The following is a 115,343-nucleotide window of genomic DNA, read 5'->3' on the forward strand; positions in this document are numbered from 1 at the left end:
TTTCTTATGATATTGAACGTGCAACGCAACTGATGCTGAAAGTTCACTACCACGGTAAAGCAATCTGTGGTGTATTTACCGCAGAGGTCGCTGAGACCAAAGCGGCGCAGGTGAATAATTACGCGCGGGACAATCATCATCCGTTGCTGTGTACGCTTGAAAAAGCCTGAGCCTCTCTCCATACAGGAAGCAGGTCAGAGCGATTAACTGGAGGAGGTGCCTAATGCTCAATCAAGAACTGGAACTCAGTTTAAACATGGCTTTCGCCAGAGCGCGTGAGCACCGTCATGAGTTTATGACCGTCGAGCATCTGTTACTGGCGTTGCTCAGTAACCCGTCGGCCAGAGAGGCACTGGAAGCCTGTACGGTGGACATTGTGGCTCTAAGGCAGGAACTCGAAGCCTTCATTGAACAGACCACGCCTGTGCTGCCAGCCAGCGAAGAAGAGCGTGACACACAACCTACGCTCAGTTTCCAGCGTGTATTGCAGCGTGCGGTTTTCCATGTTCAGTCATCCGGACGCAGTGAAGTTACCGGCGCTAACGTGCTGGTTGCCATCTTTAGCGAGCAAGAGTCGCAGGCGGCTTATCTGCTGCGCAAACACGAAGTCAGCCGCCTTGATGTGGTGAATTTCATCTCTCATGGCACGCGTAAAGACGAACCCGGCCAGGCACCTGGTGCTGAAAATCCGGTTAACGAAGAGCAAGCAGGCGGGGAGGAACGTATGGAAAACTTCACCACCAATCTCAATCAGCTTGCTCGCGTCGGCGGAATTGACCCGCTGATCGGTCGCGACAAAGAGCTGGAACGAACTATTCAGGTCCTGTGTCGTCGCCGTAAAAACAATCCCCTGCTGGTGGGTGAATCCGGCGTCGGGAAAACCGCCATTGCGGAAGGCTTAGCCTGGCGCATTGTGCAGGGTGACGTGCCTGAAGTGATGAAAGACTGCACGATTTACTCTCTCGATATCGGCTCGTTGCTGGCGGGCACCAAATACCGGGGTGACTTTGAGAAACGTTTCAAAGCGCTGTTAAAACAGCTGGAGCAGGATAACAGCAGCATCCTGTTTATTGACGAGATTCATACCATTATCGGTGCGGGTGCGGCATCGGGTGGGCAGGTCGATGCGGCAAACCTGATCAAACCGCTGCTCTCCAGCGGTAAGATCCGCGTGATGGGCTCTACCACCTATCAGGAATTCAGCAACATCTTTGAAAAAGATCGTGCGCTGGCGCGTCGTTTCCAGAAAATCGATATCACCGAGCCGTCGGTGGAAGAAACGGTGCAGATTCTTAACGGCCTGAAAACCAAATACGAAGCGCACCATGACGTTCGCTATACGGCCAAAGCCGTGCGTGCGGCCGTTGAGCTGGCGGTGAAATACATTAACGATCGCCATCTGCCGGATAAAGCCATCGACGTGATCGATGAGGCCGGTGCCCGTGCGCGTCTGATGCCCGCGAGCAAACGTAAGAAAACCGTTAACGTGGCTGATATCGAAACCGTGGTGGCGCGTATTGCCCGTATTCCAGAGCAGAGTGTTTCAGCAACCGATCGCGATACGCTCAAGAACCTGGGCGACCGTCTGAAAATGCTGGTGTTTGGTCAGGATAACGCCATTGAAGCGCTGACCGAAGCCATCAAGATGAGCCGTGCAGGGCTGGGGCAGGATCGCAAGCCGGTGGGATCGTTCCTGTTTGCTGGCCCAACGGGCGTCGGTAAAACCGAAGTTACCGTTCAGCTGGCGAAAGCGCTGGGAATTGAGCTGCTGCGCTTCGACATGTCTGAGTACATGGAGCGCCATACCGTCAGTCGTTTGATCGGTGCGCCTCCGGGCTATGTGGGTTTCGATCAGGGCGGCCTGCTGACCGATGCGGTAATCAAGCATCCTCACGCCGTTGTGCTGCTGGATGAGATTGAGAAAGCGCACCCGGATGTGTTCAACCTGCTGCTGCAGGTGATGGACAACGGTATGCTGACCGATAACAACGGCCGCAAGGCCGACTTCCGTAACGTGGTGCTGGTGATGACCACCAACGCCGGCGTGCGTGAAACCGAGCGTAAATCCATTGGCCTGATCCATCAGGACAACAGTACGGATGCCATGGAAGAGATTAAGAAAATCTTTACTCCTGAATTCCGTAACCGCCTGGACAACATTATCTGGTTCAGCCACCTGTCAACGGACGTTATTCATCAGGTCGTCGACAAGTTTATTGTTGAACTGCAGGCACAGCTGGATGCGAAAGGTGTTTCACTGGAGGTCAGTGACGAAGCGCGTGACTGGCTGGCAGAGAAGGGCTATGACAAAGCGATGGGCGCTCGTCCGATGGCGCGTACCGTTCAGGAAAGCCTGAAGAAACCGCTGGCGAACGAACTGCTGTTTGGTTCGCTGGTTGACGGTGGATCGGTCTCTGTTGCGCTGGATAAAGAGAAGGGGCAACTGACCTATCACTTCCTGAGTGCGCAAAAACGTAAAACGGAAGGCACCGTGCACTAAGCGCGGTATGACAGAAAGAGAAAAGGCCGGATAATATCCGGCCTTTTTTTGTTTGCCCACACACGAGGCGCAGGCAACGGCATCAACGCAACTCAGCGACTACGGAAGACAATGCGGCCTTTGCTCAGGTCGTACGGGGTCAGCTCGACAGTCACTTTGTCGCCCGTCAGGATGCGGATGTAGTTTTTACGCATTTTACCGGAGATATGAGCGGTAACCACGTGTCCGTTCTCAAGTTCTACGCGGAACATGGTGTTAGGTAACGTATCCAGTACGGTACCTTGCATTTCAATATTGTCTTCTTTGGCCATCGAATCCTCTGGGTGTACTACCTTTCAGTTGAACCGGCAAGATAATGCCCAATTCAACAAGTTATGTAAAGAACCGTCGGCAATAAAGCCAACGCATCGCCGTGCTTCGCGTTATAACGCGAGCATGTCGGTTAAATTCGGGTGTTTATGTGACGTCTGCGGGGGATTAGCGGGCTAAGAATCTGAATCAACCGGTAACACGCGCACGATTGAAACAGTTCCGAGAGTGCGATGAGATTCCCAGCCTGGCAATTCCGGCTTGAAAATCAAGCGCGGACGACATACCAAACGCCGCTATTATATCACTTAACCGGGTTTATGTGTGCAAAACATCTGCACGCGGATTAAAAAAGGGTTTGATTCCGCCAACAGCCGCTGTCAACGGGCTGCGAGGACAGGTTTTTTACCGCATCCAGGTAAGCTTCGCGGGGAATATCGACCGCGCCGAGTGAAGCCGTATGGGGATTCAGTATCTGGCAATCCACCAGGCGTCCTTTGTGCTTAATAAAATGCTGACAGAAAACCCAAAGTGCGGTTTTCGAGGCGTTGGTCTGCAGGCTGAACATGGATTCGCCACAAAATATCTGGCCCAGCGCCAGGCCATACATGCCGCCCACCAGGTCTTGCTCGCGCCAGACTTCAATGGAATGGGCATGACCAAGCTCATAAAGCTTCAGCCACGCGCGTTTGACTTCAAAAGTAATCCATGTCCCTTCTTCCCGACCGGCCGCACAGCCTTCGACCACGTCGGAAAAGGCTTCATTCATCGTCACCCGATAAGGTGATTGCTGGTGAAAGCGCTTCATACTGCGGCTGAGGTGAAAACGGTCTGGGAGTAACACCGCGCGAGGGTCGGGTGACCACCACAGAATCGGATCGCCAGGGGAAAACCAGGGGAAAATCCCCTGCTGATAGGCGTTGAGCAGGCGCGCAGGCGAGAGATCACCGCCCATAGCCAGCAGGCCATTGGGCTCACGCAGCGCCGTTTCCGGAGGAGGAAACAGCAACGATTCCCGTGACAGTTGAACCAGTCTCATCGCGTTAAGTTATCCATCAGCTTTTACAAAACTATAACGCAAAGCGTTGCTGGAAACGCCAGTAACGTCCACCTTTTGCGACTAATTCGGAATGATTTCCCTGCTCAATGATCTTCCCGCCGTCCATAACGCAAATTTTATCCATCTGCGCCAGTCCGGTCAGACGATGGGTAACCATAATCACGGTCTTGCCCGCTGTCAGCTGCTGCAACAGGGACAGAATATGCTGCTCGGTCGCGGCATCCAGCCCTTCTGTCGGCTCATCCAGCAACCACAGGTCGCCGTTGTGCAGCAGCGCACGGGCAATCGCCAGGCGTCGCAGTTCGCCACCCGACAGCGGCCGGCCGCCTTCGCCCAGCCAGGCATTTAATCCTTCTTCATTATCCAGCAGACTCTGCAGGCCGGTCTGCATTAACGCCACGGTAAGGGTTTCATCACTGGCATCGGGGCAGGCCAGCAATAAATTATCACGCAGGGTCTGGCTGAAAAGATGAACGCGCTGGGTGACAACGCTGATGCGCTGACGGAGTTGCGCTTCATCCCACTCGGCAAGCGGGACGTTGTTCAGCGCTATCTCGCCATGCTCAACATCCCAGGCGCGCGTCAGGAGGCCAAGTAGGGTGGATTTTCCGCAGCCGGTAGGCCCGAGTAGCGCGACATGTTCACCTGCCTTAATGTGCAGGGAAAACTGGTTTAACACGTTTTCCGGCCTACCGGGATAGCTGAATTCAAGCGCCTGCACGCTCATGCTGAGCGCGCCGGGCGGGACAGCGGCTGCGGAGGGGAAAACGATCGCCGGCGTTTGCTCGATGATCTCATTGACGCGCTGGGCGGCGGTGATCACCTGAGACAGGGGCAGAAAGGCACCCGCGACCGGGGCCAGCGCTTCAAAAGCGGCCAGGGCACAAAACACCACCAGCGCAATAAAGGGACCGGGAAGATGCTGCTGCGCAATGCTGTCGGCGCTGAGCCAGAGCAAGGCGGTCACCGTGATACCGCTGCACATCAGCAACAGACTCTGCGCCAGTGCCTCTAAACGTGCCTGCTGGCGCTGCGCGTCCTGCCACTGTTGTTCGCTGCTGTCCAGCCGCGCGCGCCAGGCGGAGGCGTTACCGTACAACGTCAGTTCAGCCTGGCCCGCCAGCCAGTGCATTAACTGCACGCGCCAGTGCGAACGCTGCCGGGTTATCGCCACGCCCGCCGGGGCGCCCAGGTGGTAAAACAGGGGAGGAAAAAGACAGAGCAGGGCAAGCAGGGTACCGCCCAGCAGGAGTGCCAGCTGCGGATCAATCAGGCTTAAACCGGCTGTCACCACCACAATAACGATAAATGCGCCTAGCAGCGGCGATATTACCCGCAGGTAGAGGTGATCCAGCGTATCCACATCCCCAACAAAACGGTTTAACAGATCCGCCTGGCGAAAGGCCGCAAGCTGACCCGGTGCCAGTGAAATCAATCGGCTGAAGGTGAAAACGCGCAAATGCTGCAGCACCCGGAACGTGGCATCGTGCGTGACCAGCCGTTCGAAGTAACGTGCCGCGGTACGTATAATGGCCGCGCCACGCACGCCGGCGGCCGGGAGCATATAGTTAAAACTGTACAGGCCCGCGACGCCAACAACGGACGATGCCGCCAGAAACCAGCCAGACAGGGTGAGTAGGCCAATACTGGCCAGCAACGTGACTATCGCCAGTATAATCCCCAGCGCCAGCCGGAAGGGATGACGCAGCCACAGCCGCAGAAAAGGACGCAGAGCAGACATCAAATGCACTCCTGTTGACGATGTTGCAGCAGTGCACGGAAAGGGCCGGGCTGGGCCGTCAGTGCCTGCCAACTGCCTTGCTGTACCAGTTTTCCCGCCTCCATCAGCCAGATTTCATCCCAGTCGCGCAGCGAATCGATCTGATGCGTAATCATCAGGGTGGTTTGCTGTCGCGCGGCCTGATGAAGTGCCTGCATGACATGATGTTCACTCAGCGCATCCAGGCTGGCTGCAGGCTCATCAAGGAGCAATAGCTGAGCCGGTTTGTACAGCGCCCGCGCAACCGCAATGCGCTGTGCCTGACCAACGGAGAGCGCGCTGCTGGCATCGCCCGGTGCGGTATTCAACCCGTCAGGCAGTCGTGAGAGAAACTCGTGGATGCCACAAGCCGCGATTAAGGCATCCAGACGTGCGGCGTCGAGGGGCGCGCCCATCAGGATATTTTCACGTAACGTTTCTGCCGGTAACTGGGGATTTTGTCCGACCCAGGCAAGATGCCGGTGCCAGTCGCGTTGAACCAAATCGCGTAACTCAATCCCATTGGCTTTAAGCGAGCCCTGATAAGGTAAAAATCCCAGCAGCGCATTCAACAGCGCGGTTTTGCCTGCGCCGCTTTTACCGACCAGCGCGATGCGTCCGCCCGAGCGCAGAGTGAAATGTAAAGGACCACACAGGATTTTACCGCCGGGCGCGCAGACCACCAGGTTGTCAGCAACCAGCTCCAGTGGTGCGGCGGCGGCAAACGGGATAGTGCCGTTGCGCGCTTCTGACTGTGGCGTCGCCTGCATAAAGCGCTCAATGGCATCGGCGCCGCCGATGGCCTGCGCTTTAGCATGGTAGAAGGTGCCGAGATCGCGCAAAGGCTGAAAGAATTCCGGGGCCAGAATCAACACCAGAAAACCGGCAAACAGCGTAACGCCCTTGCCATAATCGCCAAAGTGCAACTCACCCAGGTAGGAAAAACCAAAATAAACCGCGACCACAGCAATAGCTAATGACGCAAAAAACTCCAGAACGGAGGAGGAGAGAAAAGCCAGCCGTAAGACGTCCATGGTGCGTTGACGAAAGTCTGTCGTGGTGGCGGCAATGGCCTGTTTTTCTGCTTCGGCCCGATGAAACAGCCTCAGCGTCTCCCGTCCGCGCAGGCGATCAAGAAAGTCACCACTCAGGCGCGCCAGGGCCAGAAAATTGCGCCGATTGGCATCGGCCGCGCCCATGCCCACCAGCGCCATAAACAGCGGAATCAACGGTGCCGTAGCCAGCAGAATCAATCCGGCGGCCCAGTTTAAAGGAAATAGCGCAATCAAAATGGCGCAGGGGATGACGGCCGCCAGCGTCATCTGCGGCAGGTAGCGCGCATAGTACGCCTGCATATCTTCTGTCTGTTCCAGCAGTAAGGTTGCCCAACTACCAGCCGGTTTGCCCTGAATCCAGGCGGGGCCCAGTGCGGATAAACGGTCCAGAATCTGTTTGCGCAGCGCCTGGCGAATAGCCTGACCGGCACGGAATCCTGCCTGCTCGCGCGCATAGTTCAGCATCGCCCGCAGCACGAAGCACAGCAGCAGTAACATAAACTGTGAAAGAAGCGACGGGGGCGATTGGTGCGTCACAATCAATGCCTGAAGCAACGACGCCAGCAGCCAGGCCTGCAGGATAATCAGCAACGCACTGGCGGAACCTGACAGTGAGGCGAGCCGTAACCAGGGACCGGCATGATGCCGCTGTTGACGAAGCCAACGGGTAAGGTGCTGCTGCCGCGATTTGTTCATGCGAAACCCACAGTGGCGAAGACAAAGGAAAAGAGGCGAGCCCCTCCCGCCTGGCGCATGAATTTAGCATGGTGATAATAAAAAAGGCGACTGAAAAACAGTCGCCTCAAACAATTAAGATCAGGTTATTAACAACTTACTTATCGTTTTTAACCAGACCATCAAGATAACGTTCTGCATCCAGAGCAGCCATACAGCCGGTGCCCGCAGAGGTAATGGCCTGGCGATAGATATGGTCCATCACATCACCTGCAGCAAACACACCCGGAATGCTGGTCTGGGTTGCATTGCCGTGCAGGCCGGACTGAACCTTGATATAGCCATTTTCCAGCGCTAACTGGCCGTCGAAAATCGCTGTGTTTGGGCTGTGGCCAATCGCCACAAACAGGCCAGCGACTTCCAGCGACTCGGTTTTGTCGTCCAGCGTTGAACGCAGCGTCAGTCCGGTCACGCCCATCTGATCTCCAACCACTTCTTCCAGCGTACGGTGGGTATGCAGCACAATGTTGCCGTTGCTGACTTTTTCCATCAGGCGATCGATCAAAATTTTCTCGGCGCGGAAGCTGTCGCGACGGTGAATTAAATGCACTTCAGCGGCGATATTGGCCAGGTAAAGTGCTTCTTCTACCGCCGTATTACCGCCCCCGATCACGGCGACTTTCTGATTACGGTAAAAGAAACCATCACAGGTAGCGCAGGCCGAAACGCCTTTGCCTTTAAACGCGTCTTCTGACGGCAGGCCGAGGTAGCGTGCCGATGCACCTGTGGCAATAATCAGGGCATCTGCGGTGTATTCGCCGCTGTCACCGGTTAAACGGAACGGACGATTCTGCAGATCCACGGAATGGATGTGGTCAAAAATGATCTCAGTGTTAAATTTCTCGGCATGCTCATGCATGCGTTCCATTAACGATGGACCTGTCAGATCGTGCGGGTCGCCCGGCCAGTTTTCCACTTCCGTCGTGGTCGTCAGCTGTCCGCCTTTTTCCAGACCGGTAATCAACACCGGATTCAGATTCGCGCGTGCAGCATAAACGGCTGCGGTATAACCTGCTGGACCAGAGCCCAGAATGAGCAACTTACTGTGTTTAGCCGTACTCATGCGTTCCTCAGTTTCATTCGCCTGACATAGCCTGCGATTGTAGGGAATAAGCCGTGTCATTGACAACACTTGCGCGCGTTTGTTAACGATTACTGCAAACGGCGTAGACGATGATTGCACTTTTTGCCTGCGGTTTGCGCCAAAAGGGGGCAAAAATTCACGTTGTTGCACCTTATCGCCCGAAAATACTCATTTAAAAACAGGGACCCAGCGATGTGTCTGGCATCTTGTCCTGAATTTAGACATTTTACTTTGACAATCGCCTGCGCATTTGCGAAAACAGTGTGAGAAGCGAATGACATCTTCGGAACAAAACGGGTTTTGCCGCCGGGTTTTGGGCAATGTGCCGAACGAATTTTGTCGTCTGATATGAGTCATGACGCATGATGTGGACAGACAACATGCGTCATACACATAGGTGCGACCGCACTGAGACGCCGTTATTTCACTTCAAAAAATGCCCCGAACAATGAGCGTTTTCAGGGGATGGCAGGTAAAGGGAAGGAATTAAGAGAGACAATAATAATGGTAGATAATAAGAAACGCCCCGGTAAAGACCTCGACAGGATCGACAGAAATATTCTGAATGAATTGCAGAAAGACGGTCGTATCTCAAACGTGGAACTTTCCAAACGTGTAGGATTATCGCCTACACCTTGTCTTGAGCGTGTACGTCGTCTTGAACGCCAGGGATTCATCCTTGGTTATACTGCGCAACTTAACCCTCACTACCTGGACGCCTCATTACTGGTATTCGTTGAGATTACTCTGAATCGTGGCGCACCAGATGTGTTTGAGCAATTTAACGCCGCTGTGCAAAAACTTGAGGAAACTCAAGAGTGTCACCTGGTTTCTGGTGATTTCGACTACCTGCTGAAAACACGCGTGCCCGATATGTCCGCCTACCGCAAGCTGCTGGGGGAAACCCTGCTGCGCCTGCCGGGTGTAAACGACACGCGTACTTACGTGGTGATGGAAGAGGTCAAACAGAGTAACCGTCTGGTGATCAAAACGCGCTGATGCGTGGCAGGTGCAAAGCCTGTGAAATTTCGGTACACTCCTGTGAATACATACAGGACCAGCGTCGGGTGAGCCCGACGCTGTTGTTTCTTACTTTACAGGCACCTGGAGAGTTCTCTTGAGCCAGGAATACACAGAAGATAAAGACGTTTCGTTACAGTCGCTGAGCAGTGGACGCCGTCTGCTGGAAGCGTTGCTCATTCTGGTGGCGTTGTTTGCCGTCTACCTGATGGTTTCCCTGGTCAGTTTTAATCCTTCCGACCCGAGCTGGTCGCAGACGGCCTGGCACGAGCCTATCCATAATATCGGCGGTACGGTAGGGGCATGGCTGGCTGACACGCTGTTGTTCATCTTTGGCGTGATGGCTTACGCCATTCCACCGGTGATCCTTGGATTGTGCTGGATAGCCTTTCGCCAGCGCGATAATCAGGACTACTTCGACTATTTCGCCGTAGGTTTGCGCTTAATTGGAGTACTGGCCCTGGTCGTGACGACCTGCGGCATGGCTGCACTGAATGCTGACGACATCTGGTACTTTGCTTCTGGCGGCGTGATCGGCAGCCTCGTCAGCAATGCGATCTCACCCTGGTTTAGTCCTGCTGGTGGCACCCTCACTCTGCTTTGCATCTGGGCAGCGGGCATTACGCTGTATACCGGTTGGTCGTGGTTGACCATTGCAGAACGAATCGGTGGCGTGGTCATGGGCGTGCTGACATTTGCCAGCAACCGTTCACGTCACGACGAACCCTGGCAGGAAGAGGACGAGGGCGAACATCATGAAGATGATGTGCCTGTTCTTCACGCGCAGCCCCATGACGACGATGACGTTCTGCTTTCTGCGCCCCGTAAGGCGCAGCCCGATCTGGACGAGCACGATCCGCTGCTGGCTAAGGCGGCAACAGCGACCCGCGCTGCCGTCGCGGCAACCACCGACGCTGCTGAAATGCCGGTGGCACCCGTCCAGCAACCTGCTGCAGCCAGCGTGGCGTCAACCTTTACCACGGCTACCGTGCCGCCGTCAGCCCCATCTGCAGCCCAGCCTGCGGTTGCGCCCGTGAATACTGTCGCCGCGCCCGCCCAGGAAGCGGCTGTACCTCATCCTGCTCCAGAGCGTCATTTTGCACCGCGTGATCCTGTTCCGCAGGATAAACCGGTCAGTGAACCGCCTCTGTACCGGTTTGAAATGCCGGATGAAACACCCGCATCCTCAGCACCCTTTACGGCCTATGAGGATGATGCGCCGAAGATGGGCAACTGGCGCGAGGCAGCCTCTGCCGCAACCCTGAGCAGTGCGGTAACGGCAGGCGCGGCAGGCAAAGCCGCGGCCTCGATGTCGCCGCTGTTTGAACCGGTGCCTGAAAATCAGGCGAATCCACAGGTGAAGCAGGGGATAGGTCCGGCGTTACCGCGGCCAAACCCGGTTAAATTACCGACCCGACGCGAATTGGCGTCTTACGGAATTAAACTTCCTTCCCAGCGCATGGCAGAAGAGAAAGCCAGACTGTCTGAAGCCCCGGCGGCTCCACAGGCTTCCGATCAGCCGCATAATCCAGACTGGTCAGCGGAGGAGCAGGATGCCCTGCAACAGGCTGAGTTACGTCAGGCGTTTCAGTCTGAGCAGCAACAGCGTTATGGCGAGAGCTGGCAACAGGATGAACAGAGTGAAGACGATGAACAGGCTCTAGAGCAGGCATCCCTGGCCCGTCAGTTCGCCGAGCAGCAGCAACAGCGTTATGAGACCGAACCTGCCAACAATGCGCCGGTATTCAACCTGGACACGTCTGCGGCCTTTGATTTCTCACCGATGAAAGATCTGGTTGACGACGGCCCGGTTGAGCCGCTGTTCACCATTGCGGCAACGCCGGAAACGGATGAGGTCGCTGCAAAACATGAGCCGTGGCAGCAAGTACAGGCTGCGCCGACGCATGCGGCCGCGCAGAGAAGCATGCCGACGCAGAACGTTGCGTCGGATACCTTCGCGGCACCTGTCGAGCAGCCCGAACCTGTGGAAGAGGCGAAGCCGTCGTTGCATGACAGCCTGATTCATCCTTTCCTGATGCGTCATGAACAGCCGCTGGAAAAACCCTCTACGCCGTTGCCTTCTCTGGATCTGTTAACCGCACCGCCTGCAGAAGAAGAGCCGGTTGACATGTTTGCCCTTGAGCAGACGGCGCGCCTGGTTGAATCACGCCTCGGCGATTATCGTGTTAAGGCCGAGGTCGTCGGCATCTCTCCCGGCCCGGTCATTACTCGCTTTGAACTGGATCTGGCGCCGGGCGTGAAAGCCGCGCGTATTTCTAACCTGTCGCGCGATCTGGCCCGTTCACTGTCCACCACGGCGGTGCGCGTTGTTGAAGTGATTCCGGGTAAGCCCTATGTCGGACTGGAATTACCGAATAAGCACCGTCAGACCGTTTACTTACGTGAAGTGCTGGATTGTCCAAAATTCCGTGACAATCCTTCACCTCTGGCCGTGGTACTGGGTAAAGACATTGCTGGTCAGCCGGTAGTGGCCGATTTGGCGAAGATGCCACACTTACTGGTAGCGGGTACCACCGGTTCGGGTAAGTCAGTCGGTGTGAACGCCATGATTCTCAGCATGTTGTATAAAGCCACGCCGGAAGAAGTGCGCTTTATTATGATCGACCCGAAAATGCTTGAGCTGTCGGTCTATGAAGGCATTCCGCATCTACTCACCGAAGTCGTCACCGATATGAAAGATGCGGCGAATGCGCTGCGCTGGAGCGTTGGTGAGATGGAGCGCCGCTATAAACTGATGTCGGCACTTGGCGTGCGTAATCTTGCGGGCTACAACGAGAAAGTTGAGCAGGCTGAGGCGATGGGTCGTCCAATCCCCGATCCGTTCTGGAAACCGGGCGACAGTATGGACATGACGCCGCCGGTGCTGGAAAAACTGCCTTACATTGTGGTGATGGTGGATGAGTTCGCCGACCTGATGATGGCCGTGGGTAAAAAAGTGGAAGAGCTGATTGCCCGCCTGGCGCAGAAAGCACGTGCGGCCGGTATCCACCTGGTGCTGGCCACCCAGCGTCCCTCGGTGGATGTGATTACCGGCCTGATCAAGGCCAACATTCCAACCCGTATCGCCTTTACCGTGTCGAGCAAAATTGACTCGCGCACCATCCTCGACCAGGGCGGCGCGGAGTCGTTGCTGGGCATGGGTGACATGCTCTATATGCCGCCAAACTCCTCCATGCCGGTTCGTGTTCACGGTGCCTTTGTACGCGATCAGGAAGTGCATGCGGTGGTCCAGGACTGGAAAGCGCGTGGACGTCCGCAATACATTGAAAGCATTACAGCGGGCGAAGAGAGCGAAGGTGCGGGCGGCATCGACAGCGATGAAGAACTGGATCCGTTGTTCGATCAGGCGGTGGGTTTCGTGGTGGACAAGCGCCGCGCCTCGATTTCAGGCGTTCAGCGTCAGTTCCGTATTGGCTATAACCGCGCCGCGCGCATCATTGAGCAGATGGAAGCCCAGGGCATCGTTTCGGCACCGGGACATAACGGTAACCGCGAAGTGCTGTCACCGCCTCCCCACGATATGTAGAGCCTGAACGATAAGCTTTGAAACATAAATCAATGAGCCAGTTCTTGCTGGCTCATTGTTTTTTAGCCGTTTACCCCCATAGTTGATTAGGCTTTCGGTTTTTTCTCCTGTATTAAACGCAGGACAGCGACCAGGCTTAGTAGCGTTATCAACGGGAAACGATTTAATAAGGATTTAAGCAGATGAAATTACGCGTAATTGCCTTAGGCCTGTTGGCCGCTTTGGGTTCAGCCAGCGCTTTCGCTGATGCATCAAGTGACCTGCAACAGCGTTTGAATAAAGTAAACAGCTTCCACGCCAGCTTTACGCAAAAGGTGACCGATGGCAGCGGTGCTAACGTGCAGGATGGAGAAGGTGAACTGTGGGTCAAGCGCCCAAGCCTGTTTAACTGGCACATGACCGCGCCTGACGAGAGCGTCATTGTCTCTGACGGAAAATCGTTATGGTTCTACAACCCGTTTGTAGAGCAGGCTACGGTAAGTCTGTTAAAGAATGCTACCAGCAATACGCCGTTTATGTTAATTGCCCGCAATCAGTCCAGCGACTGGCAGCAATACAACGTTAAGCAGCAGGGCGATAAATTTGAACTGACGCCGAAGAAAAGCGACGGCAACCTCAAGCAGTTCGCTATCGACGTAACGCCAGATGGCACGATTAATCAGTTCAGCGCCGTAGAGCAGGATGGACAGCGCAGTAACTACCAGCTGAAGAGCCAGAAAAACGGCCCTATCAGTCCGGATAAATTCACTTTCACCCCGCCGAAAGGCGTCACGGTGGATGATCAACGTCAGTGAGGTGGTAGTGGGCAACCTGTCTCTGGATTTCTCCAGCGAAGATTTTAAACCTCTGGCCGCGCGTATGCGGCCAGAAACCCTGAAGCACTATATTGGTCAGCAGCACCTGCTGGCTGCGGGGAAACCGCTGCCGCGCGCCATTGAGGCTGGCCATTTGCATTCCATGATTCTCTGGGGGCCGCCGGGAACAGGCAAAACCACACTGGCCGAGATTATCGCGCACTACGGTAACGCGGACGTTGAACGCATCTCTGCCGTCACCTCCGGCGTCAAAGAAATTCGTGAAGCGATAGAGCGTGCGCGCTTGAGCAAGCAAGCTGGCCGTCGCACCATCCTTTTCGTGGATGAGGTGCACCGTTTCAATAAAAGTCAGCAGGATGCCTTCCTGCCGCATATTGAAGACGGCACCATTACCTTCATTGGCGCCACCACTGAAAATCCCAGTTTCGAGCTTAATTCCGCACTGCTGTCACGCGCCCGCGTTTATCTACTGAAATCCCTGACCACAGAAGACATTGAGCAGGTGCTTGACCAGGCCATGCAAGATGCCGATCGCGGCTATGGCAACAGCGATATCCTGTTACCGAATAATACGCGCCGCATGATCGCTGAGCTGGTGAGCGGCGATGCGCGCCGTGCGCTTAACACGCTGGAAATGATGGCCGATATGGCCGAAACCAACGCGCAAGGCAAAAGAGAACTGACGCCACAGCTGTTGACTGAAGTTGCCGGGGAGCGATCTGCCCGGTTTGATAACAAGGGTGACCGCTTTTACGACCTTATTTCTGCGTTACATAAGTCTGTTCGCGGCTCAGCACCCGATGCTGCACTCTACTGGTACGCGCGTATTATTACCGCAGGGGGCGATCCGCTGTATGTCGCGCGTCGTCTGTTGGCCATTGCCTCTGAAGACGTGGGCAATGCCGATCCGCGCGGCATGCAGGTGGCGATATCGGCGTGGGACTGTTTCACCCGCGTGGGTCCGGCAGAAGGGGAGCGGGCGATTGCTCAGGCCATCGTGTATCTCGCCTGTGCGCCAAAAAGTAATGCCGTTTATACCGCCTTTAAAGCGGCGATGCGCGATGCGCGCGACCACCCTGATTTTGATGTTCCCGATCATCTGCGCAATGCCCCCACTAAGCTGATGAAAGAAATGGGCCTGGGTGAAAGCTATCGCTATGCCCATGATGAAGCCAACGCCTATGCGGCGGGTGAGGTCTATTTCCCTCCGGAAATGGCACAAACACGTTACTATCATCCCACCCAACGCGGTCTTGAAGGCAAAATTGGCGAAAAGCTGGCCTGGCTTACTGAACTCGATCAAAATAGCCAGACAAAACGCTACCGCTAAAACAGACGTTGCGGTAATGTGGTCAATGTTTTCAACGCATTCCAGCTGGAATGCGTCCCTTCTTTCAACTCATAAATACACAGGATAAGCATGCTCGATCCCAATCTGCTGCGTAATGAGCCAGACGCAGTCGCAGAAAAACTGGCACGCCGAGGATTCAAACTGGATGTGGAAATGCTGCGTTCGCTCGAAGAGCGTCGCAAAGTCTTGCAGGTAGAAACTGAAAATCTGCAGGCCGAGCGTAACTCCCGATCCAAATCCATCGGTCAGGCCAAAGCACGTGGGGAAGACATCGAGCCACTGCGTCAGGAAGTGAACAGCCTGGGCGAACGCCTGGATGCTGCCAAAGCAGAACTGGATGAACTGCAAAATCAGATTCGTGACTTCAGCCTGGCGCTGCCGAATCTGCCTGCAGACGTTGTACCGCTGGGTAAAGACGATACCGAGAACCTGGAAATCAGCCGCTGGGGTGAGCCGCGTCAGTTTGATTTTCAGGTGAAAGATCATGTTGAGCTGGGCGAAGCCGCGAAAGGCCTGGATTTTGCTGCGGCGGTCAAACTCACCGGTTCACGCTTTGTCGTGATGCAGGGCCAGATTGCCCGCCTGCACCGGGCGCTCAGCCAGTTTATGATTGACTTGCATACCGAGCAGCATGGCTATCTGGAAACCTATGTGCCTTATCTGGTCAACCATGCGACCCTGTACGGAACAGGACAGTTGCCAAAGTTTGGTGAAGATCTGTTTCACACCCGGCCGCTGGAAGAAGAGTCAGAAAGCAGCCACTATGCGTTGATTCCTACTGCCGAAGTGCCGCTGACCAATCTGGTACGCGATGAAATCGTCGAGGAAGAAAACCTGCCGCTTAAGCTGACGGCTCACACGCCATGCTTCCGCTCTGAAGCAGGTTCCTATGGCCGTGACACGCGCGGGCTTATCCGTATGCACCAGTTCGATAAAGTCGAGATGGTACAGATAGTGGCGCCTGAAACCTCAATGGATGCCCTGGAAGAGCTGGTCGGCCACGCCGAAAAAGTCTTACAGCTGCTGAATCTGCCTTATCGTAAAGTGCTGTTGTGCACCGGCGATATGGGCTTTGGTGCGACCAAAACCTACGATTTAGAAGTGTGGTTACCGGCGCAGAATACGTACCGTGAAATCTCCTCTTGTTCAAACATGGGTGATTTCCAGGCTCGCCGTATGCAGGCAAGGACCCGCGGTAAGCAGGATAAAAAGCCGCGTCTGGTCCATACATTAAATGGTTCCGGTCTGGCTGTGGGACGCACGCTGGTGGCGGTGCTGGAAAACTACCAGCAGCAGGATGGCCGCATCGCCGTGCCTGAAGTGTTACGTCCTTATATGAAGGGCCTGGAATTTATTGGTTAATCGCCCGTTCTTCTCTGAAAAACCCAGCGGCTGCTGGGTTTTTTTTGGTCCGCAAGACGGATCGATGCCAAAGGACGGTATCAGAATTTATCACAAATAAACGTTATCGATATATCCCGATGCCGAAAGCGTAAAAATCTACATTATCAGTAAGATAGCTTTATTTTCCCTGACGTAAAATATGCCGCTAACTTACTGAAGATAAATAAATTAAATTGTCGGGCAGCAAAATGTGCTGCGGTGCGTTTGGCCCCGTTGACTTTAAAAAACGCAGTGGCAAACTGCGCGCAATTTCCTTCATTTCTTTTGGTTTTAATTCCCTATGTCGACCTGGTCACGTCCTGTGATACTGCTGCTTTGCGGCCTGCTGTTAATGACAGTTTCAATTGCTGTGCTGAATACGTTAGTGCCTCTCTGGCTGACGCATGATGCTCTGGCTACCTGGCAGGTGGGCGTGGTGAGTTCGTCGTATTACACCGGCAATCTGCTTGGCACGTTGCTGGCGGGCTGGCTGATTAAACAGTATGGATTTAACCGTAGTTATTATCTGGCAACCGGCCTGTTTGCGGTGGCAACCCTGTGTATGATGGTGCTGGCAGGCTTCTGGTCATGGACGCTGTTGCGTTTTAGCGCGGGTGTCGGCTGCGCCTTAGTCTGGGTCGTGGTTGAAAGCGCTTTATTGTGCAGCGGCACGGTGCGTAACCGTGGGCAGCTCCTGGCTGCCTATATGATTGTCTATTATCTGGGAACGGTTGCCGGGCAGCTACTGGTGAGCAAACTTTCCACAGAGCTGTTAAGTGTGATCCCCTGGGTAACCGCGACGGTGATTTGTGCCATTTTACCGCTGATCTTCACACAGGTTGCTGCCAGCCGTGATCCGGCTGAAGCCTTGCCGGGTGGCCGTATCTTACCCATGCTACGCCGCCGCAGTTCGCGCCTGGGCATCAACGGCTGCATCATCTCCGGGATTGTTTTAGGTTCGTTATATGGCTTGATGCCGCTCTATCTTTCCCATCAGGGCATGAGCGATGCAAACGTAGGTTACTGGATGGCGTTACTCGTTAGTTCAGGTATTGTCGGGCAGTGGCCGATTGGGCGCCTTGCCGATCGCTTTGGCCGCATGATGGTGTTGCGTGTGCAGGTATTTGTGGTAATCTTGGGCGCGATTGCGATGCTAACCAATGCCGCGATGGCACCTGCCTTGTTTGTTCTGGGGCTGGCGGGTTTTACGCTTTACCCTGTGGCGATGTCGTGGGCCTGCGAAACCGTGGCGCATCACGAACTGGTGGCCATGAATCAGGCGCTGTTACTGAGCTATACGCTGGGCAGTCTGGCGGGGCCGAGCATGACAGCAATGCTGATGCAGAGTTACTCAGACCGTTTACTGTTCGTTATGATTGCGGCAGTGGCGCTGGTTTACCTGGTGATGCTGTTGCGTAAAGCCGATCATCATGCCACGCCCGTGGCGCATGCCTGAATGCCTTCTGCAGAGGGCAGCACTGTGCCTCGTTGTTGCATGGTGGTCAGTGCGCCTTCCTGAAAGGTTCCTGCGGGGCGGTAGTGATCTCCGCCCCGTTTTCAATACATGACTTCATGTCCGTAGCGGAGAAGAATGTTTTTTACCCGCTCCATCGTCTCTTTAGTGGGCGGTTTCACGCCATCAAGCTTGTACTCTTCGCCCATCGCGATCCACTTATGTTTACCCAGTTCGTGATAAGGCAGAAGCTCGATCTTTTCAACGTTCGCCATATCCTGGGTAAACGCTCCCAGGCGATGAACGGTATCGTCGTCATCTGAGTAGCCAGGCACGACGACAAAACGGATCCATGTCCGTTTGCCTTTTTTCTGTAGGTAGCGAGCGAAATCAAGCGTGCGATGGTTAGATACGCCAACCAGAATCTGGTGAACCTCGTCATTCATCTGTTTAAGGTCCAGCATCACTAAATCTGTTGCGTCCAGTAACTCATCAATGACCGGATCGTAGCGGCGAACAAAACCATTGGTATCCAGACAGGTATGTATGCCTTCTGCCTTGCAGGCACGAAACCAGTCACGCACAAACTCAGCCTGAAGAATGGCTTCGCCACCCGATGCGGTGACGCCACCGCCAGAGGCATTCATAAAGTGACGGTAGGACAGAACGTCCGCCATCAGCGCCTCAACGGTGATTTCTTTACCGGCGTGCGTATCCCAGGTATCGCGGTTGTGGCAGTAAAGGCAACGCATCAGGCAACCCTGGAAAAAGGTAATAAACCGGATGCCGGGACCGTCTACGGTTCCGCACGATTCGAATGAGTGGATGCGACCTATGGCTGACATTGCGATGTTTCTCCAGGTAAGCCTGCGGAGCAGGTGGCACACTCTCTGGTGTGCTCTGAACAGGAAATCAATTTTGGTGGTTATCCGTATCTCAGACAACGACCAAAGCAGACTTTGAATATGAGGCTCCATGAAGGAGCCTCAGAAAGGGCTGATGGCGACAGCGCTTACAGCGATTGTGTAAAGGTACGGGTGATCACGTCCTGCTGCTGCTCTTTTGTCAGCGAATTAAAGCGAACGGCGTAGCCGGAGACGCGAATGGTTAACTGAGGATATTTTTCAGGATTATCCATCGCGTCCATTAACATCTCCCGGTTCATTACGTTCACATTAAGATGCTGACCGCCTTCAATACTGGTCTCATGATGGAAGTAACCGTCCATCAAGCCTGCCAGATTGGTTTTACGCACGTTGTCATCTTTGCCTAACGCATTAGGAACGATAGAGAAAGTGTAGGAGATACCGTCTTTTGCGTAAGCAAAGGGCAGTTTCGCCACCGAGGTCAGCGAGGCCACGGCACCTTTCTGATCGCGACCGTGCATCGGGTTAGCGCCCGGACCAAAAGGCGCGCCTGCACGGCGACCGTCTGGCGTATTACCGGTTTTCTTGCCGTAAACCACGTTAGAGGTAATGGTCAGCACAGACTGGGTCGGTACAGCGTTGCGATAGGTTTCGAGTTGCTGAATCTTTTTCATAAAGCGTTCAACAAGGTCGCAGGCCAGATCGTCAACGCGGGGATCGTTATTCCCGAACTGCGGATACTCTCCTTCGATGTCGAAATCGATGGCCAGGCCATCTTCATCACGCACCGGTTTCACCTTCGCGTATTTGATGGCAGACAGCGAGTCGGCCGCGACAGAGAGTCCGGCAATACCGCATGCCATGGTGCGGTAAACGTCACGATCGTGCAGTGCCATCAGCGCGGCTTCATAGCTGTATTTATCGTGCATGAAGTGGATGATGTTCAGTGCAGTGACGTACTGTTTCGCCAGCCAGTCCATAAAGTGATCCAGACGCGCCATTACCACGTCAAAATCAAGCACCTCATCGGTAATCTTGGCTTCTTTTGGTCCGACCTGCATTTTCAGTTTTTCGTCCACGCCGCCATTGATTGCGTAGAGCAGGGTTTTCGCCAGGTTGGCGCGGGCACCGAAGAACTGCATTTGCTTACCGACGATCATTGGGCTGACGCAGCAGGCAATTGCATAGTCATCGTTGTCGAAATCGGGACGCATCAGGTCGTCGTTTTCATACTGCAATGATGACGTATCAATAGACACTTTCGCCGCATACTTTTTAAAGTTAACCGGCAGCTTCTCAGACCACAGAATGGTCATATTAGGCTCAGGTGAAGGGCCCATGGTGTACAGTGTATTGAGGAAACGGAAGGTGGTTTTACTCACCAGCGTACGTCCATCAACGCCCATACCGGCCAGCGATTCCGTTGCCCAGATGGGGTCGCCAGAGAACAGTTCATCGTACTCAGGCGTGCGCAGGAAGCGGACCATGCGCAGTTTCATCACCAGGTGGTCAATCAGTTCCTGCGCCTGCGCTTCGTTCAGCTTACCGGCGTTGAGATCGCGCTCAATGAACACGTCCAGGAAGGTTGAAACACGGCCAAAGGACATGGCTGCACCGTTCTGTGATTTTACTGCGGCAAGATAGCCGTAATAGGTCCACTGAACGGCTTCGACTGCATTGGTCGCCGGACCTGAGATATCGTGACCATATTTGGCTGCCATCTCTTTGATTTGTCCAAGCGCCCGATGCTGGTCAGCAATTTCTTCGCGTAGACGAATGGTGGCTTCCAGGTTGACGCCATTTTCCAGATCGCTTTGCAGAGACGCAAACTGAGCAAACTTATCGGCCATCAGGTAGTCAATGCCGTATAAGGCGATACGACGGTAGTCACCAATGATGCGTCCACGACCATAGGCATCAGGCAGGCCGGTTAATATACCTGATTTACGGCAGCGTAAAATGTCAGGGGTATAAACATCAAACACGCCCTGATTGTGCGTTTTACGATAGTCGGTGAAGATTTTTTTCAGTGAAGCATCGAGTTCGCGCCCGTAAACTTTACATGAACCCTCGACCATCTTAATGCCGCCAAAAGGAATAATGGCGCGTTTCAGCGGCGCTTCCGTTTGCAGGCCAACAACTTTTTCCAGTGATTTATTGATATAGCCGGCATCGTGCGAGGTGATGGTAGAAGCAAGATCGGTATCAAAATCGACGGGTGCGTGGGTACGGTTTTCAACTTTAATGCCTTCCAGCACGCTTTCCCACAGTTTAGTGGTGGCTTCGGTGGCGCCAGCGAGGAAAGATTCATCGCCTTCATACGGCGTATAGTTTTTCTGGATGAAGTCGCGTACGTTGACGCTGTTCTGCCATTCGCCTTCAGTAAAACCCTGCCAGGCTGAGGCCAGTTTTGCGTTAAGTTCGGTCATATTATACCTGCCTTATTTAAGGAGACTTTTGCTCTTGGGTCGATCCGGTTGGGATGAACCCTCGAGGCTGGATTAGTGCGCTTCGTGTCCACCGCGTAAGTAAATTACCCAGTAGGTCAATCCGACCAGCACTCCACCGCCGATAATGTTGCCGAGCGTGACTGGAATCAGATTGTCGAAAATAAAGTTTTTCACAGAAAGGGCCGGAAACTGTGCTGCCGTCGCGCCCGCAGCATGCCAAAATTCCGGGCCAGAAAAATCGCGAATGACGATGGCGAAAGGAATTAAAAACATATTTGCGATACTGTGTTCAAAACCACAGGCAACAAACATCGCCACCGGCAAAATCATAATCAGGCTTTTATCCATTAAGGTCCGTCCTGAATAGCTCATCCAGACCGCCAGACAGACCATCAAATTAGCCAGAATACCCAGAGAGACCGCTTCAACAAACGTGTGATGCATTTTATGGTCGGCAGTCTGCAACACGTTTAAACCCCATGCGCCGTTGGCCACCGTATGCTCACCGGAAAACCACATCAGCGCGACAAAAAACAGCGCACCGACCAGATTACCAACATAAACGTTGATCCAGTTACGTGCCAGTTGTCCCCAGGTGATGCGGCCACTCGCTTTCGCAACGACGATCAGCACGGTGGAGGTAAACAGGTCGGCACCACATACCACAACGAGTATCAACCCGAGTGAGAAACATATCCCCCCGACGAGCTTAGCCATGCCGTAAGCCATTTCACCGCTGCCGGTGGTGGCTGTGATGTAAAACACGAAAGCGATGGAGATAAACATGCCTGCGGTAAACGCGAGAAAGGTTGTCGTCAGCGGATGCTTGGTGGCTTTGTAGACGCCAGCGTCTTCAGCCACTTTTGCCATCGCGGCGGGTAATAACAGATTAAAAGGATTGTCAGCTTTCACACTAACTCACTCCAAAAGTTGTCTGAAAAAAATAATAACAAATGCACCTGTGATTAAAGTTGATATAGATCATGTCCAGCAGAGCAACAACGGTAAAGGTTTAACAAGAAAGGTGGTTTTTGGAACTAACGTCATGAAAAATAATGAATAAATTTATTTTAAATAATACAGGTTTTGTTTAACGAGAGGGCGTAATCAAGGCTGAAATGTTGTAGATTTGTTAATAAGATAGGTTGTTGGTGTCGCTATTTAGCAGAAAAATAATGACATTAATCTATTAATGGCAGGAATACATAAGGATCAATAAAAAGGCACTGAACAGGTTCAGTGCCTCAGGCATGATTGTCAGGCTAACCCGCGTGAATGTTCAACGCCAGCTTAGGCATTTTCCCAGTAGCGGCGTTTGGCACGCTGCAATTTTTCATAAGCCGCCAGTAGCGCCTGATGAGCAGGGAAAGCGGTCAGGTCGCTGTCTACCGACTGAAGACCGTTGAAGGCTGCTTCACCACTGATGGCTGCGGATGCCGCTTCTACCGCCTCTGCGCCATACATACGGACAAAGGCGGCGTGATATTCCAGTGGATTACGCTCGTCTTCCATGGCCAGAAGTAGCAGAGTTTGCAGGCAACGATAATAATTTGCCCGCGCTGGGCTGAACACGGAGCCGTTGAATTCCATGGTCCATTCTGTCCAGATCAATGCCTGATCCAGATCGCCGCCGGCCAGCGCAAGCATGGCTTTAAGCTCCCCGATGCGTAAGGTATACCAGCCATTATCTTTACCCGTTGCCAGGCCAAGCAACTCACGGACGCGGGTGAAGTCATCAAAACCTTCTTCATCCAACTGCGAAATGAGATCAAGGTACTCTTCTGGATTCCAGTTGCTGCCGGGCAGGGCAAGCAGCGTGTCACGAATGCCTGCGCCCATGCTGTTATTTGCCAGCAGCAGGTCTTCGGCCGGATAGATATCGGACATGCCCGGCACAATAATGCGGCAGGCATAAACGCCTAAGTGCTCGTAGTCCGCGATATAAACTTCCTGATCTTCGGCAGCAAAAATGGCCATCAGCGTGCTGAACTCTTGCTCGGTAGTGCCAGCAAACGTCCAGTCAACAAACGGATAATCGGCCGTTTCTTTAAACATATCCCAGGAAATCAGGCCGCTTGAATCAATAAAGTGGGTTTCCAGATTGGCGTGCTCTGCCACTTCTTCATCATCAAAGGTGGGTGGGGTAAAGACGTCCAAATCCTTGAGGCTGCGGCCCTGGAGCAGTTCAGTAACGGTGCGCTCCAGCGCAACGCCAAAGTCCGGATGCGCACCGAAGGACGCGAAACAGGTGCCATTGGCAGGGTTAAACAGGACCACACAGATAACCGGATATTTACCGCCCAGCGACGCGTCATACGCAAAGATTGGGAAGCCTTCAGCTTCCAGGCGCGCAATGGCCTCGACCACGGAAGGGTAGCGCGCCATCACTGACTCAGGGATGGCTGGGAGGCTGATCGATTCGGCAATGATACGGTTCTTAATGTAGCGCTCAAAGACCTCTGATAATCCCTGCACCCGCGCTTCATTGGCCGTATTGCCGGCCGACATGCCGTTCGATACGTAAAGGTTGCCAATGATGTTCATCGGGATATAGACGGTTTGCTGATCGGACTGGCGGGTAAAAGGCAGGGCGCAAATACCGCGCTCGCTGTTACCCGACTGGAGATCGATCAGGTCTGATGCGGCCACCGCATTTTCAGGATCGTAAAAGGCACGCAGGCGTGAGTCCAGGATCCCCTCTGGCAGGCTGTCATCTTCCGGAAGCGCAAACCATTTTTCATTGGGGTAATGAACAAAATCGCCTTGAGCGATGCGGTTACCCAGCCAGAAATCGGCAAAAAAGTAGTTCGTGGACAGGCGCTCAAAATATTCACCCAATGCGGAAGCCAGGGCGGCTTTCTTGCTGGCACCTTTGCCATTGGTAAAGCAGAGTGGACAGTCGCGGTCGCGAATATGCACAGACCAGACGTGTGGAACGGGATTAAGCCAGGAAGCTTCTTCTATATTGAAGCCCAGATCCTGCAGTTTGGTCTGGAAACGCGTAATGGAGTCTTCCAGGGCGGCATCTTTGCCCGGGATAAAAGTTTGCGTCATGGTGCCGCTCTCTCTGTGAATAGGGTGCCTAAAGCGCGCAATGATACGTTTTTTACCGCCTGTTCGCTATCAAGTCGCTGCAATTTTACTGGACGTTTTCTCATGTCAGGGTTTGTCTGCCAATACCGGCAGCGAGTGAAAGGAACGTCCCTCACAATATTTTGTGTTGGCTTGCATTGGTAACATAACCTCCGGTGCGCCGTGCTGAAAAAATGTGACCGGTGTTAGATTTATGATTGCAGCCACCAGAATGCAGTGATAAAACCGAATCGTTATTCATAACCGTTCGATATGACAGTGGTGAGGGAAATGACGCAAATTTATAATTTTAGCTCTGGGCCAGCGATGCTGCCGAGCGAAGTGCTCCGCCGTGCAGAACAAGAATTGACAAACTGGCATGGTCTGGGGACTTCAGTAATGGAGATCAGTCACCGCAGTAAAGAGTTTATTCAGGTGGCCGAGGAAGCGGAAGCGGACTTCCGTGATCTGCTAAAAATCCCCTCTAATTACAAAGTTTTATTCTGCCACGGCGGCGCACGTGCGCAGTTTGCTGCGGTACCGGGTAACCTGCTGGGCAGCGCCACCAGTGCGGATTATGCCGACGGCGGCTACTGGGCGCACAGCGCCATTAAAGAAGCGGCAAAATATTGTTCGCCCCGCACGCTGGATGTCAAAACGACCCTTGAGGGAAAACGCGCCATTCTGCCTATGCGTGAGTGGGACGTCAGCGATGCGGCAGCCTATTTGCACTTCTGCCCGAATGAAACCATTGACGGCGTTGCCATTGATGAAGAACCTGATTTTGGCGACAAGGTCGTCGTTGCCGATCTCTCTTCCACGATTTTATCCCGCTCTATTGATGTCAGCCGCTATGGCGTGATTTATGCCGGCGCGCAGAAAAATATTGGTCCGGCGGGCATTACGCTGGTCATCGTCCGGGACGATCTGTTAGGTAAAGCGCATCAAAGTGTGCCTTCCATTCTGGATTACAGTGTTCTGGCGGAAAACGACTCCATGTTCAACACGCCGCCAACGTTCGCCTGGTACCTGAGCGGTCTGGTATTCAAGTGGCTGAAGCAGAAAGGCGGCGTCGGTGAAATTGAAAAAATTAATCAGGCAAAAGCGGGCTTGCTTTACGACCTCATCGATAAGAGTGATTTCTACCGTAACGATGTTGCTCTGCTGAACCGTTCGCGAATGAATATTCCTTTCCAACTGGCGGATGCGTCACTCGACAGCCTGTTCCTGGAAGAGTCATTTAAAGCAGGTTTGCATGCCTTGAAAGGCCATCGCGTTGTTGGCGGCATGCGTGCATCCATCTACAATGCGATGCCGCTGGAAGGTGTTAAAGCCCTCACAGACTTCATGATCGATTTCGAACGCCGCCACGGCTGATTATTCCCCAGTCAGTGGGATTGCTGACACCTGACTCCGCCATACGGCGGAGTTGTCGTTTTTTTGAGGATAGAGTTTCACATGCAAGATTCCCTGACCCTTCAGCCCATTGCTCGCGTAAATGGCACGGTTAATTTGCCCGGCTCCAAGAGTGTTTCAAACCGCGCGCTGCTGCTGGCCGCATTGGCGAACGGCAAAACCCGACTCACTAATCTGCTGGACAGTGATGATGTTAAGCACATGCTTAATGCGCTTAAGGCTCTGGGCGTCGATTTCACGCTTTCCAGCGATCGTACCGTTTGCGACGTTACCGGAAAGGGCGGACCGCTTCAGGCGTCACAACCCGTTGAACTCTTCCTGGGCAATGCTGGTACGGCTATGCGTCCGCTGGCTGCGGCGCTGTGCCTTGGCGAGCAGGATGTGGTGCTGACGGGCGAACCGCGGATGAAAGAGCGGCCGATAGGGCATCTGGTTGACGCGCTACGTCAGGGCGGCGCCCAAATCGATTACCTTGAGAATACGGATTATCCACCTGTTCGTCTGCGTGGCGGCTTTACGGGCGGAGAGGTCACCGTTGACGGTAGCGTATCCAGTCAGTTTTTGACCGCGTTGCTGATGACGGCGCCGTTAGCTCAGGAAGACACGCGAATCACGATTAAAGGCGATCTGGTCTCGAAACCCTACATCGACATTACCCTGCACCTGATGCGCTGTTTTGGCGTGGAGGTTGAAAATCAGCACTACCAGCATTTCCTGATCCAGGGAAAACAGCAGTATCAGTCACCGGGGGAGTATCTGGTGGAGGGCGATGCGTCTTCTGCGTCCTATTTCCTGGCGGCGGCCGCGATTAAAGGCGGCACTGTGCGCGTGACCGGTATCGGTTGTCATAGCGTACAAGGCGATATTCGTTTTGCCGACGTGCTGGAAAAAATGGGTGCCACCATCGAGTGGGGTGACGATTTCATTGCCTGTACGGCGGGCAAGCTGCAGGCTATTGATATGGATATGAACCATATTCCCGATGCCGCGATGACAATTGCCACTGCCGCGCTGTTTGCTGAAGGCACGACCCAACTGCGCAATATCTACAACTGGCGGGTTAAAGAAACCGACCGCCTGACGGCGATGGCAACAGAACTCCGTAAAGTCGGGGCTGAAGTCGAAGAAGGGCACGACTTTATCCGTGTTACCCCGCCGGCTAAGCTGATGCATGCTGACATCGGAACCTATAACGACCATCGTATGGCTATGTGTTTTTCGCTGGTGGCGTTATCAGATACGCCCGTAACAATTCTTGACCCGGGCTGTACTGCTAAAACCTTCCCTGACTATTTTGAGCAACTGGCAAAAATTAGCCATAACGCCTGAGTCCTGTGCCCGGTGAGTATTTCACCGGGCCGTTTTCCCTGTCTCATTTCTCGCGTCAAAAAGCCCTTTTTCAGACGAAATTTCGCCTAACCTTCTCTCTTAAGGGTAACGCCGTGTCGCAGGGCAGCGTATAATGCCCGACATTTGTGATGGCCAACTGGCCAAAATGCGCGCAGCAACAGGAGGGAATAATGACAGCAACTGCCCCGGTCATAACTATTGATGGGCCAAGTGGTGCGGGAAAGGGCACCCTGTGCAAAGCGATGGCGGAAGCATTGCAGTGGCATTTACTGGACTCTGGCGCGATTTACCGTGTTCTGGCGTTAGCTGCATTACATCACCAGGTTGATATCGAATCTGAAGAAGGACTGGTGCCGATTGCCGCTCACCTTGATGTGCGCTTCATCTCACAGAACGGTGAGATGCAGGTCATCCTTGAAGGCGAAGAAGTCACCAGCGAAATTCGCACCCAGGAAGTGAGCAATACCGCGTCGCGCGTTGCGGCATTTCCTCGCGTGCGTGAAGCCCTGTTACGCCGCCAGCGCGCCTTTCGCGAGGCTCCCGGCTTGATTGCCGATGGGCGTGATATGGGAACCGTTGTTTTCCCCGACGCGCCTGTGAAGATTTTCCTTGATGCCAGCCCGGAAGTCCGTGCAGAACGACGTATGCTACAGTTGCAGGACAAGGGCTTTAATGTTAACTTTGATCGCCTTTTAGCCGAGATAAAAGAGCGCGACGACCGCGATCGTAACCGCGCTATAGCGCCATTAGTGCCTGCTGAAGATGCGTTAGTGTTGGATTCAACACAGATGTCTATCGAGCAAGTTATTGATAAAGCGCTAGATTATGCCCGCAAAACGCTGGGCATTTAACATTTTGGTTTAAACGAATTGTATTAACCCTGTGCCAGGGATCCGGTGCAGGGCATGTGAAACAACCCCATCCGACATGAAGTCAGATGGACGTTAAATTGAAGAATCCTAAGATTATCAATATGACTGAATCTTTTGCTCAACTATTTGAAGAATCCCTGAAAGAAATCGAAACCCGCCCGGGTTCCATCGTTCGTGGCGTCGTTGTCTCTATCGACAAAGACGTTGTTCTGGTTGATGCGGGCCTGAAATCTGAATCTGCAATTCCTGCAGAGCAGTTCAAAAACGCAGCCGGCGAACTGGAAATCCAGGTTGGTGACGAAGTTGACGTTGCTCTGGACGCAGTGGAAGACGGCTTCGGTGAAACTCTGCTGTCCCGTGAGAAAGCTAAGCGTCATGAAGCTTGGATCACGCTGGAAAAAGCTTACGAAGAAGCTGAAACTGTTACCGGTATTATCAACGGCAAAGTCAAAGGTGGCTTCACAGTTGAGCTGAACGGTATCCGTGCGTTCCTGCCAGGTTCACTGGTAGATGTGCGTCCAGTGCGTGACACGCTGCACCTGGAAGGCAAAGAGCTTGAATTCAAAGTGATCAAGCTGGATCAGAAACGCAACAACGTCGTGGTTTCACGTCGTGCGGTTATCGAATCTGAGAACAGTGCAGAGCGCGATCAGCTGCTGGAAAACCTGCAGGAAGGCATGGAAGTCAAAGGTATCGTTAAGAACCTGACTGACTACGGTGCGTTCGTTGATCTGGGCGGCGTTGACGGCCTGCTGCACATCACTGATATGGCCTGGAAGCGCGTTAAGCATCCAAGCGAGATCGTGAATGTTGGCGATGAAATCAACGTTAAAGTCCTGAAATTCGACCGCGAGCGTACCCGTGTATCTCTGGGTCTGAAGCAGCTGGGCGAAGATCCATGGGTGGCTATCGCTAAGCGCTATCCAGAAGGCACCAAGCTGACTGGTCGTGTGACCAACCTGACTGATTACGGCTGCTTCGTAGAAATCGAAGAAGGCGTTGAAGGTCTGGTACACGTTTCAGAAATGGACTGGACCAACAAAAACATCCATCCGTCTAAAGTTGTCAACGTAGGCGATGTGGTTGAAGTAATGGTTCTGGACATCGATGAAGAGCGTCGTCGTATCTCCCTGGGTCTGAAGCAGTGTAAATCTAACCCATGGCAGCAGTTCGCCGAGACTCACAATAAAGGCGATCGCGTTGAAGGTAAAATCAAGTCAATCACTGACTTCGGTATCTTCATCGGCCTGGACGGCGGCATCGACGGTCTGGTTCACCTGTCTGACATCTCCTGGAACGCGACTGGCGAAGAAGCCGTTCGTGAGTACAAAAAAGGCGACGAAATCGCTGCCGTTGTACTGCAGGTTGATGCAGAGCGCGAGCGTATCTCTCTGGGCGTTAAACAGCTGGCAGAAGATCCGTTCAACAACTACATCACTTTGAACAAGAAAGGTGCCATCGTCACCGGTAAAGTGACTGCAGTTGATGCTAAAGGTGCTACAGTTGAATTAGCAGACGGCGTTGAAGGTTACCTGCGCGCTTCTGAAGCTTCACTGGACCGCATCGAAGACGCTACGCTGGTTCTGAACGTAGGCGACGACGTTGAAGCTAAATTCACCGGCGTTGACCGTAAAAACCGCGTTGTTAGCCTGTCTGTTCGTGCGAAAGACCAGGCTGACGAGAAAGAAGCCATCAATACTGTTAACACCAAACAGGAAGAAGGCAACTTCTCTAGCGCTATGGCTGAAGCGTTCAAAGCGGCTAAAGGCGAGTAATCGACCTTGCACCGGGCGGATTTATTCGCCCGGTTTCGGTAAAAGCTGTCATACATTCCTGTAGGGATTAACCGGAGGTTACATGACCAAGTCAGAACTGATTGAAAGGCTGGCGGGACAGCATACTCATATACCGGCGAAAGTCGTTGAGGATGCAGTCAAAGAAATGCTGGAGCACATGGCCACGACGCTGGCACAGGGCGAACGCATTGAAATCCGGGGATTCGGCAGCTTTTCGTTGCATTATCGCGCTCCGCGCACCGGTCGTAACCCGAAAACGGGTGACAAAGTGGATCTGGAAGGTAAATACGTTCCCCACTTCAAGCCGGGCAAAGAACTGCGTGACCGTGCAAACATTTACGGCTAAGCCGATACCGAACCGCCTAAACGACATCTCCGGATGTCGTTTTTTTTTGCCTGTCACCTGCGATGGATCTCTCTTCCAGAAAAATGTCTCTTCGCTGCAACGGCCGATTTTTACTGCGATCCTTCACCTGGTGAACAACGAATGCGCTTTATCCTGAGAAGTCGTGCGGCATACTTGTGGCACGACAGGAGCGGGATGCATTATGTTGACATGGATTTTACTGGCAAGAATCGCCGCGATCACGACGTTACCCTTACTGGTGTTACCCGGGCTTCCTTCCCCTTTCACCATAGTGGTGCTGCTGTTGAGTGGTGTCTGCCTGCTTGCCTTGTCTCATCGCAGGATCCGCATCGCCGGCGTGGCGCTCCTGTTCACGGCCTGGGGGCTTTTTAATGCACAATCACTGGTAAAAGACACCGAAATGATGATTGCTGCCCCGGGGAAGTTTGATGTGCAAATTGAGGACGTCCATCAGGCGCATTCGCGCATCAGAGTCAGATTGCTAAAAGTGGACGATCACATTCTCTTCCCGCCGCGCTTTGCGTGGCTTTCGTTGCCGGATAACGCCAGTGAGTATTGCCCCGGCCAGCGTGGAAAGATGATGCTCAGGCTGAGAGCGGTGCATGCCAGGCTCAACGAAGGGGCGTTTGATGCGCAGCGCTTCGCCATGGCGAATCATGCACCCGTGCAGGGCCGTATTGTTTCCCAGACCATCACGCACGCCTCCTGCAGCGTGCGCTGGCGATTTATCACTCACCATCGTCAGCAAAACGGCCACTTGCCTGCCTCAGCCACGCTTGAAGCGTTAGCCTTTGGCATCCGGGACAACCTCAGCGAGGCGATCCGACAGCTGTTAAGGGATACCGGTACCGCGCACCTTATGGCAATTTCAGGCATGCACATTGCTTTGGCAGCAGGGACAGGGTGGTTACTGGCACGAGGAAGCCAGATTCTGTTTCCGGCCCGCACTGTCAGCTATCTGTATCCTGTCATTATGGGCTGGCTTTTTGCCGCGCTGTATACCTGGCTTTCCGGGGCGCATGCACCTGCGCAGCGGGCATTACTGGCACTGACACTCTGGGCTGTAACACGTTTCGTTGGCGTACAGTTGAGTAGCTGGCAAGTCTGGACGCTGTGTGTGGGTTTACTGCTTGCCGTCGATCCGCTTACGGTACTCTCTGACAGCTTCTGGCTTTCTGTGTTGGCGGTGGGCATGCTGTTGACCTGGTATCACTGGTTCCCACTGGCGGCGCGCTTTCGGCACGCACGCCGCTGGTTACCGATACAGCTTCTCCACCTGCAGTTGGGGATGATGATTTTGATGCTGCCGTTACAGGCGGGCTTGTTCAACGGCATTAGTATAACGGCGCTGATAGCCAATCTGCTGGCCATCCCGGTGGTGTCATTTGTCACGGTGCCGTTAATACTGGTTGCGATGCTGCTACCGGTGCCGGCACTCTCCACCTGGTTTTGGCTGGCGGCAGATGGCTCTCTTCGTTTTCTGTTAACCAGCCTGGCACTGTTGCCGCCGGGCTGGTGGCCATTGCAGGGGGCAGCCTTTTTTATGCTCATAGTGTGGGGCGGCTTGCTGGTCTGGCGCACTGGTGCACTGTTCAGCCTGCCGTGGAGCTGCAGCGCTATCGCACTGGCCATGGTGTTTTCCCGCCACTATAAACCGGAAAGGGAATGGCGCATTGATATGCTGGATGTCGGGCATGGCTTGAGCGTGGTCATCAGTCAGGGCCGTGAGGCCGTGTTGTACGATACGGGGCCACGCTGGCAACACAGTGATGCAGGAACACGCGTGATTACGCCCTGGTTACAACATAAAGGTCTGGTATTGCAGGAGGTTATCCTGAGCCACAGACATCTCGATCATACCGGCGGGCTCGCTGCCATTCTGCAACGCTGGCCTGGGATAAAGGTGCGCAGCAGCCTGGAGGGAACGCACCATTTGGCCTGCGTTCGGGGAGCGACATGGCGTTGGAAGCAGCTAAATTTCAGCGTGCTCTGGCCACTCAGTTCACCCAATAAAGGTGAAAATAACGACTCCTGCGTGGTGAGCGTTGATGACGGAAATGTCCGGCTGTTGCTGACCGGCGATCTGGAAAAACTGGCTGAGCAGCAGTTGGTCAGGCTGGAGAAGCAGCAGCTAAAAGCCGATATTTTGCAGGTTCCCCATCATGGCAGCCGCACGTCATCCTCCCGATTACTGCTTCGTAGCGTGGCCGGACACACCGCGATTGCCTCTCTGGCGCGCTATAATGCATGGCGAATGCCGGCTAAACCTGTATTACGTAATTACCACGAATATGGCTATAACTGGCTCGATACAGGGCAATCTGGACAGATAAGCATCAGAGTTGGTAAAGGTAAAATGCAGGTTTTTACCCTCAGAGAACAATTAATGCCCCGTTGGTATCATCAGTGGTTTGGCGTCAAACGCGAATCCAGGTAGAATGGCCGGCTATTTCCAACAACGTGAATAAATAATGCATCAAGATAAAGATCTCTCAACGTGGCAGACATTCCGTCGACTCTGGCCGATGATCGCACCCAACAAAGCTGGCTTAATTGTGGCGGCTACGGCCCTGATTATTAATGCCGCAGGCGATACGTTAATGCTCTCCCTGTTGAAGCCTTTGCTGGATGACGGCTTTGGTAAAGCGGACAGGTCCGTGATGCTGTGGATGCCGTTGGCAGTTATTGGCTTGATGCTGGTTCGCGGCGTAAGTAGCTATATTTCCAGCTACTGCATTTCCTGGGTATCCGGGAATGTGGTCATGAACATGCGCCGGCGTCTGTTCAGTCATATGATGGGCATGCCGGTGGCCTTCTTCGATCAGCAGTCTACGGGTACGCTCCTCTCGCGTATCACCTATGACTCGGAGCAGGTTGCATCGTCTTCATCAGGCGCACTGGTCACGGTCGTGCGCGAAGGCGCGTCCATCATCGGCCTGTTTATCATGATGTTCTATTACAGCTGGCAGCTGTCGCTGATTCTCATCGTGCTCGCCCCCATTGTTTCCTTTGCCATTCGTATGGTGTCGAAGCGTTTCCGCAACATCAGCAAATCCATGCAAAACACCATGGGGCAGGTGACAACCAGTGCCGAGCAGATGCTGAAAGGGCATAAAGAAGTGCTGATTTTTGGCGGACAGGAAATCGAATCGGCGCGTTTTGCCAAGGTCAGCAACCGTATGCGCCAGCAGGGTATGAAGCTGGTGTCAGCGTCCTCGATCTCCGATCCGGTTATTCAGCTGATTGCCTCGCTGGCGCTGGCGTTTGTGCTTTATGCGGCGAGTTTCCCCAGCGTGATGGATACCTTGACCGCCGGTACGATCACTGTGGTGTTCTCATCCATGATTGCGCTGATGCGCCCGCTGAAGTCACTGACCAACGTGAATGCTCAGTTCCAGCGTGGTATGGCGGCCTGCCAGACGCTGTTCTCCATTCTGGACAGCGAGCAGGAAATTGACAACGGTAAGCGTGAAATTACCCGCGCAAAAGGGGATGTCGAGTTCCGTAATGTGACATTTACCTATCCGGGCCGTGAAACGCCTGCCTTGAAAGACATTAATCTGGCGCTGCCGGCAGGCAAAACGGTAGCCCTGGTGGGGCGTTCAGGCTCGGGTAAATCGACCATGGCAAGCCTGCTGACCCGTTTTTATGATATTCAGCAGGGCAACATTTTGCTGGATGGCTACGATTTGCGCGAGTACACGTTATCGTCATTGCGTAATCAGGTCGCGCTGGTGTCGCAAAATGTGCACCTGTTTAATGATACCGTCGCCAATAACATTGCCTATGCGCGCAGCGAGCAGTACAGCCGTGAGGAGATTGAAAAAGCGGCGACCATGGCTCATGCCATGGATTTTATCAATAAAATGGATAAAGGGCTGGATACGGTTATCGGCGAAAACGGCGTCCTGTTGTCTGGCGGTCAGCGTCAACGTATCGCCATTGCGCGTGCGTTACTGCGCGACTGTCCTATCCTGATTCTTGACGAGGCCACTTCGGCGCTGGATACGGAATCTGAACGTGCTATTCAGTCAGCCCTGGATGAGTTGCAGAAAAACCGTACTTCCCTGGTGATTGCACACCGCCTGTCGACTATCGAAAAAGCGGATGAAATTGTGGTCGTGGAAGAGGGCAAAATTATCGAGCGCGGCACGCATGCTGTGCTCCTTGCGGAAAAAGGCGCCTATGCCCAACTTCATAAAATGCAATTTGGCCAATGATTGAGCGCATCTGGAGCGGGCGATCGCCTTTATGGGTACTGTTATGGCCACTTAGTGTGCTATACGGGGCGATTACGGCATTGATCCGCTTCAGTTTTCAACGCGGCTGGCGCAAAAGCTGGCGTGCGCCCGTGCCTGTCGTGGTGGTCGGGAATTTAACCGCAGGCGGGAACGGCAAAACGCCGGTGGTGATTTGGCTGGTAGAGGCCCTGCAACAACGCGGCCTGCGTGTTGGCGTGATTTCACGAGGCTATGGCGGTAAAGCAGACCATTATCCATTGCAGGTCACTGCCGCAACCGCCACTGAACAGGCGGGTGACGAACCCGTTCTGATCGCCCAGCGCACGGCTGCGCCCGTGGCCGTTGCGCCGCGCCGCCGTGAGGCCATTGACCTTCTCCTGAAGCATCACGAGCTGGATCTGATTGTGACTGACGATGGTCTGCAGCATTACGCCTTGCAGCGCGATCGGGAGATTGTCGTGGTGGATGGCGTGCGCCGTTTCGGCAACGGCTGGTGGTTACCTGCTGGCCCAATGCGCGAACGCGCTTCACGTCTCAAAACGGTGGATGCCGTTATCGTCAACGGCGGCGAACCGCAGGCAGGTGAAATTGCGATGCAACTGCGCCCGGGCAAGGCGACGCATCTGCTGAGCGGCGAACAACGCCCGCTCAGCACCTTTCATAACGTTGTTGCTATGGCGGGAATTGGTCATCCGCCACGCTTCTTTAATACCTTAAAGCAGCAGGGGTTAACGCCTGTAGCGGAAATCGCTTTTGCCGACCACCATGCTTACAGCGAAGAAGAACTTTCACGTCTGCTGCAGCCTGAGCAGATGCTGTTGATGACCGAAAAAGATGCGGTTAAGTGCCGGGCATTCGCACAACCCTCGTGGTGGTATCTGCCGGTTGATGCACAACTGCACGCCGAGGCAGCCACCTTGCTGTTAGAGGATATAGAAAACCTTTGCCGTACGTCTGCACACCGGGCAAAGTACTAACCTCCCCATCTGATAAGGAAGAGAATGAGCATACATTCACTTTCGCGACAGCAGGCACGTAACATCCACCTCGCAGCTCAGGGGCTGCTCCGTCCGGCAGCCCGCCGGGCGCGTCAGCAGGACATTCCAGACTGTATTACCCGAATGGCCTTACTACAAATCGACACCATCAATGTGGTTGCCCGAAGCCCTTATCTGGTGCTGTTTAGTCGTTTAGGGGATTACCCTCAATCCTGGCTGGATACATCCCTGGCTCAGGGGGACATTTTTGAGTACTGGGCCCACGAAGCCTGCTTTATTCCGCGCAACGATTACAAATTACTGCGACATCGCATGCTCTCGCCCGAACGCCTGGGCTGGAAATACAGTGCGCAATGGGCTGCCGAGTATCAGCAGGAGATGGCCGATTTACTGACCTACATCCGCGATAACGGCCCCGTCAGATCGGCCGATTTTGCCACCGAAAAAAATCATAAACCGGGATGGTGGGCGTGGAAACCGCACAAGCGGCATCTCGAAAATCTGTTTAGCGCAGGTGAATTGATGGTAGCAGAGCGCCGAAATTTTCAGCGAGTCTACGATTTACGCACCCGGGTGATGCCGGACTGGCAGGATGCGATCCACGCGATCGGCGAGGATGAAGCGATCCGATTGATGTTGATGAACAGTGCGCGCAGCCTGGGGATTTTTCGCAGTGAATGGCTGGCCGATTATTACCGGCTGAAACAGGCACCGATCAAAGCCTTTATCCAATCGGCGCAGGTCGCGGGAGACATTATTCCGGTCGAGGTCAAGGGGATGGGCGCGATGTGGCTGCACCAGAGCGCGCTGCCCGGCTTAACGACGCCTTTGAAAGCGACGCACACCGCGCTGTTATCCCCATTTGATCCCGTAGTCTGGGATCGAAAGCGGGCGCGAGAACTGTTTGACTTTGACTACCGTATCGAATGCTACACGCCTGCCGAAAAGCGCAGGTACGGTTACTTCGTTTTACCTTTGCTGCATCGTGGTCAGCTTAAAGCCCGGCTGGATGCACGAATGATTCGCGCGTCACGTCAGTTGGAGATCAAAAATATCTGGCTGGAGCACGACGTCTCTGTCACCACCTCCTTTCTCCAGGATGCACAACGGGCAATTACCCGTTTCGCGCGCTGGCAGGGTGCAGAGACGGTCGTGTTACAGCAGGCTCCTCCGGCGTTACTGGCACACTGGCCGCGGTTGTGGCCGCTGGATAATTCGTGATGCCACAACCGGTGTGGTTTACCCGCTCTTATCAACGCTGTGATATGCTTTAGCGCTTACGCTATCGGTCCGTGATGGAGGATATATGGATCACCGTTTACTCGAAATCGTTGCCTGCCCGGTTTGCAATGGCAAGCTGTATTACAACAACGAACAGCAAGAACTGATCTGCAAGCCCGATGCACTGGCTTTTCCGGTGCGCGATGGCATTCCGGTCCTGTTGGAAAACGAAGCCCGTACGTTGTCGGTTGAAGAGATCCATCCATGAGTTTTATCGCCATCATTCCTGCTCGTTATGCCTCAACCCGTCTACCCGGTAAACCCTTGGTCGATATTCATGGCAAGCCGATGGTGGTACATGTGATGGAGCGCGCGCGCGAATCCGGTGCCAGCCGGGTTATCGTGGCGACCGATCACCCGGATGTGGCCAGCGCAGTGGAAGCGTCGGGAGGCGAAGTTTGCATGACGCGCGCCGATCATCATTCAGGCACAGAACGCCTTGCCGAAGTGATTGAGAAGTATCAGTTCGCAGACGATCAAATTATCGTCAATGTTCAGGGCGATGAGCCTATGATCCCGGCCGAAATCGTGCACCAGGTGGCGAATAATCTGGCGCAGTCTGAGGCCGGTATGGCGACGCTGGCCGTGCCCATTACCGATGCAGAAGAAGCCTTTAATCCTAACGCCGTGAAAGTCGTTATGGATGCCAAAGGCTATGCGCTGTATTTTTCTCGTGCGACCATTCCCTGGGACCGCGAGCGCTATGCGGAATCACGCGATCGCATCGGCGATACGCTGCTCCGGCACATTGGCATTTACGCCTACCGGGCAGGCTTTATTCGCCGTTACATCGACTGGGCACCTTGTCCCCTTGAGCAGATTGAATTACTCGAGCAGCTCCGGGTGCTGTGGTACGGCGAAAAGATTCACGTGGCGGTAGCAAAAACGGTGCCGGGCGTTGGCGTCGATACGCCAGAGGACCTGATTCGTGTGCGCGCTGCCATGCGCGGCTGAGGTCATCCGTCAGGTTCAGGGCGTGACTACGGCTCTCCGCTCTTCTGATTACCCGATTGAAGGATGCGCGCGGCGTCGTGCGTATCCTTCAACGCTGTTACGAAGCGGGTGTTTCGGTGGGGGGATTAATGCGTTGCAATGCACTGCCGAGCGTTTCATAGATGGCGCGTTCGCTGTGGCCCATCCACAGCGGAGAAGGAAAAGCCCGCTCCCACCAGTTGAGCGGGGAGGTAATTGCCAACTGGTTCGCCGGTGCGGCAATCGGGTTAAGCCCTGCCTGCTGGAAGAAACGCATGGCACGCGGCATATGATTCGCTGATGTGACCAGCAAAAAGGAATGATGCCCGATCACTGCGCTGACCGCCCGCGCTTCCTGCTCAGTATCCTTGGGTTGATCCAGAATATGAATATGAGCGTCAGGTACGCCAAGGCTTTCGGCGACCTGTGCGGCCACCCACGCATTACTTTTGGGATTGTGCCCTGCAGCAGCACCGGTAAAGACCATCGTTGCCTGCGGGTTACGCAGCCACTGACGCACGCCCTCTGTCACGCGAGGCAAACTGTTATTCAACAAGTTTGAGCTGGGTGCCCAGGCAGGATTGTAGGTATAGCCTCCACCCAGTACCACGATGTAATCCACTTTCTGGCTACCATTCCATGTTGAATAGTGCGACTCCACCGGCAATAACAGGCGGTCTGCCACAGGCTGTAGGCTAATCAGTAATATTATCAGCCAGCTCACCGAGATGAGTATTTTGCCGCTTTTCTGCCAGCGGCTGAACCAAAGCAGTAAAATGCCTGCCGCCATCAGTAAAAGCAGAAAAGGCAAGGGCAGCAACAGGTTACCGACGGCCTTTTTCAGCATAAAAACCATGTAAAAAACCTCTTGTTGTCCGAAAAAACAGCAGCCAGAGCGCAAGAATGGTATCAAAGCTTCATTCTTACCGTACCTGTGACAAAATAGCATATGTTTCACCGCAGCATACCGGAGCCCACGCCATGCAGGATCGTAACTTTGACGATCTCGCGGATAAATTTTCGCAAAACATTTACGGCACAACCAAAGGCCTGGTGCGTCAGGCCATCTTATGGGATGAGCTGGAAACGATTCTTCCCAGCCTGTCATCCTCCGCGCTGAACGTACTGGATGCGGGCGGCGGCATCGGTCAGATGTCCAGCGGGCTGGCTGGGCGGGGCCACCAGATACTGCTGTGCGATCTTTCCGGAGAGATGTTACGCCGTGCCCAGGACAATGCGGATGCGCTGGGTGTGAGCCACAACATGCAATTCAAACAAATTAGCGCGCAGCAGGTCGGTGAACATTTGGATAAGCCGGTGGATCTGGTATTGTTTCACGCTGTGCTTGAGTGGGTTGCGGAGCCTGAAGCGGTGTTAAAAGCCTTGTTTGATACACTGCGCCCCGGCGGCGTGCTGTCGTTGATGTTTTACAACCTGCATGGGTTAACATTACGCACCCTGACGCTGGGCAACTTTGGTTATCTGCGCACTAACTTGACCAAACGCAAGAAGCGCACGCTGTCACCGGACTATCCCCGCGATCCCGATGACGTGTATCGTTGGCTGGAGAACTGTGGTTTTCAGATTGAACGGCGTACCGGGATTCGCGTATTCAGCGATTATATGAAGCCGCCTAAAGGCGAGCCAAAGAGCGACGACGAAATTATTGAGATGGAGCGGCGCTTTTGCCGCCAGGAACCCTTTTTAAGCTTAGGGCGTTACATCCACGTGACCGCGCGCAAACCCGGGCAGAAGGACGAATTATGAGTGAATTTTCCCAGACGGTACCGGAGCTGGTATCCTGGGCGCGCAAGAATGACTTCTCGCTTGCGCTGCCAGTTGAACGTCTGGCTTTTTTGCTGGCCATCGCCACGCTAAATGGCGAACGCATGGACGGTGAAATGAGCGAAGGTGACCTGATTGATGCGTTTCGTCACGTCAGCAAAGCCTTTGAGCAAACCAGTGAAACGGTGTTGGTACGTGCCAACAACGCCATCAACGATATGGTGCGCCAGCGCCTGTTAAACCGCTTTACCAGTGAGTTAACCGAGGGCAATGCGATTTATCGCCTGACCCCGTTGGCCATTGGCATCACTGATTACTATATTCGCCAGCGGGAATTCTCCACGCTGCGCCTGTCAATGCAGCTTTCTATCGTGGCGGCGGAGCTGAAGCGCGCCGCGGATGCGGCTCAGGAAAACGGCGATGAATTTCACTGGCACCGCAACGTGTTCGCGCCGCTGAAATATTCGGTGGCCGAAATTTTCGACAGTATCGATATGACGCAGCGCCTGATGGATGAGCAACAGCAGGCGGTTAAGACGGATATTGCCGAACTGCTGAACAAAGACTGGCGAGCCGCGATTTCGAGCTGTGAAATGTTGCTGTCGGAAACCTCAGGTACGCTGCGTGAACTGCAGGATACGCTGGAGGCGGCGGGCGATAAGCTGCAGGAAAATCTGCTGCGCATTCAGGATGCCACGCTGGACAGCCCGGATCTGGGTTTTGTCGACAAACTGGTTTTCGATTTGCAAAGCAAACTCGATCGCATTACCAGTTGGGGGCAACAGGCCATCGATCTCTGGATTGGCTACGATCGCCACGTGCACAAATTCATTCGTACCGCCATCGATATGGACAAAAACCGCGTTTTCGCCCAGCGTTTGCGTGTTTCTGTGCAGAACTATTTTGATGCGCCCTGGGCGCTCACCTATGCCAACGCCGAACGTCTGTACGATATGCGTGACGACGAACTGACGCTGCGCAATGACGAAGTTATGGGCGAATTGCCGGCCGAGCTGGAGTTTGAAGAATTCAATGAAATTCGCGAGCAGCTGGCGGCCATGATTGAAGAAGCCTTAGAGATTTATAAAACGCAGCAAAAACCGCTCAACCTCGCCGCTGTGATGCGCGACTATCTGGCTCAATATCCACGCGCGCGTCACTTTGACCTGGCGCGTATTGTGGTGGATCAGGCCGTGCGGCTCGGCGTAGCGGAAGCCGATTTAGCCGGTTTGCCTGTGGAATGGCAAGCCATTAATGATTACGGAGCCAAGGTGCAGGCACATGTCATCGACAAATATTGAACAAGTGATGCCGGTTAAACTGGCACAGGCACTGGCAAATCCGATTTTTCCGGCGCTGGACAGCCAGTTACGCGCCGGACGCCACATTGGTATTGAAGAGCTGGACAATCACGCTTTTCTGATGGATTACCAGCAGTATCTGGAAGAGTTTTACACCCGCTACAACGTTGAGCTGATTCGCGCGCCAGAGGGATTCTTCTATCTGCGTCCGCGTTCAACCACGCTCATTCCCCGTTCTGTCCTGTCTGAGCTGGATATGATGGTCGGTAAAATCCTTTGCTATCTCTATCTCAGCCCGGAACGCCTGGCGAATGAAGGCATTTTTACCCAGCAGGAACTTTATGACGAGCTGCTGTCCCTGGCGGATGAAAGTAAACTGCTGAAACTGGTTAATCAGCGCTCAACCGGCTCAGATCTCGATCGCGCCAAGCTGCAGGAAAAAATGCGTGCGTCTTTAAGCCGCCTGCGCCGTCTTGGCATGGTGTGGTTTTTTGGCAACGACAGCAGCAAGTTCCGTATTATCGAGTCCGTTTTTCGCTTCGGCGCCGATGTGCGCAGCGGTGACGATCCGCGGGAAGCGCAGCTGCGCCTGATTCGTGACGGTGAGGCAATGTTGCTGGATAACGCCACGGCCACGACTGAGGCTGATGACAGTGATGAGAATGACAGCGATGCGGGTGATATCGCGGAGGAAGAACAGGCATGATTGAACGCGGCAAATTTCGTTCGCTAACGCTGATCAACTGGAACGGTTTTTTTGCCCGAACCTTTGATCTCGATGAACTGGTCACCACGCTGTCGGGCGGTAACGGGGCAGGCAAGTCAACCACCATGGCGGCCTTTGTAACGGCGCTTATCCCTGACTTAACGCTGCTGCACTTCCGTAACACGACCGAAGCGGGCGCGACCTCAGGATCACGTGATAAAGGCCTGCACGGTAAACTCCGTGCCGGTGTTTGCTATGCCATGCTGGACGTCGTCAATTCACGTCACCAACGCGTGGTGGCGGGCGTCAGACTGCAGCAGATCGCCGGACGCGATAAGAAAGTCGATATCAAACCTTTCAGTATTCATGGTTTACCTACAGATACGCTGCCTACTGATATGCTGACGGAAATCCTCAACAGCCGTCAGGCGCGCGTGTTACCGCTTAATGAGGTAAAAGAACGCGTTGAGGCGCTGGAAGGCGTGCAGTTCCGTCAGTACAGCTCGGTCACCGACTATCACGCCATGATGTTTGATCTCGGCGTTGTCCCGCGTCGTCTGCGTTCGGCCAGCGATCGCAGCAAGTTTTACCGCCTGATTGAAGCCTCTCTTTACGGCGGTATCTCCAGTGCGATTACCCGCTCGCTACGTGATTATCTGTTGCCGGAAAACAGCGGCGTGCGTAAAGCCTTTCAGGACATGGAAGCGGCGCTGCGCGAGAACCGTATGACGCTGGAAGCGATCCGCGTCACCCAGTCGGATCGTGACCTGTTTAAGCACCTTATTTCTGAGGCCACCAGCTATGTGTCGGCGGATTATATGCGTCATGCCAACGAGCGACGCATCCACCTCGACAGCGCCTTACAGCTGCGCAATGAGCTGCTCAGCGGTCGCAAACAGCTGGCTTCTGAACAGTACCGCCATGTAGAGATGGCGCGCGAGCTGGCCGAACATAGCGGGGCGGAAAACGATCTCGAAGTCGATTATCAGGCGGCGAGCGATCACCTGAATCTGGTGCAGACGGCGATGCGCCAGCAGGAAAAAATCACGCGCTATGACAGCGATATTGAAGATCTTACGATCCGTCTGGAAGAGCAGAGCGAAGTCGTTGCTGAAGCGCGCGAAATCCAGGAAGAAAATGAGGCCCGTGCCGAAGCCGCAGAACTGGAAGTGGATGAGCTGAAGAGCCAGTTGGCCGATTTTCAGCAGGCGCTGGATGTGCAGCAAACCCGTGCTATTCAGTATCAACAGGCATTACAGGCGCTGGAACGCGCCCGCACGCTTTGTCAGTTGCCAGACTTAACCATCGATAATGCCGCCGAATGGCAGGCCAGTTTCCAGGCCAAAGAAGAAGAAGCCACCGGGCAACTGCTGAATCTGGAGCAGAAGCTGAGTGTAGCGGAAGCCGCCCACAGCCAGTTTGAACAGGCGTTATCACTGGTCACCAGCATTGCCGGTGAGGTTAGCCGCAAAGAAGCCTGGCAGGTCGGGCGCGATCTGCTGCGCGATGCCAGCAATCAACGTCACCATGCCGATCAGCTTTCCTCCCTGCGCCTGCGCCTGAATGAACTCGAACAGCGCCTGCGTGAGCAGCAGGAAGCCGAGCGTCTGCTGGCAGAGTTCTGTAAACGTCAGGGGCAGCATTACGATCCTGACGCGCTGGAAGGCCTTCAGCGTGAGCTTGAAGCGCAAATCGAGCAGCTGAACAGCAGCGTGGCAGACGCGGGCGAACAGCGCATGATGATGCGTCAGGAACTTGAGCAACTGCGCGAACGTATCACCGCGCTGACCGCGCGCGCGCCGCACTGGCTGGCCGCGCAAGAAATCCTGACTCAGCTCAGTGAGCAAACCGGTCAGGACCTGGCCAACAGCCAGGATGTGACGGAATACATGCAGCAGCTGCTGGAGCGCGAGCGTGAAACCACCGTTGAGCGTGACGAAGTCGCAGCCCGCAAGCGTGAAATTGAGCAGCAGATTGAACGCCTCAGCCAACCGGGCGGTGCCGAAGATCCTCGCCTGAATCAGCTGGCTGAGCGATTTGGCGGCGTACTGTTGTCGGAAATTTATGATGACGTAACGCTGGACGATGCGCCTTACTTTTCTGCCTTGTACGGCCCATCGCGCCACGCCATTGTCGTACCCGATCTGTCGCTGGTGCGCGAGCAACTCGATGGCTTAGAAGAGTGCCCGGAAGATCTGTACCTGATCGAAGGGGATCCGCAGTCGTTTGATGACAGCGTGTTTAGCGTAGACGAGCTCCAGAACGCCGTCGTGGTTAAAGTCGCCGAGCGTCAGTGGCGCTATTCCCGCTTCCCGAAAATCCCGCTGTTTGGTCGGGCGGCGCGCGAAAACCAGCTTGAATTACTCAATAACGAGCGCGACCGGCTGGCGGAACGTTACGCCACCTTGTCGTTTGACGTACAAAAGACGCAACGTCTGCATCAGTCATTTAGTCGCTTTATCGGCAGCCATCTTGCGGTGGCCTTTGATGATGACCCAGAAGCGCAAATCCGTCAGCTCGGCGCCCGTCGCGGTGAGCTGGAACGTGCGCTCAATCAGCATGAAAGTAATAATCAGCAACAGCGTCAGCAGTATGAACTGGCCAAAGAGGGCGTTGCACAGCTTAACCGCCTGCTGCCGCGCATCAGTCTGCTGCGAGATGAGACGCTGGCGGATCGCTGTGAGGAGATTCGCGAGCAGGTTGAAGAGGCACAGGAGGCCGCGCGTTTCCTCCATTTGCATGGCGCAAAACTGGCCAGACTGGAGCCGATGCTTGCGGTACTGCAAAGCGATCCTGAACAGCATGAGCAGTTGCAGGCGGATTACCAGCAGGCGCAGCAACAGCAACGTAACGCGCGTCAGCAGGCGTTTGCCCTGACCGAAGTGGTGCAGCGCCGTGCGCATTTCGGCTATGACGACTCTGCCAGCATGCTGGGCGGCAACAACGATCTCAGCGACAAACTGCGTCAAAGGCTGGAGCAGGCAGAAGCCGAGCGCAGCCGCTGTCGTGAGCGTTTGCGCGCCCATCAGTCGCAGCTGACGCAATATTCTCAGGTGCTGGCATCGCTTAAAAGCGCCTACGATGCCAAGCGCGATATGCTGAAAGAGCTGCAGCAGGAAATGCAGGATATCGGTGTTCAGGCCGATGCCAGCGCGGAAGAACGCGCGCGTATCCGCCGGGATGAACTTTATACGGCGTTAAGTCACAACCGCGCCCGCCGTAATCAGCTGGAGAAACAGCTCACTTTCTGCGAAGCAGAAATGGACAACCTGCAGAAAAAACTGCGCCAGCTTGAACGTAACTATCACCAGAACCGCGAACAGGTGGTGAGTGCTAAGGCGGGCTGGTGCCTGGTGCTGCGTCTGGTGAAAGATAACGGTGTTGAACGTCGTCTGCATCGTCGTGAACTGGCTTATCTCAGTGGCGATGAACTGCGTTCCATGTCGGATAAGGCACTGGGCGCACTGCGCCTGGCGGTGGCCGATAACGAACATCTGCGCGATGTGCTGCGTTTGTCTGAAGATCCGAAACGCCCGGAACGTAAGATTCAGTTTTTCATCGCCGTGTATCAACATCTGCGCGAACGTATCCGCCAGGATATCATTCGCACGGACGATCCGGTTGAAGCCATCGAGCAGATGGAGATTGAACTCAATCGACTGACGGAAGAGCTGACGGCCCGCGAGCAGACCCTGGCTATCAGTTCACGCAGCGTCGCGAATATTATTCGTAAAACGATTCAGCGTGAACAGAACCGTATCCGCCAACTGAATCAGGGGCTGCAAACCGTGAGCTTTGGTCAGGTGCGCAGCGTCCGGCTAAACGTCAACGTGCGCGAAACGCATGCCATGCTGCTGGACACCTTGTCTGAAGAGCACGAACAGCATCAGGATCTGTTTAACAGCAACCGACTCACGTTCTCGGAAGCGCTGGCTAAACTCTACCAGCGTCTGAATCCGCATATTGATATGGGGCAGCGTACACCACAAACCATCGGTGAAGAGCTACTGGATTACCGTAACTACCTTGAGATGGAAGTCGAGGTCAACCGGGGTTCAGATGGCTGGTTGCGTGCCGAAAGTGGCGCGCTTTCCACCGGTGAGGCCATTGGTACGGGGATGTCAATTCTGGTCATGGTGGTGCAGAGCTGGGAAGAGGAATCACGTCGCCTGCGCGGTAAAGATATTTCGCCTTGCCGTCTGCTGTTCCTGGATGAAGCCGCACGTCTGGATGCGCGCTCAATCGCGACCCTGTTTGAACTCTGTGAGCGACTGGAGATGCAACTGGTAATCGCGGCGCCAGAAAATATCAGTCCGGAGAAGGGCACCACCTATAAACTGATGCGTAAAGTGTTTAACAACACCGAGCACGTTCACGTGGTAGGATTGCGAGGCTTCGCGGCCGATCCACTGCCCGCAAAACGCAGCAGCGAAGCCGATCCGGCGAGCGAAACCACGACATAATATTCACGATGCAGAGATAGTCAAAAACAGCGCCATTAGTTAATCTGGTAACGGCATTTGTCACAGGAGGCAAATGCCGTTTTTATTTGTATACTCAATAATATGAGTAACAGCCCGATCGCAGTTGTTTCCTGACAGGCTGCGCGGTAGATCAATGAAGGGGGCAGGGATGTTACTGTATAAACGCTTCAAAATTCATCAGGTTAGTTCGTGGCTGACGCTAGCGCTCACGCTCATTCCCTGTGCAATGGCTCAGGCTGCGATCATCGCCGCGATGCCCGGTACGCACGCGGCGTACGCCACCACATCCGTCAGTGAGAGTCAGCAGAAGATTCGCCAGGCGTTTTCAGGCGACAGCCAGCCTTTTTACGGTGCTTCTCTGGCCGCGCTCTACGCCGCGCGTAACATGCAGCCGATCTGGCAGGATCATGAAGCCGTACAGAAATTTCAGCAGCAGCTGGCGGAGGTTGCCCTCTCCGGCGTGCAGCCGCAGTTTACCCGCTGGGTCGATCGCCTGACCGATCCTGACATCACAGGCTTTGCCCGTGATGTCACGTTGTCTGATGCGATGCTGGGGTATTTGCAGTTTGTCTCCTCGGTGCCTGCCCAGGGAGAAACCTGGCTGTACAGCACCACGCCCTACAAGCTGGCTGTGCCTTCTGTATCCGTGATCAATGCCTGGCAAAATGCCGTCAATGCGGGCAGTTCGGCGGCGTTTGTTAATTCACTGGTGCCGCAGCATCCGCAGTATCCACTCATGCATAAGGCCCTGAAAAGCCTGCTTGAAGATAAACAACCCTGGCCACAAATTAAAAATCGCGACACGTTACGACCTGGACAGGTCAGTGACGATGTGCCGGCGTTGCGGGAAATTCTTCGCCGCAGCGGCATGCTGAGTGCACAGGTAACCGCACCCGCGCCCAATGAGGATGCCGTTCCCACCGCACCCGTTGCCGTCAGCCACAGCGAGCAGCCTGTCGCCGTCAGCCCTTCGGCCGTCACGGTTAACGATATACCTGCTGCGGCACCCGGTGTTCAGGGTAACGTCCAGAATGCTCCCGCTGCGCCCGGCGGTGTGAATGTTTATAACGATGAGCTGGTCGCGGCGGTAAAACGCTTTCAACAGTGGCAGGGGCTGGACGCCGATGGGGCGATTGGCCTGCGTACACGGGAATGGCTGAATGTCTCTCCTCAACAGCGTGCGGCCTTGCTGGCGCTGAATATCCAGCGGCTGCGTTTGCTGCCGGATGATATGCACAACGGCATTATGGTGAACATCCCCAACTATTCGCTGAATTATTACAACAACGGCACTAAAGTGCTGTCCTCCCGGGTCATCGTGGGACGACCAGATCGTAAAACGCCGTTGATGCGAAGCGCACTAAATAATGTGGTGTTGAATCCGCCCTGGAATGTGCCGACCAATCTGGTGCGTCAGGACATTATTCCTAAGGTGAAACAGGACCCAACCTATCTGTATAAACATGGTTACACGCTGCTGTCTGGCTGGAGCGCCGATTCCGAAGTCATCGATCCCAGCATGATTGACTGGAGCATGGTGTCAGCCTCATCCTTCCCTTACCGCATACGTCAGGCACCTGGGCAAACCAATTCACTCGGTCGCTATAAGTTTAATATGCCAAGCTCGGATGCGATTTATCTGCATGACACGCCGAACCACAATCTGTTTCAGCGCGATATTCGTGCGCTCAGCTCGGGCTGCGTGCGCGTGAATAAAGCTTCGGAACTGGCCGGTATTCTGTTGCAGGATGTCGGCTGGAATGACGCGCGTATCTCTGACACGCTCAAGCAGGGCGATACGCGCTATGTACCCATTCGGCATCGCATCCCGGTTAACTTGTATTATTTAACGGCCTGGGTTGCGGATGACGGCAAAACGCAGTTCCGTACAGATATTTACAATTATGATAATACGGCGCGTTCGGCGAGCCAGGTCTTAAGCCGTGCGCAGCAGTTATTACTCTAATAGTTGATTTTCAATCGTTAGTCGTACGGTATGTCCGTTATTCAGTCCTGTCATTCAGGCGGCTTTATCCGGAGCCGCCTTCCAAACTTGCCCATAATGGGTTGACGTGCTACCGCCATAAAGTTATGGTTCGCCAGTACGTTTTTTGCACATGTCTTTGACTCTGCTTTCAGGTAAACCGCTCCATGTCTACAATCGATTCTTTACGTCGCAAACTGCTGCTTTGCGGAAGTGCCGCTGCCGGCCTGGCCTTACTGCCAGAGACCGCGATGGCTTCACTCTCCACTTCACGCCCGCGGATATTAACGCTCAATAATCTTCACACTGGTGAAACCCTTAAAACGGAATTCTTTAACGGTAAAAGTTACGACAAAAGTGAATTGTCACGCCTGAACCACTTTTTCCGCGACTACCGTGCCAATAAAACCAAAAGTATCGATCCCCACTTATTTGACCAGCTCTATCGCCTTCAGGCGCTGTTAGAAACGCGCAAACCCGTCCAGCTCGTCTCCGGCTATCGCTCACTGGCGACGAACAATATGCTGCGGGAATCCGGGCCCGGTGTGGCAAAACACAGTTATCACACCAAAGGCCAGGCGATGGATTTCCACATTGAAGGGGTGACGCTGGCGAATGTACGCAAAGCCGCATTAAAAATGCGTGCCGGTGGTGTAGGATATTACCCCAGCAGCAACTTTGTACATATTGATACCGGTCCCGTCAGGCACTGGTAGTAACGTCGGCAACGCTGCAGGTGCCGACCATGGAGCGTTATGAATTATCACATTATCCCCGTCACCGCCTTCGCCCAGAACTGTTCGGTTATCTGGTGCGAAACCACGCGTGAATCGGCCCTGGTGGACCCGGGTGGCGATGCCGATACCATCAGGCAAACGCTGGCGCAGCTTGATTTGAAGCCTGCACAGATTCTGCTTACGCATGGTCACCTCGATCATGTTGGGGCAGCGGCAGAACTGGCTGCATTCTGGCAGGTGCCGCTGGTCGGCCCGCAAAAGCAGGATGCTTTCTGGCTGGAATCCTTACCTACTCAAAGCCAAATGTTTGGGCTGGAATATTGTGCCCCGTTGACGCCGGATCGCTGGCTGGAGGAGGGGGATACCGTTCAGGTTGGTCAGGTCACGCTTGATGTGCTGCACTGTCCCGGACATACGCCGGGGCACATTGTATTTTTTGATGCCAAAGGCCGCTTACTGGTCTCAGGTGATGTGATCTTTAGCGGCGGCGTCGGGCGTACCGACTTCCCGCAGGGTAATCATCAACATCTCATTGATGCGATAAATAATAAGCTGCTGCCGCTCGGCGACGATGTGACGTTTTTACCCGGTCACGGGCCTGTGTCAACGCTGGGGCGTGAACGTCTGACCAATCCTTTCCTGCAATAAAAAATGGGCCAGAGTGGCCCATTTTTTTATACGCGATGCGCTTAAAGTACGGCGACAATCGCCTCGCACAGTGCAGACATATTATCTGGTGTCATACCGGCAACGTTTACGCGGCCTGAATTAACGGCATAAACCCCAAACTCCTCGCGCAGGCGAATGACCTGATCTTTGGTCAGCCCACTGAACGAGAACATGCCATTCTGCTTGATGATAAAGCTGAAGTCCTGCTGCGCACCTTTATCCGCCAGGGTGTTCACAAACAGTTGGCGCATGCGCTGGATACGCTGACGCATATCAGACAGCTCTTGCTGCCAGATAGTGCGGAGCGCGTCGTTGCCCAGAATCGTGGCCACCACGGCCGCACCGTGTGACGGCGGGTTAGAATAGTTGGCGCGGATGGTGTATTTCACCTGGCTGAATGCGGTGTCGGCCGTCGCGGCATCGCCCGCAACCAGCGTAATCGCACCCACACGTTCGTTATACAGGCCGAAGTTCTTGGAATAAGAACTGGCGACAATCAGTTCCTGATGGCTGGCCGCAAAAATGCGCAGACCTTCAGCATCCTCTTCCAGACCACGGGCAAAGCCCTGGTAGGCAAAGTCAAACAGGGGCAGCCAGCCGTTAGCCAGAGAGAGCTGTGCCAGCTGTTGCCACTGCTCTGCAGTAGGATCGATACCGGTCGGGTTATGGCAGCAGCCATGGAACAGCACCACATCACCGGCTTTCACCTCTTTCAGTGAGGCCAGCATGCCGTCAAAATCCAGGGTATGGTTTGCTGCGTCATAGTACTGGTATTCGCATACCTCAAGCCCGGCGGCATTAAACACGTTTTTGTGGTTCGGCCAGCTCGGGTTGCTCACCCACACGCGCTTAACGGACGTCTGAGTAGACAGGAAATCCGCGGCGACGCGCAGTGCGCCTGTACCGCCCGGCGTCTGTGCCGTGCGGGCTCTGCCCGCCGCGATCAGGGCATTGCCTTGACCAAATAACAATTCCTGCGTGCAGTGCGCGAAATCTGGCAGACCGTCAATGCTCAGGTAATTTTTGCTGGTTTCGTGTTCAAGCAGGTACTGCTCTGCTTTCTTAACGCTGGTGAGCACCGGGGTTTTTCCGGTTTCATCTTTGTAAACACCAATACCGAGATTGATTTTATTGGGGCGGTCGTCGGCACGAAAGAGATCGGCCAGGCCAAGAATGGGGTCAGCGGGTGCAGCAGAGATCGATTCAAACATGAGTCGGGTCCAGTAGCGTGAACTTTAGCAAATGAACCATCAGGTTAACGTCAGCACGGCGAAATGCCAACCGTTTGCGATAAAATTCATCGTCTGTGCGACAGAATTACCCGTTCTAATGTTAACAGTGGGATAGCGCGGGGCTGAGTGCGAGGAAACGGCAATAAAAAACGGAGCCGAAGCTCCGTTTTTTGTACTGCATCAACAAACTTAGAACTGGTAAACTACACCAACACCAACTACGTCATCGTTAGGAATGCCGAGTGGGTTGTTTTTGTCCAGCTGGTTGATTTTGTAATCAACGTAGGTGGCCATGTTTTTGTTGAAGTAGTAGGTGGCGCCCACATCGAAGTATTTGTAGATATCAGCATCGCCGATACCTTCGATGTCTTTGCCTTTAGACTGAACGTAGGCCAGTGAAGGACGCAGACCAAAATCAAATTGATACTGAGCAACCATCTCAATGATTTGAGCTTTGTTTGCAAAGGCAGGTGCGGTAGTTGTTGGGCCAGTAACGATTGAAATTGGTGCTGCATTACGCATTTCACCATACATCGCTGCCAGATAAATATTGTTAGCATCATATTTCAGAGCGGTTGCCCAGCTTTCAGCATGTTTGCCAGCACCAACGATATTACCGTTGGCTGCAACACCCTGAGCCTGCGAGTCAGTACGATCGCTGCTGCTATATGCACCCACAATGCCTACACCGATAGGTGAGGTGTAAGATGTTGATGCACCCCAGCCATCGCCATTTGCTCTACGATCGGCGCGGTTTGCATTCTCATTTTTGCCCTGGTACTGAAGCGCGAAGTTCCAACCATCAACCAGACCAAAGAAGTTGCTGTTGCGATAGGTCAACAGACCGCCGCTACGGCCATTCATGAAGTTGTCTGAGTTACCTGAGTCACCACCGAATACTGGCAGCATATCGGTCCAGCCGATTGCATCATAAACCACACCGTAGTTACGGCCGTAGTCGATTGAACCTGCATCACCGAATTTCAGACCAGCGAAGCCCAGACGGGTTTTGTTGTCAGTTTGCGCATCAGAACCTTCAGAGTTATTGCCCTGAATGTTGTATTCCCACTGACCGTAACCGGTCATCTGGTCATTAATCTTGGTTTCGCCTTTGAAGCCGAAGCGAATATAAGTCTGATCGCCGTCATCACCTGCGTTATCAGAGAACTGGTGACGCGCATCCACTTTACCGTACAGGTCCAGCTTGTTGCCGTCTTTGTTATAAACTTCTGCTGCGTTGGCTGCGCCGGCGGCGAGCAGAGCAGGGATAACCACTGCCAGAATGTTGCGCTTCATCATTATTTATTACCCTCATTGGAGTTATTTGGACACCTGCCACTGCCGTCAAGAAAACTTTACGTGAACCTTGAAAGAAGTTTGGTGTCTCCTGTGTCTGCACGCATCTTTCCATCCCCCATCGGGTAATTCTACTGCGAAAATGCTACAAAAGTCGTAATCTTGTTTCAAATATAAAAAATGTATTACAAAATGTAAAAATAACGGAACTTTGTGAGTCATATCAAAATTTACAAAAATAAAAAAAGGCCGGCGATGCCGACCTCTTTATATATATGAATTTCTTATATTTAATGCTGAAAATCAGAAGCTCGCGTTGCGTGGCGTCCGTGGGAAGGGGATAACATCTCTTACATTTTGTACGCCGGTGACATAGGCGATCAAACGTTCGAAACCTAATCCAAACCCTGAATGTGGCACGGTGCCATAGCGACGGAGATCGCGATACCACCAGTAATCTTCTTTTTTCAGCCCCATCTCTTCCAGACGCGCATCCAGCACATCCAGACGTTCCTCACGCTGAGAACCGCCGATAATTTCACCGATACCCGGCGCTAACACATCCATCGCCGCCACGGTTTTCCCGTCGTCGTTAAGGCGCATATAGAATGCCTTGATATCTTTCGGATAGTTTTTCACCACCACCGGCGCTTTGAAATGCTTCTCGGCAAGATAACGTTCATGTTCAGAGGACAGATCGATGCCCCATGACACTGGGTTCTCAAAGGTCTGCCCGCAGTTCATCAGGATATCGACGGCATCGGTATAATCGACCTGGGCGAAATCGGTGGTAACAAAACGCTCCAGGCGATTAATCGCATCGTTGTCTACGCGCTCGGCAAAAAATGCCATATCGTCTGCACGCTCATCCAGCACGGCTTTGAAGACATACTTGAGCATGGCTTCCGCCAGAGCTGCCGCATCGTCTAATGAGGCGAAAGCAATTTCCGGTTCCAGCATCCAGAACTCTGCCAGATGGCGGCTGGTATTGGAGTTTTCCGCACGGAACGTGGGGCCGAAGGTGTAGATTTTCGACAAGGCGCTGGCATAGGTTTCACCGTTCAACTGCCCTGAAACCGTCAGGAAGGCCTCTTTCCCGAAGAAATCCTCCGAATAGTCGACTTTGCCCTGATCGTTGCGCGGCAGGTTTTCCATGTCCAGCGTCGAAACGCGGAACATCTCACCAGCCCCTTCAGTGTCAGAGGCGGTGATCAGCGGCGTGGAAACCCAAAAGTAGCCGTTCTCATGGAAGAAGCGGTGCAGCGCCTGGGCCAGGGTATGACGAACACGCGCCACGGCGCCAATCAGGTTGGTACGCGGACGCAGGTGTGCCACCTCACGCAGGTATTCGATACTGTGACGTTTTGCCGCCATTGGGTAGCTGTCGGGATCTTCTACCCAGCCCACGACCTCCAGCTTTGTCGCCTGAATTTCGAATGCCTGACCCTGACCCGGAGATGCAACGACCTTACCGGTGACAATGACGGAACAGCCGGTGGTCAGGTGCAGCACTTCGTCCTGATAATTATTCAGAGAATTATTGACGACAGCCTGAACGGGATTAAAGCAGGAGCCGTCATAGACAGCGATAAAGGAAAGACCGGCTTTGGAATCTCTTCGGGTACGCACCCAACCACGTACGGTGACTTCACTGTCAACCGCGACGCGACCGTGCAGTACATCCGCTACAGGCACTACGCTCATAAATATCTCTCTATATAGAAGAAGTGTGTGAATGAATTCCCCAGACTGGGGTGTAGCTATGTTACTTGTGAGTCAACAGGAAACAAGCAAAATTCAGGGGAATAACCGATTTATTGCAGGAAGGCGGGGCGCGATAACGCCCCGATAACAAAGACGCTAGCTGGCTTTTTTAACCAGTGGCAGATCAAAGGCTTTTCTCAGGGCCTTAACGAACGCTTTATCCTGACAGATGGTTTTACCTGGGCTGTCGGAAAGCTTGGCGACCGGCTTACCATTGCACTGCACCAGCTTGATCACGATATTGAGCGGCGTAACGCCAGGAATATCACAAGTCAGGCGCGTGCCGATGCCGAAGACGACGTTGGTACGCTGACCAAAGTGGCGATACAGCGCCAGGGATTTATCCAGATTGAGATTATCTGAGAACACCAGCATTTTCGTGAGCGGATCAATACCTAACTTCTGATAATGGGCCAGCGCTTTTTCGCCCCACTCAACCGGGTCACCTGAATCGTGACGCAGCCCCTGGTAACGGCGGGCGAACACCGGGCCGAAATCGCGCAGGAAGGCATCCATGGCGATACAGTCCGTGAGTGCAATGCCCAGCTTGTCGTCATATTCATCCAGCCAGGCCTGTAAGGCAGCGCGCTGACTGTTCGCCAGTACCGGACTGATTTGCTGAAAAGCCTGGAACCACTCGTGGGCCTGGGTACCCACTGGCGTGAGTGCGAGGCGACGGGCCAGGTCGTAGTTACTGGTGCCCATCAGCCAGGGAAAATCCTGTTTCAGCGTGCTGACGATCGATTCCTGCACATCCTGGGAATAGCGGCGGCGGGTACCAAAATCCATCAGGCGAAAACGTGACATGTCAGTGTCGGCAACCTGAGTCTTAAAGGTAGCGAGTTTCTGATGCAGAAAATCCACGGCCTGCTGGCTGCTGATGGCCGGTGTACGGTGGCGATGGACCACTTCACTGATCAAGGCCAACAGGGGGACTTCCCACATGATCACTTCCCGCCAGGGGCCCTGGATACGAATAGCCAGCTTGCCATGATGATTGCGAACTTCTACCTGCTGCGGGTCGTAGCGAAAATTTCGCAGCCAGTTAAGGTAGTCATCAGCAAAGAAGGGCAGATCAGATAACCAGGCATATTCAGCATCGGTCAGCGCCAGTGCCTGCATGGCGTCAATGGCTGTACGGATCTCGTCAGCATAAAAACCCAGCAATTCGTCGCTACGGCAGCGAAACTCCGCGGCCACCGTGACATCATGGTAACGGTGGAATACGGCTTGCTGCATATGGAGCTTATAAGCATCCGTATCCAGCAGCGAAGTCAGTATCGGGGAAGCATGTCCTGTCATGGCGCGTTTCGGCATCCTGTTCGGTGGCGCAGAGCCCGGTGTATTAAACGTCGTAAAAGACGCAAAAGTATAAATCACTAAGAGACAGCGATCACAGCATATTTCAGGATAGCGAGTCGAGGACGAAATGTGTCATTGTTAACAAATTGTAGCCATTTTACCTGATGTGCACGTTGTGCATGCTAAGCTCGGCGCATCATGCTTAGACGTTTGACGCGTAGGGCTTATACTTGAGTGAATAATGCAAAGACGTTGATGAATAACTACTTAATGCGGGACGGAATATGACGCAGCAGCCACAAATAAAATATCGACACGATTATCGTGCACCAGACTACACCATCACCGATATCGATTTAACCTTTGAACTCGATGAAAGCACCACGCGGGTGACGGCGGTGAGTCAGGTTAAGCGTCAGGGAGACAGCCAGGCTGAACTGCGTCTGGACGGCGAAGATCTGACGCTGATCTCGCTGGAAGTGGATGGACAGGCCTGGACGGCCTGGCGTGAAGAGGCGGGTTGCCTGGTGCTCAGCCAGTTACCGGACAGCTTTACGCTGAAAATCGTCAATGACATTCATCCCGATCGTAACAGTGCCCTTGAAGGCTTATACAAATCGGGTGAAGCGCTCTGTACCCAGTGTGAAGCCGAAGGCTTTCGGCATATTACCTGGTATTTAGATCGCCCCGACGTGCTGGCGCGCTTCACGACCACCGTCATTGCCGACGGCAGCCGTTATCCTTTCCTGCTGTCTAACGGAAATCGCATTGACAGCGGTCAGGACGACAAGGGCCGTAACTGGGTGAAGTGGCAGGATCCGTTTCCTAAGCCCTGTTATTTGTTTGCGCTGGTCGCGGGCGATTTTGACGTGCTGCGTGACAGCTTTACTACGCGTTCGGGTCGGAATGTTGCGTTGGAGATCTTCGTCGATCGCGGCAATCTGGATCGTGCCGACTGGGCGATGACGTCATTAAAGAACAGCATGAAGTGGGATGAGGAGCGTTTCGGCCTGGAGTATGACCTCGACATCTTTATGATTGTTGCGGTGGACTTCTTCAACATGGGAGCCATGGAGAATAAAGGACTTAACGTTTTCAACTCCAAATACGTGCTGGCCAAAGCCGAAACCGCCACCGATAAAGATTATCTGGGGATTGAGGCGGTCATCGGTCATGAATATTTCCACAACTGGACCGGTAACCGTGTGACCTGTCGCGACTGGTTCCAGCTGAGCCTGAAAGAGGGGCTGACCGTGTTTCGCGATCAGGAGTTCAGTTCCGACCTGGGATCGCGTGCGGTAAACCGAATCGATAATGTGCGTATTATGCGCGGCGCGCAGTTTGCCGAGGACGCCAGCCCGATGGCGCACCCGATCCGCCCGGATCAGGTTATCGAGATGAACAACTTCTACACCTTGACGGTATATGAAAAGGGATCAGAAGTGATCCGTATGATGCACACCTTGCTGGGCGAAGCGAATTTCCAGAAGGGCATGCAGCTCTATTTCGAACGTCATGACGGTAGCGCGGCGACCTGTGATGATTTCGTTCAGGCCATGGAAGACGCGTCTAACGTTGATCTTTCCCAGTTCCGTCGCTGGTACAGTCAGTCAGGTACACCTACGCTCTCGGTACGTGATGACTACAATCCGGAACTGGAGCAGTACACGCTTCACGTGACGCAGCACACGCCGCCGACGACCGAGCAAAAAGAGAAACTGCCTCTGCATATCCCTCTGGACATCGAACTGTATGACGGACAGGGTAAGGTCATTCCGTTGCAGCACAACGGTCATCCGGTGCATAACGTGTTGAACGTAACGGAAGAGTTCCAGACCTTTATTTTTGACAACGTTTACTTCCAGCCGGTGCCATCGCTGCTGCGTGAGTTTTCCGCGCCGGTGAAGCTCGACTACAAGTGGAGCGACGCGCAGCTGACGTTCCTGATGCGTCATGCAAGCAACGATTTTTCACGTTGGGACGCGGCGCAAAGTCTGTTGGCGACCTACCTGCGCCTCAATGTCGCGCGCCATCAGCAGGGCCAGCATCTGTCGCTGCCGTTGCATGTCGCTGATGCCTTTCGCACGGTGCTGCTGGATGCCAACAGCGATCCGGCGCTGACCGCTCTGATTCTGTCGCTGCCTGGCGAAAACGAAATCGCCGAACTGTTTGAGATTATCGATCCTCAGGCAATTGCACTGGTGCGCGAAGCTCTGGTTCGTACCCTGGCGCGGGAACTGGCAGATGAATTCTTTGCCGTTTATAACGCCAATCAGCAGGCGGAGTACCACGTTGATCATGCGGAAATCGGCAAACGTTCGCTGAAGAACATCTGTCTGTACTATCTGGCGTTTGGTGATATGGATCTGGCGGATAAACTGGTGCAGGCGCAATACCACCATGCCAATAACATGACGGATTCCCTGGCGGCACTCTCCGCTGCGGTGGCGGCACAGTTACCCTGTCGTGATGCGCTGTTAGCCGACTATGATGAGCGCTGGCACAAGGATGGCCTGGTCATGGACAAATGGTTTATGTTGCAGGCTACCAGCCCGGCGCAGAATGCCTTACTCAACGTGCGCCGTTTACTGTCACATCGTTCCTTCAGTATGGGCAACCCGAATCGCATCCGTTCACTGATTGGCGCTTTTGCTTCGGGTAATCCTTCCGCCTTCCACGCCGAAGACGGCAGCGGATATCGTTTCCTGGTGGAGATGCTGACGGATCTGAACACCCGCAATCCGCAGGTGGCTTCGCGTATGATTGAGCCATTAATTCGTCTGAAACGTTACGATGCCCACCGTCAGGCGCTGATGCGCCAGGCGCTGGAACAGTTACAAGGACTGGATAAACTGTCGGGCGATCTGTACGAGAAAATCACCAAGGCACTGAATGCCTGATAAGAAACGGCGGGCAAATGCCCGCCGTTTCTTTAACGCTGTTGCGCGTAGCGGGGAGGCTTTTCTGCCGCGCCGCGGCGCATCACCCGATCCAGCACTTCGGCTTCCAGCTCTGCCAGACGCGCCGAGCCTCGTCGCCGTGGCCGGGGCAAATCGACCTGCAAATCCAGTCCTATCTGGCCTTCCTCTATCAGTAATACCCGATCAGCCATCGCGACCGCTTCACTGACATCGTGCGTGACCAACAGAACCGTGAAGTGGTACTGCTGCCACAGCGATTCGATGAGCTCCTGCATCTCGATTCGCGTTAAGGCGTCCAGCGCACCCAGAGGCTCATCCAGCAACAGCAGGCCGGGACGGTGAATTAACGCCCGGGCCAGTGCCACGCGCTGTTTCTGCCCACCGGATAAAGCGGCAGGCCAGTCTTGCGCTCTGTCCGCCAGGCCTACCGCTTCCAGCGCCTCCAGGGCGGCTTTACGCCATGCCTTGCCACGCAGGCCGAGAGAGACGTTATCAATCACTTTTTTCCACGGCAGCAGTCGCGCATCCTGGAACATTAACCGGGTTTCTTCACGTGCGGTCTGCAGCGGCGCATTGCCTGCCAGCAGCTCGCCCTGGGTCGTGCTTTCCAGACCGGCCAGCAGACGCAGCAGGGTGCTTTTACCGCAGCCGCTGCGGCCGACTACGGCAACAAACTGGCCGGAAGGAATATGCAGATCGATATGATTCAGAATGGTGCGTTCACCGTATTTTTTACTGACGCCCTTCACACCTACGGGGGTACCCGCATTCAGACGCGCCGGGCTGGCGGAGTTTATCATGCTGTTTTCTCCTGACGTTGATAGGCCGGATGCCAGCGTAACCAGACGCGTTCCAGCAGCAGTGCGCTGACATCAGCCAGTTTTCCCAGCAGGGCATAAAGAATAATGGCGACCATCACCACATCGGTTTGCAGAAATTCACGGGCATTCATGGCCAGATAGCCAATCCCTGCGTTAGCCGAAATTGTCTCGGCGACGATCAGGGTCAGCCACATCAACCCCAAAGCAAAGCGGACGCCCACCATGATGCTCGGTAACGCACCCGGTAAGATCACCTGAACAAACAGGCTCCAGCCGGATAAGCCGTAGCTACGGGCCATCTCAACCAGCCCACGATCCACATTACGAATACCGTGATAGGTATTCAGGTAGATGGGAAACAGCGTACCCAGCGCCACCAGAAAAATTTTGGCTGACTCATCAATGCCAAACCACAGAATGACCAATGGGATCAGCGCAAGATGGGGCACGTTACGTAACATTTGCAGCGAGGTATCCAGCAAACGCTCACCCAGTCGCGAAGTGCCGGTAATTAATCCCAGTACCAGGCCGAGCGATCCGCCAATGCTGAAGCCAAGTAACGCTCGCCAGCTGCTGATGGCGAGATGCTGCCAGAGCTCTCCGCTGACAGCCAACTGCCAAAAGGTCGTCACAATCTTTTCCGGCGCTGGCAGGATACGGCTGGACAACCAGCCGGTCTGTGACGCAACTTGCCAGACGACCACCAGTAACACCGGCAGCAGCCAGGGCACCAGCGCCGCTGAGAAGGATTGACGTAGTCTGGTCATCGTTATCTCCTCAGGCCCGCGCGGCTTTTTTCTCTGGTGTAAAATCATTGGCGACCGCTTCACCGTGCGCCTGAACAACACGAGGCTGAGGAATCTGGGGAATAGCCAGATCCAGATGGGGGAACAGCAGCTCGCCGACGCGATAAGCCTCTTCCAGATGCGGATAACCAGAGAGAATAAAGGTTTCAATGCCCAGGGCTTCGTACTCTTTCATGCGAGCCGCTACGGTAGGCGCATCGCCAACCAGCGCGGTGCCTGCCCCGCTGCGCACCAGCCCAACGCCAGCCCAAAGGTTGGGGCTGATTTCCAGTTTATCGCGGCGTCCGCCGTGCAGGGCGGCCATGCGCTGTTGGCCTACCGAGTCGGTGCGCTGAAAGGCACTTTGCGCTTTGGCGATGGTGGCATCATCCACATTCGCGATCAGCTTATCGGCTGCCTGCCAGGCTTCCTCATTGGTTTCTCGCACGATGACATGCAGCCGGATGCCAAACCGGACTTTTCGGCCCTGTGCTGCGGCTTTCGCCCGCACCTGCTCAATTTTTTCTTTCACCAGCGCAGGGGGTTCGCCCCATGTCAGATAAACATCGACCTGTTCGGCAGCCAGATCCTGAGCGGGCTCTGACGAACCCCCGAACCACAGCGGCGGACGAGGCTGCTGTACCGGCTTAAACATCAGACGCGCACCTCGTACATGCACGTGCTTGCCTTCGTAATCCACCGTTTCGCCTTCCAGCACGCGGCGCCAGACGCGGGTAAATTCGGCCGATTCTGCATAGCGCTCACGGTGGTCAAGAAAGACGCCATCACCGGCCAGTTCCTCGGGATCGCCCCCGGTCACCAGGTTGAACAACGCGCGTCCGTTGGAAAGACGATCGAGCGTTGCAGCCTGGCGCGCCGCCTGGGTGGGGGAAATCACGCCAGGACGCAGCGCGACAAGGAAGCGCAGACGCTGCGTAACGGGGATCAGCGATGCGGCCACCAGCCAGGCATCCTCGCAGGAACGCCCGGTAGGGATCAGTACGCCGCCAAATCCCAGACGATCGGCAGCCTGGGCAACCTGTTGTAAATAGGCATGATCAACCGGACGCGCGCCCTCAGCCGTGCCAAGATAATGGCCGTCACCATGGGTTGGAAGGAACCAGAATACGGAAACACTCATTTTTCTCTCCTTATTGCGTCACGGCCTGGGGATGCCAGATGCGCTCGGCAATCGATACTTTTACGGGAATCAGATGATTGGCATAAAACAGATCGGCGGTTTTCTGCTGCATAGCAACCGTGCGCGCACTGACCGGACTGACCGGGCTGGGTGGACGGTGGTCCAGGTTGCTGGCAATGACGGCCTCAGGCAGACCGATCGATGTCGAAAGCAGATGAATACTCTGGTCACGTTCGCTACGCGTCAGGGCTTCGGCATCACTAAAGGCTTTTAACGTCGCTAAGACGAAGTCATTGTGTTCCTGCGCAAAATGGCGGGTTGCAAGGTAGAACGGCCCCGTCTGGTTCAGCGTGGTGCCGTCTTTCAACACGCGGACATTGCCCTGAAGCAGTACGGCAGAATAGTAGGGGTCCCATATTGCCCAGGCGTCCACGTTACCCTGCTGGAAAGCGGCGCGCGCATCGGCTGGCGTCAGATAAACCGGCTGGATATCTTTGATACTGAGACCTGCTTCTTCCAGCGCACGCAACAGCAGATTGTGCGAGCTGGAACCCTTTTGAAACGCCACCTTTTTGCCTTTGAGATCGGCAACCGACTTCAACGGACTGTTCTGGCTGACCAGGATGACCTCAGCTTTCGGCTTAGGCGGCTCTGAGCCGATATACAGCAAATCCGCCCCGGCTGCCTGGGCGAAAATAGGCGGAATGTCACCAGTGCTGCCAATATCAATACTGTTAACGTTCAGCGCTTCCAGCATTTGCGGTCCGGCCGGGAATTCGATCCATTGAATACGGGTAGCAGGGAAACGCTTCTCCAGCAGCTGATGCTCCTTGGCCAGCACCATACTGACCGATCCTTTTTGATAGCCGATGCGAACCTGTGCAGGGGCGGGTTCTGCGGCATTCACCTGTGCGCCTGCCACGAACATCCCTGCCATTAACCACGCGCTGATTATTCGTTTCATCATTGTTTCCTTACACAGCCAGGGCAACGGGCTGATGACGTCGGGACAGCGCCAGCCAGAATGTGTGCACCGCTTCCTCCAGACGGGTAGCCAGTACCGGATCCAGTTCCGGCTGGCGATCATAGTGATGAATTTGTTTATCTTCGGCGTAAACACCATGAAGCACTTCTTCGGCTTTCAGGGCGTTTAATACGGGCTTGAGTGCGTAATCCAGGGCCAGCATATGGCCAGCGCTGCCCCCGCTGGCTAACGGCAGCACCACTTTGTGGGCCAGCGCGCGTTCAGGTAACAGATCCAAAACGGTTTTTAGCGCGCCCGAGAAAGACGCCTTATAAACCGGCGTGGCAATAACCAGGCCATCAGCCTGAGCCAGGTCTTCGCTCAGGGCGAGAATAGCCGGGGAATCGAAGCGGGCGTTGATCAGATCCTCAGGCTGAAAGTTATGAATATTCCAGGGAATAACCTCAACACCGGATGCTTCCAGTTTGCGCTGGCACAGCGCTAATAACGATGTGGACCGTGAAGGAAATCTCGGACTACCTGCCAGGGTGAGCACTCTCATTACGACTCCTTATAACTGAAAGTTATTGATTATCTTTTGTTGAGAACTGATGCTTTCATCCTGGCAGAGGCGACGGCACGGCTTAAATGATTTTTCTGACAATCTAAAGGTGAAAACCGGCAAAAGGCCTGAAGCGAGACCGCCGCGTCTCTGAGAAAGACCTGATGCGACAAATCTTAAAAACGCCAGGACGGGCGAGTCGATACATTAATCCGGGTGAATAAAATTCGTTTAAACCTGGAAATCCGTACATTTGGTTACTTGAGTATCAGAAAAGTGAAACATTCAGGTGAAACGAAAAACACGCCTTTCGCTTTTTTAAATTCACAGGAGGAAGGAAAAAAAAAAGAATTAAAATTCAACGTTATTTAACGCGATGGCGAGAGGGGATTAGGAATAGTTGCATCAGGCGGTGCGTGTTAAGTGCAGCAGTCTGGCGAAGTTTTTAACAACAATTCATTTTTAGTTACAGATGTCCGGCCTGAAACCCCCCTGAACAGACGGCCGTGCCTAAATGGTTCCTCAACGGGGAGATGATTATCAGCGAGCTATTCTTCAGATTTTCTAACCATGGTTTTTGTCACATTCGGACCCTGTTGAGATTGAGGCAGGCATTTTAGTCATTCAGGCAGTAAAATGTCTCTGCTCAATGTAAGCGCCTGTTATTTTAAAATTACTATTCGCCTTTGGTCAGTGCCTGTCTCGGGCTGGTGGATTTATTTGTCCTTTTCTAACAGCAGAGAAAACCTGTATGTCTGACATCCTGTTATCGGTCATTATTCCCACTTACAATGTTGAAAAATATATTGTCGAATGTGTGGATTCATTATTAAGACAAATTAGCGCGCCAAACGAAATTATCATTGTTAACGACAGTTCTACCGATGGAACCGTGGCGTTAATTGAACAGCACTATGGCCATCTTCCTCAGGTGAAACTGATCACTATTGCCAACGGTGGCGCAGGTAATGCGCGTGATAAAGGCGTTGAGGTCGCTGAAGGGCAGTTCGTTTTCTTTTGCGACCCGGATGATGTGGTGGTGGAAGGATTCGTCAATGAACTGGCCCAGGTTGTCGACAATTATCCCGATACCGATTTATTTTGTTTTAATTCCAGCGCTTACCGCGAAGACAAACCGGACGTGACGTGGCCAAAAGTCAGGCATAACCTGACCGGCATTCAGAAGCCACAGGATGTCCTGCTAAGTTTGCTGCATAATGGCTCCTATACGTCGGCGGCCTGGAATTATGTGGTAAGAAAAACCGTTATCCAGCAGCATCATTTGCGCTTCGTCGATCGCGTGCATGAAGATCACAAATTTACCTTATCGGTATTTATGCATTGCCAACAGGCATGGGTCACTCGCCAGACGTATTACAAACAGCGTATCCGCGTTGGATCACTGACTAACAGCAGTAAAAGTCCATCCTTTTTCGCCCAACGTTACAATGCGTTTATTGCCACCTATGACACCTTATGTTGTGCGCAGACCCAAAGTGAATTAAAAAAGGCGCTGGAAAAAGCTTACCTTATTCACTCCTTCCGTTTAATGATCTATCTGTCGCTCTACAATCAAACGCCTGTACCGGAATATGTGCTCAATGCGATTCGATATCTGGGGCGCCGAATTAAAGCCGGCAGCCTCAAAGAATGGCTGCTGCTTAACCGTCCGGAAACCTTCATTTTATTGCAAAGCCATAAAGTGAAGAAAGAACTCAAACGCGTTCCGTAATTCCTAAAAATGGGACCTGATGTTGTTTGCACCTGAGCGAAATGAGAAGGTGAGACATGCAATGTGTATAAGGTTGTTGCGACATGGCAAAAGTGCTCGATAAAAGTTTAGTAGTGAATATCTTATCTTTGCTGGCGTACCGGGGAGCCTCGTTCCTGTTTCCGCTGGCGACGCTCCCCTATCTGGCGCGCGTGCTGGGGGTGGACCATATGGGGATTCTGGCGCTGGCGATTGCCTGCGTCCTTTACTGCAGTACCATCTCCGACTGGGGATTCAATGTTTTTACTACCAAGGACATTGCCCATCACCGTGACGATAAGGCACGTGTTACCCAGCTTTTTTGGTCCACCTTTAACGCCAAGCTGATGCTGTTACTGGTTACCAGCGGTACGTTACTCACTGCGACGTGGTTTAATCCGTCCTGGCATTCGCTGTTCTTTATTATTCTGGCCAACTGCACCACCTTAATCGGCTCACTGTTTTCGTTTGGCTGGTTAATGCAGGGCTTCGAAAAGCTGGGCAAAACCGCAGTGATTGCCACTTTTGGTAACTTTTGTGCCATTCCGCTCACGTTCCTACTGGTTAAAACGCCGGACGATACCTGGCTGGCTGCGTTGATACCGGGCGCGGTATCGATCATCAATGCCATCATTACGCTGAAGTTTGTGCTGGAAATGAAGGTGATTGGCGCGTATCGCTTTGAACCACGCGAAATCAAACAGCGCATTACCGACAGTGCCGATGTCTTTATTGCCATCGCAGGTGCCAATCTGTTTAACAGCGTAAACGTCGTGATTCTGGCGTCGTTTACCTCGCACTATATGGTGGGGATCTATAACGGTGCGGACAGGCTGCGCAAGGCCGCCAACTCGGTGCCGGAGCAGATTGGTAGCGCGTTTTTCCCCCGCGTAAGCCACTTATTTGGGCGTGATAAAGCCGCTGCAGTGGCGGCGACGCGCAAAAGCCTGATGCTGTCGTTTGCGTTGAGCCTGTCTATCGTGATCTTCACCTGGCTGTTTGCCGATGAGGTTGTCGCACTGCTGTTAGGGAAAGACTTCCTGCCGTCAGCGGATGTGCTGCGCGTCTTTGTACTCTGCTTCCTGTTTGGCAATATTGCCTATCCGGCGGGCCTGCAGATTTTGATTCCGCATGGACTGGCGCGGCAACGTATGATGGTAATGATGGTTGCGGGGGTGGTTAACGTCCCGGTGTGCTGTCTGCTGGCATGGAAGTTTGGGGCCATCGGTGCGGCCTGGTCGATGGTGCTGGCCGAGGTGCTGGTCTGTATTGGTATCTTCGGCATTATGGTGCGGCATAACATCTGGCGCGACTATGCTTTCCCGGACAGGCTGAATTCCCGTACAGCAAACGATTCCGTTGTGTAAGATCAAAACGACTTTAAACAGTCTCCCGACTTAGCGCCCCGCGATTTACTTTTGCGCCAGAGCACCTTACCATTCTGGCGCACAATTTCCCGTGCACTGATTTTCACCATCGCTTCCGTCTTCCAGGAGAGTGCATGTTTTACTCAATTGTCCGACCGGCGTTGTTCAGGCTCGATCCTGAACGTGCGCACCATCTCACCTTTCAGCAATTACGCTTTATGAGCGGCACGCCGCTGGAAATGATCATTCGCCAGCATTTACCCTCGCGTCCGGTTACCTGCATGGGGCTGACCTTCGACAATGCTCTTGGCCTGGCGGCGGGCCTGGATAAAAACGCCGAGTGTATTGATGCATTTGGGGCAATGGGGTTCGGCTTTGTGGAGGTCGGAACAGTCACGCCGCGCGCGCAGGCGGGCAATGACAAGCCACGCATGTTTCGCTTAGTGGAAGCCGAAGGGATTATTAACCGCATGGGATTTAATAATCTCGGCGTTGATAACCTGGTTGAAAACGTAAAAAAATCCCGCTTTAAAGGCGTACTCGGGATCAATATTGGCAAAAATAAAGACACACCCGTGGAGCAGGGAAAAGACGATTATCTGATCTGTATGGAGAAGGTGTACGCGCACGCCGGTTATATTGCGATCAATATTTCATCACCCAATACGCCGGGTTTACGCTCGTTACAATATGGTGAGGCGCTGGACGATCTGCTCATTTCCATAAAAGCCAAACAGAAAGATCTGGAAAAACGGCATCTCAAATATGTGCCGGTGGCTGTTAAGATCGCGCCGGATCTTTCTGAAGACGAATTGATCCAGGTTGCCGACAGTTTAATACGTCACCAAATTGATGGTGTCATTGCGACCAATACCACGCTCGATCGTTCTCTGGTAAAGGGCCTGAAATATGGCGAAGAAATCGGTGGATTAAGTGGTCGTCCGGTACAGTCGCGCAGTACCGCCGTCATCCAGCGACTGTCGCAGGAGTTACAGGGAAGATTGCCCATTATTGGCGTAGGCGGTATTGATTCGCTTACTGCTGCGCGTGAAAAAATAGCAGCGGGCGCGACGTTGGTTCAAATTTATTCTGGCTTTATTTATAAAGGGCCCGGTTTAATTAAAGATATCGTGACCCATATCTAAGACATTCGCCATAATAATGCGCCGGGGGGTTTATTTATCCCTCCGGCTCGTTTATATTTTGTCCTGTTGCACGATTTTTCAGCATGCATTTTTATTTTATGGATTTTTAGCTTTAGCGCAGCGGTAAATACAGGGCACATGATGAAAATTAAACCCGATGACAAATGGCGTTGGTTCTACGACGCAGAGCACGACCGTATGATGCTCGATCTGGCTGACGGTATGCTTTTTCGTTCCCGCTATGCACGTAAAATGCTGACCCCTGATGCTTTCACCGAATCCGGATTCTGTGTTGACGATGCGGCTCTTTATTTCACGTTCGAAGAGAAGTGTCGTCAAAGCCCGCTAAGCAGCGACCAGCGTGCCGAGCTGGTTTTAAATGCGCTGGTTGCCGCACGTTTCCTGAAGCCACTGATGCCGAAAAGCTGGCATTTCTCCGCGCACCGCCAGCCTATGCAGCCTGCGGTGGGTGAGATGGTGGCGGTGACGCTGGCGGACAGCGGCGAGCAGGCGCGTCTGCTGGTGGTTGAAAACGGTGATAATGCCGCACTCTGCTTACTGGCACAGCCCGCTCTGACGCTGGCGGGCAAGGGGATGGTGCTCGGCGATGCGATTAAAGTGATGAACGATCGGCTACAACCGCACCAGCAGGAAAAAACCACGCGCTATGCGCGCGCGGTGTAATTCAGATCACCTCGATATCGCTTGCAGGAATACAGCTGCAACTCAATATAGTGCCATCGTGACGGATGGCGCTTTGCTTTAAGGCGTTCACCTTTCCCGCAACCAGCGTTATTTTACAACTGCCGCACAGACCCGCCCGACACGAATAGGGAATGCGAAAGCCCTGGGCTTCAAGCTGCTCAAGTAAGACCTGCTGATTATCACCGCTGAAACGCTGGCCCTGCCAGGTGATGGTTACCTGCGCGGCGGGTTGCCGTTGCGGTTTCAGTGTTTCAGTCACCTCTCCTGGACCATAGGCGCGCGGCGACTGGCGTTTCAGTATCCTGACGTCGTCGCCAGCGCGAATAATACCGCTGTTGAGCGCGATCAGATTCAGGCCAAAATCAATGTCCCCGCTGCCGTCCTGCGCTGTCCGAAAGCCCTGCAGCGTGGTCAAAGGTTGCCCCTCAGGATGCTTCTGACCACTTTCCACGCCAATCGTGGTAAAAACACAGCGGCTACAGGGTTTTGGAACGGCGAAATTAACCTGACCGATAGCGATCTCCGCCCAGCTGTCTTCATCCCACGCAGGTGCGCCACTCACGACCAGGTTTGGCCTGAATTGTTCGATTCGCACGCTGGCGGGACAGCGCTGCTGTAAATCCTGCAGCGAAGCACTGTTCACGAGCAGGTAGGGATATCCATCGGCAAAGCCCAGTGGCACATCGGTAAAACGTTTGACGCGGCGTGAAGGCTGCGGTCCGACCCAGCGTAGCTGCACCGGTCGTGGAAAGAACGCACTCAGCCACTGGTTGATCGTCTCGGGGGCGATTCGTGAGGTAAACGTATTGCCCCAGACCTCCGTGGGCTGCTCAGCATGGGTAAAGTCGGCAAAACGAATGAGTGACTGGCTCCCGTCGGGGGCCTGTAAGAACAGACCGTCTGGCGTAATCGCCGGCGTGAACTGCACCATCTCCGGAAACTGACGCGCCGTAATAAAGGTTCCGTCAGGTTCGGTCACCATAAAAATACGGTCATAGGTTAACCCGCTACTGGCAGCCCAGGCATGTGAGACCTGCAACCCGCGCATGGATTTTACGGGATGGATAAATAAGCGGGAAAGCGTGATCATGAAAGTCTCCAGAAGCGGGCGCGCAAGACAAAAGAAGCTAACTTTATGACATAGGTCTGCGATTCGCTATAATGCGCAACAATTTTCTCAAGAGTAAAAAAGTGACGATATGAATTCTCTGTTTGCCAGCACGGCGCGTGGGCTCGAAGAGCTGTTAAAAAATGAGCTGGACGCGCTGGGCGCGCAGGATTTGCAAGTGGTACAGGGAGGCGTTCACTTCAAGGCCGATGACCGCGTAATGTACCAAAGCCTGATGTGGAGTCGTCTGGCTTCGCGTATTTTGCTGCCTCTGACCGAGGTCGGCGTTTACAGCGATCTCGATCTCTATCTTGGCGTGCAGGGCATTGACTGGCCCGCCATGTTCGGTAGCGACAAAACCTTCGTGGTGCACTTTAATGGCACCAACGATGAGATCCGTAACAGCCAGTTTGGCGCGCTGCGCGTCAAAGATGCGATTGTCGACAGTTTTACCCGTCGTAACCTGGCACGCCCGGACGTCGATCGTGAACAGGCCGATATTCGTATTAACGTCTGGCTTGATGACGACCGCGCCAGTATAGCTCTGGACTTAAGCGGCAGTGCCCTGCATCAGCGCGGCTATCGTCAGCAAACGGGTCAGGCGCCGCTGAAAGAAAACCTGGCCGCAGCGATTGTGATGCGTTCAGGCTGGCAGCCGTCCACGCCGCTCATCGATCCGATGTGTGGTTCAGGCACGTTACTGATCGAAGCTGCGCTGATGGCCTGCGACCGCGCGCCGGGTTTACTGCGTAACCAGTGGGGCTTCACGGCATGGGCCGGTTTTAACGAAAGCCTGTGGCGCGAGGTCAAGAGCGATGCTCAGGCCCGTGCCCGTGCCGGGACGGCGGCGTGCCAGGCGCGCTTTTTTGGTTATGACAATAATGGCCGGGTGCTGGAATGGGCAAAAGCGAATGCACGTCGTGCCGGCGTTTTTGAACTGTTCACCTTTGGCCAACAGGATTTGCTGAAGCTGCAGAATCCTCTTCAGACTGAGGTGACGGGAACGGTGCTCAGTAACCCACCTTACGGTGAACGTCTTGAAAGTGAGCCTGCGCTTATTGCGCTGCACAGCCAGCTTGGCCGGTTGATGAAGCAGCACTTCGCCGGCTGGAATCTGTCGCTGTTTAGCGCATCGCCCGAACTACTGAGCTGTCTGCAACTGCGTGCCGACCGTCAGTTCAAAGCCAAAAATGGCCCGCTGGACTGTGTGCAGAAAAACTATCAGCTGTCGGCGAACAGCGCTGAGCGCGGTAATCAGATTGCTGAAGATTACGCGAACCGCTTGCGCAAAAACCTCAAGAAGCTGGATAAGTGGGCGCGCCAGGAAGGTATCGAGTGCTACCGCATTTATGACGCCGATCTGCCGGACTATAATGTGGCCGTGGATCGCTATGCGGACTGGGTGGTGGTGCAGGAATATGCGCCACCCAAAACCATCGACGCGAATAAAGCCCGGCAGCGCCTGTTTGACGTGATTAGTGCCACGCTGAGCGTGCTGGAGCTGCCGTCAAACCGCTTAATCCTCAAGACGCGCGAACGTCAGAAGGGCAAAGCGCAGTATCAAAAGCTGAGTGAGAAGGGCGACTATTTTGAAGTGCAGGAATTTAACGCCCGTTTCCTGGTGAACCTGACTGACTATCTGGATACGGGATTGTTCCTCGATCACCGTATTGCCCGCAAGATGCTGGGTCAGATGAGTCAGGGCAAGGATTTCCTGAACCTGTTTGCTTACACCGGCTCTGCCAGCGTGCATGCGGGTCTGGGCGGCGCACGCTCTACCACCACCGTGGATATGTCGCGTACCTATCTGGAGTGGGCAGAGCGTAACCTGCGGCTGAACGGCCTCACCGGTCGTCAGCATCGCCTGCTGCATGCCGACTGCCTGAGCTGGCTGAACGAGAGCGACGAAAATTTCGACCTGATCTTTATCGATCCGCCCACGTTCTCTAACTCAAAACGTATGGAAGAGAGTTTTGATGTGCAGCGCGATCATATGATGCTGATGCGTAACCTGAAACGGCTGTTGCGTAAAGGCGGTACTATCATGTTCTCGAATAATAAACGTGGTTTCAAAATGGATCTGGATGGCCTTAACGCATTGGGGCTCCAGGCTCAGGACATCACTCAGAAAACCCTGTCACAGGATTTTGCGCGTAACCGCCAAATTCATAACTGCTGGCTGATCACTCATGCTGGTAAGGAATAAGTTTCATGTCATTGATTAGTATCCACGGCGCTTATCTGTCTTTTAGCGATGCGCCTCTGTTAGACAATACCGAACTGCATATCGAAGAAAATGAGCGCGTGTGTCTGGTTGGCCGAAACGGGGCGGGCAAATCCACACTGATGAAAATCATCAACGGCGAGCAGCCGCTGGATGACGGACGCATCATTTATGAAACCGATCTGGTCGTGGCGCGGCTCCAGCAGGATCCGCCGCGCAATATCACCGGATCAGTTTATGATTTTGTGGCAGAGGGCGTCGAAGAGCAGGCGGAGCATCTCAAAGCCTACCATGCGATCTCGCACCAGGTGATGGACGATCCCAGTGATAAAAATCTCAATGAGATGGCGCGTCTGCAGGGCATCCTGGATCATCACAATTTGTGGCAGCTGGAAAGTCGTATCATGGACGTGCTGCAGCAGATTGGTCTGTCGCCGGACACAGAACTGTCGTCTCTGTCCGGTGGCTGGTTGCGTAAAGCCGCGCTGGGGCGTGCGCTGGTCAGTAATCCTCGCGTACTGATGCTGGACGAGCCCACCAACCACCTTGATATTGAAACGATTGACTGGCTGGAGACCTTCCTGAAAAGCTTCAGCGGCAGTATCGTCTTTATCTCTCACGACCGTTCTTTTATCCGTAATATGGCCACCCGTATTGTGGATCTGGACCGCGGCAAGCTGGTTTCCTGGCCGGGTAACTACGACGCGTATCTGGAAGGCAAAGAAGAAGCCCTGCGCGTTGAAGAGATGCAAAATGCTGAGTTTGACCGCAAGCTGGCACAGGAAGAAGTCTGGATCCGTCAGGGCATCAAAGCACGTCGAACCCGTAATGAAGGCCGCGTTCGGGCGTTAAAAGCCCTACGTCGCGAGCGTTCAGAACGCCGTGAAGTCATGGGCAAAGCCAATATGCAGGTCGGTGAAGCATCACGCTCCGGCAAAATTGTCTTTGAACTGGAAAACGTGGATTACGCGGTAGACGGCAAGCAGCTGGTGAAAGATTTCTCAGCCCAGGTGCAGCGCGGTGACAAGATCGCCCTGATTGGGCCGAACGGCTGTGGTAAAACCACGTTACTGCGTCTGATGCTGCAACAGCTGAAGGCCGATCACGGTCGTGTGCACTCCGGGACCAAACTTGAAGTGGCCTATTTCGATCAGCACCGTGCGGAACTCGATCCCGATCGGACCGTGATGGACAACCTGGCGGAAGGCAAACAAGAGGTGCTGGTCAATGGTAAACCGCGTCACGTGCTGGGCTATCTGCAGGATTTCCTGTTTCATCCTAAACGCGCGATGACGCCGGTCAGGGCGCTGTCGGGTGGGGAGCGTAACCGCCTGCTGCTGGCGCGTCTGTTCCTGCGTCCCAGTAACCTGATGATCCTTGATGAACCGACCAATGACCTTGATGTGGAAACGCTGGAGCTGCTGGAAGAGCTCATCGACGGTTACCAGGGCACCGTGCTGCTGGTCAGTCACGATCGTCAGTTCGTTGACAACACCGTAACCGAATGCTGGATTTTTGAAGGCAACGGTGAGATAGGGACCTTTGTCGGCGGCTATCACGATGCGCAGCAGCAGCGTGCAGCGTACAAACAGCAAAAGGTGCAGGGCTCAGCAAAGGGGACAAATAGTGCCCTCAAGCCTGCCGATGCGAAAAATGACGCTGCCAAACGTAACGCGAACAAACTAAGCTATAACCTGACGCGTGAACTGGAACAGTTACCGCAAAAGCTGGAACAGTTAGAGGCGCGTATTGGCGAGCTTCAGGCCAAAATGAGTCATCCGGATTTTTTCAGTCAGCCACACGATAAAACGCAGCCGGTGCTTGATGAACTGGCTGACGTCGAACAGCAGCTGGAAACCGCCTTTGCGCGTTGGGAAGAGCTGGAATCAATGAGAAACGGCGCATAGTCATTAAGGGGCGGGAATGTGTTCAGCAGACAAAACGAACGCGTGGATGCTCTGTCCACAGTGCGACTTAATGGTAAAACTGCCGGCCATTCCCGTTGGCAGCCGAGCGTCCTGTCCGCGCTGCCATACCTCACTGACCGTCAACTGGTCGGAGCCGCGTAAGCGTCCGACCGGTTACGCGCTGGCCGCGCTGTTTATGCTGGTGCTTGCCAATCTGTTTCCGTTTATCACCATGAAAGTCGCCGGGCTGTCCAGTCAGATCAGCCTGATGCAAATCCCCAGGGTGATGGTGGCCGACGATTACGCCAGCCTGGCCACACTGTTCCTGTTGTTTGTCCAGGGAATTCCCGCCTTTTGTATGATCACCATTGTCCTGCTGGTCAATCAGGTGAAAATGCCCGTCAGCCTGAAACTGGGCCTGGCGCGTATCCTTTTTCATATGCGCAACTGGGGAATGGCAGAAATCTTCATGGCCGGAGTGCTGGTTAGTTTCGTCAAGCTCATGGCCTATGGCGAAATTGGCCTCGAAACCAGCTTCTGGCCCTGGTGTCTGTTTTGTCTTTTGCAACTGCGCGCGTTTCAGTGCCTGGATCGCCGCTGGCTGTGGGATCGTATTGAAGCGATGCCGTCTTTACCCCATGCGCCCCAGGCAGGCGTAAGTGGATTAACCCAGGGCCTGCGCTCCTGTCCGTGCTGCACTGCGGTGTTACCTGTGACACAGCGGGAATGTCCGCGCTGCGGCGTGGTTGCCGATGCCCGCCGTAAACACAGCCTGCAGTGGACACTGGCGCTGCTGATAACCTCCGTTATGCTTTATGTGCCCGCCAATCTGCTGCCGATTATGATTACCGAAACGCTGGGATCGGCGATGCCCTCGAACATCATGGCCGGGGTAATTTTACTTTGGGGCGATGGATCTTATCCGGTCGCGCTGGTGATTTTTATCGCCAGTATTATGGTTCCGTCTCTGAAGATGCTGGCGATTGGCTGGCTGTGCTGGGATGCCAGCGGACGCGGGCAGCGCGACAGCCATAAAATGCACCTGATCTATGAGGTGGTTGAGTTTGTTGGGCGTTGGTCAATGATCGACGTCTTTGTGATTGCCGTGCTCTCCGCGCTGGTGCGTATGGGACAGTTAATGAAAGTGTATCCGGCATGGGGAGCGGTGTTGTTTGCGCTGGTGGTGATTCTGACCATGATTGCAGCAATGACGTTTGACCCGCGCTTAACCTGGGATCGTGCTGGTGAGAAAAATATGAAGGAGCCGCATCTTGACGGAAAATAATCACGGTCATGCCAAAGTGGATCAGATTAAGCGCTGGTCACCGGTATGGATCGTCCCTATTGTCACGCTGTTAATTGGCGGCTGGATTCTGTTTTATCATTTTAGCCATCAGGGACCGGAAGTGACGCTGATCACCGAGAGCGCAGAGGGAATTGAAGCCGGGAAAACCACCATCAAAAGCCGCAGCGTCAATGTCGGTGTGGTCGAGAGTGCCGTCCTCACAGACGATCTCCATCACGTTGAGATTAAAGCCCGACTGAATTCAGGTATGGAAAAGCTGTTGCACAGTGACAGCGTATTTTGGGTCGTTAAGCCGCAGGTCGGTCGCGAAGGCATTACGGGCTTAGGAACGCTGCTGTCTGGTGCCTATATCGAGCTGCAGCCTGGTACCAAAAAAGATCCCCTGGATCAGTACACCTTGCTGGATGCGCCGCCGTTAGCGCCGCCTGATGCGAAGGGTATTCGTATTACACTCGACAGCAAAAAAGCGGGGCAGCTTAACGCTGGCGATCCGGTGCTGTTTCGCGGCTATCGTGTCGGCACCGTTGAAACCAGCAGCTTCGACACCGATAAGCGCATGATGACCTATCAGCTGTTTGTCGCCGCCCCTTACGATCGTCTGGTGACGACGAATGTGCGCTTCTGGAAAGACAGCGGCATCGCGGTGGATATGTCGGCATCAGGCATGCGGGTTGAAATGGGGTCGCTCACCACGCTTTTTAGCGGCGGGGTCAGCTTTGACGTGCCTGACGGCTGGGATTTAGGTAAGGCGGCGCAGAATCAGACTGAATATCACCTGTTTGACGATCAGCGCAGTATTCAGGATTCACTGTATACCAATCATATCGACTATCTGATGTTCTTCTCTGATTCGATTCGTGGATTGCAGGTGGGCGCGCCGGTTGAATTCCGCGGCATTCGTCTGGGTACCGTTGCGGAGGTGCCGTTCATGAATGCGGGCACTGCGCAGGCGCTGAATAATGACTACCGCGTGCCGGTGTTGATTCGCATTGAACCCGATCGCTTTATTAGCCGTCTGGGTGAAAACTTCGATCTTGAGCAGCATCTGCAGGACGGTAAGAAACGTGGCCTGCGCGGAACGTTGAAAACCGGCAACCTGTTGTCTGGCGCGCTGTTTGTCGATATCGACTTCTATGACAATGCCCCTGCCTATAAAGGGCCAGATAAAGTCGCGGGTTATGAAGTGATCCCGACGGTGAGTGGTGGCCTGAGCCAGATTCAGCAGAAACTGATGGCTGCGCTGGATAAAATTAACGGTCTACCGCTCAACAATATGGTGTCGGAAGCCACCGGAACGCTGAAGGAGAGCCAGAAAACTCTGCGCGATCTGCAACGTACCATCGACAACATTAACGTTGTAACCAGCAGTCCGGCGATGAAAACGCTGCCGGAAGAGACGCAGCAAACGCTACGTGAGCTCAACCGCAGTATGAAAGGCCTGCAGCCTGGCTCACCGGCCTACAGCAAGCTGGTGGGCGATATGCAACGGCTTGATCAGGTGCTGCGCGAACTGCAGCCAGTGCTGAAGACGCTAAATGCCAAAAGTAATGCGTTAGTGTTTGAAGCAAAACCGGGACAGGATCCCCAGCCGAAGAGGGCAAAACAATGAAAAAAGGACTCGTTTTTTTGGCCGCTCTCGCACTGAGTGCCTGTAGCAGCACGGTCAATACCACTTACTATCAGCTGCCCTCAGGGGCGGCCTCGATGCAGGTGATCAGCAGTGAGGCAAATGCACAGCCGACCTTATGGGTACAGCAGGTTGTGGTTCCGGACTATCTGGCGGGTAATGGGCTGGTGTATCAAACCAGCGATGTTAAATACGTTATCGCCGCCAATAATTTGTGGGCCAGCCCGCTCGATCAGCAGCTACAGCAAACGATGATAACCAATCTCACCAAAGCGTTACCGGGTCGGCTGGTAACCCAGACGTTAATGGGGCAGGAACATGACACCCTGAACATTACGGTCAACGATTTCCAGGGACGCTATGACGGCAAAGCGGTCATTAGCGGGCAGTGGACGCTGGAACATCAGGGACGCTTCACAAAGCAGGCTTTCAACCTGGTGTTGCCACAGCAGGAAGATGGCTATGATGCCCTTGTCAAAACCCTTGCTCAGGGCTGGCAGCAAATTGCGCAACAGATTGCCCGCAATGTGGCCTCTGAGAATTCGACAGGAACGGGCTTGTAGTTAACCTGTTGTTTCGGTTAGAGCTTATTTTCTGACATAACATCGGGTTTCTATATAAATCATGTGGATAAAGCAATAGGCTTACATCACGAAACAGAAAATTCATGTCTACTTCAGGTCACATTTGTGACATTGGCGTGAATATTGCGCATTGATCTTTTCATACAGAGCGAGTAAAACAAAAGGGTGGCTGAACATTTATTAGTCACCTTTTTCTTTCCACCAGATTCCACAGACCTTACATGAGGGACACGGAGTATGAAGAGACAGAAACGAGACCGCCTTGAGCGCGCCCATTCACGTGGTTATCAAGCAGGTATTACAGGACGCTCTAAAGAGATGTGTCCGTATCAAATGATAGATGCTAAGTCTCACTGGTTGGGAGGTTGGCGACAAGCCATGGAGGACAGGTCGGCTGCTGCTTAGCCGGATGTCACTGAAAAGGGATATAACCTCCGCACTAAGCGGAGGTTTTCGTTTCTGAGGAACGATTAGAACGCTGCGGTATCTTTAAACAGACCGACTTTTAAATCGCTGGCGGTGTAAATCAGATTACCGTCAACCAGCACTTCACCATCTGCAACGCCCATCACCAGTTTACGGTTGATCACACGCTTGAAGTGAATACGGTAGGTGACTTTTTTCGCCTCTGGCAGAACCTGGCCAGTGAATTTAACCTCGCCCACACCCAGCGCACGGCCTTTGCCTTCGCCGCCCAACCAGCCGAGATAGAAGCCAACCAACTGCCACATTGCATCAAGACCCAGGCAGCCGGGCATCACCGGATCGCCAATAAAGTGGCAACCAAAGAACCACAGGTCCGGATTGATATCCAGTTCAGCTTCTACGAAGCCTTTATCGTATTTACCACCGTCTTCGGTCATTTTGACCACGCGGTCCATCATCAGCATATTGCCGGATGGAAGCGGCGGACCATTTTCGCCGAACAGTTCACCGCGACCGGACAGAATCAGGTCTTCTTTGGTATAGGATTCGCGTTTATCTACCATGTTCTTAATATGCCTTCTTTTAGTGAATCACGAATATTAGCGAACAGTTGTACGCTGAGCAAACAGGATTAGCGGTGGTTAAACCAGTTAAGCCAGCGCAGCGGCCAGGATCGCGGTGAGGGCTCAGGCTGATTCATCTGACTGATGCGCTCCTGAATGGTGCGCAGCAGGCATTCGCCTTCGCCGTCTTCCGTATTCCATATTTTCCCCGTAAGCAGCGGCAGCGCTTCATCCGCACTGTCGATCGCCCAGATATGGAAGCGTCCTTCTTCCACCGCGCTCACCACCTGTTGGTTAAGGCTAAGGTGACGAACGTTACAGGCGGGAATAATGACACCCTGCTGACCGGTTAACTCGCGCTGATGGCAGATATCAAAGAATCCTTCAATCTTCTCATTCAGCCCACCAACCGGTTGCACATTACCAAACTGATCCACCGAGCCCGTAACCGCAATCTGCTGATTCAGTGGCGCACCGGCAAGGGCGCTGATTAATGCGCACAGTTCTGCCAGCGATGCACTGTCGCCGTCAACTTCGGAATAGGATTGTTCAAATACCAGCGAAGCGGAAAAGGGCAGTTGCTGATCCAGCTCCAGTTCAGCAATTAAATAGGCCTGCATAATCATCATGCCTTTCGCATGAATATTGCCGCCTAACTCCGCTTTGCGTTCGACGTCGGTGAATTCACCGTCGCCAGGATGCACCACACAGGTAATACGGCAGGGATCGCCCCAGGCGCGCGGATGACCGGGATATTCCACAACGGACATGCCGTTTATCTGGCCGACGACCTCACCTTCCGTTTCAACCAAAATCTGTCGTAGCAGGATTTCATCACGCATACGTTCATTAAGGTAGTTTTCACGCCACAGGCGTGCTTCCAGGGCGTCACGCAGCGCTTCAGCACTGAGCGTCTCTCCCATCAACGCGGTCTCGCGCAGCTGGCGCAGCAGCCAGCGAGGGCAGAGCGGAAGCGTATCCTGATCGCCGCTGTAACGTACACCTTCTTTGATGAGTTCGGGCCAGAAGTCTTCGTCGGGTGCAGCAATATCAGCCTGCCCGGCCAGATCGACCGTCCAGCGACACCATGCGAGCATGTCGTCTTCATCCACAATCTGAATATTTTCTTCAAATTCGGTGTAGATCGCCATTTCATGCGCTTCAGCATCCAGCTCCTGAAAATCGGCCAGCGTATCGCGCTCGCCACAGAGCACCAGATTAAGCTTGAGCGGGAGCGGAGGCACGGAAACCGGCAGGGGACGACGTTCGTCCTGGGATTGCCACTCGATGTAGCCTTGCTCAATGCTCTTTTTCAGACGCAGCCACAGCAGCGGCTGAGTGAGTAAAGCACGAAGTGAAAGGACTAACGTTCCGCCATTGGCGCGATGGATCAGCCCTGGCTCAAGTTGGATCCGATCTTTGTGCATCCGCACGCAGCCAAACAGCTGCTCCTGCTCGATCCAGTCAGCATAGTGAATCCCGCCCTGGCTGGTAAAAGGGCGCTGGCTGTCGGTAGGCGGTTGCAACGTGACGTTGTCGGCCAGAATATGGTAGTCACCGCCTGACAGGGTTGATGACTCACCCATAACGCGTTGAGCCGCCTCTGCTATCAGCGCAAGGTATTCACGGTTTTCCTGGCTGCGAACCAGCAGCAGGGGAAGACCCTGACTTTGATGATGTAAGTGGGCCAGCGCGTTCAGCAGTCGGGGCTGTACCGTTGCCAGGGCATCGGTCTCTTCATCAGCGATTCGGGAGAAAACGGATTGATATTGCGTGCTATCCGGCTGTAAGGTTTGCCACGTAAGTTGAGTGCTGGTCAAAATAATCGCATTTGTCTGTTTTGAGAAAAGCGAGATTATACAGGATTCACCCTGCTTAAGCACTGCAGAGTTCATTCAGATGTTGTGACGCTGGCAGCATGTTTTTCGTTGCTGCATCCGGTAAAAAAGCTGTTATTCTTAGTTTGTTACGCGATCACGATGAGATTCCGATGAAATACCAGCAGCTCGAAAATCTTGAAAGTGGATGGAAGTGGAAATACCTGGTGAAAAAACATCGGGAGGGTGAACTGATCACGCGTCACCTTGAACTTAGCGCTGCGCAGGCCGCGGTGGATAAATTACTGGTGATGGAAAATAATCCGGTAGAGATAAACAACTGGATCAGCCAGCATATTCACCCCGACCTCGATAACCGGCTTAAGCAAACTATCCGCGCCCGGCGTAAACGTCACTTCAATGCTGAGCACCAGCACACCCGAAAAAAATCAATCGATCTGGAATATCTGGTCTGGCAGCGACTGGCAGGGCTGGCGCAACGTCGTAACAATACGCTGTCTGAAACCATCGTACAGCTTATTGAAGATGCCGAACGTAAAGAGAAGTATGCCAGTCAGATGTCAACGTTAAAGCAGGATCTGCAGGCAATATTAGGTCATCCAGGGTCTGAAAAAGAGTCCTGAGTTCACGCGATAGATTACGGATTCAGACTTCGCGATACGGGATGAGCAGCATTGACAAATTCAGGCCAAAAAAAACCCCGCATAAGCGGGGTTTTTTCATAACGGATAACTTAAGCCTGTGGCTGAGTTACCACGTCTTTGATGCCTTTAACGTCGATTTCTACACGACGGTCTGGCGCCAGGCAGTCGATCAGGGCCTTACGACCTTTCACGCTGTCACAGGTGTTGCCAGTTACTGGGTTAGATTCACCCATGCCGCGAGCAGAGATCTTGTTAGCAGGGATACCTTTAGATACCAGGTAATCCACTACTGACTGAGCACGTTTCTCAGACAGTTTCTGGTTGTACTGCTCTGAACCGATGCGATCGGTGAAGCCCAGAACAACAACTGAACCGTCTTTAGGATCCATGGAGCTCAGCTGGCTGTACAGCTGATCCAGAGCCTGCTGACCTTCTGGCTTCAGGGTTGATTTGTTGAAGGTGAACAGAACGTCTGATTTCAGAGTGAAACGCTTGGTCTGTACCACTGGCGCTGGAGCTGGTGCTGGAGCCGGAGCTGGCGCAGCAACATCATCCTGACCGAAGCGGTAAGAAACACCCAAGCTCAGCATGCCGTTGTCTGGACGAGCACCAACGGTCTGTGCATCACCGATGTTGTTAACCCACTGGTAATCCAGACGGGTTGCCCAGTTTTTGGTCAGAGCATATTCAACACCAACGGCTGCCAGTGGAGAAACACCGGTGTCGTGGTCGCTGATGCGAGTGCCAGTAGCCAGGTTCTGCTGAGTAGAGTCTGCACGCCATACCATGCCACCCAGGCGGGTATAGATGTCCAGATCGTCTGCGATTGGGTAGCTCAGTTTAGCAGCCAGCTGGATGCCCTGTGCTTTGAATGCGCCATTTACCTGGTTGCCTTTATTAGGCATACGGCCTAACCAGTCATAGCCCAGTTCGAAACCCAGGTATGGGTTAGCCTGGTAACCAGCGAACGCGCCTGCGCCCAGTTGGCTTTCATGAGTTGGACCGTCGTTGTTTTGGTAACCGTGACCGTAGTAGCCAGTGTCGTGATACTGAGACCAGCCCAGTTTAGCACCGGTGTACCAGGTGTTATCTTTTGGGGCGGCCTGCGCTACGGTAGCGAAGCCAGCCAGTGCCACTGCAATTGCGATAGCTGTCTTTTTCATTTTGCGCCTCGTTATCATCCAAATAGGCAATGAGCATAAAGGTTGCTCTTGGTTTAATCCTTCGCCGGGTCAAAACGCTCGCTTATGACTCTACCGCAAAAAACGGAGGTTATTGAGCACCCTGGCGAGATAAAGTCTACAACGAGATTGGAAACTTACAAGTGTGATGTGAGGCACTTATGTAAAAAAACAGTGTTTTATACATAAATTCTAACAATTTACCCTGAACTTCTGTGAGGCGCTTACCCCACAAAATGGGGGCTAAGCCGTTGTCATTGCTGGGGGGAGCAGAATCAGTGCCTTAGCCTTGAGCGAGATAAAAAACTGCTTGAGATAAATCTCATTTTTTACTTAATGAAACAAATCAGACTGAATTTTTAGCGAGTTTTCTGGTCTTACTGCCGTTTTGAGGGTTTCACCCGAGCGTAAAATCAGTCCCAACGCCTTTCCTTCCGCTGCTGCACGTTCAAGTTCACGACGTTCGTCCACGTCTAATTCATAAGGAATCCAGGCCAAAACCACGCTGTAATTTCCTGTGCGCAGCGCTTTGATCATCGCTTCAACGGCATTGTAACGTTCAGCATCGGCGATATGCATACTTTTCTCAAGTGGCAAACCGGCTTCCTGCATCCAGACCCGGCTCAACTTGTGCGCGGGGGTTAACCACAGCTGCCAGCGAGACTGCTGGCTTAATTGCTGAAGCAGTGGTAACAGCAGCATCTGCATCATTCCGGGTTGTTCGCTATAGCGTAATTCAGTAATCCAGCCTTTATGAGTAGCCGGAACAGAGGACGAAGCGTAACGGTGAGCAGAGCATACATTACTGGTATGTTGGGTGCGCATAAATTAATCACTCAGCAGTTGACTGTATGGATGTACAGTAATGGCATCCTGGATAAAGATCAACCTGAATTTCTGAAAACGCCTCGCAAAATTTGCATCAGCTTGTCTTTAAACGGATTTATTCATTGAACCTCTAACTGAATTTAATTATCTTCTAACTTCCTGAATAGTAAGATTTTTAGCAGGCTTTTGTTACAAGGAGGTGATGAAATGAAGAAACAGAAGCGGATAATTTTACGCTCAATACAGCAGTTGGCACCGCTGGGCAAAATTGAATCCCGTACCCAGTTCGGTGGCTACGCACTGGCTGTTGAGCGCGTGGTTTTTGCGCTGGTAAAAGAAGACGAACTCTACTTACGTGCCAGTGAAGCATTACGGGAATATGGGGCAAAGCAGCCGCTGGAACCCTTGACATTCCATAAGCGGGGTATTGCGGTAAGCCTCAACTATTTTAAGGTAGACGATCGCCTGTGGGCGCATCCGGAGCATCTGGTTCGCCTTTCTGCTGCGTCTCTGCAGACCGCCCAACGTGAGCACAATGAGCGGCTGGGTAAGGTGCGGTTAAAAGACTTACCAAACGTCAGCCTGCGACTGGAAATGATGCTGCATGAGATAGGTATTTGTACCGTCAAACATCTGCGTGAAACGGGGGCCAGGCAGTGCTGGTTAAGGCTGCGGCGCAATAATCAACACCTCGGCCTTAAAACCTTATTAGCGCTTGAAGGGGCGATTTCCGGCCATCATCATGCGGCGCTGCCACAAACCATTAAAACCGAGTTAGGCGAATGGTATCAGGCCGCACTCAGTACGCCGGAATGTAAAGAAAAAGGCCGTTAGCGCCTGTCCAGCGAGCGTCGCAGGCGCGCAATGTCGGGCATCAGGGCAACCAGCAAGCCCAACTGTTGCAAAACCAGCGGCGCACGCGGATCGGGCTCGGCGGTCAGTTGCGCGATGCGCTGCACCAGCTCAATACGCATTTTCTCTGCCCGGCTGTCGCTGACGACATCCGTCTGCAGCACATCTTCAACATAACATACTGTATCGTCGAGCAGGGCCAGCAGGGCTGGTTGGGTCACTTTGTCGCGATGAGCGCCCAGAGCGGAGATATAGCTCAGGAAGGAGTGATTCAGGCAGAGTAACTGAAATGCCGACTCCCTGAGCTTAGTGCTGGTACGGGGTTCGCTGCTCATATTTGATACCACCGATGCCAGCTCAGCATCGGCGTTGTGGGCGTCACGTCGCGCAATACGATAAGCAAGACGATTGTCTTTGCCCTGATGGTACTGCTCCATGATCGCATCAAGATAACGGCAGTTGGCATTAAGCGTGCGAGTGGCAACGGCCGGAAGCTGACGAAAACGCCAGTCAGGCCAGATAAAGCTCACGGCGAGCCAGGCCAGCGCACAGCCCAGTAAGGTGTCCACTACCCGCGGCAGCGCGACCTCAAATCCCTCACCCAGCAGATTAAAACAGAGCAGAACCAGCAGGGTGATAAACAAGGTGGCATGCGCGTATTGCACCTGGCGGAAAGCAAAGAAGAGTACGCCCGTCACGACAATCAGAAACAGCTGGCCTTCTACTGAGGGCACCAGCCACAGCAGAGGCAACCCAATGGCAATGCCAGCCAGCGTGCCGCCGATGCGCAGTGCCAGCCTGCGCTGGGTCGCGCTGTAGTTGGGCTGGCAAACGAACAAGCTGGTTAACAGAATCCAGTAGCCTCGTTCCAGACCGGTAACCTGAATGAATCCGTACCCGGTGCACATTACCACTGACATTCTGACAGCATGACGGAACAGGGCCGAAGAGGGCGTCAGGTGGCGGCTGAAGCGCAGCTTGATGTCGCTCCAGCCGCTGATCTCTTCACGTGACAGCATGTTGTCGCTGTGCTGCGGATCGTCGGCCAGTGCCTGCTCAGATTCGAGAGAAGCCAGTTGCGCATCAATCGCCTGCAGATTACGTAATAACCAAAACAGGGCCCGGGTATGCGTGGCATCCGGATGGCTATCTTCAAGGCGTTGAATCGCATTATGTAAGCGTTCAAAAACACGCTCAAAACGACTGTCATGTTCCCAGCGTTCGCGCAGTAAAACAGACCGGGCCAGTTGCCGACAGGCCTGAGCCTGCATATTCAGCAGGCGCTGAAAGCGGAACAGAATTTCGTTATAGCGCCAGTTGCCGCGCAGTAAATGATACTGGAGATGAGAAGAGCTGGCGCGTTCGTGGATATCCTGAGCAACAAAATAGTAGTGCAGACTGCGTCGGGTACCACGTGAGCCCCTGTCGCCGCGTAAGCGGCTTTGCAGTGTGGTTTTGGTCAGATTAAGCTGGGCGACCAGCTGGCTGTTCACCATTGCCGCCTCAACAAACGTGGCATCATCCTGCGCATCGGCGTCCGGATCAAACAGGTTAGCTTTGGCGTCCAGGTATTGCGCTAACTGCGAGAAACTGGCTGCCAGCTGCTCCTGAACCGGGCGAACGGGAAACATGACGTGGCCCAACAGCGTCAGCAGGTTATACCAGAGCGCGCCGACCAGCAGCAGGATGGGCTGCAGATACCACTGGGAAAACAGTCCGATGCCCAACATGGTGTAAACGGCAATCAGCAAGGCGCCGAAAGCAATGGTCGCATAGCGCTGCCCGAGGGCGCCCAGCAAAATAAAACCCCAGGTGGAGATCGCTAAACCGATAATAAAGGCCAGCGGATGGGGAAAGAGCAGTTCAACTGAAACCGACGCAACGCAAAAACACAACAGGGTAATCAGCAGATTTTTTAAACGTCCCGCCAGTCGATCATCCAGATCGGCCAGCGCGGCGGAGACCACCCCAAGCGTGAGGGGAATGGTCCATTCAATCTGCTGCAGCACCCAGGGCACTGCTGCACAGCCGGTTAAGGCGAACAGAATCCGCAGCAGGTAACGCCAGGTGCTGTTAAAAAGATACTTACGCCATCCGGACAGAATACTAATAGCGGCGGCGGGCATTGGCATCACGCGCGGCACGCGCCTCTTCCACAGAGACAACCCGACGGCCGACCGGCCACAGTGCAATAGCCGCAATCTTGAAATTCGCGATTCCCACCGGAATACCAATGATGCTGACACACTGCACAATACCGACAGAGATGTGGGACAGGCAGAGCCACCAGCCGAAGAAAATCAGCCAGAAAATATTCAGGAAGGTGCCGCCGGTGTTCATGATGTGACTTTTGCTGTCGGGACGCAGCACATCCACGTGCACCGCCTCATTGCCGAACGGAAGAAACGAGAGTTTGGTGATTTCCCAGCATGAACGCGTCAACGGCAGGGTAAAGATCAGCACAATGCTGATCAGTGTCGCGAACAGCCAACTGAGCGTGGTGAAGAAGCCACCCAATACAAAATTAAGAATATTTAAAACAGTGCGCATAACCGCTTTTCCTTTTGCACTCCGCAAGATATGTCGCAGTTTAGCGTGTTTTAAGGCTGGAGCGTCAAGAGTCTGACAGGTAAACTCCGATTACTCTTTATCTCGGTCGTTGGTGTCGGCGTGGAACTTAAAGCAACATCCATGGGCAAACGGCTTGCCCAGCATCCTTACAATCGTGTTCGCCTGTTGACCGCTGGTGTTGAAGTCAGTGGTGATAAACACGAATATCTAATTCCCTTTAACCAGTTGTCGGACATTACCTGTAAGCGTGGCATGGTCTGGGGAGAGCTCGAGTTTCTGCTGGCGGACAATAAGGTTGTGCGTTTGCATGGCACTGAATGGCAGGAGACACAACGTTTCTATCATTATCTGATGCAGGCATGGCAGGACTGGAGCCATGAGATGAGTGACGTGTGTGCCTCGGTTCTGCAGGGCCTTCGTGCTGAAATTGACGGGTTCAGTGAGCAGGACCGCTGGTTAAAACGCAGTGAGCTGCAGGCGATTAACGATCAAATTCTCAAGCAGTTTGATGCCTTGCCACTCCCGCTGTCACGCATCAACGATTTTGAGTCCTGTCGGGAAAATTGGGCATTTTGCCAACACTGGCTGCAACAGGGCGAGGCCGCAATCCGTCAGCGTAACCGCGACTGGACGGCTGCGATGCTCACGCGTTATCAGGATTTCTTCGCCACGGTTGAGTCCACGCCGCTTAACGGATCTCAGGCTGAAGCCGTGGTAAACGGTGAGGATGCGGTGCTGGTACTGGCGGGCGCGGGCAGTGGCAAAACCTCTGTGCTGGTTGCCCGGGCGGGCTGGTTATTACAACGCCGACTCGCCAGCGCCGATCAAATTCTGCTGTTAGCCTTTGGCCGTCATGCTGCTGAAGAGATGAACGACCGTATCCAGAGCAGGCTACAGGCAACGGATATGCAGGCACGTACTTTTCATTCTCTGGCCCTGCACATTATCCGCGAAGGCAGTAATAAACAGCCTGTCATCAGTAAACTGGAAAGCGACGCTGCCGAACGCCGGGCTTTATTGATCGACAACTGGCGTCAGCAATGCCATGAAAAGAAAGCCCAGGCGAATGGCTGGCGGCAATGGCTGCGTGATGAACTGGCGTGGGAGGTCGGCGAGGGGTCTTTCTGGCAGGACGATCGCCTGGCTGAGCGTCTGGCACCGCGGCTCGAACGCTGGTTAAGCCTGATGCGCATGCACGGTGGTGCACAGGCCGCCATGATCGACGGCGTTCCTGAGGCGCTACGTGAGCTGTTCAGTAAACGCATCAAGCTGATGGCACCGCTGCTGAAGGCCTGGAAAAGCGCACTCAAGGAAGAGGGCGCCGTCGATTTTTCAGGGCTGATTCATCAGGCCGTAGCGATCCTGGAAAAGGGGCGTTTTATCAGCCCATGGAAGCATATTCTGGTCGATGAATTTCAGGATATTTCGCCCCAGCGTGCAGCCTTGCTCAGCGCCCTGCGCCAGCAAAACAAGCGCACTACGCTGTTTGCTGTTGGCGATGACTGGCAGGCGATCTACCGCTTCAGCGGGGCTGAAATGAGCCTCACAACGGCATTTCATCACTATTTTGGTGAGGGCGATCGCTGCGTGCTGGACACGACCTATCGCTTTAACGATCGGATTGGTGAAGTCGCAAATCGCTTCATCCAGCAGAATCCGCATCAGCTGCGCAAACCCTTAAACAGCCTGGTTAAGGGCAATAAAAAATCCATTGCCCTGTTACCGCAGGATCAGTTGGAGCCGTTGCTGAATAAGCTGAGTGGCTACGCAAAACCCCACGAGCGGGTGCTGATACTGGCACGTTACCACTATTTGCGTCCTGACGTGCTGGATAAAGCCAAAACCCGCTGGCCAAAATTAAACATCGATTTTCTGACCATTCATGCCAGTAAGGGCCAGCAGGCAGATTACGTCATTCTGCTGGGGCTTCAGCAAGGTAAAGAAGGCTTTCCGGCGGCGCAGCGCGAGTCCATCATTGAGGAAGGCTTGCTGCCTCAGCCCGAAGCGTTTCCGGATGCGGAAGAGCGGCGACTGGCCTATGTTGCGTTAACTCGCGCGCGCCAGCAGGTCTGGTTGCTGTTTGATAAGCAGCAACCTTCGGTCTTTGTCGAGACCTTCCGCGAGCTGGACGTGCCGGTGCTGCGTAAAGCCTGAGTTATTTCAGGCGATCGGCAAGATAACGTGCATAATCCGGAATACGGACATCGACAGGCTGATCAAACAGCGGCGACTGAATGATAAAATCGGCGGTCGCCCGGTTGGTGGCGACCGGGATATTCCAGACCGTCGCCAGACGAAGCAGCGCTTTGACGTCAGGATCATGAGGAACCGCATTTAGCGGATCCCAAAAAAAGATTAGCGCATCAATTTTGCCTTCGGCGATAAAGGCACCAACCTGTTGGTCTCCGCCCATTGGGCCACTCAGCATTGCATTTACGTTCAGGCCGGTGTGACGATTGATGAGATTGCCTGTCGTGCCTGTCGCATAAAGAATATGAGATTCCAGAGCGGGTTGATTACGCGTCACCCAATCCAGCAGAGAGTCTTTGCAGTGGTCATGAGCGACCAGCGCGATATGTTTTTGTTTTCCAAGCGTACGTAAGGTGTATTCCATAACAGCATCCTGATGCAAAGGAGCAAAAACGCCCGTTGCAGCAGTTTACCCTGCGCCATTTCACACTATCAACTTGCCCGCAGCATTTTGACCAGATTGATGAACTGTTGACGAGTGGCCTCATCGAAACGCTGAAACCAGTGCTCAATTGACGGCGTAGTAGTTTCAACCGACCAGGCAAGATCGGCAGTAAGTTGTGCTGATGGGGAAGGGGTGGTGAGATTGGCGAACTGAGGCACCGAAGCCGCTAAGCCCATACGATTGTAACTGACCATCGCTTTTTCAACATCCGCACCAGCCGTAACCGGCAGGCGATCGCGCACGCTAAAAACCTCTTTACCCTTTTCATCAACCAGCCTGAACGCCAGTGAACGGTCAAAGTTATGTCTTTCTCGTGAATTGCTGAGCGGAGGCAGGCGGATAGCGATGCTCCTGGCTTCGGCGGTGAATGTCACGATCATCGGCACAGACTGATAGTACTGAGAAGGGGTTTTGCTGTCACCAGGCGATTGTTCCACCCGAAACAGGAACTGATGTTGACCCCGCTCCAGCTCTAAACTGTCAGCCCCTTTCAGCAGTGAGCCGGAGATCTTGCGACCGTCCAAAACCAGCAACGTGATTTGAGGATCAAGCTTCAGGGTAATAGCAGAGCAGGATGCCGAAACGAGGAGAGCAATGAACCCCGTTACAGCCATTGACAGCTTCATTTCGACTCCGGTTAAAAATGAATGGATGTAGCAAATTCTTACATTATGGCATTAAGTTTACAATTATACATATTTATTCCAGCGAAGCGGCACAATATGTATTTGCAACGCCCCGCGAGTGTGTAAAGGCTCAACTACAATGAAGAGCAGACAGAAAGGAGAAGCCCATGAATGATCAGACTATTCGCGACGTATTGACCCGCACAAAACGTATTGCGTTGGTAGGCGCCAGCGATCGCCCCGAACGCCCCAGCTATGGGGTAATGAAGTATTTGCTCGATCAGGGTTATGAAGTGATTCCGGTCAGTCCTAAGCTTGCAGGTCAGACTCTGCTGGGACAAACCGCGTATGGTTCGCTGGGAGAAGTCCCCGGAAAAATTGACATGGTCGATGTGTTCCGCAATTCGGAAGCGGCATGGGGCGTCGCGCAGGAAGCCATTGCGGTCGGTGCGGATACGCTCTGGTTACAGTTGGGCGTGATTAATGAGCAGGCTGCCGTGCTGGCGCAGGATGCGGGCATGACGGTCGTGATGGATCGCTGCCCGAAAATTGAAATCCCGCGACTGGGAATGGGGCAATAACAATAGCGGCGGCAAACAGATTGCCGCCCACTGTTAGTGACGCAAATGCGGTGCCTGGAGCTGCTGACGAACCGATGCGGCCAGTTCATCCATAGAGGGTTGCTCTGGATGTTCAGGGCTGGTTTCACCGGCAAGTTGAATTTCGGCGACGTAGGTATGGACCTGACTGCCTTCTTCATCTTCCATGACCACGTGATACCAGGGCGCGCTGCGCAACGTGTCAGTTGCCCCGATCTCGTCCAGCTGTGGCTCATCTAACGCATATTCAGGATCGACATCGACAATCACACCCAGCACGCCGGATAACCGATGACGAACCTGCTGACCAATACCAAATTTACTGGCAATCATGATGACCTCCGAAAAAACTGTCCTGCATGAGAGATGGGGGCAAAGACAGTTTTTTTCAAGTTACATGACGCGACAGGCAAAACCTTTCAGGTAAAGACCTTCGGGGTAGGTGGCGATCACAGGATGATCGGCAGCCTGGCGGAATTGCTCAACGAACTGGACGTCACGGCCTGCATCCAGCGCGGCATCCGCAATAATTTTCTGGAACAGGTCTGTTGCCATCAAGCCTGAACAGGAGAAGGTCAGTAACATCCCGCCTGGATTCAGCAACTGAATGGCCAGCATGTTAATGTCTTTATAGCCACGGCAGGCGCCCATCAGTTGGCTTTTGTTCTCAACAAATTTGGGCGGATCCATTATGATCAGATCGAATTTCTCACCCTCATCGCGGTAGCGGCGGAGTAGCTTAAAGACGTCATCGCGCTGGAACCGGGCACGGGACAGATCTAAACCGTTCAGTTCGACGTTTTGACGTGCCACATCCAGGGCATCCTGCGACGTATCAACGCTAATCACTTCTTTACAGCCGCCGATCAATGCCGAAACGGCAAAGCCTCCGGTATAAGAAAAGCAGTTCAGCACGCGCGCGTCTTTGGCATAGCGGCGTGTGGCATAGCGGCTGTCTCGCTGATCAAGGTAGTAGCCCGTTTTATGTCCGCCCTGGATATCTACCAGCAGCTTCATATCGTGCTCTGTGATCGGCAATAGCGCGGGAGGCTGTTCACCGGTTACGGTTCCCTGGGTCAGTTCCAGACCTTCTTTTTTACGTACTGCGACATCTGAGCGATCGTAGATAGCGCAATCCGGAAAACACTGCTGCAAGGCGGAGATAATGGCGGGGCGCTGATACTCCGCGCCAGCAGACAGCAGTTGCAGCACCAGAAACTGACCAAAGCGATCGATAGTCACGCCTGGCAGGCCGTCTGACTCTCCGGCAATCAGACGATAGCTGTCCAGGCCGTCGCGTGCAGCCAGCCAGTCGCGCCAGATTTGTGCCTGCTGAAAACGGCGGACAAAAAAAGCGATATCGACAGATTCGTCCTGCTGCCAGCTCCAGACGCGAGCGCGAATCTGTGACTGAGGTGAATAAGCGGCACGCGCCAGCCATTTACCGTTACTGTCACAAACATCAATGGTTTCCCCTTGTTGGGCTTTCCCTTCAAGGCGGGCGACGGCCCCAGAGAAAACCCAGGGATGACGACGGAGCAGGGACTTTTCACGTCCCTTGGCGAGAATCAATCGAACTGTCATAGTTTGCTATGCTTACCTGAAAAAATGAGGCGCTATTGTCCAGTGGATAACGGCAAATTGCAACGAACAGCGGGAGAGGACCATGGCGAGCATGTGTTACAAAGCCTGGGTGCAGGGCACCGTGCAGGGCGTGGGTTTTCGCTACAGCACACAGGCGAAAGCCAACGCGCTCGGTGTGCAGGGTTATGCGCGTAATCTTGATGATGGCCGGGTTGAGGTGCTCGCCTGCGGTGAGGCAGAGCAGGTCGAGGCGTTAATCGCATGGTTAAAAGCCGGTGGGCCGCGCACGGCCCATGTGGAAAAGGTGCTGCTGGAGCCGCATCAGCCCGGCGACTTCCCCCGCAGCTTTACCACCGGTTAATTAAAGGCATTTGGCAGGCTTGGGCAGGCCAGCAATTTTTGTCGCCTGTTTGGCGGGCCCTTCAGGAAACAGCCGAAACAGGTAGCGGCTGTTACCTTTCTCTTCGCCATACTTTTTCGCCATCGCCTTCACCAGCATACGAACGGCGGGAGAAGTATTAAATTCCAGGTAAAAGTCACGGACAAAGCGCACGACTTCCCAGTGGGCTTCCGTCATTACGATGGCCTCGTTGTCAGCAATCTGCTGTGCCAGCTCCTCGCTCCAGTCCTGGTGGTTTTTCAAATAGCCTTCGGCATCCACCGCTATTTCGTCACCCTTATAGTTCATAACGCGTCCTCATTATCATTCGGGCTGCAGTTTAGCAAAATGGCACCGCAGAAAAAGCAAAAACCCCGCCTGAGCGGGGTTCGTATCGCGCCAGCGGCGTCGATTAATTGCTGCGGGAAAAACCCAGGATGCTTAACAGGCTAACAAAGATGTTATACAGGGAAACATACAGGCTTACCGTGGCACGAATATAGTTAGTTTCGCCGCCATGAATAATGTTGCTGGTTTCCCACAGAATGGCGCCAGCAGAGAACAGGATAAACAGGGCGCTAATCGCCAGGTGAAGGGCAGGCAACTGCAGGAACAGGTTAGCCACAACGGCCACCAGTAACACCACGAAGCCCGCCATCATCATGCCGCCCAGGAATGACATGTCACGACCTGTTGTCAGCACATAGGCGGAGCAGCAGAAGAACACCAGCGCTGTACCGCCTAACGCCAACGCGATCACATCGCCCATTCCTGCCGTCAGGAAAGAACTTAAGATTGGCCCCAGGCAGTAACCCAAAAAGCCCGTAAAGGCGAAGGCGGCTAAAATCCCCATTGGGCTGTCAGCCAGGCGATAGGTCAGAAACATCAGACCGTAGAAGCCCACCAGCATCAAAATTAAACCGGGTGCCGGTAATGCCAGAAGTGTACTTGCCGTGGCGGTCACCGCTGAGAAGGCGAGCGTCAGGCCCAGCAGAAAATAGGTGTTACGCAGCACTTTGTGCGTGCTGAGTAATGACTGTCGCGATGATGAAGAAACTATTCTGTCCATGTTGCGCTCCTGTAAGGCAGAACACCAAATATGCTCTGAGAATACGCAGCCCTATAAAGAGGGAAAAGCCGTTTTACCCTTCTTTACGCGTTAAGGTGTTAATTCTTTGAGCAGAATGGCGATTTAGCTAACGAATAACGCGAATTTGGCTGTTTTTCACGCGAACGGATTATCGCAGGCTTTACATCTCCAGAGGGGATGTTTATAGTGCGCGTCATTGCGGAGGGGTGGCCGAGCGGCTTAAGGCAGCGGTCTTGAAAACCGCCGATGGGAAACCATCCGAGAGTTCGAATCTCTCCTCCTCCGCCACTTCATTGCCACCAGGCATGAAGAGGCAAGACAGGATAATATCATCTTGCCTTTGCAGTAGTGTTACAACCCGGAGGGATGGCCGAGCGGCTTAAGGCAGCGGTCTTGAAAACCGCCGATGGGAAACCATCCGAGAGTTCGAATCTCTCTTCCTCCGCCACATTTTACAGGCCAGCACAGTGTGCTGGCCTGTTTCGTTTTGTTTTCTCTTCTCACGCCCGTTTAAAATTCTTCCTGCTTTTCAGCGGACTGCGCGGTTTTGAACGGCATCTGGCATCTCTGCTATAGTCCATTAATTGTTTTTGCTGTTGCCTGGCGCTTTTCAGGGGCAAGCTGAGTTACACTATTCGCCACGTCGCTCTGATGCGAGCTAATCGGTTGATAGCCAGAGTGTTTTTTTACTGAATGAATGGAATAGGCACAATGATCAAGAAACTGAGTCTTTGCGCATTGTCGGTACTTGCTGCATTACCGATTGGAACGCTGGCACAGGCCGCTGACAACGATATGCAGTTACAGCAGGTGTTAATGTTCAGCCGCCATAACCTGCGTGCACCGCTTGCGGATAACGGCAGCGTGCTGGCGCAATCCACCAAAAAAACCTGGCCGGAGTGGGATGTGCCGGGTGGACAGCTGACCACTAAAGGCGGCGTGCTGGAAGTGTACATGGGTAACTATACCCGTCAGTGGCTTGCTCAGCAGGGGCTGGTAAAAAATGGCGTTTGTCCGGACAGCAACAGCGTCTTTGTCTACGCCAACAGCCTGCAGCGTACCGTGGCAACGGCTCAGTTCTTCGTAAATGGTGCCTTCCCGGGCTGTGACATTGCTGTGACTCACCAGGATGAAATGGGCAGCATGGATCCGGTATTTAATCCGGTTATTACAGACGGGAACGAAGAATTCATTAAGAAAGCGCTGGCCGGAATGACCGCTGCCAACGAAAAGCTGTCACTGAAACCCGCTTTTCAGCGGCTCGAGAAGATTGTTGACTACAAATCCTCTCCTGCCTGTAATAACAAAAAGCAGTGCGATCTGAGCAATGGCCAGAACACCTTTATCGTTGAAAACGGCAAGGAACCCGGCGTGAACGGGCCACTAAAAGTGGGTAATTCGCTAATGGATGCCTTTACGCTGCAATATTATGAAGGCTTCCCGCTGGACCAGGTCGCCTGGGGACAAATCAAAACCCCTGAACAGTGGCAGGCACTATCCGCTATTAAAAATGGCTATCAGGACACGCTGTTTACCACGCCTGAGGTTGCACGCGATGTTGCCGCGCCACTGGTGGACTACATTCGCAGCCAGCTGATCGATCAGGAAAAGTCAGACTCACCTAAAGTTACGCTGATGGTCGGGCATGACTCCAACATTGCGTCACTGCTGAGTGCGTTACAGGTTAAGCCTTATGACTTACCTGAGACCTACGAAAAAACGCCAATCGGCGGTCAGGTGGTGTTTGAACGCTGGCACGATGCGAAAAACAACAAAGATCTGCTTAAAATCGAATACGTTTATCAGACCGCCGATCAACTGCGCGATGCAGAGGTTCTGAGCCTTAAGAAGCCGCCTAAGCGCGTTACGCTTCAACTGGCGGGTTGCCCGACAGACGCTAACGGATACTGCAGCTGGGATCAGTTTGCCCAGGTGCTGAACAGCGCACTACAGGGTACGGCGCTGCAACCTGCTGCGGAAGCCCAGCCGGCACAGCCTGCGACTGCGGCGAAACCTGAGGATGCGAAAGCGGCCACGGCGGGCGATGCGGCGCAAAAGGCGGATGCTGATAAGGCGGCCGCCGACAAAGCCGCCGCGCAGAAAGCGGCTGATGAGAAGGCCAAAGCGGATAAAGCGGCTGAAGAAAAGGCTAATGCTGACAAGGCGGCTGCGCAGAAAGCCGCAGACGAAAAGGCCAAAGCAGATAAGGCTGCCGCGCAAAAAGCGGCTGATGAGAAGGCTAAGGCCGACAGCCGCGCGGCCCCGGCTGGCAGCAGCAATGCGCCTGGCAGTAATGCGCAGACCAAAGCTGAAACCGGTGAGGCGAAGCAACCCGCTACCGCCAACTGATCCTGCACAGTACCTGAAAAGAAAAAACCCCGTCGAGACGGGGTTTTTTAATTGCCGGAATCAACCGGCCTGGCCTGCAACGACCACCAGCTTCTGGTTAGCAAACTCTTTAATGCCGAGATCGGACAGTTCACGTCCATAGCCCGAACGTTTAACGCCGCCAAACGGCAGCTCAGCCGAGGTATCGCTTTGCGAGTTAATAAAGACCATGCCGGTTTCGATCGCCGATGCCAGCTTGCGGCCACGCGCAATGTCCTGTGTCCACACCGAACCGCCTAGCCCATAGTGCGAATCATTGGCCAGCGCCACCGCTTCTTCGTCGTTAGCCACCACGTACATTTGCGCGACGGGGCCAAAGAACTCCTCAAAGTAAGCAGGATTGTCGCGCGTGATGTGGGTCAGGACCGTGGGCTGATAGAAGCAGCCCACGCCTGCCACGGCTTTACCGCCGGTGATCAGACGGGCACCTTTCGCCACTGCCTCATCAACCTGTTTTACCAGACGATCGCGTGCGTCGGCGGAGGAAAGGGGACCGAGCGTGGTTTTTTCATCCAGCGGATCGCCCAACGTTGCGGCATTCATTGCCGCGCTGAACTTATCGATAAAGGTATCCGCAATTTTCTCATTCAGGATAAAGCGCTTAGCGGCCGTACAAACCTGACCGCAGTTGCTCAGACGCGCCTGCACGCCCTGGCGTACGGCTTCATCCAGGTCGGCGTCCTCAGTTACCACGAAGACATCGTTGCCGCCCAGTTCCAGCGTCGATTTTTTCAGATGTTTACCAGCCTGTTCTGCGACAGCACTTCCGGCACGTTCGGATCCGGTCAGTGCTACGCCCTGAACACGATCGTCGGCAATCAGTTCCGCCACCTGATCGGTAGAAATGAACAGGTTCGTCCAGGCCCCTTCGGGTGCGCCGGCTTCCCTGACCAACTTCTCGAATACGTCAGCACAATGCGGGACAATGTTGGCATGCTTGGCCAGTACAGGGTTTCCCAGCGCCAGGTTGGGTGCCAGCACGCGCATTAGCTGATAATACGGGAAGTTCCAGGGCTCAACCGCCACCAGCACACCGATAGGATGATATTCAACCCAGGCTTCGCCCAGTTCACTGTCATAAGGTTGTGGCTTAAGAATGCGCTCCGCATGCTCGGCATAGTACCGCGCAATCTGGGAACAGATCTGCACTTCACCGCGGCTTTGGCCTATTAGCTTGCCCATTTCTTTACTGGCAATGGCAGCCAGTTCTTCCGCACGGTCATCAATCAGATCAGCCAGTTTTTTCAGCACCTGGAGGCGTGGCTGGATGTCGCCTTTACTCCAGTCTGAATGATAGAGGCGGTCGGCCGTTTCCAGCGCATGACTTACCGCCGCGCTGTCGTGGGAAGGCCAGCTTTTCATTAACTGGTTGTTTGCAGGGTTGATGCTTTGATAGGAAGACATAGAGTGCTCCTTGGTCAGCGATAAAAAAAGCATGGCGGGATAGCCCGCCATGCTGCTAAACGTTCTTTCGTTCTACCGTTTTGTCGTCCCAGGTAAGGACATCCTGGTTGGTTTTTTCAAATGCACGGATTAATACGTCGTCACTGCCCTGTTGCCGCCAGATTTCTTCAGCAAGGCGTTCGTCATAATTGGCGACTTCGAAAATGGCCTCGGCAATTTCAGGTGAGGTGTGACGTAAGCTGGCCCATTCGCCAACATGGTGGGCTTTTGCCTGACTATTCGACATAACGATCTCCTTCCGGGCGTTTAATCCTTAAGTTTTGCTGCCAGTCCGGCAACGTGTTCACCCTGAAAACGGGCGATGATCAATTCTTCTTCCGTAGGCTGACGTGAGCCATCTCCTCCTGCCAGCGTGGTTGCGCCATAAGGCGTGCCGCCCCGCACCTGAGAAATGTCAAACATCTCTTTCGTGCCGTAGCCGATCGGAACGATAACCATGCCGTGATGGGCGAGGGTGGTCCAGACGGAGGTAATGGTTTGCTCCTGGCCGCCGCCTGTACCTGTTGAGGCAAAGACGCTGGCGATTTTGCCGTACAGCGCGCCGGATGCCCACAGGCCGCCTGTGCGATCCCAAAACGTACGCATCTGACCGGACATATTACCGAAACGGGTAGGTGTGCCGACAATAATGGCGTCGTATTGCGGCAATATCTCAGGCGTGGCTTCAGGCGCGGACTGTTGCGTTTTACCGCCAACGTCTGCAAAGCGGTCAGCGTCCATAGTCTCAGGAATGCGCATCACGTCTACCTGCGCACCCGGTACCTTGCGGGCGCCCTCTGCCACGGCGTTAGCCATGGTTTCAACATGTCCATACATTGAATAGTACAGCACCAGAATCTTGGCCATTGGTCTCTCCGGGGGTTATTCAACACACCCAAAAGTATAGAAGAGCTTTGAACAACTGCTGGCACGCACTCGGCCTAACGGCTTAAAAAACGCTGAAAATGGGGTTTTGTTGGGGTTAATATTCTAATTCCAGGGCGATTCTTAGCGTTTGCTATGTTTCTAAATGTAAATTTCTGCCTGAAAGCCCTGAAAGCCCTGAAAGCCCTGAAAGCCCTGAAAGCCCTGAAAGCCCTGAAAGCCCTGAAAGCCCTGAAAGCCCTGAAAGCCTGAAGGTCATCTAATTCGGGGGGTTGCAACATGTCGTCGCGCATCCTTCTCGGAATATGACTCATCAAACTCGGAATATGACTCATCAAAGCCTGTCCGTTTATAAAGGCGGCGCAATGAAAGATGCTACGGCGTGCAACAGAAGCGGTAAGACATGATGCCGCGCCTGACCGGATTCATCTCGTGCGGAAAGGTAAAGTGGCCCATTACCGATGGCGGCAGCGCGTTTTATTCGTCTTCAGGGTCAGCGCGTCGGCGAGTGACATTGCATTACCCGGCATCGCCGATCACAATAGCGCCTGAATCAATCAGGCAGGTGAACTATGTCGACTACGACGCGCAGACTGACCGTGCGTATAACGCGTCAGGAATGGGTACTTATTTTCATTACGATGATCTGGGGCGGGACGTTTTTAGTGGTACATCGGGCGATGCAGCACTCAGGCCCGTTTTTCTTTGTTGGGTTGCGGTTTGCCACTGCGGCCATCCTGCTGGCGCTCTTTTTTCGCCGTTACCTTGCCGCAATCAGCTGGACTGAAATAAAGGCGGGAACGCTTATCGGCCTGACCATTGCCGCGGGTTACGGTCTGCAGACATGGGGAATGCAGACCATCTCCAGCAGCCAGTCGGCCTTTCTGACCGCCTTATATGTTCCGGTTGTGCCGCTTTTACAATGGCTGTTCCTACGGCGTCCACCTCCGTTAATGGCATGGCTGGGTATCTTACTGGCGTTTTGCGGCTTAATACTGGTTGCGGGGCCGCAGGACGGAAGGGTGGTGCTCAATCAGGGTGAGATTGCCACGCTGATCAGTACCCTGGCGATTGCGGGCGAAATTATTCTTATCAGCCGATTTGCCGGTCATGTTGATGTTCGTCGTGTGACCTTTATACAGCTTACCGTCGCTTCACTCTGTGCCTTCTGCTTTATGCTTCCCAACGGGGAAACGTTGCCTGCCCTGTCGACGCCGTTATTGCTCAGCGCATTAGGTCTGGGTGCCGCCAGTGCGCTTATCCAGGTGACGATGAACTGGGCACAACGCAGCGTGTCGCCCACGCGGGCAACGGTTATTTACGCCGGAGAGCCGGTATGGGCGGGCGTGGTCGGGCGCATCGCCGGCGAACGTTTGCCGGCAGCCGCGATACTTGGTGGCGCTTTTATCGTCTGCGGCGTGATTATCAGTGAACTGCGTCTGAAGCGCCGCAAAGCGATACCCTCAGCCTCTTCGCGGGACGAATGAAGGTCAAAAGGATGACGCGAAAGCGCGAGTCGGTTATTGCGCCTGTTCTGAGAGAGATGTTGTCGTTGTGCGTGTTACTGACATTACCGCAGCGTTTAAACCTTCACTGTTATCACGTGGCAAATTCATGAGCTTGCTGTGATACACAGTGTCAGGCGAGGGGAACCCTATGAAAAAGGAACAATCAGTGCCCACGCGCCGCTCAGTGGCCGTCGCTGCCAAACGGGCGGCTATTCTGGAGGCCGCGCTGAGCTTTTTTTCCCAGTTTGGCATCCACGGTACGCGACTGGAAAAAGTCGCTGACCGCGCCGGTGTCTCTAAAACGAATTTGCTGTACTACTATCCTTCCAAAGAAGCGCTCTATATTGCCGTGTTGAAAGAGATCCTGGATGTCTGGCTGGCGCCCCTGCGTGCACTGAGCCACGATCAGGATCCTTTGAGAGCCATTCGGCACTATATCCGCCTAAAACTTGAAGTCTCCCGGGACCATCCGCAGGCATCAAGGCTGTTTTGCCTGGAAATGCTCCAGGGGGCGCCCCTGTTGAAAGGTGAACTGGCGGGGGATTTAAAACAACTTATGGATGATAAAACAGCGATTATACAGCGCTGGATAGCCGAAGGAAGGCTGGCGGGTATTCAGCCCCAACACCTGATTTTTATGCTCTGGGCAACCACGCAGCACTACGCCGATTTTGCCAGTCAGGTTGAAGCCATTACGGGAAACAGGCTCACTAATCCGCTGTTTTTTGAAGAAACGGTAGAGAACGTTCAGCGCATTATTATTGAAGGTATTCGGGTGCGTTAAAAGAACAAGGCCATACTGAATACAGGAATAAACACTGGAGTGGGCTGATGGATTCTGTTTCACAATGCGTACTGGGCGCGTCAGTAACCCTGGCGGTGATGGGCCGCCGTGTTCCGGCCTGGCAGGCCGCCATTATCGGCGCGGCCTGCGGAACGTTGCCGGATCTTGATGTCTTTCTCGATCACGGTGATGCTATCCGCAATATGACGCTGCACCGAACCGAAAGCCATGCGCTGCTTTATCTGACGCTGCTTTCCCCCTTAGTGGCCTGGCTGGTTGCACGGCTTTGTCGTGCCGGGCCAGCATGGACGGCCTGGTGGCCCGCCATCTGGCTGGCGCTGATCACCCATCCTCTTCTCGATCTGATGACGGTATATGGCACGCAACTGGGATTACCGCTTACCGATCATCCTTACGCGATCGGCAGCATATATATTGTCGATCCGCTTTATACCTTACCGCTGCTCGTTGGCTTAGCGGTGGCGTTGTGGCGTCGCAGCGATCGGGGATTGCGCTGGAACCGCGCGGGACTGGCATTGAGCTCGGCCTATCTCGTCTGGAGCGTGCTGATTCAGCAGGTCGCGGACGGGCAGATCAAACAGTCACTTGAACAGCAGGGCATTGCAACAAACAAGGTGCTGGTCACGCCCACGGCGCTAAATACCCTTGTCTGGCGTAGCGTCATTATCACGCCCGATCGTTATGGGGAAGCTTACTGGTCTTTGCTGTCGCCGAGGCGTCCCGTTACGGTGACCTGGCGGCCCCGTCATCCTGAATTATTTGCATCATTCAAGGGGAACTGGTTTGCAGAGCGGATTGCCTGGTTCAGCCACGGCTTTTATGCCATGAGTGAGCGCGATGGACAGATCACCATCGCCGATTTGCGTATGGGCGACGATGACCGCTACACCTTCACCTTTGGTTTGGGAACGGCACAGCGTCCGGATGCCCGGCCGCAGCGCCTCCCGTCCGCCGGGCGCACGTTGAAGCGCACGTTCAGCCATATTGCTGAGCAGTTATAAAAAAAAAAGCCCGACTTTTGTCGGGCTTTCTTCATGCTGGGGGTTAACGGCGCGTGCGTTTACGCAGCTGCCAGCCGATGGCCAGCAGGATAAACCATAATGGCGTCACCATTAATGCCTGACGTGTATCCTCCTGTAGCGTGAGCAGGACGAGAATAAACACGAAGAAGGCCATACAAACCCAACACATGAATTTACCCAACGGCATTTTAAAGTTAGATGCCGCATGGCGTTCCGGAAATTTTTTGCGATAGGCCAGATAGCTGCACAGGATGATGGTCCAGACGAACATAAACAGAATGGCCGAAACCGTGGTGACCAGAGTAAAGACGGTCATCACATCCGGAATCAGGTAAATCAGCGCTACGCCGCACAGCAAACAGAAGCAGGAGAAGAACAGGCCGGTCGTGGGAACGGCGCGCGCAGATAACCGCCCAAAAGCCCGACTGGCAACGCCCTGCTGTGATAAGCCATACAGCATGCGACTGGTCGAGAAAATGCCGCTGTTAGCCGATGAGGCGGCAGATGTTAATACCACGAAGTTCACGATACTTGCCGCCGCCGGAAGACCAATTAAAACAAACATCTCAACGAACGGACTGCGATCGGCCATCACTTCTGTCCAGGGCGTGACAGACATGATTACCATCAGGGCCAGGACATAAAACATAATGACGCGCAAGGGAATCGCGTTAATGGCGCGCGGTAAGACCTTGTGCGGATCCTGTGTTTCGGCGGCGGCCGTACCGACCAGCTCAATGCCGACAAAGGCAAACACAGCGATCTGAAACCCGGCAAAAAATCCGCTCAGTCCTTTGGGAAACATACCGCCGTGATCCCAGATATTACTCAGGGCTGCGGTACCGCCACCGGGAGAAGGATAGTGGAGTGAAACCAACACGATTCCGGTCACAATTAAGGCGACAATCGCCACAATTTTGATGATGGCGAACCAGAATTCCATCTCACCAAACATCTTCACCGTGGCGATATTCAACGCCAAAAAGACAAAGACGCACAACAGCGCACTCATCCAGATGGAGAACCCTGGAAACCAGAGCTGGAAGTAGGCGCTGATAGCCACCACGTCGGCGATACCGGTGACCACCCAACAGAACCAGTATGTCCAACCGGTGAAGTAGCCCGCCCACGGCCCAAGTAAGTCGGCCGCAAAATCGCTAAAGGATTTGTATTCCAGATTCGACAGCAGCAATTCGCCCATTGCGCGCATGACGAAAAACAGCATAAAGCCGATGATCATATAGACGAAAATGATGGACGGGCCTGCCAGACTAATGGTTTTTCCCGAGCCCATAAACAGACCCGTTCCGATAGCGCCGCCGATAGCGATGAGCTGGATATGCCGGTTATGCAGATTACGCCGCAATGTGTCTGAGCCTTGCGGGCTCTGCGTGTGGTGAGAGTGATCAACCATGAAATTGTCTTTCCTGTCTTGATGTTGTGTCAGCTCTGATGGCTGTTGAGGATGACTGAGTGTCTGAAACAATTGGGCATAAGATAGAGGAAGTAAGGATAAAAACGGTAATCATTTTTTAACAATATCAGACAACATACTCATCAAAAGAGCATTTTTGCTTCCAGCAGGCGGTTTTTACGTCAGATTAGGTAATATTTCATCACCTTGTGTTATCTCCGGGGCAGACAACGCACGGCGCTTCTACACTTCCTCATTATTGGTTGTTTCACATCAGAGGCATTATGCGCACGCTTGTCCTGCTTATTATCATGACCGGACTGGGGTGGATGAGTTTGCCCTGGCTGAAACAGCACTTACCCCCGCAGTTTAATCCGTTCACGCCTCTGTCGGTGACCGATCCGCCAGGCTGGATGACGCGGCTGAAAATCAAGCGTCTGCAAAATGATCCTGCCGCCTGTCTTGACGTCATGCGTCGGGCAGAGCAGGCGGGACGGGTGAGTTTCAGCCAGCAACCAGCCATCGCCGGCCAGTGTCCGCTAGCTCAGCCGCTGAGAGTGCAAAAAATGGGCGCAGTATCACTCAGCAGCAGCTTTCTGGCCAGCTGTCCCATGGCCGTTGCGGCCACCCTGTATGTGGTTCACAGCAGTCAGCAGATTCTTCAGCAGTCGGGCACCCGGCTGGTGGGCATTGAGCATGTTGGCAGTTATGCCTGTCGTAATATCTATCACCGAACTCAGGGGCGACTAAGCGAACATGCCACTGCTGACGCCTGGGATATAACGGCCTATCGTCTGGCCAATGGTCAGCGGCTGGTGGTCAGTCAACACTGGCAGCAACCTGAAGAGAAAGCGCTATTACTTCACGGATTGTGGCGAACAGGTTGTCACTTTTTTGGTAATGCGCTTGGGCCGGATTATAATACTGCGCATGCAACACATTTTCATTTTGGCATGCGTGGGGCAGGTTATTGCAGATAGTAACAGGACAGCGCTGAGGGTAATTACGGGGTTTTTATTTCTTATTATCCAGCATAAAAAATATGCGACTATTTCGGTTTTTCAGGCTTCGCTTTTTTTATTAACATTATATCCGGGTATGCAACCTTTTTATGTGTGGCGTTGTGCCTTTCAGCGAATAGACGTTATTTAATGCATGTGGGATAATGAATTATGAGGTCGTTGCCGTGTTTTAATTTTATTAACATTCCGATATTTTATTGTGATATTTTTTTCTTATTAAATACGTTATTGATTGTTTTTTACAGGCTGTATTTTACCCCCGCTCAGACAATATGTTAAGTTAATTCATGTCTGATATTTTATCCTGGGGCAACAATATGAACAGCTTCTTTCTTATCAGGGAAAAGACATTCTCTTTGCGTCACGCGTTTCACTTAAGGTCGTGCATCACGCTTGAGCAGAGCCAAAAGAGTAGGGCTCCAGGCGCGGTAAGGGACGCGTTTTCGGCAGAGATCATGTTACCCGGAGGTTTGAATAACGCCACATTTGATGTCAGCGATACTGCAGCATGTTCTTTTTTAGGCTTTGCCTTGAACGTTTAATCAGCAATGATGATGCATAAAAGGTGTACATTGACCCGTTGCGGGTATCAAATGGGTCATCCAGGAAAATAATAAGTTGCGGACCGCAACTTCTTTAGTCTTATTTTCAATGCTGGCTGCGTTTAAAGATTGAAAAAATATAAGAAAAATCCTATTATTCTGCCCATCACGCGTTGCCTGAATTGCCAGCAGCATTCTTTTATCCCTGGTTTTGGCATTTTGCCCGTAACGGGTCCTGAAAACCAAATGAAAATAAAGCTTTTTTTGATGTGCTGACACAGGGTAAATTCATTTCTGATGCAAAGATATCAAGCACGTAGTGGAAGTTGAGGCAATATGACAAGTGAAGATTATTTTTCCTGGCGGACTGAGACTGAAAATCATTTTCAGGCACTGGCGACGACCCAACAATTAAAGGGGCTCCTGCAGGATTATATCCAGTCACTGGGTTTCGATTATTTCGCTTTTTTTATCCAGCACCGCGTTCCTTTTACCCGACCACGTGTTTATTTACATGACACTTATCCTAAATTATGGATTAAACGTTATAAAGAGCAGAATTATTATGCGATCGATCCCGTGTTGCAGCTTTGCCTGCGCTCAGGAAAAGGGGTTGAGTGGACGCCTGAGCTGTTTAGCTCGGCAAAAGAAATGTGGCAGGATGCGTGTAATTTTGGGCTCCTGAGCGGATTTTCGTGTTCTGCAATGGCATCAAATCGCGCCGTTGGTATATTATCTATAGGATCAAAGCGTCCCTTTATTACTGGCAGCCGGCGAGTTGAGCTCGAGGTAAAGCTGCATTTTTTGGCTGAGCAAAGCCTGTCCTTACTCGAACGCCTGAATGATGAAGCACTGATGGTCCAGGGAAATGATTTTAGTCAGCGTGAGCTCGAAATTTTGAGATGGACTGCTGAAGGCAAAACGTCACAAGAAATTTCACTTATTTTGTCGATTTCTGAGCACACCGTAAATTTTTACCAAAAAAATATGAAAAAACGTTTTAATGTTTCTAATAAAACTCAAATTGCATGCTACGCCGCAGCAATTGGACTGATTTAAATGAAAAGCAACTGCCAACTTTAGTAGTTCCCTCGTTGAGGTCACTTGTCTACCCTGCGCTAGTGCGCTCCTGGGCAGGCGCGAAGAAATCATTGCAAACATGGGGATGTCAGAGGCGCATGATGAAAATAGTTCAAACGCAGTTAAAGGATATGCCATCTTCCTTGCTTGCCGAGCTTGGCAGTTACCGTTATAGCGTGTTTGCACGGGGTGAAGGTTGGTCGATTCCGCCGCGTCTGAGCACGCCTGGGCAAGAGTACGATCGTTTTGATCGCTCTGATGTAACCTGGTTGATCGCATGGAGTGTACGCAATGGCATCAGTGGCTGTGCGCGATTAATGCCCTGGACTGAACCCGAGCAAACGGAAGGTATCGTTTTACCGTTTAACCACGAAAAAGTATGGGAAATGTCGCGTTTCTCAGCGCGGCTGGAGGTCGATCCTGAGTTGCCACTTACGATTCTCTGGCATGCTGTTCAACTGGCCGAAATTAACGGTATTGAATTTATTATCAGCTCGGCCACGCCGATGCTGGAAAAGATGTTCGAGCAGCATCAGGTCGTCTATCAGCCCTTAACGCCCGGACTGATTCAGTCGGAAGATAACCTGTTTGCCATCCGTATTCCCGTCAGCCAGCCAGCACTGGCAGAAAAATACCGTGGTGCACGTCGCTTCAGCCCGGAGGAGGTTCTGCCTTCGTTGGGCGTCTCGGTTAACTGGCACCCGCACGGTTGAGTTTATGCCCCCGGTGACGGGGGCATCTTAGCGTTACTGACGATAAGCCGCTTTAATTTGCTTGATCGTGTTGCTGAACACTTCCGCCTGCGGCATGTCGCCCAGGGTTTTGACGTAGCGTTCCATGTTAATGATCACTTTGCCCGCATCGGCCTGGCCCATTCCTTTCAGAATCAGTGTGATCATCATCTTCAGGCAAGCCACTTCATCAGATAATTTTTGCGTTTCCTGCGAGGTCGCGAAATCTTCATCGCTCATGAATTTCTCCTTGGTGGTTAACGTCGTCTCTTATTCGGTACGCACAGCAATCCGAGAGTATACCACAGGGGATTACGCTTGCTGAGTGCATCACGACAGCAGGCGTTCCCGCCTGACTTTGTTCAGTTAAATTTATTAATCACGTGCAGGAATGGTCAGGTCAAAAAAACAGACAGCAATGTCAGGAAGATGATTAATTGAGACGTTATGTTTTTTTTAACTTCATGAAAAGACTATTTTTTTAAAAATCCCATTGCAGTAGCTGTTTTTTGGGATGCGCTTTCCAATAACCCAGGATTTGCATTGATATAAATCATTGAAAGCTCTCCTTCCACGACTTTGTATATGTGCTTTTAATGCAAAAACGGGTATGATTGCCGCTTGCAATCGTTAAATGCTACCTCTTATTAGCTGCGGAGTGCTTCGCGTTGATCACTGTCCTTCTTGTCGATGACCATGAACTGGTACGTGCCGGTATCCGCCGTATTCTCGAAGATATTAAAGGTCTGGTGATCGCTGGCGAAGCCTGTTGTGGTGAAGATGCCGTTAAGTGGTGCCGTGCTAATCAGGTTGATGTCATTTTAATGGATATGAACATGCCGGGCATCGGCGGGCTGGAGGCGACGCGAAAAATCGTGCGCTACAACCCTGATATCAAAATCATCATGCTGACTATCCATACTGAAAATCCCCTGCCGGCAAAAGTCATGCAGGCTGGTGCCGCAGGTTATCTCAGTAAGGGCGCAGCGCCACAGGAAGTGGTAAACGCGATTCGCTCGGTCAACGCCGGGCAGCGCTACATTGCATCGGACATCGCTCAACAAATGGCGCTTAGCCAGATTGAGCCACAAAAAGCCGAATCTCCCTTCAGCTGTTTGTCGGAAAGGGAATTGCAGATTATGCTGATGATCACCAAGGGGCAAAAGGTGACGGAAATTTCCGAGCAGCTTAATCTCAGTCCTAAAACCGTTAACAGCTACCGTTACCGGATGTTCAGCAAACTGAATATCAGTGGCGATGTAGAGTTAACGCATCTGGCCATCAGACATGGCCTGTATAATGCGGAGCCGTTAATAAGTAGTGAGTGACCTCTTTAATCCCAAAATCTTTCTGAGTACGGTCACCAGTGAACCCGGCGTATACCGGATGTATGACGCTTCCGGAACGGTTATCTATGTCGGCAAAGCCAAAGATCTGAAAAAGCGGCTTACGAGCTATTTTCGTACGAACGTTGGCAGCCGAAAAACCGAAGCGCTGGTGAGTAACATCCATCACATCGATGTCACCGTAACCCATACTGAAACTGAAGCGTTGTTGCTTGAGCACAATTACATCAAGCTTTATCAACCGCGCTACAACGTTCTGTTGCGCGACGATAAATCCTACCCCTACATTTTTCTCAGCAGCGATGTTCATCCTCGCCTGGCGATGCATCGGGGCGCGAAACACGCGAAAGGCGAATATTTCGGCCCGTTCCCCAATGGCTACGCGGTACGAGAAACGCTGGCGCTGCTGCAAAAAGTGTTTCCTATCCGTCAATGCGAGAACAGCGTGTATCGCAACCGTACGCGCCCCTGCCTGCAATACCAGATTGGCCGCTGCCTTGGTCCCTGTGTTGCCGGGCTGGTGAGTGAGGAAGAGTACGCACAGCAAACGGATTACGTGCGGCTTTTTCTGGCGGGTAAGGATGATCAGGTGCTGAATTTACTGGTCCGCCGTATGGAAGATGCAAGCCATGCCCTGCGGTTTGAAGAAGCGGCACGCCTGCGCGACCAGATCCAGGCCGTCAGGCGCGTCACCGAAAAACAGTTTGTGTCTAATCAGGGCGACGACCTGGATGTGATTGGCGTGGCCTACGATGCCGGTATGGCCTGTTTACACGTGCTGTTTATTCGTCAGGGTAAAGTGTTGGGAAGCCGAAGCTATTTTCCAAAGGTGCCCGCCGATACCGATCTGGCGGAAGTCGTGCAAACCTTTGTGGGGCAGTTTTATTTGCAGGGTAGCGAAATGCGGACGCTGCCCGGTGAAATTTTGCTGGATTTCACCTTACCTGAGCGCGAACTGCTGTCTGAGTCGCTGACCGAATTAGCCGGGCGTCGGGTGAATATTCAAAGTAAACCTCGTGGTGATCGCGCGCGCTATCTCAAACTGGCACGAACCAATGCCGGTTCGGCATTAAAAACCCGTCTGTCTCAGCACTCGACCATTCATCAGCGTCTCACTGCGCTAGCCGAGTTTCTGGAGTTGGATAAAATCACCCGGATGGAGTGTTTTGATATCAGCCATACCATGGGAGAGCAGACCATCGCGTCCTGTGTCGTGTTCGATCAAAACGGTCCCCTCCGTGCCGATTATCGCCGCTATAACATTGCCGGCATCACGCCTGGTGATGATTATGCAGCGATGAATCAGGTGCTGCGTCGCCGTTATGGAAAAGCGATTGAGGAAGAGAAGATCCCCGATGTCATTTTGATCGACGGCGGTAAAGGCCAACTGGCTCAGGCAAAGCAGGTTTTTGCCGAACTGGACGTGAGCTGGGATAAATCACGTCCCATTTTACTGGGCGTGGCAAAAGGCACCGATCGCAAAGCCGGTCTTGAAACGCTGTTTTTCGAGGCGGAGGGCGAGGGGATTTCCCTGTCGCCTGATGCACCAGCGCTGCACGTGATTCAGCATATTCGTGATGATGCTCACAATCATGCTATTTCAGGGCACCGTAAAAAGCGGGCCAAAGTGAAAAATACCAGTGCTCTGGAAAGCATTGAAGGTGTGGGGCCAAAACGACGCCAGCAGCTGCTTAAGTACATGGGGGGCCTGCAACCGCTGATGAATGCATCGGTGGAAGAGATCGCGAATGTCCCTGGCATATCCCATGCTTTGGCGGAAAAAATCTACTACTCGTTGAAACACTAGCATTGAAACAGGGTGGGCAATGTAGGAACATACGTTAAACACCACCCAATCCAGACAGTTACCAGCATATGCAATTTAACATTCCGACCTGTCTTACCCTGTTTCGCGTCGTTCTTATTCCGTTCTTTGTGCTGGCTTTCTATCTGCCGTTCCACTGGGCGCCATTTGTTACCGCGTTGATCTTTGTTGTGGCAGCCGTGACCGACTGGTTCGACGGCTTTCTGGCGCGTCGCTGGAAGCAGACAACCCGCTTTGGCGCTTTCCTCGATCCAGTTGCCGATAAAGTCATGGTGGCAATTGCCCTGGTATTGGTTGCAGAGTACTTTCATGCCTGGTGGATCACGCTGCCAGCCGCAACGATGATTGCACGAGAAATTATTATCTCCGCGCTGCGCGAATGGATGGCTGAAATCGGCAAACGCAGCAGCGTTGCCGTTTCCTGGATTGGTAAGGTAAAAACAACGGCACAGATGTTCTCACTTTTTGCCTTGTTGTGGCGTCCGGACAGCATGGTTGTCGGCGTGGGTGTCGTTGCGTTATACATTGCGGCAGTGCTGACTTTCTGGTCGATGTTTCAGTATCTGAGCGCGGCGCGCGGGGATTTGCTCGAACCGTGATCGATACGATTTAAAAAGCAGCAAACGGACGCATTGTGGGGATAATTTTATTGACTCATCGCGTCATCTCAGTAGAATGCATCGCATCGAACGGCAGCACAGCTGCAGAAGCTAAGAAAAATCAGTAAGTTCGATGAAGTGCATTAAATATCGAGCCCTTCAGCAGTTCAGTGAACTGAACGGTAAGATGATGCGGGAATAGCTCAGTTGGTAGAGCACGACCTTGCCAAGGTCGGGGTCGCGAGTTCGAGTCTCGTTTCCCGCTCCAAATTAGCAGGCCAGGATAACCTGGCAGCAGACAAGTTTAAGGCGCGTTGGCAGAGTGGCTATGCAGCGGATTGCAAATCCGTGTACCTCGGTTCGACTCCGGGACGCGCCTCCAGTTATACCTCGCCCGGGTGGTGAAATCGGTAGACACAAGGGATTTAAAATCCCTCGATCGCAAGGTCGTGCGGGTTCAAGTCCCGCCCCGGGCACCATATTGAAACACCAATAAAATCAAGTAGTAGCAATGTCGTTTAAACCGCCTCTTTGGGCGGTTTTTTTGTTTTCAAGGCACATTTCCTAATACGCCTTCCTAATATACCAATCTTATTTCTGCCCCCCGACTACAGGTACAACCACGATCTTCCTGTTGTAACGTGCGGTTTGTTTCACGTCCTTATGCCCTGAAATTTCCTGTTTGGTATATATGTTGCCATCAAGATCAGATATTCCTTTTGCTTTTAAGTCATGAAAAGTGAAACCAAAATCTAACTCTGGAAATGCAGCCTTTGCATCTTGCTTGGCTTTGAGCCACCTACTGTTAAACCCATCTCTCGTATATTTTGCTCCCGATGGTTGATGAATAACAAATATGCTGCTCATTCCTGATTTGAGGGGCAGGGTAGAAGCCTGAGCTATGACGTCCTGCAATCTTGGCGACCATCCCTTTATCTGGGATACAGAAGTTTTACTCTGCTTTATAAGAATGCCTTCATCGATTATCTGGCTCTTCTTTAGCTCAAGTATGTCCGCCTGACGAGCACAACAGAGATAAGCCAGTTCCATTGCAATCTTGACCATATCAGGAGCAACACTGTACAGACTGGAGTATTCAGCATCGGTGACATAGCGATCACGCGCTTTTTCTTTAAACTGTTTTACGCCCTTAGTCGGATTTTGTTTAACAAGGCCGCGCTCATATCCCCACCGGAACACCCGGGACATGAACGCTTTCTCCCGGTTAGCTTGAGTGCGGCTTCTCAACCCCCTCTTGTCCATGTACTTCCTGATATGCTCTGGTTTTATTGAATCCGAAGGCATATCCCCAAACACGCTTAAAACCTTCAGCGAATACTTTCGGTAATCCTTCTGCGTCTCAGCCGCCAACTCGTAGAAATCAGGTGACTTGAAAAAGCGCTCAGCCAATGACTTATAATTCTTTATGTCAGGCGTTTCATTAATCAACGCTTCATAAGCGGCCCATACTTTTGACTGAGGACTGCCAAGATCACAAAGACGCATCGCACCACCATTTTTAGGGTGGAACTCATAGGCAGACTTGCCCCGATATACTCGAGGCGGCATCCAACAATCTTCTTTATTTTTTCTGGTACGGGCCATTAATCAAGGGCTCCAAAGTTCGGCTCATTGAGGTCAGGCATTTGCTTGCTGCGTGAAGAAAGAGGGTCATTGAAGTGCTGCCAGGTAGTTCTTGGTCTCCCATCTCTGCGCACCATGAAAAAAATTCCTGCTTCCTTTAAACACTGACATTGCTTTGACGGAATTTTGTATCCTGTTAATTGCTCGATTTCATCATCAGAAATAATGTCATTATTTGAATGGTTCATTTTCCACACACTCCCGCTGCAACAGGTTAGAAAAGCCGCGACAGGTCACGGCGCTATAACCAATTTCGTTTCATGCCAGCCCAGGCTCACCCAACAGGCTGACTCTTCTTTAAGTGGGCAATCCTGCACAGGCAGGCAATCACCACACTTGCCGCACTTGCGCTTACTGATCGATTTGAACCGGCTACGGACCCGCGCATCGTCCTGCCGAATAAGCAGAGCGATATACTCTGCCATTTCGTAGGGCTCTCGACCTGGGCGGCGTAAGGTGCAGTTCTGCTCCAGCATCGACAGTTCCTGCTCATCAAGAACAATCTCCAACTTTCTGACACCTGCAGCGGCCTGTCTGGCGCGCTGCTCTGCTTTACGTTCGGCGGATGACTTGGCCATCAATCAAACCTCCAAATGCAACTGAAAAGACATGCGATCACGTTTTTCACAGTAAATAAGTGAACCCGGCGAGTTATGAGACTCAATTCGCTCGACCAAAACTGATGCGCGTGTCTCTTTGGATGCTGGGGAGTAAGCGCCAGACCAGGCTTTATCAATGCCGATATTTCGCGCTACGTTGGTGCTGTCCGCACTAGCCAGAGGTAACTTGGTGAAGATGAGCGGATTAAGCATGCGCAGACCATGAAGCTTCGCAACTGGCTGGCCCTTTACGTCCGTCACATGCCTGATTAAATCCTTCATTCGAGACACGGCCAGATTAGGGCGCTTAACGTCATACTCACCGCAACTACCAATCGCAACGCGCGGATACTCATTGCAGAGTCGGATAAAGCGATCATCGCTCTCGTTCATGTGCCAGACCGGAACGCCGTAGAAATCACCATGCGGCCACTCATCCAGTAACGCTTCGTTCTCCGCCTCACCGCCATCGATGACGTCGGGGATGATCGCAAAGTCGAAGCCCGGATGATTTTTCCAGCGCGCCACGAACTCGTAATAATCCTCCCAGTCGATTTTGTTTTTGCCAGCTGCTTTCCAAGCAGTAAACGCGCCGTTATCAACGGCAAATGACTGGCACACCTCTGACGCCAGGTTTATCTGATCTCTATGAGCGAAAGAGATAAAAGCATGCCGTCCTCTCCACGCCTTTAACGCAGCCACGTCTGGTGTAATTGGCCCACCGTGGTAGTGGATCATATCAACCCGCCTTATCCGCAGTGTCATTGTTGCCTGAGCGGAGAGAGTCAGCGAATTCAGTGGCACAACGTGAGGCATAAGAGGTAGCTGCATCATTTTTATGTGGCTTGCCGATCATTGCACGTTGATGAGCAGAAAACATATCCACACCTTCCGCCCGCACAGAGTTCAGATAAGTGTCGGTGGCTGGCGCTCGTTTACGTAACAACTCAAGCGCCTCGCTATGCGTCAGGAAGCCGTTGGAGCCGCCGTTGCTGACCATATTGCTGTCAAACCACTCCTGGAGGTCGCGGGGATTCAAATCGTCAGGCATTTCAATAATCGCTTCGTCAGTGGTGCCTTCCAGCCATTCTTTGGCAGAAAGAATGTCCCCCTGAGACAGGCAGAGAAGCGCGGCCTGAGCGCCCATCATTGTTTTGTGCAACATCCAGGATGTATTCAGTTCGCTTGCAGCACTGCGAAGATTGGTATCGCTCTCCGCCGCCACCGCATCCAGCTTCTGCTGCAATTCATCCCCACGGACGATAGCGCAATCAAGGCGGGTTGCCAGAGCAGAGACAAGCTTTGAGATTTCAGTAAGAGGCATATCAGCATCAAGCGCTTTAGCGAACTGATGACCGGCTTCAACAAGCTCTTTGTTTGATTTATTCGATAACATGCTGGTGGCCCTCAGTGAAAAACGATGTTGCTGTTAAGACGCTCAGCTTCGTTCTGCGCCCTGATAGGATTTTTAATAACGGTACCGTCAGGCATCAGCCAGCCATTGAGCAGATGGCTATAGGGCAGGGTGATACGGCCAACGGTGATAGGGTCGTCTGACTTTTCCATGAATACTCCACACACGATTTTTGGTTGCACTAATCCCTTGCCGAAGATGGCAATAAAACTTTTGGGATTTAGTTAATTGGCTGCTGGGTTACTGCAACAACCCAGAGCCGGGCCTCCACACTTGAAGGTTGTTGTGACATGTCACAACGAAGAGAACACTCAGCGCCTCTGTGACGCGGCCTGAAGCGCCCGCCAAATGCTCTCATCGTTGTGCAAAAAAGTGCGTTTAAACCGTGTGAACATTAACTTCGCTCTCCTTATGGGATGAAAGTCTCTGAGTGGCCGCTTAACTGAATCAAGGTGTTTATGAACGTTCCCAGAAGCCATAATGCAGGCTTAACACCTTTAAGTTGTAATTTAGTGTCGAAGAAAGTCATTGTCAACTACTTTAAGTAGTTTGATTAGGTTTCATGCTGATGCAAATATGAAAAGAAAAAGGAGGTCTTATGGATGACAAGCTCTACATATTTAATTACACACGCAATAGAGACAAACTTTTCGCTAACCTCATCAGCATTATCGACGGGATACTGGCTGACGGAGAAGTCTCTGAAACAGAAGTTCTTTACTTGGACACATGGCTTTTAGAAGCAAATGAAATGATCAGCAATGGCGTAATCAGAAGCCTATCCGAGAGGGTGAGCCTGATACTTGCTGACAAAGTTGTTACGCAACAAGAAAAGGAAGAGTTGAAAGAATATCTTAATATAATTCAGCGAGATATTTTAGATATACCTGAAATTGATTTCTATTCAACAGAGTCAGATCTTCATCTTTTGACTGGCTTATGCAAAGGGCTCATAGCTGATCGCCATCTCAATGAAGATGAAATAAGGTATCTAGATTGGTGGTTAACTCAGAATGGTGCTCTTAAAAGTAACTATCCCGGTAAAGAACTTTTTTTATTGGTGAAGAGCATTCTTAGCGATGGTGTTATCACTCAAAAAGAAAGTAACGTTCTGCACAAGGCATTGATTGATTTTACTGGGTGTGACTTAGATTCCGGTGTAGTTGATGGCCTTGCGACACGACTACCTGTTGATGTGCTTGATTCGTTCAACATAGAGGGCAAGAAATTTTGTCTAACAGGAGTGTTTTCAGCCGGAAAGAGATCACTCGTTGAAGAGAGGATTGTAGGAGCTGAGGGTTTGATATCCGATGGGGTAACGAAGTCTCTGGATTATCTCGTAATCGGCACACTTTCATCTAGGGATTGGCGCTTTTCCAGTCATGGTAGAAAAATTGAAAAGGCAGTTAGCTATAGGGATGAGAAGGGCTGGCCGCTTAAAATCATTTCAGAAGAAATGCTCTTCAGTGCCTTGAGTCGAGTCGACGAATAAAAAAAAGCCCGGTAAAAACCGGGCATAATTAAATTTTATTATACATAACTGATTCATGTAGAAGGGCTTTACCCATCACATAAAACTGATCCTCGTTACCTTCTTCAATAAACCATTTTTCAAGGTTAGGGTTATCCGAAAGAACAGCCAGTTTGACTCCCTGCATCTGTAAGCGCTTCACATGGAACGTTTTGCCATAGACAAACGCATAAACACCGTCGGTTTTGAATTCTCTCACTGACACGTCAAAAAACAGCCTGTCACCTGACTTAATCGTGGGGTACATACTGTCCCCATCAATTGTCATAACCTTGACGTCATTTGACTGTCGACCTCCAAACAGCGCTCTTGCATGCTCATTAGTAAATTCAATAGCTGCCAACACTTCAACAAACTCAGAGAGCATATACGCACCCGGGCCCGCACTGAGGGTAAGATCTAAAACTTCAATACGGTATTTGTTTGCAGGGTCATGCTCCGCAATGCTTCTAACAGTACTGCTTTTGATACTATCGCCGCGCTCCGTGTCTTCCAAGCCTAGCTGAAGCCATCTCTGTGTAACGTTCAATGCAGAGGCGATTTCTTTGATTTTTCTTGGTTGTTGCGTCTCACCATTTTCAATCTTAGCTACAGACTGCTGAGAGAGCCCAATTTTCTCTGCAAGGTCTGCCTGGCTTATGCCAGCCTTCTCCCTGGCTGCTTTTAATCTTTCTGCAAGTGTTTTCACAACTTAATCCCTCCTTTCTGGCGAGATTACAACTTAATGTTTTAGCTTTCCAACACCTAAAAGTTGTGATAAAAGTTGTTAAGGTTGTACTATCAATAAATTTCACAACTTTGGCATCTGGCAACAGGAGATAGATATGACGCCCGAGCAAAAAGCCCTCATTGATGCAATTCGCGTTGCTGGTGGGCAATCCGAGTTAGCAAGAAAGCTTAGCGTTAGTTCAGGCATTTTTATCAAGCAACAACAGATATGGAACTGGCTTAACCGAGAAAAGAAACCACCCGTAAAACAAGCTGCTTTTATCGAAAAGGTAACAGGGATTCCAAAAGAAAAGCTTCGCCCTGACGTTTTCACAATGGCTGAATAATAAATCACCAACGTTTTCATATTAACTACCTCAAGGAAAACAAAATGGTAGACACCATCAACATAGCTATCCGCCAGATGTGCAAAGCACATAAACACGGCCGCTTAGGTATGGCTACTGATTTGGGCATGAGCATCGATCAGTTCCATAACCATCTTTACCGCAAATGCGGTAGTCGCTTCTTCACCTTGGAGGAGTTGATGCAAATGGAGGCCTTGACCGGCACCCATTGCATAGCAGAGTTCATGGCCGTTCGTCATGGAATGCTGCTGGTGGATATCAAGGCCGCTGGCGAAATGGACAAGGTTGATTTGTTCGATACGCAGATGAAGGCCAAGGCCGCAGAAGGTGAGCTGGCAACAGCACAGCTTGCAGCTATGGCAGACGGAGTAATCGACCATCACGAGCGCAAAACACTGTCAGCGCTGTTCCGAAAAAAACTCACACACCAGGTTCACGGATTCTTTGGGCTCATTGCGCTCTTCAGTGCAGGCACAGCAGATCACGCTGTGGACATGTTCGTATCAACCGGGAGGAAGGCTGATGTCGCCGGAATGCAGTTCGAAGCGCAGGACATTTGAAGTGGTAACAGATTTAGCAGGGGTCAGAAAAGGTGAACGCCCCGGGTTGCAGCCTAGGGCGTTCGGTGCGAGTAAATCAACGTGTGTGGAGACTCATCGCGTGG

99 protein-coding genes and 5 tRNA genes (1 of these 104 running past the window's edge) are annotated in these 115,343 nt (G+C 53.1%); 60 read left to right on the forward strand and 44 right to left on the reverse strand.

Going from position 1 to position 115,343, the window contains the following annotated elements:
- On the forward strand, nt 1-170 hold the 3' portion of the coding sequence (clpS, locus tag NYE92_RS21775) for an ATP-dependent Clp protease adapter ClpS (protein ID WP_013025221.1). It extends 151 nt beyond the left edge of the window; the window shows 170 of its 321 coding nt (coding positions 152-321); its start codon lies beyond the left edge, outside the window; it ends in the stop codon at nt 168-170.
- 53 nt (nt 171-223) lie between these two features.
- Nucleotides 224-2,500: an ATP-dependent Clp protease ATP-binding subunit ClpA gene (clpA, locus tag NYE92_RS21780; protein WP_013025222.1), complete on the forward strand. Its 2,277-nt coding sequence runs from the start codon at nt 224-226 to the stop codon at nt 2,498-2,500.
- Nucleotides 2,501-2,592: 92 nt separating this feature from the next.
- Here the strand turns inward: clpA and infA are convergent, their stop codons facing one another.
- The 5 genes from infA to trxB form a co-directional block, all read right to left on the reverse strand.
- Complete coding sequence (infA, locus tag NYE92_RS21785) at nt 2,593-2,811, reverse strand: translation initiation factor IF-1 (protein WP_002211347.1); 219 nt, start codon at nt 2,809-2,811, stop codon at nt 2,593-2,595.
- Nucleotides 2,812-3,155: 344 nt separating this feature from the next.
- Nucleotides 3,156-3,848 carry a leucyl/phenylalanyl-tRNA--protein transferase gene (aat, locus tag NYE92_RS21790; RefSeq protein ID WP_013025223.1) on the reverse strand — a complete coding sequence of 231 codons (693 nt, stop codon included), beginning with the start codon at nt 3,846-3,848 and terminating at the stop codon, nt 3,156-3,158.
- Nucleotides 3,849-3,879: 31 nt separating this feature from the next.
- A complete protein-coding gene (gene cydC / locus NYE92_RS21795) occupies nt 3,880-5,610 on the reverse strand; it encodes a heme ABC transporter ATP-binding protein/permease CydC (RefSeq protein ID WP_088900429.1) in 1,731 nt (576 codons plus the stop codon).
- A complete protein-coding gene (cydD, locus tag NYE92_RS21800; protein WP_088900430.1) occupies nt 5,610-7,379 on the reverse strand; it encodes a heme ABC transporter permease/ATP-binding protein CydD in 1,770 nt (589 codons plus the stop codon). Before cydD ends, cydC begins: the two co-directional genes overlap by 1 nt.
- 136 nt (nt 7,380-7,515) lie before the next feature.
- Nucleotides 7,516-8,481 carry a thioredoxin-disulfide reductase gene (gene trxB / locus NYE92_RS21805; RefSeq protein WP_014606200.1) on the reverse strand — a complete coding sequence of 322 codons (966 nt, stop codon included), beginning with the start codon at nt 8,479-8,481 and terminating at the stop codon, nt 7,516-7,518.
- 525 nt (nt 8,482-9,006) lie between these two features.
- Between trxB and lrp the strand changes: the two genes are divergently transcribed.
- From lrp to NYE92_RS21835, 6 genes are all read left to right on the forward strand, one after another.
- Nucleotides 9,007-9,501, forward strand: coding sequence for a leucine-responsive transcriptional regulator Lrp (gene lrp / locus NYE92_RS21810; protein ID WP_006118610.1), 495 nt, complete (start codon nt 9,007-9,009; stop codon nt 9,499-9,501).
- 118 nt (nt 9,502-9,619) lie between these two features.
- Entirely contained in the window at nt 9,620-13,069 is a 3,450-nt protein-coding gene (locus tag NYE92_RS21815; RefSeq protein ID WP_110015002.1) for a DNA translocase FtsK 4TM domain-containing protein, read from the forward strand.
- A gap of 182 nt (nt 13,070-13,251) precedes the next feature.
- Entirely contained in the window at nt 13,252-13,863 is a 612-nt protein-coding gene (gene lolA / locus NYE92_RS21820) for an outer membrane lipoprotein chaperone LolA (protein ID WP_259019428.1), read from the forward strand.
- Nucleotides 13,864-13,870: 7 nt separating this feature from the next.
- Nucleotides 13,871-15,214, forward strand: a complete 1,344-nt coding sequence (locus NYE92_RS21825) for a replication-associated recombination protein A (protein WP_026021039.1) — start codon at nt 13,871-13,873, stop codon at nt 15,212-15,214.
- Between the two features lie 90 nt (nt 15,215-15,304).
- Nucleotides 15,305-16,597 (forward strand): serine--tRNA ligase, encoded by a 1,293-nt coding sequence (gene serS / locus NYE92_RS21830; RefSeq protein WP_015700658.1) that lies wholly within the window; start codon nt 15,305-15,307, stop codon nt 16,595-16,597.
- Between the two features lie 322 nt (nt 16,598-16,919).
- Entirely contained in the window at nt 16,920-18,074 is a 1,155-nt protein-coding gene (locus NYE92_RS21835) for an MFS transporter (RefSeq protein ID WP_013025232.1), read from the forward strand.
- A gap of 101 nt (nt 18,075-18,175) precedes the next feature.
- Here the strand turns inward: NYE92_RS21835 and pflA are convergent, their stop codons facing one another.
- The 4 genes from pflA to ycaO form a co-directional block, all read right to left on the reverse strand.
- Entirely contained in the window at nt 18,176-18,916 is a 741-nt protein-coding gene (gene pflA / locus NYE92_RS21840) for a pyruvate formate lyase 1-activating protein (protein ID WP_014606197.1), read from the reverse strand.
- 167 nt (nt 18,917-19,083) lie between these two features.
- Entirely contained in the window at nt 19,084-21,366 is a 2,283-nt protein-coding gene (gene pflB / locus NYE92_RS21845; protein ID WP_013025234.1) for a formate C-acetyltransferase, read from the reverse strand.
- Nucleotides 21,367-21,438: 72 nt separating this feature from the next.
- A complete protein-coding gene (gene focA, locus NYE92_RS21850) occupies nt 21,439-22,299 on the reverse strand; it encodes a formate transporter FocA (protein WP_013025235.1) in 861 nt (286 codons plus the stop codon).
- Nucleotides 22,300-22,677: 378 nt separating this feature from the next.
- Entirely contained in the window at nt 22,678-24,441 is a 1,764-nt protein-coding gene (ycaO, locus tag NYE92_RS21855) for a 30S ribosomal protein S12 methylthiotransferase accessory factor YcaO (protein ID WP_013025236.1), read from the reverse strand.
- A 309-nt stretch (nt 24,442-24,750) separates the two neighbouring features.
- Here ycaO and serC point away from each other — a divergent pair, with 309 nt between their 5' ends.
- The 11 genes from serC to kdsB all read left to right on the forward strand — a co-directional run bounded on the left by serC (nt 24,751) and on the right by kdsB (nt 37,734).
- Complete coding sequence (gene serC / locus NYE92_RS21860; RefSeq protein ID WP_015700652.1) at nt 24,751-25,836, forward strand: 3-phosphoserine/phosphohydroxythreonine transaminase; 1,086 nt, start codon at nt 24,751-24,753, stop codon at nt 25,834-25,836.
- Nucleotides 25,837-25,917: 81 nt separating this feature from the next.
- Nucleotides 25,918-27,204: a 3-phosphoshikimate 1-carboxyvinyltransferase gene (gene aroA / locus NYE92_RS21865; RefSeq protein ID WP_064373468.1), complete on the forward strand. Its 1,287-nt coding sequence runs from the start codon at nt 25,918-25,920 to the stop codon at nt 27,202-27,204.
- 191 nt (nt 27,205-27,395) lie between these two features.
- Nucleotides 27,396-28,076, forward strand: a complete 681-nt coding sequence (cmk, locus tag NYE92_RS21870; RefSeq protein ID WP_014606194.1) for a (d)CMP kinase — start codon at nt 27,396-27,398, stop codon at nt 28,074-28,076.
- Nucleotides 28,077-28,198: 122 nt separating this feature from the next.
- Nucleotides 28,199-29,872, forward strand: coding sequence for a 30S ribosomal protein S1 (rpsA, locus tag NYE92_RS21875; protein ID WP_026021040.1), 1,674 nt, complete (start codon nt 28,199-28,201; stop codon nt 29,870-29,872).
- Between the two features lie 82 nt (nt 29,873-29,954).
- Nucleotides 29,955-30,239, forward strand: a complete 285-nt coding sequence (gene ihfB, locus NYE92_RS21880) for an integration host factor subunit beta (protein ID WP_003849360.1) — start codon at nt 29,955-29,957, stop codon at nt 30,237-30,239.
- A 202-nt stretch (nt 30,240-30,441) separates the two neighbouring features.
- Entirely contained in the window at nt 30,442-32,697 is a 2,256-nt protein-coding gene (locus NYE92_RS21885; protein WP_259019429.1) for a DNA internalization-related competence protein ComEC/Rec2, read from the forward strand.
- 34 nt (nt 32,698-32,731) lie between these two features.
- A complete protein-coding gene (gene msbA / locus NYE92_RS21890; protein ID WP_013025243.1) occupies nt 32,732-34,480 on the forward strand; it encodes a lipid A ABC transporter ATP-binding protein/permease MsbA in 1,749 nt (582 codons plus the stop codon).
- Complete coding sequence (lpxK, locus tag NYE92_RS21895) at nt 34,477-35,478, forward strand: tetraacyldisaccharide 4'-kinase (protein WP_028714989.1); 1,002 nt, start codon at nt 34,477-34,479, stop codon at nt 35,476-35,478. Before msbA ends, lpxK begins: the two co-directional genes overlap by 4 nt.
- Nucleotides 35,479-35,502: 24 nt before the next feature.
- Nucleotides 35,503-36,720 (forward strand): winged helix-turn-helix domain-containing protein, encoded by a 1,218-nt coding sequence (locus tag NYE92_RS21900; protein WP_200286580.1) that lies wholly within the window; start codon nt 35,503-35,505, stop codon nt 36,718-36,720.
- 85 nt (nt 36,721-36,805) lie between these two features.
- Entirely contained in the window at nt 36,806-36,988 is a 183-nt protein-coding gene (locus NYE92_RS21905; RefSeq protein ID WP_013025246.1) for a Trm112 family protein, read from the forward strand.
- The gene (gene kdsB, locus NYE92_RS21910; RefSeq protein ID WP_013025247.1) at nt 36,985-37,734 is read left to right on the forward strand and encodes a 3-deoxy-manno-octulosonate cytidylyltransferase; all 750 of its coding nucleotides are present in this window, start codon (nt 36,985-36,987) and stop codon (nt 37,732-37,734) included. The genes NYE92_RS21905 and kdsB overlap by 4 nt, the downstream gene beginning before the upstream one ends.
- A gap of 97 nt (nt 37,735-37,831) precedes the next feature.
- Here the strand turns inward: kdsB and elyC are convergent, their stop codons facing one another.
- On the reverse strand, nt 37,832-38,608 hold the full coding sequence (elyC, locus tag NYE92_RS21915; protein WP_041455974.1) for an envelope biogenesis factor ElyC: 777 nt from the start codon (nt 38,606-38,608) through the stop codon (nt 37,832-37,834).
- Between the two features lie 125 nt (nt 38,609-38,733).
- On the opposite strand from elyC, the gene cmoM reads away from it, so the two are divergent.
- The 7 genes from cmoM to NYE92_RS21950 all read left to right on the forward strand — a co-directional run bounded on the left by cmoM (nt 38,734) and on the right by NYE92_RS21950 (nt 49,397).
- A complete protein-coding gene (gene cmoM / locus NYE92_RS21920) occupies nt 38,734-39,519 on the forward strand; it encodes a tRNA uridine 5-oxyacetic acid(34) methyltransferase CmoM (protein ID WP_064373475.1) in 786 nt (261 codons plus the stop codon).
- On the forward strand, nt 39,516-40,838 hold the full coding sequence (mukF, locus tag NYE92_RS21925) for a chromosome partition protein MukF (protein WP_013025250.1): 1,323 nt from the start codon (nt 39,516-39,518) through the stop codon (nt 40,836-40,838). The genes cmoM and mukF overlap by 4 nt, the downstream gene beginning before the upstream one ends.
- On the forward strand, nt 40,819-41,544 hold the full coding sequence (mukE, locus tag NYE92_RS21930) for a chromosome partition protein MukE (RefSeq protein ID WP_014606188.1): 726 nt from the start codon (nt 40,819-40,821) through the stop codon (nt 41,542-41,544). The genes mukF and mukE overlap by 20 nt, the downstream gene beginning before the upstream one ends.
- Nucleotides 41,541-46,007 carry a chromosome partition protein MukB gene (gene mukB / locus NYE92_RS21935; protein ID WP_019106195.1) on the forward strand — a complete coding sequence of 1,489 codons (4,467 nt, stop codon included), beginning with the start codon at nt 41,541-41,543 and terminating at the stop codon, nt 46,005-46,007. The genes mukE and mukB overlap by 4 nt, the downstream gene beginning before the upstream one ends.
- Nucleotides 46,008-46,176: 169 nt before the next feature.
- Nucleotides 46,177-47,994 (forward strand): L,D-transpeptidase, encoded by a 1,818-nt coding sequence (gene ldtD / locus NYE92_RS21940; RefSeq protein ID WP_078828580.1) that lies wholly within the window; start codon nt 46,177-46,179, stop codon nt 47,992-47,994.
- A 185-nt stretch (nt 47,995-48,179) separates the two neighbouring features.
- The gene (locus NYE92_RS21945; RefSeq protein WP_013025254.1) at nt 48,180-48,728 is read left to right on the forward strand and encodes a YcbK family protein; all 549 of its coding nucleotides are present in this window, start codon (nt 48,180-48,182) and stop codon (nt 48,726-48,728) included.
- A gap of 39 nt (nt 48,729-48,767) precedes the next feature.
- The gene (locus tag NYE92_RS21950) at nt 48,768-49,397 is read left to right on the forward strand and encodes an MBL fold metallo-hydrolase (protein WP_014593331.1); all 630 of its coding nucleotides are present in this window, start codon (nt 48,768-48,770) and stop codon (nt 49,395-49,397) included.
- Nucleotides 49,398-49,438: 41 nt separating this feature from the next.
- Here NYE92_RS21950 and NYE92_RS21955 read toward each other — a convergent pair whose 3' ends face one another.
- From NYE92_RS21955 to pncB, 4 genes are all read right to left on the reverse strand, one after another.
- On the reverse strand, nt 49,439-50,629 hold the full coding sequence (locus NYE92_RS21955) for an amino acid aminotransferase (RefSeq protein ID WP_013025256.1): 1,191 nt from the start codon (nt 50,627-50,629) through the stop codon (nt 49,439-49,441).
- A 210-nt stretch (nt 50,630-50,839) separates the two neighbouring features.
- Nucleotides 50,840-51,949, reverse strand: coding sequence for a porin OmpF (ompF, locus tag NYE92_RS21960; RefSeq protein WP_078828581.1), 1,110 nt, complete (start codon nt 51,947-51,949; stop codon nt 50,840-50,842).
- 300 nt (nt 51,950-52,249) lie between these two features.
- Entirely contained in the window at nt 52,250-53,650 is a 1,401-nt protein-coding gene (asnS, locus tag NYE92_RS21965; protein ID WP_014593334.1) for an asparagine--tRNA ligase, read from the reverse strand.
- Between the two features lie 156 nt (nt 53,651-53,806).
- Entirely contained in the window at nt 53,807-55,012 is a 1,206-nt protein-coding gene (pncB, locus tag NYE92_RS21970; RefSeq protein WP_024470935.1) for a nicotinate phosphoribosyltransferase, read from the reverse strand.
- Between the two features lie 284 nt (nt 55,013-55,296).
- Here pncB and pepN point away from each other — a divergent pair, with 284 nt between their 5' ends.
- Nucleotides 55,297-57,912 carry an aminopeptidase N gene (pepN, locus tag NYE92_RS21975; protein WP_072137921.1) on the forward strand — a complete coding sequence of 872 codons (2,616 nt, stop codon included), beginning with the start codon at nt 55,297-55,299 and terminating at the stop codon, nt 57,910-57,912.
- A gap of 32 nt (nt 57,913-57,944) precedes the next feature.
- On the opposite strand, the gene ssuB is transcribed toward pepN, so the two are convergent.
- From ssuB to ssuE, 5 genes are read right to left on the reverse strand one after another with little or no spacing between them, the layout of a single operon-like run.
- Complete coding sequence (gene ssuB, locus NYE92_RS21980) at nt 57,945-58,733, reverse strand: aliphatic sulfonates ABC transporter ATP-binding protein (protein ID WP_013025261.1); 789 nt, start codon at nt 58,731-58,733, stop codon at nt 57,945-57,947.
- Entirely contained in the window at nt 58,730-59,521 is a 792-nt protein-coding gene (gene ssuC / locus NYE92_RS21985; RefSeq protein WP_014606182.1) for an aliphatic sulfonate ABC transporter permease SsuC, read from the reverse strand. The genes ssuB and ssuC overlap by 4 nt, the downstream gene beginning before the upstream one ends.
- A 10-nt stretch (nt 59,522-59,531) precedes the next feature.
- The gene (gene ssuD / locus NYE92_RS21990) at nt 59,532-60,680 is read right to left on the reverse strand and encodes an FMNH2-dependent alkanesulfonate monooxygenase (RefSeq protein ID WP_014593339.1); all 1,149 of its coding nucleotides are present in this window, start codon (nt 60,678-60,680) and stop codon (nt 59,532-59,534) included.
- A gap of 10 nt (nt 60,681-60,690) precedes the next feature.
- Complete coding sequence (locus tag NYE92_RS21995) at nt 60,691-61,644, reverse strand: sulfonate ABC transporter substrate-binding protein (protein WP_014606181.1); 954 nt, start codon at nt 61,642-61,644, stop codon at nt 60,691-60,693.
- Between the two features lie 10 nt (nt 61,645-61,654).
- Nucleotides 61,655-62,206, reverse strand: a complete 552-nt coding sequence (ssuE, locus tag NYE92_RS22000) for an NADPH-dependent FMN reductase (RefSeq protein ID WP_013025264.1) — start codon at nt 62,204-62,206, stop codon at nt 61,655-61,657.
- A 751-nt stretch (nt 62,207-62,957) separates the two neighbouring features.
- On the opposite strand from ssuE, the gene NYE92_RS22005 reads away from it, so the two are divergent.
- The 4 genes from NYE92_RS22005 (at nt 62,958) to NYE92_RS22020 (ending at nt 67,152) form a co-directional block, all read left to right on the forward strand.
- Entirely contained in the window at nt 62,958-63,938 is a 981-nt protein-coding gene (locus tag NYE92_RS22005; protein ID WP_014606180.1) for a glycosyltransferase, read from the forward strand.
- Between the two features lie 83 nt (nt 63,939-64,021).
- Nucleotides 64,022-65,323 carry a flippase gene (locus tag NYE92_RS22010; RefSeq protein WP_013025266.1) on the forward strand — a complete coding sequence of 434 codons (1,302 nt, stop codon included), beginning with the start codon at nt 64,022-64,024 and terminating at the stop codon, nt 65,321-65,323.
- A gap of 134 nt (nt 65,324-65,457) precedes the next feature.
- Entirely contained in the window at nt 65,458-66,468 is a 1,011-nt protein-coding gene (gene pyrD, locus NYE92_RS22015) for a quinone-dependent dihydroorotate dehydrogenase (RefSeq protein ID WP_014606179.1), read from the forward strand.
- A gap of 141 nt (nt 66,469-66,609) precedes the next feature.
- Nucleotides 66,610-67,152, forward strand: a complete 543-nt coding sequence (locus tag NYE92_RS22020) for a cell division protein ZapC (protein ID WP_015700640.1) — start codon at nt 66,610-66,612, stop codon at nt 67,150-67,152.
- A gap of 1 nt (nt 67,153) precedes the next feature.
- Here the strand turns inward: NYE92_RS22020 and NYE92_RS22025 are convergent, their stop codons facing one another.
- The gene (locus NYE92_RS22025) at nt 67,154-68,263 is read right to left on the reverse strand and encodes a YcbX family protein (RefSeq protein ID WP_029568576.1); all 1,110 of its coding nucleotides are present in this window, start codon (nt 68,261-68,263) and stop codon (nt 67,154-67,156) included.
- Nucleotides 68,264-68,372: 109 nt separating this feature from the next.
- On the opposite strand from NYE92_RS22025, the gene rlmKL reads away from it, so the two are divergent.
- From rlmKL to rmf, 6 genes are all read left to right on the forward strand, one after another.
- Nucleotides 68,373-70,487, forward strand: a complete 2,115-nt coding sequence (rlmKL, locus tag NYE92_RS22030; protein WP_013025270.1) for a bifunctional 23S rRNA (guanine(2069)-N(7))-methyltransferase RlmK/23S rRNA (guanine(2445)-N(2))-methyltransferase RlmL — start codon at nt 68,373-68,375, stop codon at nt 70,485-70,487.
- A 5-nt stretch (nt 70,488-70,492) separates the two neighbouring features.
- Nucleotides 70,493-72,412: an ABC transporter ATP-binding protein gene (locus tag NYE92_RS22035; RefSeq protein ID WP_013025271.1), complete on the forward strand. Its 1,920-nt coding sequence runs from the start codon at nt 70,493-70,495 to the stop codon at nt 72,410-72,412.
- 16 nt (nt 72,413-72,428) lie between these two features.
- Entirely contained in the window at nt 72,429-73,697 is a 1,269-nt protein-coding gene (gene pqiA / locus NYE92_RS22040) for a membrane integrity-associated transporter subunit PqiA (RefSeq protein ID WP_013025272.1), read from the forward strand.
- Complete coding sequence (gene pqiB / locus NYE92_RS22045) at nt 73,684-75,327, forward strand: intermembrane transport protein PqiB (RefSeq protein ID WP_013025273.1); 1,644 nt, start codon at nt 73,684-73,686, stop codon at nt 75,325-75,327. The genes pqiA and pqiB overlap by 14 nt, the downstream gene beginning before the upstream one ends.
- Entirely contained in the window at nt 75,324-75,908 is a 585-nt protein-coding gene (gene pqiC, locus NYE92_RS22050; protein ID WP_015700637.1) for a membrane integrity-associated transporter subunit PqiC, read from the forward strand. Before pqiB ends, pqiC begins: the two co-directional genes overlap by 4 nt.
- A gap of 258 nt (nt 75,909-76,166) precedes the next feature.
- Nucleotides 76,167-76,334: a ribosome modulation factor gene (gene rmf, locus NYE92_RS22055; RefSeq protein ID WP_006118662.1), complete on the forward strand. Its 168-nt coding sequence runs from the start codon at nt 76,167-76,169 to the stop codon at nt 76,332-76,334.
- 65 nt (nt 76,335-76,399) lie between these two features.
- Here the strand turns inward: rmf and fabA are convergent, their stop codons facing one another.
- The gene (fabA, locus tag NYE92_RS22060) at nt 76,400-76,918 is read right to left on the reverse strand and encodes a bifunctional 3-hydroxydecanoyl-ACP dehydratase/trans-2-decenoyl-ACP isomerase (protein WP_008925876.1); all 519 of its coding nucleotides are present in this window, start codon (nt 76,916-76,918) and stop codon (nt 76,400-76,402) included.
- Nucleotides 76,919-76,986: 68 nt separating this feature from the next.
- Nucleotides 76,987-78,813 carry a Lon protease family protein gene (locus NYE92_RS22065; protein ID WP_105079700.1) on the reverse strand — a complete coding sequence of 609 codons (1,827 nt, stop codon included), beginning with the start codon at nt 78,811-78,813 and terminating at the stop codon, nt 76,987-76,989.
- 95 nt (nt 78,814-78,908) lie between these two features.
- Between NYE92_RS22065 and matP the strand changes: the two genes are divergently transcribed.
- Nucleotides 78,909-79,379 carry a macrodomain Ter protein MatP gene (matP, locus tag NYE92_RS22070; RefSeq protein WP_014606174.1) on the forward strand — a complete coding sequence of 157 codons (471 nt, stop codon included), beginning with the start codon at nt 78,909-78,911 and terminating at the stop codon, nt 79,377-79,379.
- Nucleotides 79,380-79,489: 110 nt separating this feature from the next.
- Here matP and ompA read toward each other — a convergent pair whose 3' ends face one another.
- Together ompA and sulA are read right to left on the reverse strand one after the other, a co-directional pair.
- Nucleotides 79,490-80,563: a porin OmpA gene (ompA, locus tag NYE92_RS22075; RefSeq protein ID WP_015700636.1), complete on the reverse strand. Its 1,074-nt coding sequence runs from the start codon at nt 80,561-80,563 to the stop codon at nt 79,490-79,492.
- Nucleotides 80,564-80,914: 351 nt separating this feature from the next.
- Nucleotides 80,915-81,406 (reverse strand): SOS-induced cell division inhibitor SulA, encoded by a 492-nt coding sequence (sulA, locus tag NYE92_RS22080; protein ID WP_013025278.1) that lies wholly within the window; start codon nt 81,404-81,406, stop codon nt 80,915-80,917.
- 210 nt (nt 81,407-81,616) lie between these two features.
- On the opposite strand from sulA, the gene NYE92_RS22085 reads away from it, so the two are divergent.
- Nucleotides 81,617-82,243, forward strand: coding sequence for a TfoX/Sxy family DNA transformation protein (locus NYE92_RS22085; protein WP_014593353.1), 627 nt, complete (start codon nt 81,617-81,619; stop codon nt 82,241-82,243).
- On the opposite strand, the gene yccS is transcribed toward NYE92_RS22085, so the two are convergent.
- Together yccS and NYE92_RS22095 are read right to left on the reverse strand one after the other, a co-directional pair.
- Nucleotides 82,240-84,387 (reverse strand): YccS family putative transporter, encoded by a 2,148-nt coding sequence (gene yccS / locus NYE92_RS22090; RefSeq protein WP_259019516.1) that lies wholly within the window; start codon nt 84,385-84,387, stop codon nt 82,240-82,242. The two genes, NYE92_RS22085 and yccS, sit on opposite strands and share 4 nt — an antisense overlap.
- Nucleotides 84,368-84,811, reverse strand: coding sequence for a YccF domain-containing protein (locus tag NYE92_RS22095; protein ID WP_014606171.1), 444 nt, complete (start codon nt 84,809-84,811; stop codon nt 84,368-84,370). The genes yccS and NYE92_RS22095 overlap by 20 nt, the downstream gene beginning before the upstream one ends.
- A gap of 120 nt (nt 84,812-84,931) precedes the next feature.
- On the opposite strand from NYE92_RS22095, the gene helD reads away from it, so the two are divergent.
- Nucleotides 84,932-86,986 carry a DNA helicase IV gene (gene helD / locus NYE92_RS22100; protein ID WP_031284194.1) on the forward strand — a complete coding sequence of 685 codons (2,055 nt, stop codon included), beginning with the start codon at nt 84,932-84,934 and terminating at the stop codon, nt 86,984-86,986.
- A 1-nt stretch (nt 86,987) separates the two neighbouring features.
- Here the strand turns inward: helD and mgsA are convergent, their stop codons facing one another.
- Entirely contained in the window at nt 86,988-87,446 is a 459-nt protein-coding gene (gene mgsA, locus NYE92_RS22105; RefSeq protein ID WP_014606169.1) for a methylglyoxal synthase, read from the reverse strand.
- A gap of 68 nt (nt 87,447-87,514) precedes the next feature.
- The gene (locus tag NYE92_RS22110; protein ID WP_259019430.1) at nt 87,515-88,153 is read right to left on the reverse strand and encodes a DUF2057 family protein; all 639 of its coding nucleotides are present in this window, start codon (nt 88,151-88,153) and stop codon (nt 87,515-87,517) included.
- A 167-nt stretch (nt 88,154-88,320) separates the two neighbouring features.
- Here NYE92_RS22110 and NYE92_RS22115 point away from each other — a divergent pair, with 167 nt between their 5' ends.
- On the forward strand, nt 88,321-88,734 hold the full coding sequence (locus tag NYE92_RS22115; RefSeq protein ID WP_029568580.1) for a CoA-binding protein: 414 nt from the start codon (nt 88,321-88,323) through the stop codon (nt 88,732-88,734).
- Between the two features lie 33 nt (nt 88,735-88,767).
- Here the strand turns inward: NYE92_RS22115 and hspQ are convergent, their stop codons facing one another.
- Both hspQ and rlmI read right to left on the reverse strand, forming a co-directional pair.
- Nucleotides 88,768-89,085 carry a heat shock protein HspQ gene (gene hspQ, locus NYE92_RS22120; protein ID WP_014606167.1) on the reverse strand — a complete coding sequence of 106 codons (318 nt, stop codon included), beginning with the start codon at nt 89,083-89,085 and terminating at the stop codon, nt 88,768-88,770.
- Nucleotides 89,086-89,145: 60 nt separating this feature from the next.
- Complete coding sequence (gene rlmI / locus NYE92_RS22125) at nt 89,146-90,336, reverse strand: 23S rRNA (cytosine(1962)-C(5))-methyltransferase RlmI (RefSeq protein ID WP_013025287.1); 1,191 nt, start codon at nt 90,334-90,336, stop codon at nt 89,146-89,148.
- A gap of 82 nt (nt 90,337-90,418) precedes the next feature.
- On the opposite strand from rlmI, the gene yccX reads away from it, so the two are divergent.
- Entirely contained in the window at nt 90,419-90,697 is a 279-nt protein-coding gene (gene yccX, locus NYE92_RS22130; RefSeq protein ID WP_013025288.1) for an acylphosphatase, read from the forward strand.
- On the opposite strand, the gene tusE is transcribed toward yccX, so the two are convergent.
- Complete coding sequence (gene tusE / locus NYE92_RS22135) at nt 90,698-91,024, reverse strand: sulfurtransferase TusE (RefSeq protein ID WP_013025289.1); 327 nt, start codon at nt 91,022-91,024, stop codon at nt 90,698-90,700.
- Nucleotides 91,025-91,127: 103 nt separating this feature from the next.
- Nucleotides 91,128-91,784 (reverse strand): FtsH protease modulator YccA, encoded by a 657-nt coding sequence (gene yccA, locus NYE92_RS22140; protein ID WP_014606165.1) that lies wholly within the window; start codon nt 91,782-91,784, stop codon nt 91,128-91,130.
- A 221-nt stretch (nt 91,785-92,005) separates the two neighbouring features.
- Between yccA and NYE92_RS22145 the strand changes: the two genes are divergently transcribed.
- The 3 genes from NYE92_RS22145 to agp all read left to right on the forward strand — a co-directional run bounded on the left by NYE92_RS22145 (nt 92,006) and on the right by agp (nt 94,154).
- Nucleotides 92,006-92,093 (forward strand) — tRNA-Ser (locus tag NYE92_RS22145).
- 72 nt (nt 92,094-92,165) lie between these two features.
- Nucleotides 92,166-92,253, forward strand: a tRNA-Ser gene (locus NYE92_RS22150).
- A gap of 263 nt (nt 92,254-92,516) precedes the next feature.
- Nucleotides 92,517-94,154 (forward strand): bifunctional glucose-1-phosphatase/inositol phosphatase, encoded by a 1,638-nt coding sequence (gene agp / locus NYE92_RS22155; RefSeq protein WP_210523581.1) that lies wholly within the window; start codon nt 92,517-92,519, stop codon nt 94,152-94,154.
- A 60-nt stretch (nt 94,155-94,214) separates the two neighbouring features.
- Here agp and NYE92_RS22160 read toward each other — a convergent pair whose 3' ends face one another.
- The 3 genes from NYE92_RS22160 to wrbA are packed head-to-tail and all read right to left on the reverse strand — an operon-like array spanning nt 94,215 to nt 96,503.
- Nucleotides 94,215-95,597, reverse strand: a complete 1,383-nt coding sequence (locus tag NYE92_RS22160) for an NAD-dependent succinate-semialdehyde dehydrogenase (RefSeq protein ID WP_041930733.1) — start codon at nt 95,595-95,597, stop codon at nt 94,215-94,217.
- A 55-nt stretch (nt 95,598-95,652) separates the two neighbouring features.
- Nucleotides 95,653-95,883 carry a YccJ family protein gene (locus tag NYE92_RS22165; protein ID WP_013025293.1) on the reverse strand — a complete coding sequence of 77 codons (231 nt, stop codon included), beginning with the start codon at nt 95,881-95,883 and terminating at the stop codon, nt 95,653-95,655.
- A gap of 20 nt (nt 95,884-95,903) precedes the next feature.
- Nucleotides 95,904-96,503: an NAD(P)H:quinone oxidoreductase gene (gene wrbA, locus NYE92_RS22170; RefSeq protein WP_013025294.1), complete on the reverse strand. Its 600-nt coding sequence runs from the start codon at nt 96,501-96,503 to the stop codon at nt 95,904-95,906.
- A 590-nt stretch (nt 96,504-97,093) separates the two neighbouring features.
- On the opposite strand from wrbA, the gene NYE92_RS22175 reads away from it, so the two are divergent.
- The 3 genes from NYE92_RS22175 to NYE92_RS22185 all read left to right on the forward strand — a co-directional run bounded on the left by NYE92_RS22175 (nt 97,094) and on the right by NYE92_RS22185 (nt 99,835).
- On the forward strand, nt 97,094-98,008 hold the full coding sequence (locus NYE92_RS22175) for a DMT family transporter (RefSeq protein WP_015700632.1): 915 nt from the start codon (nt 97,094-97,096) through the stop codon (nt 98,006-98,008).
- A gap of 169 nt (nt 98,009-98,177) precedes the next feature.
- Complete coding sequence (rutR, locus tag NYE92_RS22180; RefSeq protein ID WP_014593360.1) at nt 98,178-98,813, forward strand: HTH-type transcriptional regulator RutR; 636 nt, start codon at nt 98,178-98,180, stop codon at nt 98,811-98,813.
- Nucleotides 98,814-98,860: 47 nt separating this feature from the next.
- Entirely contained in the window at nt 98,861-99,835 is a 975-nt protein-coding gene (locus tag NYE92_RS22185; RefSeq protein ID WP_013025297.1) for a metal-dependent hydrolase, read from the forward strand.
- A gap of 43 nt (nt 99,836-99,878) precedes the next feature.
- Here NYE92_RS22185 and cycA read toward each other — a convergent pair whose 3' ends face one another.
- Nucleotides 99,879-101,270 carry a D-serine/D-alanine/glycine transporter gene (gene cycA, locus NYE92_RS22190; RefSeq protein WP_013025298.1) on the reverse strand — a complete coding sequence of 464 codons (1,392 nt, stop codon included), beginning with the start codon at nt 101,268-101,270 and terminating at the stop codon, nt 99,879-99,881.
- Between the two features lie 284 nt (nt 101,271-101,554).
- On the opposite strand from cycA, the gene NYE92_RS22195 reads away from it, so the two are divergent.
- The 3 genes from NYE92_RS22195 (at nt 101,555) to NYE92_RS22205 (ending at nt 104,627) form a co-directional block, all read left to right on the forward strand.
- On the forward strand, nt 101,555-102,250 hold the full coding sequence (locus NYE92_RS22195) for an extensin family protein (protein ID WP_014593363.1): 696 nt from the start codon (nt 101,555-101,557) through the stop codon (nt 102,248-102,250).
- Nucleotides 102,251-103,170: 920 nt separating this feature from the next.
- A complete protein-coding gene (sdiA, locus tag NYE92_RS22200; protein ID WP_013025300.1) occupies nt 103,171-103,893 on the forward strand; it encodes a transcriptional regulator SdiA in 723 nt (240 codons plus the stop codon).
- A gap of 122 nt (nt 103,894-104,015) precedes the next feature.
- On the forward strand, nt 104,016-104,627 hold the full coding sequence (locus NYE92_RS22205) for an acyl-homoserine-lactone synthase (protein ID WP_014606161.1): 612 nt from the start codon (nt 104,016-104,018) through the stop codon (nt 104,625-104,627).
- 33 nt (nt 104,628-104,660) lie between these two features.
- On the opposite strand, the gene NYE92_RS22210 is transcribed toward NYE92_RS22205, so the two are convergent.
- Nucleotides 104,661-104,885 carry a DUF2594 family protein gene (locus NYE92_RS22210; RefSeq protein ID WP_013025302.1) on the reverse strand — a complete coding sequence of 75 codons (225 nt, stop codon included), beginning with the start codon at nt 104,883-104,885 and terminating at the stop codon, nt 104,661-104,663.
- Nucleotides 104,886-105,313: 428 nt separating this feature from the next.
- Between NYE92_RS22210 and uvrY the strand changes: the two genes are divergently transcribed.
- From uvrY to NYE92_RS22240, 6 genes are all read left to right on the forward strand, one after another.
- Nucleotides 105,314-105,973 carry a UvrY/SirA/GacA family response regulator transcription factor gene (gene uvrY / locus NYE92_RS22215; RefSeq protein ID WP_013025303.1) on the forward strand — a complete coding sequence of 220 codons (660 nt, stop codon included), beginning with the start codon at nt 105,314-105,316 and terminating at the stop codon, nt 105,971-105,973.
- Complete coding sequence (gene uvrC / locus NYE92_RS22220; RefSeq protein WP_013025304.1) at nt 105,966-107,798, forward strand: excinuclease ABC subunit UvrC; 1,833 nt, start codon at nt 105,966-105,968, stop codon at nt 107,796-107,798. The genes uvrY and uvrC overlap by 8 nt, the downstream gene beginning before the upstream one ends.
- 68 nt (nt 107,799-107,866) lie before the next feature.
- Nucleotides 107,867-108,415, forward strand: a complete 549-nt coding sequence (gene pgsA, locus NYE92_RS22225) for a CDP-diacylglycerol--glycerol-3-phosphate 3-phosphatidyltransferase (protein ID WP_006118776.1) — start codon at nt 107,867-107,869, stop codon at nt 108,413-108,415.
- A 192-nt stretch (nt 108,416-108,607) separates the two neighbouring features.
- A tRNA-Gly gene (locus NYE92_RS22230) sits at nt 108,608-108,683 on the forward strand.
- A gap of 40 nt (nt 108,684-108,723) precedes the next feature.
- Nucleotides 108,724-108,797, forward strand: a tRNA-Cys gene (locus tag NYE92_RS22235).
- A gap of 10 nt (nt 108,798-108,807) precedes the next feature.
- A tRNA-Leu gene (locus NYE92_RS22240) sits at nt 108,808-108,894 on the forward strand.
- A gap of 112 nt (nt 108,895-109,006) precedes the next feature.
- Here the strand turns inward: NYE92_RS22240 and NYE92_RS22245 are convergent.
- The 6 genes from NYE92_RS22245 to NYE92_RS22270 are packed head-to-tail and all read right to left on the reverse strand — an operon-like array spanning nt 109,007 to nt 112,224.
- Complete coding sequence (locus tag NYE92_RS22245) at nt 109,007-110,020, reverse strand: tyrosine-type recombinase/integrase (RefSeq protein WP_259019431.1); 1,014 nt, start codon at nt 110,018-110,020, stop codon at nt 109,007-109,009.
- Complete coding sequence (locus NYE92_RS22250; RefSeq protein WP_081098022.1) at nt 110,020-110,247, reverse strand: DUF4224 domain-containing protein; 228 nt, start codon at nt 110,245-110,247, stop codon at nt 110,020-110,022. The genes NYE92_RS22245 and NYE92_RS22250 overlap by 1 nt, the downstream gene beginning before the upstream one ends.
- Before the next feature lie 45 nt (nt 110,248-110,292).
- Nucleotides 110,293-110,637 carry a hypothetical protein gene (locus NYE92_RS22255; protein WP_259019432.1) on the reverse strand — a complete coding sequence of 115 codons (345 nt, stop codon included), beginning with the start codon at nt 110,635-110,637 and terminating at the stop codon, nt 110,293-110,295.
- Nucleotides 110,638-110,640: 3 nt separating this feature from the next.
- On the reverse strand, nt 110,641-111,396 hold the full coding sequence (locus tag NYE92_RS22260; RefSeq protein ID WP_259019433.1) for a hypothetical protein: 756 nt from the start codon (nt 111,394-111,396) through the stop codon (nt 110,641-110,643).
- Nucleotide 111,397: 1 nt separating this feature from the next.
- Nucleotides 111,398-112,054, reverse strand: a complete 657-nt coding sequence (locus tag NYE92_RS22265; protein ID WP_205955146.1) for a hypothetical protein — start codon at nt 112,052-112,054, stop codon at nt 111,398-111,400.
- Nucleotides 112,055-112,065: 11 nt separating this feature from the next.
- Nucleotides 112,066-112,224: a DUF1317 family protein gene (locus NYE92_RS22270; RefSeq protein ID WP_112900003.1), complete on the reverse strand. Its 159-nt coding sequence runs from the start codon at nt 112,222-112,224 to the stop codon at nt 112,066-112,068.
- Nucleotides 112,225-112,670: 446 nt separating this feature from the next.
- Here NYE92_RS22270 and NYE92_RS22275 point away from each other — a divergent pair, with 446 nt between their 5' ends.
- Nucleotides 112,671-113,564: a BRCT domain-containing protein gene (locus tag NYE92_RS22275; RefSeq protein ID WP_259019434.1), complete on the forward strand. Its 894-nt coding sequence runs from the start codon at nt 112,671-112,673 to the stop codon at nt 113,562-113,564.
- Between the two features lie 28 nt (nt 113,565-113,592).
- On the opposite strand, the gene NYE92_RS22280 is transcribed toward NYE92_RS22275, so the two are convergent.
- Nucleotides 113,593-114,291 carry a helix-turn-helix domain-containing protein gene (locus NYE92_RS22280; protein WP_259019435.1) on the reverse strand — a complete coding sequence of 233 codons (699 nt, stop codon included), beginning with the start codon at nt 114,289-114,291 and terminating at the stop codon, nt 113,593-113,595.
- Nucleotides 114,292-114,427: 136 nt separating this feature from the next.
- On the opposite strand from NYE92_RS22280, the gene NYE92_RS22285 reads away from it, so the two are divergent.
- Nucleotides 114,428-114,658, forward strand: coding sequence for a helix-turn-helix domain-containing protein (locus NYE92_RS22285; RefSeq protein ID WP_259019436.1), 231 nt, complete (start codon nt 114,428-114,430; stop codon nt 114,656-114,658).
- 44 nt (nt 114,659-114,702) lie between these two features.
- Nucleotides 114,703-115,239, forward strand: a complete 537-nt coding sequence (locus NYE92_RS22290) for a YmfL family putative regulatory protein (protein ID WP_259019437.1) — start codon at nt 114,703-114,705, stop codon at nt 115,237-115,239.
- Nucleotides 115,240-115,343: the final 104 nt, after the last annotated feature.

It is taken from the genome of Pantoea sp. B566, assembly GCF_024793925.1.
Classification (GTDB): Bacteria; Pseudomonadota; Gammaproteobacteria; order Enterobacterales; family Enterobacteriaceae; genus Pantoea; species Pantoea ananatis.

What these genes read in the sequence shown, in the direction of transcription:
- clpA (WP_013025222.1), top strand. Translation starts at nt 224, where the DNA reads ATGCTCAATCAAGAACTGGAACTCAGTTTAAACATGGCTTTCGCCAGA.
- infA (WP_002211347.1), bottom strand. Translation starts at nt 2,811, where the DNA reads ATGGCCAAAGAAGACAATATTGAAATGCAAGGTACCGTACTGGATACG.
- aat (WP_013025223.1), bottom strand. Translation starts at nt 3,848, where the DNA reads ATGAGACTGGTTCAACTGTCACGGGAATCGTTGCTGTTTCCTCCTCCG.
- cydC (WP_088900429.1), bottom strand. Translation starts at nt 5,610, where the DNA reads ATGTCTGCTCTGCGTCCTTTTCTGCGGCTGTGGCTGCGTCATCCCTTC.
- cydD (WP_088900430.1), bottom strand. Translation starts at nt 7,379, where the DNA reads ATGAACAAATCGCGGCAGCAGCACCTTACCCGTTGGCTTCGTCAACAG.
- trxB (WP_014606200.1), bottom strand. Translation starts at nt 8,481, where the DNA reads ATGAGTACGGCTAAACACAGTAAGTTGCTCATTCTGGGCTCTGGTCCA.
- lrp (WP_006118610.1), top strand. Translation starts at nt 9,007, where the DNA reads ATGGTAGATAATAAGAAACGCCCCGGTAAAGACCTCGACAGGATCGAC.
- lolA (WP_259019428.1), top strand. Translation starts at nt 13,252, where the DNA reads ATGAAATTACGCGTAATTGCCTTAGGCCTGTTGGCCGCTTTGGGTTCA.
- serS (WP_015700658.1), top strand. Translation starts at nt 15,305, where the DNA reads ATGCTCGATCCCAATCTGCTGCGTAATGAGCCAGACGCAGTCGCAGAA.
- NYE92_RS21835 (WP_013025232.1), top strand. Translation starts at nt 16,920, where the DNA reads ATGTCGACCTGGTCACGTCCTGTGATACTGCTGCTTTGCGGCCTGCTG.
- pflA (WP_014606197.1), bottom strand. Translation starts at nt 18,916, where the DNA reads ATGTCAGCCATAGGTCGCATCCACTCATTCGAATCGTGCGGAACCGTA.
- pflB (WP_013025234.1), bottom strand. Translation starts at nt 21,366, where the DNA reads ATGACCGAACTTAACGCAAAACTGGCCTCAGCCTGGCAGGGTTTTACT.
- ycaO (WP_013025236.1), bottom strand. Translation starts at nt 24,441, where the DNA reads ATGACGCAAACTTTTATCCCGGGCAAAGATGCCGCCCTGGAAGACTCC.
- serC (WP_015700652.1), top strand. Translation starts at nt 24,751, where the DNA reads ATGACGCAAATTTATAATTTTAGCTCTGGGCCAGCGATGCTGCCGAGC.
- aroA (WP_064373468.1), top strand. Translation starts at nt 25,918, where the DNA reads ATGCAAGATTCCCTGACCCTTCAGCCCATTGCTCGCGTAAATGGCACG.
- cmk (WP_014606194.1), top strand. Translation starts at nt 27,396, where the DNA reads ATGACAGCAACTGCCCCGGTCATAACTATTGATGGGCCAAGTGGTGCG.
- rpsA (WP_026021040.1), top strand. Translation starts at nt 28,199, where the DNA reads ATGACTGAATCTTTTGCTCAACTATTTGAAGAATCCCTGAAAGAAATC.
- ihfB (WP_003849360.1), top strand. Translation starts at nt 29,955, where the DNA reads ATGACCAAGTCAGAACTGATTGAAAGGCTGGCGGGACAGCATACTCAT.
- NYE92_RS21885 (WP_259019429.1), top strand. Translation starts at nt 30,442, where the DNA reads ATGTTGACATGGATTTTACTGGCAAGAATCGCCGCGATCACGACGTTA.
- msbA (WP_013025243.1), top strand. Translation starts at nt 32,732, where the DNA reads ATGCATCAAGATAAAGATCTCTCAACGTGGCAGACATTCCGTCGACTC.
- lpxK (WP_028714989.1), top strand. Translation starts at nt 34,477, where the DNA reads ATGATTGAGCGCATCTGGAGCGGGCGATCGCCTTTATGGGTACTGTTA.
- NYE92_RS21900 (WP_200286580.1), top strand. Translation starts at nt 35,503, where the DNA reads ATGAGCATACATTCACTTTCGCGACAGCAGGCACGTAACATCCACCTC.
- NYE92_RS21905 (WP_013025246.1), top strand. Translation starts at nt 36,806, where the DNA reads ATGGATCACCGTTTACTCGAAATCGTTGCCTGCCCGGTTTGCAATGGC.
- kdsB (WP_013025247.1), top strand. Translation starts at nt 36,985, where the DNA reads ATGAGTTTTATCGCCATCATTCCTGCTCGTTATGCCTCAACCCGTCTA.
- elyC (WP_041455974.1), bottom strand. Translation starts at nt 38,608, where the DNA reads ATGGTTTTTATGCTGAAAAAGGCCGTCGGTAACCTGTTGCTGCCCTTG.
- cmoM (WP_064373475.1), top strand. Translation starts at nt 38,734, where the DNA reads ATGCAGGATCGTAACTTTGACGATCTCGCGGATAAATTTTCGCAAAAC.
- mukF (WP_013025250.1), top strand. Translation starts at nt 39,516, where the DNA reads ATGAGTGAATTTTCCCAGACGGTACCGGAGCTGGTATCCTGGGCGCGC.
- mukE (WP_014606188.1), top strand. Translation starts at nt 40,819, where the DNA reads ATGTCATCGACAAATATTGAACAAGTGATGCCGGTTAAACTGGCACAG.
- mukB (WP_019106195.1), top strand. Translation starts at nt 41,541, where the DNA reads ATGATTGAACGCGGCAAATTTCGTTCGCTAACGCTGATCAACTGGAAC.
- ldtD (WP_078828580.1), top strand. Translation starts at nt 46,177, where the DNA reads ATGTTACTGTATAAACGCTTCAAAATTCATCAGGTTAGTTCGTGGCTG.
- NYE92_RS21945 (WP_013025254.1), top strand. Translation starts at nt 48,180, where the DNA reads ATGTCTACAATCGATTCTTTACGTCGCAAACTGCTGCTTTGCGGAAGT.
- NYE92_RS21950 (WP_014593331.1), top strand. Translation starts at nt 48,768, where the DNA reads ATGAATTATCACATTATCCCCGTCACCGCCTTCGCCCAGAACTGTTCG.
- NYE92_RS21955 (WP_013025256.1), bottom strand. Translation starts at nt 50,629, where the DNA reads ATGTTTGAATCGATCTCTGCTGCACCCGCTGACCCCATTCTTGGCCTG.
- ompF (WP_078828581.1), bottom strand. Translation starts at nt 51,949, where the DNA reads ATGATGAAGCGCAACATTCTGGCAGTGGTTATCCCTGCTCTGCTCGCC.
- asnS (WP_014593334.1), bottom strand. Translation starts at nt 53,650, where the DNA reads ATGAGCGTAGTGCCTGTAGCGGATGTACTGCACGGTCGCGTCGCGGTT.
- pncB (WP_024470935.1), bottom strand. Translation starts at nt 55,012, where the DNA reads ATGACAGGACATGCTTCCCCGATACTGACTTCGCTGCTGGATACGGAT.
- pepN (WP_072137921.1), top strand. Translation starts at nt 55,297, where the DNA reads ATGACGCAGCAGCCACAAATAAAATATCGACACGATTATCGTGCACCA.
- ssuB (WP_013025261.1), bottom strand. Translation starts at nt 58,733, where the DNA reads ATGATAAACTCCGCCAGCCCGGCGCGTCTGAATGCGGGTACCCCCGTA.
- ssuC (WP_014606182.1), bottom strand. Translation starts at nt 59,521, where the DNA reads ATGACCAGACTACGTCAATCCTTCTCAGCGGCGCTGGTGCCCTGGCTG.
- ssuD (WP_014593339.1), bottom strand. Translation starts at nt 60,680, where the DNA reads ATGAGTGTTTCCGTATTCTGGTTCCTTCCAACCCATGGTGACGGCCAT.
- NYE92_RS21995 (WP_014606181.1), bottom strand. Translation starts at nt 61,644, where the DNA reads ATGAAACGAATAATCAGCGCGTGGTTAATGGCAGGGATGTTCGTGGCA.
- ssuE (WP_013025264.1), bottom strand. Translation starts at nt 62,206, where the DNA reads ATGAGAGTGCTCACCCTGGCAGGTAGTCCGAGATTTCCTTCACGGTCC.
- NYE92_RS22005 (WP_014606180.1), top strand. Translation starts at nt 62,958, where the DNA reads ATGTCTGACATCCTGTTATCGGTCATTATTCCCACTTACAATGTTGAA.
- NYE92_RS22010 (WP_013025266.1), top strand. Translation starts at nt 64,022, where the DNA reads ATGGCAAAAGTGCTCGATAAAAGTTTAGTAGTGAATATCTTATCTTTG.
- pyrD (WP_014606179.1), top strand. Translation starts at nt 65,458, where the DNA reads ATGTTTTACTCAATTGTCCGACCGGCGTTGTTCAGGCTCGATCCTGAA.
- NYE92_RS22020 (WP_015700640.1), top strand. Translation starts at nt 66,610, where the DNA reads ATGAAAATTAAACCCGATGACAAATGGCGTTGGTTCTACGACGCAGAG.
- NYE92_RS22025 (WP_029568576.1), bottom strand. Translation starts at nt 68,263, where the DNA reads ATGATCACGCTTTCCCGCTTATTTATCCATCCCGTAAAATCCATGCGC.
- rlmKL (WP_013025270.1), top strand. Translation starts at nt 68,373, where the DNA reads ATGAATTCTCTGTTTGCCAGCACGGCGCGTGGGCTCGAAGAGCTGTTA.
- NYE92_RS22035 (WP_013025271.1), top strand. Translation starts at nt 70,493, where the DNA reads ATGTCATTGATTAGTATCCACGGCGCTTATCTGTCTTTTAGCGATGCG.
- pqiA (WP_013025272.1), top strand. Translation starts at nt 72,429, where the DNA reads ATGTGTTCAGCAGACAAAACGAACGCGTGGATGCTCTGTCCACAGTGC.
- pqiC (WP_015700637.1), top strand. Translation starts at nt 75,324, where the DNA reads ATGAAAAAAGGACTCGTTTTTTTGGCCGCTCTCGCACTGAGTGCCTGT.
- rmf (WP_006118662.1), top strand. Translation starts at nt 76,167, where the DNA reads ATGAAGAGACAGAAACGAGACCGCCTTGAGCGCGCCCATTCACGTGGT.
- fabA (WP_008925876.1), bottom strand. Translation starts at nt 76,918, where the DNA reads ATGGTAGATAAACGCGAATCCTATACCAAAGAAGACCTGATTCTGTCC.
- NYE92_RS22065 (WP_105079700.1), bottom strand. Translation starts at nt 78,813, where the DNA reads ATGAACTCTGCAGTGCTTAAGCAGGGTGAATCCTGTATAATCTCGCTT.
- matP (WP_014606174.1), top strand. Translation starts at nt 78,909, where the DNA reads ATGAAATACCAGCAGCTCGAAAATCTTGAAAGTGGATGGAAGTGGAAA.
- ompA (WP_015700636.1), bottom strand. Translation starts at nt 80,563, where the DNA reads ATGAAAAAGACAGCTATCGCAATTGCAGTGGCACTGGCTGGCTTCGCT.
- sulA (WP_013025278.1), bottom strand. Translation starts at nt 81,406, where the DNA reads ATGCGCACCCAACATACCAGTAATGTATGCTCTGCTCACCGTTACGCT.
- NYE92_RS22085 (WP_014593353.1), top strand. Translation starts at nt 81,617, where the DNA reads ATGAAGAAACAGAAGCGGATAATTTTACGCTCAATACAGCAGTTGGCA.
- yccS (WP_259019516.1), bottom strand. Translation starts at nt 84,387, where the DNA reads ATGCCCGCCGCCGCTATTAGTATTCTGTCCGGATGGCGTAAGTATCTT.
- NYE92_RS22095 (WP_014606171.1), bottom strand. Translation starts at nt 84,811, where the DNA reads ATGCGCACTGTTTTAAATATTCTTAATTTTGTATTGGGTGGCTTCTTC.
- mgsA (WP_014606169.1), bottom strand. Translation starts at nt 87,446, where the DNA reads ATGGAATACACCTTACGTACGCTTGGAAAACAAAAACATATCGCGCTG.
- NYE92_RS22110 (WP_259019430.1), bottom strand. Translation starts at nt 88,153, where the DNA reads ATGAAGCTGTCAATGGCTGTAACGGGGTTCATTGCTCTCCTCGTTTCG.
- NYE92_RS22115 (WP_029568580.1), top strand. Translation starts at nt 88,321, where the DNA reads ATGAATGATCAGACTATTCGCGACGTATTGACCCGCACAAAACGTATT.
- hspQ (WP_014606167.1), bottom strand. Translation starts at nt 89,085, where the DNA reads ATGATTGCCAGTAAATTTGGTATTGGTCAGCAGGTTCGTCATCGGTTA.
- rlmI (WP_013025287.1), bottom strand. Translation starts at nt 90,336, where the DNA reads ATGACAGTTCGATTGATTCTCGCCAAGGGACGTGAAAAGTCCCTGCTC.
- yccX (WP_013025288.1), top strand. Translation starts at nt 90,419, where the DNA reads ATGGCGAGCATGTGTTACAAAGCCTGGGTGCAGGGCACCGTGCAGGGC.
- tusE (WP_013025289.1), bottom strand. Translation starts at nt 91,024, where the DNA reads ATGAACTATAAGGGTGACGAAATAGCGGTGGATGCCGAAGGCTATTTG.
- yccA (WP_014606165.1), bottom strand. Translation starts at nt 91,784, where the DNA reads ATGGACAGAATAGTTTCTTCATCATCGCGACAGTCATTACTCAGCACG.
- agp (WP_210523581.1), top strand. Translation starts at nt 92,517, where the DNA reads ATGATCAAGAAACTGAGTCTTTGCGCATTGTCGGTACTTGCTGCATTA.
- NYE92_RS22160 (WP_041930733.1), bottom strand. Translation starts at nt 95,597, where the DNA reads ATGTCTTCCTATCAAAGCATCAACCCTGCAAACAACCAGTTAATGAAA.
- NYE92_RS22165 (WP_013025293.1), bottom strand. Translation starts at nt 95,883, where the DNA reads ATGTCGAATAGTCAGGCAAAAGCCCACCATGTTGGCGAATGGGCCAGC.
- wrbA (WP_013025294.1), bottom strand. Translation starts at nt 96,503, where the DNA reads ATGGCCAAGATTCTGGTGCTGTACTATTCAATGTATGGACATGTTGAA.
- NYE92_RS22175 (WP_015700632.1), top strand. Translation starts at nt 97,094, where the DNA reads ATGTCGACTACGACGCGCAGACTGACCGTGCGTATAACGCGTCAGGAA.
- rutR (WP_014593360.1), top strand. Translation starts at nt 98,178, where the DNA reads ATGAAAAAGGAACAATCAGTGCCCACGCGCCGCTCAGTGGCCGTCGCT.
- NYE92_RS22185 (WP_013025297.1), top strand. Translation starts at nt 98,861, where the DNA reads ATGGATTCTGTTTCACAATGCGTACTGGGCGCGTCAGTAACCCTGGCG.
- cycA (WP_013025298.1), bottom strand. Translation starts at nt 101,270, where the DNA reads ATGGTTGATCACTCTCACCACACGCAGAGCCCGCAAGGCTCAGACACA.
- NYE92_RS22195 (WP_014593363.1), top strand. Translation starts at nt 101,555, where the DNA reads ATGCGCACGCTTGTCCTGCTTATTATCATGACCGGACTGGGGTGGATG.
- sdiA (WP_013025300.1), top strand. Translation starts at nt 103,171, where the DNA reads ATGACAAGTGAAGATTATTTTTCCTGGCGGACTGAGACTGAAAATCAT.
- NYE92_RS22205 (WP_014606161.1), top strand. Translation starts at nt 104,016, where the DNA reads ATGAAAATAGTTCAAACGCAGTTAAAGGATATGCCATCTTCCTTGCTT.
- NYE92_RS22210 (WP_013025302.1), bottom strand. Translation starts at nt 104,885, where the DNA reads ATGAGCGATGAAGATTTCGCGACCTCGCAGGAAACGCAAAAATTATCT.
- pgsA (WP_006118776.1), top strand. Translation starts at nt 107,867, where the DNA reads ATGCAATTTAACATTCCGACCTGTCTTACCCTGTTTCGCGTCGTTCTT.
- NYE92_RS22245 (WP_259019431.1), bottom strand. Translation starts at nt 110,020, where the DNA reads ATGGCCCGTACCAGAAAAAATAAAGAAGATTGTTGGATGCCGCCTCGA.
- NYE92_RS22250 (WP_081098022.1), bottom strand. Translation starts at nt 110,247, where the DNA reads ATGAACCATTCAAATAATGACATTATTTCTGATGATGAAATCGAGCAA.
- NYE92_RS22255 (WP_259019432.1), bottom strand. Translation starts at nt 110,637, where the DNA reads ATGGCCAAGTCATCCGCCGAACGTAAAGCAGAGCAGCGCGCCAGACAG.
- NYE92_RS22260 (WP_259019433.1), bottom strand. Translation starts at nt 111,396, where the DNA reads ATGATCCACTACCACGGTGGGCCAATTACACCAGACGTGGCTGCGTTA.
- NYE92_RS22265 (WP_205955146.1), bottom strand. Translation starts at nt 112,054, where the DNA reads ATGTTATCGAATAAATCAAACAAAGAGCTTGTTGAAGCCGGTCATCAG.
- NYE92_RS22270 (WP_112900003.1), bottom strand. Translation starts at nt 112,224, where the DNA reads ATGGAAAAGTCAGACGACCCTATCACCGTTGGCCGTATCACCCTGCCC.
- NYE92_RS22275 (WP_259019434.1), top strand. Translation starts at nt 112,671, where the DNA reads ATGGATGACAAGCTCTACATATTTAATTACACACGCAATAGAGACAAA.
- NYE92_RS22285 (WP_259019436.1), top strand. Translation starts at nt 114,428, where the DNA reads ATGACGCCCGAGCAAAAAGCCCTCATTGATGCAATTCGCGTTGCTGGT.
- NYE92_RS22290 (WP_259019437.1), top strand. Translation starts at nt 114,703, where the DNA reads ATGGTAGACACCATCAACATAGCTATCCGCCAGATGTGCAAAGCACAT.